Below are 112725 nucleotides of genomic sequence, written 5' to 3'. Positions count from 1 at the left end.
GCGGCCAACCATATATTTCGGATCAAGCGTTAGCTCTCTCGCCGTTTCGCAAATGCGATACAGCTCCTCAAGCGGCACAACCTCTTCGTGAGCGGCAATTTGCAGAACAGAGTCAGCAGACGTGTAAACAATTAAAGCCCCTGTCTCCATGTGCTCCTGACCAAGCTCATCCAAAATCGCTGTGCCGGAAGCCGGCTTGTTTCCAATAATTTTGCGGCCAGATCTCTTTTCCAGCTCTTGAAGCAATTCATCAGGAAAGCCTTCCGGGAACACTTTAAATGGTTTATCAATGTATAAACCCATAATCTCCCAATGGCCGGTCATCGTATCTTTTCCGTTTGACGCTTCTTGCATTTTTCCATAATACGCAAGCGGATGTTCTGTTTTTTCTACACCTTTGATATCTTCGATAAGACCAAGGCCGAGCTTTGCCATATTCGGCATATGTAATCCGTTCATATGCTCGGCAATATGACCGAGCGTATGAGCGCCTTCGTCATTAAAGTCAGCGGCATCCGGCGCTTCGCCGATTCCGACTGAGTCCATCACAATTAAAAACACACGATTATATTTGTATGCAGGCATCTTGAAAGCCTCCTTTTTTTCTATACGTCTATTGTATCGCTAAGAGGTCTGACAACTCAAGTATAAACCGTTTTCATTCCCGTTGACAATGTATTTGGAAATAATGAGAAACTTCAATATTTTCTGTCGCTCTAAACAAAAAAGCCGCAGCCACCTGCGGCTATGCTCGCGGATGAAACTGCTTGTACACATCCTTCAGCCTTGTTTTCGTCACATGCGTATAAATTTGCGTCGTGGATATATCCGCATGACCGAGCATTTCCTGCACCGCTCTTAAATCTGCCCCGTTCTCAAGCAGATGCGTCGCAAAGGAATGCCTAAGCGTATGCGGAGTCAGCTCTTTCTTAATGCCGGCTTCCAACGCGATTTTTTTCAGGTTCTTCCAAAATCCCTGGCGGCTGATCTGTTTGCCGTGATGATTTAAAAAGAGGGCGTCAGACACATTGTTCTTTAACAGTTTTCCCCTGGCTTTTGTCATATATTCCTCAATGGCGGAAGCGGCGGCTTCACCAATTGGCACAATCCGTTCTTTTCTTCCTTTGCCAAAGCATCGGATAAACCCCATAGATAAATGAACATCTGCCGTTTTCAACTCAATCATTTCACTGACTCGTATGCCTGTCGCATAAAGCAGCTCCAGCATTGCTTTATCCCGATAGCCGAATGGGCTCGTCAGCTTAGGCGTGTCCAATAATCGCTCGACTTCATTGAGTGCGAGCACCTTCGGAAGCGCCCGTTCCGTCTTTTGTGTTTCGATATGAACGGAAGGGTCCTTATCCGTTACTTTTTCCCTGAGCAGAAATTGATGAAAAGAGCGAATGGATGCCAAATGCCGCGCCGATGTCTTGCCGGATTTCCCCGAGTCCTTCAAATGCTTTAAATATTGGATAATATGTATGCGGGTAACGTGATTCCAATCTGTAACATGAAGGGTTTCTGTTAAGTAGAGAGAATAGCTTTTCAAGTCACGTTCATAGGATACGATCGTATTTTGAGAGAGCCCTCTCTCTACCATAACGTAGTGGATGAAATCCTTTATTTGATCTTTCACTCTTGATCTACTCCCCGTTTTGGTAAAAAAAGATCAACCGGTCGAACCATCCGCCTTTTTCATCCTGATCCATTTCAACAACTTTTACAGCGGAGCCTTCCGGTTTATCATACCGATGATAGTTTTCATACTCTTGATTCACCCATATCATAGCATAATAGAACAAAGCGGTAAAACCGGTAAACAGGATGAAAACTTTCAATGCATCGACAGCTGTTTTCAGGAATCTTCCCATGTCCTAATCGATCCTTTCCCTATGGTTCCAGTTATATAAACCATATGCCAAATCAGAAAGGTTTTATACATAGAAACAGCAAAAAACCCTTTCCCTATGAGAAAAGGTTCGCGCTCGGCACCGTCTATTCAGTTTCTTTTCCGTAACAGCGGTGGCAAATGCCGTGAAACGTCAATCTATGATCTTTAATCTTAAATTTCCAATCACGTTCAATGATTTCTTCCACGTCTTCAAGCAAATCTTCTTCAATTTCATCAACGGCTCCGCACTCCATGCACACCAAGTGGTGATGAAAGTGAGCTGCTCCCTCTTTCCGAAGGTCGTAACGGGACACACCGTCTCCAAAGTTAATTTTATCTACGACTTTTAATTCAGTTAATAATTCAAGCGTACGGTATACTGTAGCGAGACCGATCTCAGGAGATTTCTCTTTTACGAGGAGGTATACATCTTCTGCGCTTAAATGGTCTTCTTCGTTTTCAAGCAGCACTCTTACTGTCGCTTCACGCTGTGGCGTAAGTTTATAGCTGGATGAGTGCAGTTGTTTCTTAATACGATCAATACGGTTTTCCATGTCTTTCCCTCCTACGCCGCATTCCATGACTCATTATAACAAAATACGCGCAGAGTTCCAACTATAATTATTATAAACTGATAAATAAAATGGTTTTCTTTTAATAATGATTTTAAAAAAGTCTAGATGTAAGCTTTTCCATTAAAACAGGAGATAAGTATGCTTCAAAGAGAGATGAAATCAGCGCTAAAAACAGAATGACCAGCAGCACAAAGGCATACCGCCCGAACCATTGAATCGGCGCGTCATGCAGGCTTCGTTTCACGAACAGCTGTCTGATTAACTTTAAAGAAAACGCAATTGCACATGTGCCCATAATGAGATAAGCCGGAATCAGCAGCACATTTTGCGGCAAAACGGAGACAAATGATAGGAAAAACCCGCTTACTCCCATCTGATTGACTAGGAACCCGACAGTAAAGCCGACGACGATCCCTTTCAGAAAGATCATAATGAAAATAATCGGCATCCCAATGACGGAAATTCCCAGTATCCACATCAGGCCTAAATACTTTGCATTATGAAAGATACTTTGCCCAAACATATCAGCTGAACTTGCCTGTTTTCCATCCGAAAGCTGTCCAAAAAATTGACTTAAGTAGTAGTATAAATCTTCTTTCTGGCTGATGGTCATACTGTTGACAATAATCGCGCCAAAGATGACACCCATGAAAAACAGCACTGACACAAATATATAAAGAGAGAGATGATCTTTGACATGCCTGAGAAACATGTCCTTATAAGAGATTTTTCGCATACCGTTTCCTCCCGCCCGCTCTAGTGATTTGATTTAATAGATTGTATGAAAGAAACAGAAAAACATGCCCTTTTTCAAAAAGAAACAATAGAGATGAATGCTAGGCGGCTTTTTGGGGCACAAAAAAATCCTTATCATCAACTGCTGTATGATCATAAGGATTCTTATGCTTCCGTTTATTCAAAATCTCTTTTTTGCTTTTTGTCATTCTTCCATGTGTGCTGAAAGATGGTGTGCTGCCTCTTGATAATAAGACGTCACGTCCGCCGTTTCTCAATCGATGCCCCCGCTTCTTTTTCGCTTGGCTTTTTGCCATGTGATCACTCCCTTTTTTATTTTCATAGTAATGATAACAAAATTGAACAATGATAAGAAAAAAACAGCACCTGCTACGACAGGTGCTGTTTAGCTACATTTATTTCACTGCTGTAAGAGCTGCATGCTCGACAGCTGCTGCTACCGCATGATGGACTTTTGAATCAAGCGGCTGAGGGACAACATCACCTTGTTTAGTGCAAGCTGCGATGGCCTCTGCTGCTGCGACAAGCATATCATGATTAATCTCCGTGCTTTTTGCGTTAAGCGCTCCTCTAAAAATCCCTGGAAAACCGAGTACATTATTAACAGAACGCCCGTCAGCTGCATATGCGGCGCCAGCCTGCAGTGCGGCCTCCGGCTCAATTTCCGGCTTCGGATTCGATAAAGCCAGAATCACTTGACCAGAACGTACAAATGCCGGTTTTATTAAACCCGGAACGCCCGTTGTAGCAATGACAATATCACATGTTTCCATAAGCTCCTCAATACTGGAAACTGCCTGTCCGCCGTATTGTTCGAGACGGTTCATTGCTGACTCTGATTTGTCTGTTCCGTATACAGCATTCACACCATAAGCCATGAACATCCGGCAGATGGCCACGCCTGCTGCGCCAAGGCCGATTTGCCCCACTTTCGCTTCCTTCAGGTCAACCCCCGCACTCCTGCATGCCGAAATGGCAGCTGCCAGCGTCACTACAGCTGTACCATGCTGGTCATCGTGCATAACAGGGATGTTCAGCTCCTCTTTTAGGCGATCCTCGATTTCAAAACAATGCGGCGAACCGATATCCTCAAGAAGGATGCCGCTAAAGCCCGGAGAAATATGTTTTACTGTTTTGATGATTTCTTCAGGATCACTCGTATCAAGCAGTATCGGAATGCCGCTAATACCCGCCAGCTGATCAAATAAAGCAGCCTTTCCTTCCATGACAGGCATGCCAGCCACAGAGCCGATATTCCCAAGGCCTAAAATTGCGGTTCCATCCGTTACAATTGCAACAGAATTGCTGATCGTTGTATAAATAGAAGCTTTTTCAGGTTCTTTTTCGATCAGTCGGCACACGTCCGCAACACCTGGTGTGTAGACACGTCCCAGCTCTGCCAGTGAACGGATCGGCATTTTGCTTTTCATTTGGATTTTTCCGCCTTCATGTGCGGACAGGACTTCATCAGATACGGTGTGAAGCCTGATCCCTTCTCCGAGGGCCTGTACAGCCGCGATCACTTCCTGAAGCTGTTCTTCATTCTCCACTTGAACGGTAATATTCCGCATTGTGTAATTGGGTCCGACTTTTACCGTCTCCACTTCACCAATATCCCCGCCCAGAAGGCCGATGGCCGTAGCCACCCTTCCAAGATTTCCGGGAACCGAAGGCGTTTCGATCATCAGTGTCCGAATCATGTGTTTCGCTATCATTCAGTGATCCTCCCCTATTAGCCTAGTTTTTCGGCTTTAACTGTATTGTTTTTCGTATACCATATAAATTTTCCTGTATAACCATAGATAATTGCAAGACCTATTGCTACAAAACTGAGCCACATAAACGGCAGATAAGAGAAGGTAGAAACACCTAAAATACCAGCCATGTAAATCCCATTATCAGACCAAGGAACCATCCCCGAAGTCAATGTTCCCCCGACCTCTGAGTTACGTGATAACACTCTTCTGTCCAGATGTAAGCGATCATAGCTGTCTTCCATAATTTTCGGAGTCAAAATAAGAGATACATACATCGCACAGCCGAAGATGTTTGCTAAAAACGCTACGATCAGTGTAGACAATGTGACATTGCCGGCTGAAGTTAATTTCTTTTCAAACGTTGAAACAATGACTTTTAACACGCCGAGTTTCTCAAGCAGACCGCCAAAACCAAGGCCAAAGATGATGACGACGAGAGAATCAAGCATACCGACAATTCCACCGCGGTTTAACAAGCCGTTCAAAAATTCAACATCCGTTTTAATAGAGAAGCCGTTGTACGCAGTTGCAATCGCATGGGCAATATCCATTCCTTGGAAAACAACAGCCCAGATTGCACCGAGTAAAGCGCCAATTACGATAACTGGCATAGATGGCTTTTTCATCGCCAATAAGACTATGACGAGAACTGCCGGGATCAGCATCCAAATATGAATGTCAAACGTGTTTTGCAAAGATGATTTTAAGAATTCAACTTTATCAAGATCAATATTTTTCCCGCCGTACATAAATCCAACAACTGTAAAGAGTATAGCTGTAATGACATAAGCAGGTATTGATAAATAAAGCATTGCTCTCACGTGAGCCAATACATCGACTTTTGATAGTGAAGAAGCTAGAACTGTACTGTCAGACAGCGGAGACAGCTTGTCCCCAAAATAAGCACCTGAAAGAATAGCTCCCGCTACTAGAGGAAGCGGAATGCCTAACCCCTCTCCAATTGCGATCATGGCAATGCCGGCAGTTCCGACTGTTCCCCATGACGTTCCTGTTGCCACAGACATAATGGAACAAATAATTAACGTTGCCAGTAAAAAGATACTTGGGTGAATAAATTCCAGTCCGTAATAAATCAAAGTCGGCACAACGCCTCCGGCAATCCATGTTCCGATGAGCGCCCCAACTGAAACGAGAATCAGTACGGCTTCAAGGCCATTTGATATCCCATGTACAATCGCATTTTGTAAATCTTTATAAGAATAACCGAGTCTAATACCTAAAAGCATTGCAATAAACCATGAAACAAAAAGCGCCAGCTGTATCGGCAAGTCGAGAAAGACTGTAAACGATAGAACAAGTGCTAAAAATACTCCTAGTACAATAATAATTTCAAATAGTGTTGGCAATCTTACATCCTTCAAAAGAAGTCCCCCTTCATGTAAAAGCTAAAACGCTTTCAATATATAGTGCAACACGTATACTATACTTCCTCATCCCTATGTTGTAAACAGCTTATTCATCCGACTATTCGGAGATGAATAAGCTGTATTTTATACAAATTTTATTTTTCTAATAGTTCTTTCCCTGCGATACCTGGTTTGGTCATCTCATATGGGTTTAAAATAATATCCAATTCTTCTTCAGTCAGCACATCATGCTGCAGACAAAGATCCCGGACAGATTGCCCTGTCATAATTGCTTCCCTGGCAATTCTAGCTGCCGCTTCATACCCAAGATGCGGATTGACAGCTGTGATCACGCCTGCGCTTTTTTCTACGTATTGCTTCATACGCTTTTCGTTGGCTTCAATGCCTTTTAAGCAGTTGTCAGTGAACGAACGGAAGCCGTTGTTCATGATGCTGATGGATTGAAGCAAATTAAAGACAAGCACGGGCTCCATGACGTTCAACTCAAGCTGGCCGGCTTCTGAAGCAAGGCAGATTGTATTGTCATTTCCGATAACCTGGAACGCAATTTGGTTGATCAGCTCCGCCATAACCGGATTGACTTTCCCCGGCATAATAGATGAACCCGGCTGACGTGCAGGCAGAGAAATTTCCGCAAGTCCGGCGCGCGGTCCCGACGCCATTAAGCGCAGGTCGTTTGCGATCTTCGACATGTTCATCATGCAGACTTTTAATGAAGCTGATACCTCTGTATAGGCATCTGTATTTTGTGTCGCATCAACAAGATGATCAGCGCCGACAAGAGGAAGCCCGCTAATATCAGCAAGGTGCTTTACTACCTGTTTGATATATTCAGGATCAGCGTTCAGCCCTGTACCAACAGCAGTTGCGCCCATGTTGACTTCATACAGGTGCTGGCGCGATTGCTTGATTCGTTTGATATCACGCTCGAGAACACGGCTGTAAGCTTCGAATTCCTGGCCAAGACGGATCGGAACCGCATCTTGAAGGTGTGTCCGGCCCATTTTAATAACAGAGTCAAACTCCTGTGCTTTTTGCTTAAACACACTATGCATATCTTCCATTGTTTTCAGCAGTTTTTCTAAGAGCTTCAATGTGGAAATATGGATAGCAGTCGGGAACACATCGTTCGTAGACTGTGACATGTTCACATGTGTGTTTGGACTTAAATGGATATAATCTCCCTTTTTATGTCCCATGATTTCAAGCGCCCGGTTTCCGATAACCTCATTCGCGTTCATGTTCATAGAAGTTCCGGCACCGCCCTGAATCGGATCGACGATAAACTGATCGTGCCACTTGCCTTCCAGAATCTCGTCAGCGGCTTGTACGATAGCTTGGCCAATTCCTTCATACAGCCGTTTCACGTCCATGTTGGCAAGAGCCGCAGCTTTTTTCACAATCGCCAGTGCGTTAATCATTTCCTCATGGATTTTGTATCCTGTGATCGGAAAATTTTCAGAAGCACGGAGCGTCTGAATTCCGTAATAAACATCTGCTTCAATTTGTTTTTCCCCAAGGAAGTCTTTTTCCACGCGATATTCTTTTTGGCCGTTTAACATAATCTTTAACCTTCTTTCTCTTTGCTGGTTATCGTTTTTACATTTTACAGGACAACGTCATCAGCTATCGGCGTTTCCATAATTCTCTTGACGACAGGAAGATCCGAAGACTGACCTAGCGCCCACATCAATTTTGGCACAATTGCTTCTGTGTTCATATTTCTTGATCGGATAATTAAGTCTTGGTTGACTCTGCGGCCAACCTCGTAAATGCTCATGTCTTCGCCTTCTTCAAGACATTGAGTCGTAATGACGACGACAATGCCGCTTTCGATCAGTTCATTCACTTTTGACAAAATGTCTCTGCCTTCAAACGGCACTCCTCCGCTGCCATAACTCTCAATGACAATTCCTTTGTACATGCTTTTCAGGGCATCAAACATTTCGGGCTTTAAGCCTGGATGCAGCTTCAGCAGACATACATCTGTGCATAGTGAAGTGTCAACTGTGAAGGTGTCGTTCTCAGGTTCCGTTACTTGTTTGTTGTATTCGATCCCGTCTTCATTGATAAAAGCGATATATGGGTAATTGATGCTTTCAAATGCGTCGTAGCTTTTCGTTCTTAATTTGATCGCACGCGTTCCCTGAATGACTCTGCCGTCAAACACAACATAAACGCCGCCCACGCCTTCACAGGCAAATCGAATGGCATCTGTAATATTTTTTTTGGCATCGGTTTTTTGGAACGTGATCGGAATCTGCGAGCCGGTGATGACAATCGGCTTTTTGGCATGCTGCAGCATATACGATAGTGCGGCAGATGTATAGGCCATTGTATCTGTACCGTGAGTAATAACAAACCCGTCATAGGCATCATAATTTTCCTTAACGGCTTCTGCTATTTCCACCCAGTATTCAGGCTGCATATTGGTGCTGTCTATATTCATAAGCGACTGAGTTTCCATTGTGTAATCGTTATCAAGTTTTGATACGTAACTTAATAATTCATCAGCCTTGACTCCGGGAGCCAGCCCATTTTCCCCTTCAACTGAAGCAATCGTTCCCCCAGTTGTCAACATCAATAATTTTTTCATACCATGCACCTCTTCACTGTATCTAAAGATGGGTTGCGAGAAGGTATTCGCTTTTCGCATACTTTTAATGCAATTATAGACACGGAAAATAAAATACGCAAGACATTATTATTCAATTCGCGTACACTTCCTAATACCTATATGATATAATCAGCTCAAGGTGAAAAAGGAGCGGAAGTTCATGAATCTAGATCGTTTAACTGAATTGAGAAAAAAGAAAAATTGGTCGCTTCAATATACAGCTGACCTTCTCGGTATCGCAAAAAGCACATATGCCGGCTACGAGTCAGGCTACCGACGGCCTTCACTTGAAGCGCTTGCCATGCTGGCTGACCTCTTTGACACAACCTGCGATGAACTTTTAGGCCGCGAGAAACAAAAGCAGACTGCTCCTCAGGCCATAGAATTGGCCACGTGGAGCAGCCTCGACTTTACCATTTCTGTTGATGGCCAGCCGCTGAGTGAAGATGAAATCATCCAGCTGATTACCTTTATACGCACAAAAAGAAAAGTACAGGAGGAACTGAGTTAATCTTTAGCTCACGGTTTAATTTTACCGTAGGTTCCTCCTCCTCCGGCTTTCAATTCCAGTTTTCCGGATCTCGCTTTTACGATAAGCGCCGCGGTTTTCGGCGGGACAACGCGAGCCAAATCTTCTTCTGCAGCCTCATGAAGAACAGCCATTTCTGTTCCGAAGGCTTTTTTTAGTTTGTCCAGCGTTTTCGGGCCTACACCCGGAACAAATTGCAGCGGGATCTGATGTACATATCGCGGACGCGGGACGCGAACTTCAAGCTGATCACTCAATTCACGCAATCTATCGCTGACTCCCTTGGTAAATCTGGCTTTTCCGCAATTCGCGCACGCTGTTTCCCCGCTTACAGCAGGCTCTCCGCACGCTTCGCAAGCCGTCTGATAATATTTCCCCAATAACGGGTCCAAGCCATAATTTGCGATAATTTTCCTGTCATCTTGTCCCTTTAATGCAAGAGCAAATTCAGTAAAATCAGCTGACTGCACATATAATTCATTATATTCTCTGCCGATTTTCCCCAACGAATGCGCATCAGAATTTGTTAAAAAAGGATACGGATTCAATTGCGATACGTGTGATGCCATGTCTGTATCACAGCTTAATCCAAGCTCCACCGCGTCTATCATAGATGGATCAAAAACCTCAGTTAAGCTTGATTTAACCCCTTTTCCATATAAGCTTTTATGCGGCGTAAAGATATGGGCGGGGATAAACAGGCCGCCCATATCCTGCACTTTTTTTTGCAGGTTTAAGCCCGTTTCATAAATCCGCTGCGAGCTTAAATGAATATTTTTCAGCCGGGCTGACAGCCAGTTTGAAAACTGTTTCATATCAGCCAGCGTCGGCATAAATACGAGCACATGGATCGGTCCGCTGCAGGCTTCATCATAAATCTCCAGCTCGCTCCCCAATAAAAGAGTCGTGCTGCGATAACGGATTCCTCCCCCGTCAAGCTCGCGATATTTTCCAGATGAAATGCCTTCCTCAAGCTCTAGAATGACTTCCGGAGAATGACAGTCGATAATGCCGAGGAGTTCAATTCCTTTATGTTCACTGGCTTCAACCAAAATTCTGTCCAGCGTTAATGTTTTGGCGCCTGTTATTTTGACAGCCCTTCCTGTAAAGGTCCGGCCGATATGAATGTGCAAATCCGCGTAAATCTTTTTCATTTTTGTGCTTGGAGCGCTTCTTTCAGCTGAAGATACTGAATCGCGTAGGCTGTTTTAGCATCATATACTTCACGCGATTCAACCAGCTTTAGCGCATCTTCAAGCGTCACCTCCATCACTTCAACAAACTCGTCCTCATCAAGCTCCCGTTTTTCTTCAAGCACAGAAAGCTCCTCAGCAAGAAAAACGTGAACGATTTCATCTGCAAATCCGGGTGATGTATAAAACGCAGTTATTTTTGTCAGTTTTTTTGCTGTATAACCGGTTTCCTCTTCAAGTTCCCGAAGTGCCGTATACTCCGGCTCCTCACCTTTTTCAAGCTTACCGGCCGGAATTTCAACGATCGTCCGCTCAAGCGGCTTACGGAATTGTTTGACCATGATGATTTTCCCTTCATCTGTGACGGCTAGTACCGCTACAGCTCCAGGGTGTTTCACAATTTCACGTTTACTGGCTTTGCCGTTTGGCAGCTCTACATCCTCGACATAAAGATCAATGACTTTACCCGAAAAAATCTGTTCTTTGGCAATTGTTTTTTCTTCTAATGATTTCATTTCTTCATCTCCCGTTCTGTCTCTATATGATGCCCCATACATTTTATCATACTAGAGCAAAAGGGGGCTTCTTCGTGAAAGTGCACCGCATGCCAAAAGGTGTTGTCTTAGTCGGAAAAGCATGGGAAATTCGAGCGAAGTTAAAAGAGTATGGACGCACATTTCAATATGTGAAAGATTGGATCTCAAAGCCATAAAAGTTGAAACTTTAGCTCCTTTATATTACGGTCAATACAAAGCCTAAAAAAGGAGTGTGCACATGAGAAAGCGCAAATTGGGTACATCTGATTTAGACATTAGCGAAGTCGGACTCGGCTGTATGTCTCTTGGAACTGAAAAAAACAAAGCATTGTCCATTCTGGATGAAGCGATCGAGCTTGGCATCAACTATTTGGACACAGCGGATTTGTATGACCGGGGACGCAATGAAGAAATTGTCGGTGATGCGATCCAAAACAGACGCCATGATATTATTCTGGCAACAAAAGCGGGAAACCGTTGGGATGACGGAAGCGAGGGCTGGTATTGGGACCCTTCAAAAGCTTACATAAAAGAGGCGGTAAAAAAGAGCCTTACACGTCTGAAAACAGATTATATCGACCTTTATCAGCTCCACGGCGGCACGATAGAGGACAACATTGATGAAACGATTGAAGCGTTTGAGGAATTAAAACAAGAAGGTGTCATCCGCTACTACGGCATTTCTTCCATCCGCCCGAATGTGATTAAAGAATATGTAAAAAAATCAAACATCGTCAGCATTATGATGCAATTCAGCCTGTTTGACAGACGCCCTGAGGAATGGCTCCCGCTTTTAGAGGAACATCAAATCAGCGTAGTCGCCAGAGGTCCTGTTGCCAAAGGGCTCTTAACTGAAAAACCGCTTGATCAAGCTTCAGAAAGTATGAAACAAAACGGGTACTTGTCCTATTCATTCGAGGAACTGACAAATGCCCGTAAGGCAATGGAGGAAGTGGCTCCCGATCTTTCCATGACAGAAAAGTCGCTGCAGTATCTGCTAGCACAGCCGGCTGTCGCTTCAGTGATTACAGGCGCCAGTAAGATTGAGCAGTTACGGGAAAATATTCAGGCAGCAAATGCACGGCGTTTAACCGAAGAGGAAATCAAAGCGCTCCAATCTCATACGAAACAAGACATTTACAAAGCTCATCGCTCATAGCAGAAAAACCAGCACCTGTACGGGTGCTGGTTTATTTATATTGATGCCAATCCATTTGGCTTTCATTTAGGAGTTCTTCAAAGCTCTTATTTTTTTCGATCTCTTTTTTCTTTCTAATCTGTTCTGCTTTTTCTCTTTTCTGCCTCTTTTCATCCTCTTCCTTCAATTGGCTCTTCATCTCCATAAGCTTTGCTTTGATATCGGATTGAAGGCCGTCTTTTAGCTGGTGTTTGTCAATGGATTTTTGTTTTTTCATGCAGACTTCCCCCATGTTTTGTTTTGAAGCCAGTTTATCACGGAGCATATAAACTGAACAAGCAGACTCTCTTCTGATCACTTTCTCAGCGTAGCAGTGTTTAGGTATAATGATCTTAAACACGAATTGCCTATATATTTCGTTGAAAGGTGCTGTGACTTTTGAAGAAAATCCTTTTGGCCATTGGCGCGCTCGTAACAGCTGTCATCGCAATCGGAATTGTTTTTTCACATATGATTCTATTCATCAAGAAAAAAACGGATGAAGACATTATCAAAAGAGAGACAGACAACGGACATGATGTGTTTGAATCATTTGAACAAATGGAGAAAACCGCTTTTGTGATACCCTCCGCTTACGGGTACGACATAAAAGGATACCATGTCGCACCGCATGACACACCAAATACCATCATCATCTGCCACGGGGTGACGATGAATGTACTGAATTCTCTTAAGTATATGCATTTATTTCTAGATCTCGGCTGGAATGTGCTCATTTATGACCATCGCCGGCATGGCCAAAGCGGCGGAAAGACGACCAGCTACGGGTTTTACGAAAAGGATGATCTCAATAAGGTTGTCAGCTTGCTCAAAAACAAAACAAATCATCGCGGATTGATCGGAATTCATGGTGAGTCGATGGGGGCCGTGACCGCCCTGCTTTATGCTGGTGCACACTGCAGCGATGGCGCTGATTTTTATATTGCCGATTGTCCGTTCGCATGTTTTGATGAACAGCTTGCCTATCGGCTGAGAGCGGAATACAGGCTCCCGTCTTGGCCCCTGCTTCCTATCGCCGACTTCTTTTTGAAGCTGAGGGGAGGCTATCGCGCACGTGAAGTATCTCCGCTTGCTGTCATTGATAAAATTGAAAAGCCGGTCCTCTTTATTCACAGTAAGGATGATGACTACATTCCTGTTTCTTCAACCGAGCGGCTTTATGAAAAGAAACGCGGTCCGAAAGCGCTGTACATTGCCGAGAACGGTGAACACGCCATGTCATATACCAAAAATCGGCATACGTACCGAAAAACAGTGCAGGAGTTTTTAGACAACATGAATGATTCAACAGAATAAAAAAGCGAAAGGCCTCTTCGGCTCTTTCGCTTTTTTATGTTACAGAACGTCGGTAATGCCATCCATATTTTCTCTGATCCATTCAATCGCAAGATCTATCGTTGTAAACTCCTGCGTCTCGAAGGTCATTTCATCCTGCAATAGCCAGACATCTTTCTTGATGGACTCTGCTCCTCCGATTGACCAGTGAAGCAAGGTATAAGGATGGTTTTGATTCAGGAAGGATACCCACGTTTTATTTTGTGCTGTGTTCTTCATTGCCTTCAGCTTTTGTTCCACGTTTCGCGTCTCCTACTTTACTAATATGCTCATTCTGGGGCTGAGCATTTCAGCCGGGCTTTTCAGCGCCAATGTTTTGGCTTTTTCATTGTAATCGATCGTCATTTGATCGTCAAAAAACACTTTTTGCGACGATTGGATATACAGCGGAATGCCGTTCGTTTCCAGCTGCTCGCACTGTCCCGTTAATTCTTCTGCCAGCCAGATTGTCGGGACACCGCTTACCGCGCAGCCGCATCCTTCTGCATCGTAACGAAGCTGGGCTTTTTTTCCCGGGTTGGCGTCAAACGCCTGCTGCAGTGCCTGTTTTGCTGCATCTGTCACATGTATGTTCATAAGGTGAAACCCCCGTTTTCATCATTTTCGCTATTGTAGCATACAATACTGCCATTCGCATTGTTTCTGCCTTTTTTCCACCGCTTCGCATTTTCTTCTGCAGTCTTGATCCACTCATCTTTCCCTTGTATATACTGATTGATGCTGTCAGGGTGCTGGGCCGCCAGCTGTTTTTTGAGAACGGCGTATTCTTTCGCTATGTTTGGATGAGCTCTGAGATAATCTCTGAATAACAGATGCCTTTCAATAGCAGGGTTTCCCTGTTCGTACATATGGACATGATGAGTGCGTTTATTTCCGCCCTTTTGGAAATAACGCCTGCCCGCTATACCGTTCTCACCTTTTGGTGTATAGCCGTTGGCCTTCATTTGTTCATCAAATTGGCTCACGGCTTCAATGCTTCTGACTTCAATTAACATATCAATGATTGGCTTCGCTGCCATGTTAGGTATTGATGTGCTTCCGATGTGATGAATAGCGATAATCTCCGGCCCGAACACAAGTTTCAGCCGTTCTTTTTCTTCATCGAAACATTCTGCCCATTTTTCGTTGTAGAGAATGATCTCAACTTTTCTTTTCGGATACAAATGAAAGACCGACAGCAATAGACCCTGCGCTGCTTTGACGGTTTCTGCCTTTTGGAATCCGGCCTGTGTATAGAGTGACACAGCCGGGGTATTGTTCTCGGCTGTGACTACTTCGATTTTCTCAGCGTCTTCATTATGATCAATGACAAATTGCAGAAGCGCTCGTCCAATTCCTTTTCTGAAACCGTCAGGATGCACAACAAGCCTGCAAATGGTGAGATAATGCATGTTTTTCTCATATGAAATGACACCGATCAGCTTGCCGTTTTTCCGATATCCCGCAAACCGTTCATGGGATGCTTGAATATCCTTTACCTTCTCTTGTAAAGCGGGAATACCGTCAAAACCGATAATCTCTGTTTCCTTTATGTAGGCGGGGATCTGTACGGCTAAAATCTCACGCGCTATAGTGGCTTCCTTATGCTGGAGAAATTCAATCATTCGTGTTCTCCTGAAACAGCCGCTGTCTGTCGACTTTTGCGACGCGGACTGCATACGACTCGTACCAAACGCTTCTTCCTTTTTCTTTTGCTGCTTGATGTTCAGTGTGATGCCTCCAATGGTTAATTGCGTCCATACTGTCCCAATAGGAAACTGTGATGCCCCTTCCATCCGCTTCACGTACGCTTTCCACGCCTAAAAATCCAGGCTGATCCGCCGCAAGTGATACCATCCGCTCCGCTGTTTCTCCATATCCTGTGTCATTTTCGCTTTTGACAGAAGAAAAAATGACTGCATAGTAAGGAGGCTCAGGTGTTTTTGATAAAAAATCCATCATATTTCCCCCTCATATGTTTTTGACAAATAGTACCCTGTCTTGGCCCGGGCCATCATAGTTTGCAAACACTGAGATGCCATTTACCGTTTTGGTGCCCTTTTCAATATCAAACCCCAATTTTGTGTGATATGCGATTGATACCTTATTCACAGGTGAAGTGACACACTTCACCCGGGTGCAGCCCCTTTGTTTTACTGTTTCGATAAATACATCATACAATTGTTTCCCAATTTGCATTTTTCTGAAATCCGGATGCACACCGGAAAAATGAATGTACGCCGTTTCAGGATCGGATTGCGATTGAAATCCGATTAAAAATCCCGTCATGCTGTTATGTTCGGATGTAATAAAGCTTGTGTCCTGAAAATGCTCAAAAAATAGTCTCGGCAATTTTTCTTTCAGCTGTCTGCCGCCCCACCATTCATTCAGTACAGACGTTACCATTTCATAATCTGAAGACGTGATTGTTCGAATATCCATTACGATTTGATCTCCCTCCGTCTGGCAAAACGAATGTCAGCTCTTTTTCTCACAATATAAAAATTATATTTTGCCTGGCTGGAATTGTAAATGCCTTCTTTCCTGTATCATACGTTTCCAGACTGCCGAGGGAACAATGTTTGATCATTTTACGCCTATTTCTCCCCCAAACAGGAGGAGAGACTTTACAGCACAATATCAAGCACTTGATCAAGTTTCAGCTTATAAAGCTGATCCTCGTCTCCTTTTATCCATACTGCTTTTTCAAACTCTTCATACCGGCAGATTTTCCCGGTGCAGCAGACAATCTCACCGTCCTGAAAGCAGCTGACAGTGATATCCTGAGCAAACTCCATCGCGGCGCAAAGCGTTTGATTCATCTCTTCCAGCTTATCGGGGTCAAGGATCGGCTTTTGCAGCTTCTGTTTAAGTCGCTTTCTCTCCAGCAGGCTTTGCTTATGTTCCGGCAGAAACATCCTGCTCCCTTCCCACAGCAGGTTGCCCCTTTTTAAATGGTCGTTCATTTATAATGCCCCCCTATTTTAGCCGCACGTTCAAATGCCTGGCCTGCCGCTGTCAGTGACGCCGCCCTGATGATTGCTGTATCGCCGAATCGATTTTTAATGCCATCCATCACATAGCCTAGGCTCATTTTCTTTGCATAATCCTGAAATAAATTGAGCTGCCATATGTCATCAGATGAGAGCTGAGACAGATTGACACCGAGGCGGCGGACGGGTTTCCCGTCCCAAAATGTAAGAAACAGCCGTCGTACAGCCTCATATACATCCTGCGTAGAATTAGTCGGCTCTGCCAGCTTCACTTGCCGGTTGAAGCCCGTCGGCCAATCAAAATCAGCACCCCGGCAGCTCACTGACACTGTCTGCCCCATGACCCCGGCGTTTCGGCTTCGCCTGCACACCTCTTCACTCAGCTCAAGCAATACGACCTTGATTTCTTTGTCAAAGTGTTCGTAGTCTCTCGGGAGAGTCATTCCATGACCTATCGCCTTTTGCCCGTCCAGAGACGAAGTTGACACAGGGGAATAGTCGATTCCGTTTGCCGTCATCCACAGCACGTGGCCGTTAATGCCCCATTTCTTTTTTAAAAGATCGAGCGGAAAAGCCGCGAGCCCGCCGATCGTGCTGATGCCCATTCGATTTAAATGATGCTTCATGCGGCTCCCGACGCCAAACATGCTGCCCACCGGGAGCGGCCACATTTCGGTTTTCATATTTTCTTTCGTTAAGGTAAAAATACCGTTCTTATTCTTTTTGGCAAAATTGTCACACGCAATTTTGGCCAGCGCTTTGTTAGGGCCGATTCCGACCCGTGCATAAACGCCGATCTCCCGCATGATTCTGCCCTGAATGCTTTTCGCGATCTCCATCGGCGTCCCAAACAGCTTCTGGCTGCCTGTAATGTCCATGAACTGTTCATCGATGGAATACGGCTCCACAAGGTCTGTATACTCCTCGAGAATGGCCGTAATTTGCAGTGATACATCAATATACCGCTGCATACGCGGCCGGAGCACAACAGCCTCAGGACACTTTTCCTGCGCCTCCCACAGCCGTGAAGCATTCACCACACCCTTTTGTTTCGCCAGCGGGCAGGCAGCCAATACGACTCCGCCCCTTTTTTCAGGGTCACCCGAAACAATGACGGGCCTATTTTTCAAATGTGGATTTTCCGCTTTCTCTACAGATGCATAAAACGATTGCATGTCAACGAGAAAAATCACTTTTTCTTTCATCATACACACCTCTAAAAAGAACTTATGTTCGCTTTTCATTATATGCGAAAGTATGTTCGTTTTATACTGGTAAATGATTCTTGTCTGACAGAAAATATGATCCAAGGGTTTGAGAGAAGAAAAACATTTAGTAGAATAAAAGCGAAGCATAAGGATAGGAGAGTCATGATGGAGAAATTTGTCGAAAAAATGCTGGGACAGGCATTGCGGCAATACGGCAGAAACGTTGCTATAGATCCGTTAAGCCCGTATGAAAAACAAAGCCTGAAAGCGGCTCTACAAGAGAGACGGAATGAAGAACCAGATGAGGATTTGCATGCGCATATAGAAGATATCATTTATGACTATGTCACAAACCAAGGCCTGTTCTCTTAAACGCATGACTGTCAGTCTTTCAGCCGCTGATGCGGCTTCCCTTTGAAAACACCGCCTGAAACAAATAAACAGTCTCAGGCTTACAGAAAAAGCAGGATTTTCTCACGCTCCATAGATTCATATGGCCTGGCGTAAAATTCCCCCTCAGAACTCGCGCAAAACGGAATAAGCTGTCCATGATCACGCGTATACACTTTTTCGAAGAGATGTGCTCTCTTGTTCTGTCATGAGGCCCATGCCGGTTTTCAGCGTACATCTTGATCTCATAGCCGGTTTCACTGCCGATATGATCCACGTCCTGGCGGCTTAAACTCTTTTAATGTTTCAAACACACCCTCACTGAAATCGGACATCCCGTCATTTTCCTTCTTTCAAGATGTAAACTCCGTCAGCCACACGCATCCTCAACGCAAAGTATATTGCCATCCATACAATCAGGCATACTACATGTCAATAACGAAATATTTTGAACGATCTATTGGAGAAGGAAATTTTTTCATATATGATAGAGAAAGATCATACATACAGGAGAGAATATAATTCATGAAGAAATGGAAAGATATCCACCCGATCAGCTGGACAATTATAATCGGAACCATTTTCGGCAGAATGGCAACATCGATGAGCATTCCTTTTTTAGCGATTTATTTGACAGCCGTCCAAGGCGCATCAGCTTCCTATGCAGGGCTGGTCATCGCCGCGAGCTCATCAGTCGGCATCCTCGCAAGCTTTTACGGCGGATATATCTCAGATAAATTCGGCAGAAAAAACATGATGCTTGTATCAATTTTCGGATGGATGCTGGTATTTGCAGGCTTTGCGGCGGCATCTCATCTCTGGGTGTTTTTTGTAGTTAACGCATTAAACGGTCTTTGCAAATCACTGTTTGAGCCCGCTTCAAAGGCCTTGCTGTCTGATATGACAGAAGAAAAAACGAGACTGCTAGTTTTTAATTTACGCTATGCGGCTATTAATATCGGCGTTGTCTTCGGACCTGTGCTTGGCCTATATTTCGGCTCATCGCAATCGACTACGCCCTTTTTGGTGCCTGCAGTCATTTACGGACTATACGGAATTGTGCTTGCCCTCCAATTTAAAAAACATCCATCCTTATCAGCACCAGCCCAGTCCCGAAATATGAGCGTGCGGGAAGCGTTTATGGTCACGCAAAAGGATTATCTTTTTACCATTGCTTTGGTCGGCATTACGCTATGCACCTTCGGCTACTCACAATTCAGTTCCACATTCCCTCAGTATATGGCGCAGAACCCCTTGATCGACAATGGAACGAAGCTGTATGGGCTGATGCTGACATTAAACGCAATCGTTGTGTTGGCGACGCAATTTCCCATTGTCCATTTTGCAAAACGTTTTTCGCCGCTTTGTTCTCTTATGCTCGGTAATGTGATGGTTAGTATCAGCATGGCCATTTTTACCGTATCACACGGTGTTCCTTCAATTGTGATGATTGTCATCACATTTACAATCGGCGAAGTGCTTTTATTCTCTATGATGGATTTGTATGTAGACCAGATTGCAAAACCAGGATTAAAAGGCACTTATTTCGGGGCAATCGGTTTTTCACAGCTCGGAAACGTCATCGGCCCTTGGGTCGGGGGGATATGTATAGACCTGTTTGGCGCTGGCCGGCCGATTTATATTTTTTCTGTCCTGAGCGGCATTACCCTGCTCGGCCTGCCATTTTTAGCGTTCGCCTATCGGCAAATGAAAATGGAGACCACAAAACACCGTTCCCGTCTGGAAAAGCCGCTTTACATAAAAAACGGAAGAGAATGAATCTCTCCCGCAAACATGAGGTGAAGAACATGAATATAGGTGATGTGATGTTTCAGCTGTTTGTATTTATTATATTTGCCGCTGTCGTCTTTGCGGCTGTTACAGGCTTCAAGTATGCGAAAAACCGAAAAGCGCAGCTGGATCGCATTGAGAAAAAGCTGAACAGCCTGTCCGAAGATCACGATTAACAGCTTGGGGCAACGAGCTCTACCTTAATCCGGTCTGGATCCTCACAAAAGACTGCATAATGCCCGTCTCCTCCGGCAAAAGGATGCCTGTCTCGGTACAACACACGATAACCTTTTGCCGTCAATTTTTCAGTCATCTGATCGACTTGAAGCTTGGATTCAGCATGAAATGCGAGATGGTTCAGACCGACTCGGCATCTATGGTATTTCGGCTCTAGAAATGACTCTTTCGCCTGCACAATCACTAGGTAAAAACGATCTTTCTTCCAGCTGATGCCTGAGCTCCATTTTTGATACTCTTTAAAGCCAAGTTCTTTTAAGAACCAGCCCCAAAACCGCCTAGACGCCTCCAAATCAGAGACATACAGTTCGATATGATGCACAATTTCATACCCTCCTTACCAGCACTTCCTCGACCTTATGCCCGTCTCCCTTACGCAAAATGAGATCTGACCTGAATTTAGTCGGCAAAATATTTTCATATAAATTCGGCCGGTTGACACTCTCCCAAATCGAGGCTGCCATCTCGTCAGCCTCCTGATCGGACAAGTCTTTAAATTTATGAAAATATGAATCAGGATTTTGAAAAGCTGTTTCCCGAAGCAGGCGAAAACGCTCTAAATACCAAGTGAAAATCCGGCTTTCCTCCGCATCCACATAAATCGAAAAATCAAAGAAATCGGAAACAAAAATACGCGGGTTTTCCCGGTCATCCTCCAAGGTGGGCGACTGAAGAACATTAATGCCTTCAATAATCACAATATCCGCCTGTTCTACAACCTCGAACACACCTTCCTCGCGGTCATAGGTTAGATGGGAATACACCGGGGCCTTTACGCTGTCCTTTCCTGATTTTAAGTCATTCAAAAATTCGAGCAGCGCCTTTACATCATAGCTTTCAGGAAATCCTTTTCTTGACATCATATTTTTCTTTTTCAGCTCGGCAGTAGGAAATAAAAAACCATCTGTCGTGATAAGGCTCACTTTTGGACGGTCAGGCAAACGCGAAAGCAGCTTCTGCAAGATCCGCGCCGTCGTGCTTTTTCCGACTGCGACACTGCCGGCAATGCCGATAATAAACGGAATTTTGGCTGAATGTGGGTGCTTCAAAAAAACATTGACATGCTTATTGCGTTCAGCCGCAGACTTGACATGTAAATGAAGCAAGCGAACAAGCGGAATATAGATCGTCTCCACTTCTTCAACAGATAGATAATCATTCAATCCTTCCACAGCTTTTGCCTCTTCTTCAGATACAGCAATCGACAAATGCCCCCCAAAACCAGACCAAGACTCCCGATTGTGCTGTGTATATAAAGTATGTAGGTTAAGTTCTTTATTTTTCACTGTTTACACCTGACTCTCTGTAGGTTAAAACCCTTACAAAGATTGTAACGGAAAACCTTTTCACTGTCTGCTTATTTTTCATTTCGTTTTTTTAGCAAATCAGCACCGATTCGGTTATACGCAGCCATTTCATCTTTTGGAACCATGCTTCCTCCCGTTCCCCAGACGACATGTACGGCATGTTCCATCTTATATTTCTGAGCATAGTGCCTTCCCTCTTCTGTCGTAAAAAGCTGAACCGGCCCGAACATGCCGGAAAGAGCAGAGGGCTCTAAATATTTATCTTCAGATACAGCCAGCATATGAAGCAAAGTATAAAGCGTATTGTCCTCTACCGTATAACAGCCGCTCAGAAGCGGTTCAATCAGCTTGCCGACAAATCCTGACGGCCTCCCTACGGCAAGTCCGTCAGCAGCAGTCTGATTATCCAGGCCGATATCCTGGACGGAGATCTTTTCGTGAAGTCCTGAATAAAGCCCTAACAGCATACAAGGTGAATGAGTTGGTTCTGCGAAAAACACATGAACATCATCTCCGTATAAAAGCTTCAGCCCAAATGCTACACCGCCCGGTCCTCCGCCGACTCCGCACGGCAGATACACAAACAAGGGCGTCTCAAGACTTGGCTTTATATTCATACAGTCAAGCTGCGTTTTTAATCGGCTTGCAGCAACAGCATATCCTAAGAACAGCTGTCGAGAATGTTCATCATCAATAAAATAACAGAATGGATCATGTTCCGCCTGCCGTCTCCCTTCGTTCACCGCTTCGCTGTAATCTGTTTCGTACTCCATAACAGTGACTCCCTTTTGGCGGAGGAGATCCTTTTTCCACTGCTTAGCATCGGCGGACATATGCACTGTCACGCGAAAGCCGAGTGCCGCGCCGATGATGCCGATGCTTAAACCTAGATTTCCTGTCGAACCGACAGCAATCGAATAGCGGGAGAAAAACCCGGTAAACCGCTCTTCCTGTAAGATGCGGTAATCATCAGTTTCCTGAAGCATTCCTTCTTGAAGCGCGAGATTTTCAGCATGCTTTAACACTTCATAAATCCCGCCCCTCGCTTTAATCGATCCTGAAATCGGAAGCTCATGGTCACACTTTAAAAGCCATCTTCCCGGAAATGGCTGCTGATATGCCGCTTCCAGCTTTTCCTTCATATGCTGCACCTCAAAAAGCGGAGACTCGATGATTCCTTTAGCGCCTTTCGTCTCAGGAAACACCTCGGCAATGTAAGGTGCAAACCGCCGCAGTCTTTTTTCCGCTTCCGCTATCTCCGTTGCCCACTCATCTGCACGGGGTATTGGCCCCTCTTTCTTGCCTGAATTTGCCCAGAATACAGGCTCTGCATCAATCAGTTTCTGAATAAATGGATCTTTAAGCAGAGCATGAAGGACTTCTGAATGAACTGACATTCAACAATCTCTCCCTTCCACAAAAACTGCCTCGTGAAAAACAAGTCATTCCTCTACAAGCAGTTCCATCATTATTTTTTCATGAGCGCGCGTCCTGCCAGCTTTTCTACAAGAGCTGGAAACAGCTGATACAGCTTAGTGCCGGCATTCATTAAACGCGGAAGATTGATCTCCCGCTTTTTCGTAAAAATTGCAGCTGTAATTTGAGCTGCCACGTCATCAGGATCAAGCATCCAGCGGCCGACATTTTTGGCGTAGTCCCCGCCTTTATCAGCAATGGAAAAAAAGTCCGTCTGAATCGGTCCCGGGTTGACTGTTGTCACATAAATGCCGGTTCCCGAAAGCTCCATCCGCAAAGCGTTTGAGTAACCTAACACGGCATGTTTGGTCGCGGAATACAGGCTCGACTTCGGTGTTGCGATTTTCCCCGCTTGAGAGGCGATATTGATGATATGGCCCTTTTTTTGCTCAAGCATTTGCGGAAGCACCGCTTTTGTACAGGCGATCAGGCCGAAGACATTCACATCAAACATCGCTTTCATGTCATCCAATGTAGAGTCTAAAACCGTTTCAAATATACCGAAGCCCGCATTGTTAATCAGTACATCAACCGAGCCGATCTGATCGCGGACCCGGGCGATATCCTCTAGGCGGCCGACATCCAGAGGAAAAATCTCACACTGTCCGCTCCATTCCTCGGTTATTTTCCTTTTGATTTCTATCAAACGATCCTCGCGTCTAGCCGACAGAAGGACATGGGCTCCTTCAGCCGCGCATAAGTATGCGATTCTTTCACCAAGCCCTCCTGAAGCGCCGGTTATCCAAATCCTTTTTCCCGCTATATGTTTCACCCATTTCACCTCTTCATTGTTTTAAAGTATGCGGTATTTCCTTCCCAATATGACGTGATGGCTTCTTCAGCCTCCAACACATCAAGGTGACCTGCCGTTTCTGACATCGTTAAAAACAATTCCTTTTCATATACAGCAGGAAAAAGCTGCTGACAGACCTGAAAAGCGGTCATCGGCTTTTCATCCAGCATGCGACGCACATCCTCCGTCCTGTTCCTCTGCTTGTCAAAACGCTTCTCAATCAGCGCTTGTACACTGGTGATAGGCTCGCCGTGACCAGGAAATACGATTGTTGGATCAAGTTGAGACAGCCTTCGCAATGACCGCTGATAATCCACTAAAGGCTTTGACCTGACGTCACCCGCTTTCGGCGCTTCCAAAATCGGATTAGACGAGCTGTTTGCCAGCAGTAGATCGCCGCCAAGCATCCTTCCGCTTTTTTCATGGAACAGAACGATATGCGATTCAGCATGTCCAGGCATCTCCAACACAGACCAGCCCTCAAGCCCATCTATGCCCATACCTTCTCTAATTGATTTTGTCAGAGATCTCGTACAGGAAAATGCGTACGCTGATCGAATCAGCTTTTCTACCTTCCCCGTATCAAATGGAACGCCTAATTCAGGCAGCAGCTTTTGAAAAAAACGTTTTTGCCAATCCATAAAGGCTTGATTTCGGCTGATATAAGGTTCGTTGAACGCATGCCCAATCACTTCGATTTCATCTGAAAAGACATCAAGCAAGCCTGCATGGTCAGCATGATGGTGAGTCAGTACAACCTGCTCGATATCTGATATTTTCACATTTACAGCGGCAAGCTGCTCTTGTAGGGCTCTGGCAGCCTCTTTTGTATTCGGCCCGGCATCGATAAGTGTCAGCGCATCACCTTTTACGAGGTAAACGATAACATCGCCGACAGCAAACGGCGTCGGGACGCGGATCGCAATTACATCTTCAGTTGTCATCCTTTCGCTCCTTGTCTTCATTCATTATTCATATTTTAGCTTTTTCTCGGTCTTGTGTCATTATTGCAGAATGAGAACAAACCTTTTTGAAAAAGCTATTGACATTAGCTTGTCCGCCATTGCATAATGAACAACAAACTAAAACGAGAACCATTGGAACGCTATGACGAGGAATAGTATACAAGGCAATGGCCTAAGAGAGCGATACCCCCGGCTGAAAGGTGTTGCGGCCCGCTTGTTTGTAGAACCTGCCCTCAAGTCGCGGTTAGGAAAACCTAAACGTTTCCCGCGTTACGGGGATTTGAGCTGAGCACAATTTGTGCTAATGAGGGTGGTACCGCGAACCTTTTCGTCCTTTACGTGATGAAAAGGTTTTTTGTTGTTCTGATAGAAGGAGGATATCAATGAAAAAGATAGGATTTGTCGGCGCCGGGTCAATGGCAGAAGCAATGATCAACGGCATTTTGCAAAGCGGCATCACAAAACCAGAACATATCTATATTACAAATCGCTCAAATGACGAGCGTCTGATTGAATTAAAGGAAACGTACGGCGTGCGTCCATGCAGAGATAAAAATGAGTTTTTCACTCACACCAATATCATTATCCTCGCTTTCAAACCGAAAGACGCGGCGGAAAGCATCGACAGCATCCGGCCGTATATCAAGGACCAGCTTGTCATTTCAGTACTTGCAGGCCTTACCATCGAAACCATTCAGCATTATTTTGGCAGAAAGCTCGCAGTCATTCGCGTCATGCCTAATACATCAGCGGCAATCAGAAAATCAGCAACCGGATTTTCCGTAAGCACGGAAGCAAGCAAGAATGATATAATTGCCGCAAAAGCTCTATTGGAAACAATCGGTGAGGCAACACTGGTTGAGGAGCGGCATCTTGACGCTGTCACTGCAATTGCAGGCAGCGGCCCGGCCTACGTGTATCGTTATATTGAGGCGATGGAAAAAGCGGCACAAAAAGTAGGATTAGATAAAGAAACGGCAAAAGCACTCATTTTGCAGACAATGGCAGGGGCAACAGATATGCTCCTTCAAAGCGGCAAACAGCCGGAAAAGCTGCGTAAAGAAATCACCAGTCCTGGAGGCACTACAGAGGCAGGTCTTCGCGCTTTACAGGACTCCCGCTTTGAAGAAGCAATTATTCACTGTATTGAAGAAACAGCTAAACGGAGCGCAGAAATCAAAGAACAGTTTGCCGGTGCCGCCTTAGAGAGACATTCTTAGATGCAAGACAAAAACAGAAGGCACAGTGCCTTCTGTTTTTTATTTTTCCCGCAGCAGCTGGCCGGCAGATTCTGATTGCTTTAATAGCGCGGAGATCGTAAATGAAAGCAAATCGGGAAGCACTTCAAAGGAATAAGGCATATACAATCTTTCCGTCCATTTATGCGGGTCTTTACCAGCCGGACCGACATTTAAAACCGGGACATATAAAGCCTGATTTTTACCGCTTGGCAATGAATATCCTCTGTTAAAGAGCGGCATATTGCTTGTGTATGCATCAACCTCCTGCTTTTCCAGCTGAAGATAACTCAAGTCCGAAAGTCCGGGGAAGTACTGAACCTCCCGTAATGCAATGCCGTATCGCTCAGCCGCATAATGCTTTAACTGATCTGCTGTATTTCTGATCAATTGATCATCCTTTGAAGAAACAGCTGGATAAAGCGGCGGACTATAAAACAGAACGATGAGCGGCGCATCCTCCTTACAAAGCGAAGCAAGCTCAGAAACAATTTTCGTCGAAAAATCCCTGTCTCCAAGCTCGCCCCTGTTAGCAAAGGCATAATTTAGAGCCCGCTCTGTTTCCGAGATCCCCGCACGCTTTTTTGCACGCGAGACCAGCTCATCAAATGTCAAAACAGTGACGTCCCGCTCAATCGGCTGAAATGGCTCAAATTGTTGAAAATCCTGTGTTTTCTTCCGAACGTTCGACATGATCTCCTCCGCCGCCTGTTCTGCTGTTGTAAGCAGCATCTGATGCAGCTCACTAGCTGAGCGTTTCATTGACAGCACATTAAATAATGTGACAGCTGTATGCGGTGTCTGGACTGAATATGCCTCTTTCAAGTCCTTTTGCATTAAGTTTACCGGCGGCGGAGTGACCTCGCCATCAACCTTTTCGCAATAATCAGCATTCAGTTCAAGCAAACGGTTAATCTCAGATACCATTAAATTTGCGTTTAGGCCTGAAAACGGCTCTCCAACATGTGTCTCAATCCCCTTGCAGAAAAAACCCGCAAGCACCTTTCCAATGCTTCCTGTATAAAAATATTGCTGCTGATCGCCGGGAAATTTTTCAAACATCGGTTCGGCATTCAGGCAAGCGGTTAATGTGATATCATGCTTTTTCTCCATTTCCTTCAATGCAGGAACCGCTTCAATCATGCCTCTTGAATTCACTTCCTCGTCCGGAACCGTTATCAACAGCAGATTGCCCTCAAAATGTCCGTTCATTGCCCTCTCCAGCATCGACAGTTGAACACAAAGCCCCGCTTTCATATCCATCGTCCCTCTTCCGAACAGCCAGTCTCCGCTTTCGGCATCTCTTCTCACACGTTCCGGGAGCAGCTCTTTTTTCTCTAAAAAGGAGCTCAAAAGCTCAGCAGGCTTGCAAGCCATATGTTTAAATTCGCCGTAATCTTCTATGTCAACGACATCAAAATGACTCAGCAGAAGCACTGTCTTTTTGACATTCTTCTTTTTGACTAGAGCCGTAAGAAAAGATCTGCCATCGTCCATCGGATGAAGTGTTACATCATCAGGGTGCTTTTGAAAATAGGGCTTGTCCTTCAAAATAAAATAAAGATACTCTGCAAGCGCTGCCTCGCCCTTTGAACCGGTGATGCTTTCGTATTGCACAAGAGAAGTTAAAAGTGCCAGCAATTCGTCCTTCGTCTGCCAATTCATTGATTCCGCCCCTCCTATGAATAAAAATGCTTCTATACTGAAAAATAAACTGATTTCTCGTCTATTATACAGAAATGTTTGACAAAAGCGGTTCATTTGAGCAGTTTATATGACGGGAAAGAAATGACTTGATATAATCAATCTCTAAAAACCTTACGGGAGGCGAAAGAAATGGCCAGAAAATTATTTACACCTATTACAATTAAAGATATGACGTTAAAAAACCGCATTGTCATGTCGCCAATGTGCATGTATTCTTCTCATGAAAAGGACGGAAAATTAACACCGTTCCACATGGCACATTACATATCGCGCGCAATCGGCCAGGTCGGACTGATTATTGTAGAGGCGTCAGCGGTTAACCCTCAAGGACGAATCACTGACCAAGACTTAGGCATTTGGAGCGACGAGCATATTGAAGGCTTTGCAAAACTGACTGAGCAGGTCAAAGAACAAGGTTCAAAAATCGGCATTCAGCTTGCCCATGCCGGACGTAAAGCTGAGCTTGAAGGAGATATCTTCGCTCCATCGGCGATTGCGTTTGACGAACAATCAGCAACACCTGTAGAAATGTCAACAGAAAAAGTAAAAGAAACGGTCCAGGAGTTCAAGCAAGCGGCTGCCCGCGCAAAAGAAGCCGGCTTTGATGTGATTGAAATTCATGCGGCGCACGGATATTTAATTCATGAATTTTTGTCTCCGCTTTCCAACCATCGCACAGATGAATATGGCGGCTCACCTGAAAACCGCTATCGTTTCTTGAGAGAGATCATTGATGAAGTCAAACAAGTATGGGACGGTCCTTTATTTGTCCGTGTATCTGCTTCTGACTACACTGATAAAGGCTTAGACATTGCCGATCACATCGGTTTTGCAAAATGGATGAAGGAGCAGGGTGTTGACTTAATTGACTGCAGCTCAGGCGCCCTTGTTCACGCAGACATTAACGTATTCCCTGGCTATCAGGTCAGCTTCGCTGAGAAAATCCGTGAACAGGCGGACATGGCTACTGGTGCCGTCGGCATGATTACAGACGGTTCAATGGCTGAAGAAATTCTGCAAAACGGACGTGCCGACCTCATCTTTATCGGCAGAGAGCTTTTGCGGGATCCATTCTTTGCAAGAACTGCTGCGAAACAGCTCAATACAGAGATTCCGGCCCCTGTTCAATACGAAAGAGGCTGGTAATGCCATAAGAGATATCCTGTAGAGGATATCTCTTTTTTTATTTTTAGAGAAACGATCGGCTAAGGTTCTCCGTCTCCCTAGTAGAACCAATTAGAGGAGATGACTCCAATGAAATCAGCTTGGATGGAAAAGACATATACAATTGACGGATGTGCGTTTCATACACAGCACCGGAAAGGATCAAGCGGTGTAACGATTGTCTTTGAGGCCGGCTATGGTACTTCTTCTGAGACGTGGAAACCATTAATGGCGGACATTGATGATGAATTTGGCATTTTCACATATGATCGGGCAGGCATAGGAAAAAGCGGGCAAAGCAGAGCTAAACGAACAGCTGATCAACAAGTGAAAGAATTGGAGAGTTTGCTTAAAGCAGCTGATGTAAAACCTCCTTATTTGGCTGTTTCACACTCATACGGAGCTGTCATCACCGGTTTATGGGCCTGCAAAAACAAGCATGATATTATCGGCATGGTCCTTCTTGACCCAGCTTTAGGCGATTGCGCCAGCTTTACCTTTATACCCGAAGAAATGCACAAATCACATACGAGAAAGATGATGCTTGAGGGCACACATGCAGAGTTTTCAAAAAGTCTGCAGGAGCTCAAAAAGCGGCAAGTCCACTTAGGAAACATGCCTCTTCTTGTGTTGTCATCAGGAGAACGGACTGAGAAATTCGCTGCTGAACAGGAGTGGCAAAACTTGCACAGCAGCATATTGTCTCTATCTAACCAAAGCGGCTGGATTCAAGCTAAAAACAGCTCCCACAACATCCATCATGATGAACCTCATATCGTTCACTTGGCTATTTATGACGTATGGTGCGCAGCGTGCCAGCAGGCCGCTCCTCTTTACCAGGCAGTCAATTAACGTAAAAAAAGACCGGGCCGTAAGGGATTCCCGGTCTTTTTTATTATTTTGTTTCACGGTGAAGGGTATATTTCTTTAAACGCGGTGAATATTTTTTCAGCTCCAAACGGTCTGGATTGGTGCGTTTATTTTTTGTTGTGATGTAATTTCGGTCTCCCGTTTCAGTGCAGGCTAAAGTAACATTTACTCTCATAATTAACATCTCCTTATAAAACGTAATGATTACGTTTTATTATACAACATCATCACAAATTGTCAAATAAGAGCTCTGCCTTCAGCCTCGCGGGACGTTTACCTCTAAGAAATCATATGCCGCCACGCTATTGGGGAAAACGTCAACCGCTTCTTTTTGAAGCTCCAAAGAAGCATCTCCCTGATATCTTGCGCTGATATGGGTTAAAATGAGCTGCTTCGCTCTTGCTTCTTTCGCTGTTACAGCCGCTTGTTCCGTTGTACTGTGATAATAATCATAAGCAAGTTTACGGTCTTCCTTAGCAAAGGTTGCTTCATGAACAAGCACATCACAATCCCTCGCAAGCTCTTTTAGTTTGTCACTTACTCTCGTATCACCGGAGAACACAACAGATCTTCCCTTTTTAGGAGGCTCCAGAAAATCATTCCCATTGATGATTCGTCCGTCTTCAAGCGTTACCGTTTCGCCTTTTTTGATTTTCTGATATACAGGTCCGGGCGGGATGTTCATTTCTTTTAATACATCAGCCTTCAAGGAACCCGGTACGTCTTTTTCCTGCACACGGTACCCGAAGGCTTCCACTCCATGAATAACAGATACCGCTGTGACAATAAACTGATCGTCCTCAAACACGATTCCTTCTTCAATTTCCTGGATCGCAAGCGGATATGTCAAATGGGTCTTCGTGACGGCAAGGCTTGTTTCAATAAACGCCTTGATCCCTTTAGGTCCGTACACTGTCAGCTCGTCCTCTCCGCCTTGAAAGGAACGGCTCCCCAGAAGCCCCGGAAGTCCGTATACATGATCGCCGTGCATGTGTGTAATAAAGATTTTCTCTATTTTACGAGGTTTAATCGTTGTATGTAAAATTTGATGCTGTGTGGCTTCCCCGCAGTCAAAAAGCCATACCGAACGCCTTTCTTCAAGCAATTTCAATGCTACAGAGGTGACGTTTCTCGCCTTGGCGGGAATGCCGGCTCCCGTCCCTAAAAAAAGTAATTCCACGTTTCCTTCCTCCTACTAGAACCAGATACCTACAAGAATACAGGATCAAGCGGAAAATGTGAATCTTGCCTCTGAAAAGAACAATCCTTTCGTGCTAGAAACATTTTTTCAGCATTCTGCTTAAAAAAGGGCTTAAATGTTTGCTTTCGTTGAATTTTAGATTTAAAATGAAGGAAATATACGGGGTGTACTAAAATAAAGCTTCGAATAAAGTGAGGTACTTTTAGTGAAAACAAACCAACAACCAAAAGCAGTAATTGTCATATTCGGTGCAACTGGAGATTTAGCAAAACGAAAATTGTATCCGTCTATTCACCGTTTATATCAAAACGGACAAATCGGAGAAGAGTTTGCAGTGGTAGGAGTTGGAAGAAGACCTTGGTCTAATGAGGATCTTCGCCAAACTGTTAAAACATCCATTTCCTCATCTGCAGATAAGCATATAGATGATTTCACGTCTCATTTTTACTATCACCCGTTTGACGTGACAAACCCTGGTTCTTATCAAGAGCTAAACGTATTGCTTAACCAGCTGGAAGATACATATCAAATTCCTAACAACAGAATGTTCTACTTGGCAATGGCTCCTGAATTCTTCGGAACGATTGCAAAAACATTAAAATCAGAGGGTGTAACAGCTACAACCGGCTGGTCCCGCCTTGTCATCGAAAAACCGTTCGGCCATGATCTGCCAAGCGCACAGGCATTGAATAAAGAAATCCGCGAAGCATTTACGGAAGATCAAATATACAGAATCGACCATTATCTAGGCAAACAAATGGTTCAGAACATTGAAGTGATTCGATTTGCCAATGCGATTTTCGAACCGCTTTGGACAAACCGCTACATTTCAAACATTCAAATCACATCTAGCGAATCACTAGGCGTTGAAGACCGCGCAAGATATTACGAAAAATCAGGCGCCCTTCGCGACATGGTGCAAAACCATATTATGCAGATGGTTGCCCTTCTTGCAATGGAGCCGCCTATCAAATTGAACACAGAAGAAATCCGCAGCGAGAAAGTGAAGGTGCTGAGAGCACTGCGTCCTATTGCAAAAGACGAAGTGGATGAATACTTTGTGCGCGGACAATATCATGCTGGTGAAATTGACGGTGTACCGGTTCCTGCTTATACAGATGAAGATAATGTCGCTCCTGACTCCAATACAGAAACCTTTGTTGCCGGCAAGCTCTTGATCGACAACTTCAGATGGGCTGGTGTTCCATTCTACATCAGAACCGGAAAACGAATGAAAGAAAAGTCCACAAAAATTGTCGTTCAATTTAAGGACATTCCGATGAACCTGTACTACGGTAATGAAAACAACATGAATCCGAACTTGCTTGTCATTCATATTCAGCCTGACGAAGGCATTACGCTTTACTTAAATGCTAAAAAGCTTGGCGGAGCAGCACACGCACAGCCAATCAAACTCGATTATTGCAGCAATTGCAATGACGAGTTGAACACCCCTGAAGCATATGAAAAACTAATTCACGACTGTCTTCTTGGCGATGCAACAAACTTTGCACACTGGGATGAAGTTGCCCTTTCTTGGAGCTTTGTCGACTCTATTTCTGAAACATGGGCAGCAAACAAAACCTTATCTCCTAACTACGAATCAGGCTCAATGGGACCGAAAGAATCTGATGATCTTTTGGTGAAAGACGGCTTACACTGGTGGAACATATAATAAGAAGAAAAAAGCCGAAAATGTTTACAAGCATTTTCGGCTTTTTTACGCTGAACAAAGGTATAACAATCTCCTTAATAACAAAACCCCCAAAGCTTAAGAGCTTCGGGGTTTCTATTGATTACTTCATCCATTCAGTATGGAAGATGCCTTCTTTGTCAGTACGCTCATAAGTATGAGCGCCAAAGTAGTCGCGCTGTGCTTGGATTAAGTTTGCAGGCAGTACGGCTGTGCGGTAGCTGTCATAGTAGGCTAATGCGCTTGAGAATGATGGCACCGGCACACCTTGGGCAACTGCAAGTGAAATCACTTGGCGAAGCGCTCCTTGATAGCTTTCTACAATATTCTTGAAATAGCTGTCAAGAAGCAGGTTGTCAAGCTCAGGCTCGCGATCGTAAGCTTCTTTGATCTTCTGAAGGAATGCCGCGCGAATGATGCAACCACCGCGGAAGATCATAGCGATTTCACCATATTTCAGATCCCAGTTGTATTCTTCAGAAGCAGCTTTCATTTGGGCAAATCCTTGCGCGTATGAACAGATTTTACTCATGAACAACGCTTTTCTGACCGCTTCAATCAGCTCTTCTTTATTTTCTGTAACAGGCTTCACTTCTGGTCCTGAAAGAAGTCCGCTCGCTTTTACACGCTCTTCCTTCATAGCTGAGATAAAGCGTGCGAATACAGATTCAGTAATAATCGGAAGCGGAACGCCTAAGTCAAGTGCGCTTTGGCTTGTCCATTTTCCTGTTCCTTTTTGGCCTGCTTTATCAAGAATCACATCAACAAGCGGTTTGCCTGTTTCTTCGTCTTTTTTTGTGAAGATGTCAGCCGTAATCTCAATCAGGTAGCTATCAAGCTCACCTTTATTCCATTCAGCGAAAACTTCATGAAGCTCATCAGCAGAAAGGCCCAGCACCTGTTTCAGAATGAAATATGATTCAGAGATCAGCTGCATATCTCCGTATTCAATTCCGTTGTGCACCATTTTTACGTAATGGCCGGCGCCGTCCGGACCGATATATGTCGTACAAGGTTCTCCGTCAACTTTTGCAGAAATGGCTTCAAGAATCGGTTTTACAAGCTCATGTGCTTCTTTTTGTCCGCCAGGCATGATAGAAGGTCCTTTAAGCGCTCCTTCTTCTCCGCCGGAAACGCCTGTTCCGATAAAATGAATGCCGCTTTCAGCGAGTTCTTTGTTACGGCGCTGTGTATCTTTATAGTATGTATTACCGCCGTCAATTAAAATATCATCCTTCTCTAGATGAGGAAGAAGAGATTGAATTGTCGCATCTGTTGCAGTTCCCGCTTTAACCATTAATAAGATTTTGCGCGGTGTTTCCAAGGATTGGACAAATTCTTCAATGCTGTAAGTGCCAACAACATTTTTTCCTTTTGCCTCCTGTAAAAACTCCTCAGTTTTACTGCTTGATCTGTTGTAAACAGAAACAGAAAATCCCCGGCTTTCGATATTTAAAGCCAGATTTTTACCCATGACCGCAAGTCCGATAACGCCGATTTGTTGTTTTGACATATTCTAACGTCCCTTCTGCAAACGTTTAATCATTTTAAAATTTAAATTAAAATAAAATGATATTTATAATAAAGAAATTACCATACATTCACCCTTTTTTTCAAGCGATTCAGCTTTTCTTTTCATCTTGAAAAAAATCTTTATTAAAGCTTGTTCCCTTTGTTTTGCTCTCCTCTTTTTTTAACGTTGCCCCTTTTCTGATCAGTTTGGTACCGTACTTTTTATTCAGCTTTTCCATCATCTGCTGAATGGGCTCATCCTTCGCATCTTCATTAAAGCTGAACAAATCGAGCTGTTTATAGGCCTGCTCTTTTTCTACTAAATCCGTTCCGGTAATGCCAAGCAGCCTGACAGGATTTTTATTCCAATGTTTAAAAAAGAGGTGCTCCGCTTCTTTCAAAATGTCATTTTTTTGATCAATCGGGTTTCTCAGCGTAGTGCTTCTTGTGATGGTTCTCCAATCCGCATATCTAATCATAATAAAAAGCTTCGAAGCCATGACTTCCTTGCGCTGTAAACGGTCACTCACAGAAGCGGCAAGCTTTCTAAAAACGCCTAACAGCTCTTCTTCATCACTGGAATCATGGGAAAGTGTCGATGAGTTGCCGACGCTTTTAAATTCGTAAATGCGCTCCGGGTCAACCGGCGCATGGTGAATGCCATTTGCTTTATTTTTAAGGCGCGGACCGTTGATGCCAAGCAGGCGCTTCAGCGAGTGTTCATCAGCTGCAGCTAGCTCTCCGATTGTATGGATGCCGAGTCCCTTCAGTTTTTCCGCTGTCTTTTTGCCGACTCCGTGCATCTCTCCAACAGGAAGCGGCCACAGGATATCGGGCACTTGCCTCTTTCTTAAGATCGTAATTCCAAGCGGTTTTTTCATATCAGACGCCATCTTAGCGAGAAATTTATTCGGTGCAATCCCTATGCTTGACGGGAGCAGCAGCTCTTTTTGCAGCCTGCTTTGGATTTCTTTTGCCGTCTCTAGAGCGCGGCTGCTGTATGGTGTATCGGTCATGTCCATATAGCCTTCGTCGATGGAGACAGGCTCCACTAGGTCAGTATATTCACGAAGAATGGTAAACATCGCTCGTGAAGAGTTTCTATAGCGGTCAAAGTTCGGCGGAAGAACGATGAGCTCAGGACAATGGCGCTTCGCTTGCCAAACCGGCATCGTTGTTTTGACGCCGCGCGCTCTTGCTTCGTAGCTGCATGTTACCACAATGCCCTTTCGCTCCTTTACGTTTCCGGCAACTGCGACCGGCTTTCCCCGGAGAGCCGGATCATATGCCATTTCAACCGACGCATAAAAGCTATTCATATCAATATGGAAAATAATTCGGCTCTTTCCCGGCATAAACAAATCTCCTTTTCGGTCATTAGACAACAGCTTGTACATATAGTAAAATGAAGCTATTGAATGGATGTGATGACAATGTTTGTGGAATCGATAAATGACGTTTTATTCTTAGTCGATTTTTTCACAATTATTCTTCCTGCTCTAACGGCAATCGGGATTGCATTCCTCTTACGGGAGTGCCGTGCGGGCGAGCAATGGAAATCAAAACGAACAGATGAACATCAGACGGTCTTTCACATTAACCGAACAGACTTTCTTATTATTATATATCATCGCATTACAACTTGGATACGTAAAGTCTTCCGCATGAATTCGCCTGTGAACGATGAGGAAGACGCCGGTTCTCTTCTTTTATAAACCGCATTTATAAAAAGGAGGAGAACAAAATTGTTAAAAACATATCAAAAACTTTTGGCTATGGGTATCTTTTTGATCGTATTATGCTCGGGCAATGCTGCATTTGCAGCGACTAATCAGGTGGGAGGCCTCAGCAACGTAGGTTTTTTCCACGATTATTTAATCGAACCGTTTTCCGCTCTGCTTAAGGGTGTTGCCGGGCTGTTTCACGGAGAATACGGACTCTCTATTATCCTCGTAACCATTATTGTGCGTATAGTTGTATTGCCTTTGTTTGTCAATCAGTTCAAAAAACAGCGCATCTTCCAAGAGAAAATGGCCGTTATTAAACCTCAGGTTGACAGTATCCAGGTTAAGTTGAAAAAGACGAAGGACCCGGAAAAGCAAAAAGAGCTGCAAATGGAAATGATGAAGCTGTATCAGGAGCATAATATCAACCCGCTTGCGATGGGCTGTCTTCCAATGCTGATTCAGTCTCCGATTATGATTGGGCTTTATTACGCGATTCGCTCAACACCTGAAATTGCGTCACACTCGTTTCTATGGTTCAGTTTAGGGCAATCTGATATTCTCTTGTCCCTTAGTGCAGGGATTATGTATTTTGTCCAAGCCTATATCGCTCAAAAACTGAGCGCGAAATATTCCGCTGTCCCGCAAAACCCTGCAGCGCAGCAATCCGCAAAATTGATGGTGTTCATCTTCCCTGTGATGATGACGATTTTCTCGCTTAATGTGCCGGCAGCCCTTCCGCTGTACTGGTTTACAAGCGGACTGTTTTTGACAGTGCAAAACATCGTCCTTCAGATGACGCATCATAAAAGTAAAAAAACAGCCGCTCTTACTGAGTCGGTGAAATAAAAAAGCAACCCCGTGCGAAAAGCCGGGGTTGTTTTTTGTTACTTGCAAAGCATACCGCGCCAAACAGTCTTGTTTATCATGGCTGAAGCAGAAATGGCCATCCTAAAAAATAGCCGTATCGTTTAAAAAGAAGGAAATCGGGAATACCTTTACTCACCTCCAACCGAAAGGAGCATATACGTTGACGGAACGCTTTCAGCAAAAAAATATTTCTGTACCTGATGGAATCTGGATCATGAGACAAACCTGGAATGATGTCTTATTTGCTCACTGGCCTGTTGATGTTTCTATCCTTCGCGCTTTGGTACCGTCCGTTTTAGAATTAGATACATATAACGGGCAAGCTTGGATCAGCATGCTTCCCTTTATGCTCACGAACCTGAGGGCGCGTTATCTTCCTGTCATTCCCGGTGCGCGTGCATTTCCTGAGCTTAACCTCCGCACCTATGTCACGTATAAAGGCAAGCCCGGCATTTATTTTTTTAGCTTAGATGCCGATCATCGTCTGGCGGTCCTTGGCGCTCGCACATTCTTTCATCTGCCTTATTTTTACGCGGATATGAAGTCCGAAAAAAACGGTGATGCCATTGACTATGTCAGCAAGCGGAAAAATGACAAAGAAGCAGCATTCCACGCCGCATACCGGCCCATTTCAGCGCCTTTTACAGCAGAAAAGGATTCGCTCGATTACTGGCTGACAGAACGGTATAGACTCTATACTACCAATCAAAACAAACTCTATTACGAAGACATCCATCATCATCCATGGCTGCTGCAAAACGCCGAAGCGGAAATTTCAGTCAATACGGTGACTGATGCTCACGGCATTGCATTGCCAGAGTCAGACCCCTTGCTTCATTACGCTAAAAAACAGGATGTGTTATTTTGGCCGCTTAGGAAATGGAGCTAAAAAAACCCGATGCGGGAAATCGCACTCGGGTTTTCTTTTTTTATTTTGCCGCCTCTTCAATAATGGCAACAACCATTTCTGCCGTTTTAACGAGCTCTTCGATCGGCATTTTTTCATTTTTTGTATGGATTTGCTCATAACCGACAGCAAGATTGACCGTCGGGATGCCATGACCAGCGATTACGTTCGCGTCGCTTCCGCCGCCGCTCGTTTGCAGCTCGCTTGGACGTCCGATTTTAGCAGCCGCTTTTTTCGCGATTTCAACAACTTGGTCGCCGTCTTGATATTTAAAGCCCGGATACATAACCTCAATTTCGACTTCTGCGCGTCCGCCCATATCAGCAGCTGCCTCTTCAAAAGCAGCTTTCATTTTTTGAACCTGAGCTTCCATTTTCTCAGGAACTAAAGAGCGCGCTTCAGCAAGAATATGAACTTCGTCGCACACAATGTTTGTTTGTGTGCCGCCTTCAAACCGGCCGATATTAGCTGTTGTTTCTTCATCGATACGGCCCAATGGCATTTTTGAAATGGCTTTGCTAGCGATTGTAATCGCTGAAATGCCTTTTTCAGGTTCAACCCCGGCGTGAGCGGTTTTCCCGAAAATTGCCGCTCTTACCTTCGCCTGTGTCGGCGCGGCCACAATGATATTTCCGACTTTTCCGTCTGAATCAAGAGCATAGCCGTAGGATGCAGTGATCATAGAACGGTCAAGCGCCTTCGCTCCGATCAGACCCGATTCTTCCCCTACTGTGATGATGAATTCAATCGTGCCGTGTTCAATGTTTTCTTCTTTCAGCACCTTAATCGCCTCAAACATTGCAGCCAATCCCGCTTTATCATCAGCGCCTAAAATCGTCGTGCCGTCAGTTTTGACGTAACCGTTCTCTACAACTGGTTTTACGCCGTTTCCGGGTACAACTGTGTCCATATGAGATGTAAAATAGATCGTATCTGTTTGTTTTGTCCCTTTTAGCGTGCAAATCAGGTTACCGGCTCCGTGGCCCGTGATATCCATTGTATCGTCTTCTTTAACGTCCACACCTAAATCAGAAAATTTTCGTTTCAGCACTTTGCAGATTTCAGCTTCGTGCTTTGTTTCTGAGTCAATTTGGACAAGCTCTAAAAATTCTTCCAGCAGGCGTTTTTCATTCACCATTTGTAAGTCCCTCCATATTAAAGCGGTATGTTACCGTGCTTTTTTTTCGGTCTCTCTTCTGTCTTATGTGCAAGCATATGAAAAGCTTGAATCAGTCTTCCCCTTGATTCTTCCGGCAAAATGATGTCATCGACCATTCCACAAGCGGCCGCTTTGTATGGGCCGGCGTTTTGCTTTTTGTATTCCGCTGTTTTTTCGCGTTTCGTCTTTTGCGGGTCAGCTGAAGCTTTGATTTCCTTTTCATACAAAATCGATGCCGCACCTTCTGGACCCATCACTGCGATTTCAGCATTCGGCCATGCAAACACAAGGTCCGCTCCGATTGCTTTGCTGTTCATGGCCACATAGGCGCCGCCGTACGCTTTTCTAATGATGAGTGTGACTTTTGGGACAGTCGCTTCTGCATAAGCAAACAATAATTTTGCTCCATGCCTGATGATTCCGTTGTGCTCTTGCTGAATACCGGGCAGAAACCCCGGGACATCCTCAACAGTCAACAGCGGGATATCAAATGCGTCACAAAAACGGATGAACCTTGCTGCTTTATCAGCAGCGTCAATCGTCAAGCTTCCCGCCAGATGCTTCGGCTGGCTCGCCACGATGCCGATTGTTTTTTCACCCAGCCTTGCAAACCCAATGACAATGTTCTTCGCAAAAAATGGCTGAATCTCAAAAAAAGACTGCGGGTCGGCCATCTCCTTAATCACCGTCCGAACATCATACGGCTTTGTCGTGTCAGCAGGCACTAGACGGTTTAATAACGGTCTGGACGCCTCTTTCTCTGGCTTTGGCTCAGTTGTCCGGCCATTCAGCGGCAAATAAGACAGCAGTTTTCTCACCCCTGTCAGAACCTCCTTCTCCGTATGTCCGGAAAAGTGGGCGTTTCCGCTGACGGCATTATGTATCCCCGCTCCGCCTAAGCTCTCCGCATCAACCTGTTCCCCTGTCACTTTTTCAATCACCTTCGGGCCGGTAATAAACATCCGGCCGGTCTGTTCAGCCATAAATATAAAATCTGTGAGTGCCGGAGAATATACAGCGCCTCCAGCGCACGGCCCTAAAATAACCGATATTTGCGGAATGACTCCGGAATATAAGACGTTTCGGTAAAATATGTGACCGTATCCATCTAATGATAACACACCCTCTTGAATTCTCGCACCACCTGAGTCATTCAGCCCGATAATCGGCGCCTTATTTTTTGCTGCCAGATCCATCAAAGCGCAGATTTTCCTGGCATGGGTTTCGCCAAGCGCCCCTCCGTACACTGTGAAGTCTTGCGCAAATACATAAACTGAGCGGCCGTCAATTGTGCCGTACCCTGTCACGACCCCATCCCCTAACATGCGCTGTTCTCTTGTTAACACTTGACTTTCCATGAAGGGATGTAATTCGATAAAGCTGTCCTGATCTAGAAGAAATATGATCCTTTCCCGAGCAGTGAGCTTGCCCTTTTGCCGCTGCTGAGCCAGCTTTTCCCGTCCTCCGCCTTCTTCTGCCTGCTTGCGTTTCGTGTATAAATGATCCATGTGCTCATTCATGTTCATTGTGTTGGTCTCCTTTCGGTTCACAAAGCTCTACAAGAACACCGTTTGTTTCCCGAGGGGAAATAAACGCGATCTTTTTCCCGTTCGCTCCCTGTCTTGGAAACCTGTCAATCAATTGAACATGCTGGTCAGACAATGCTTGAAGCTGTTCAGATAGGCAGTTGCACAAAAACGCAATATGATGCAGTCCTTGCCCTTTCTTCTCCAAAAATAAATGGACGGGGCTGTCAGCTGTCAACGGCTCTATCAGCTCAAGTTTGACGCTACCAGCTTGAAAAAAAGCAACATTCACCTTTTGCTCTTCAACCGTTTCTTGATGAAGAAATGCAAGCCCCAATACATTTTCATAAAAGCTTCTTGCATCTTTTATCGAAAAAACGGCTATCCCGATATGGTCAAGCCTGTTCATTTTCATCCCTGCTTTCGCTAATAGATATCGCTTGTCCGCCCATTCAAAACACGCTAAAATATAGACAGATTGTTTAAGGAGTGAAAATCATGTCTCAAAAACTGATGAAAAGCGTTTTGATCGTGATTTTGGGAGTTTTTATTCTTTCAACTGTACTCTCAGGAATCGTCATGTTTCTATAACGATAAAAAAGCAGGCGCCTTATTCAATGGGAATATCCTGCTTTTTTATCAGAGCTTTATGCTCGATGGCAATCTCCTCAAAAGAGCGGTTGTCGTCCGTGATCAGCACTCTCGTTCCTACTGGTATCGTTTGAAACAAATGAACGACCTCATCGTTATGCATACGTATGCAGCCGTTAGACACAAATTTTCCTACTGATTCCTCTCGGTTTGTCCCATGAATTCCATAAATCCGCCCGTCCGTTCCTTTCGCGTCAAATCCGATCCATCTTGCCCCAAGCGGGTTGTCAGGAGATCCCCCTTCAATATTTTTCTTTCTGTAGTAAGGATTTTCCGCTTTTACCGTTACCGAAAACTCTCCTTCAGGCGTCAAATCATCTGTTTTTCCAGTCGCCACACTATACACGCCTTCTACTCTGTTGTCGAGGATAACAGCAAGTTCATTTGTTTGCTTGTTGACAATAACATATGGATCACCCGGCAGCGGATTTTCGCCGAGCGGCCAAATCGGTGAAATCATCATAATAATCGAACATAAGAAAAAACGCATAAGCTCCTCCTTTTTCATTAGGTTGACCAATGAAGGAAGAGCTCATGCGAATCATCCGAGTGATTTTTGCGCTTTTATTCCTTTAAAATAACTTTTAATCACTAAATATTGTTCCATTTCGCCGAGAAGATGGAAGAGAGCGGCCCTCGCTTCAAATTCCTCTCTAGTCGCCGGAAGCGGCATCTCCTCAAATTCTTTTCTCATGTCAGCAAGTCTTTTCAGAAATTTGTACGCTGTATTCCCAGGGTGTATCGCCTCCCGCAAATCATGAATAAATTCAGCGATCATTTTTCCCTGATCTACCGTAATGGAGATCGATGTCACTTTAGGGAGAAGGCGTTCGATAATTTCAAATTGCTTTTCTCTCATTTTAAAATAATGATAATGCAGATTTTCATAACGCAAAATGTGGTTTTGCACATCTCGATATGCCAGGTTTTTAGCCTCCGTAATAAGCTGGTGCGTTTCCGGAATTTCTTTTCCAGACCAATCTTGCTCACCAGTTAACAAATACCGTTCGATTTCTGCAAAAATGACAGCAAAGTTATCCTCTATCTTTTTGCGGTAGGCAATCAGTTTCCGGTCAAGACTCGGCATATACAAGTTCATCAATAGAGCGACGCCGATGCCGACCGTAATCAGCTGAACTTCATTCCAGATGAAAGTAGGCGTAATGCCGCCGGACATGTATAAATGAAGGATAATAACAGAACTGGTGACGATACCCTCGTTAATTTTTAACAGAACCGTTATCGGAATGAATATCAAAAGAAGCGCTCCGATCACAAACGGGTGGTAGCCAATAAGCTCGAAAAAGAGATAAGAAAAAGCAATTGCCAGACAGCATGCCGCAAAGCGGGCCCATGAGGCCTGAAGCGACCGTTTTTGTGTGATTTGTATACACAAAATGGTGATGATTCCTGCTGATGCGAAGTTTTGCAAATGCAATAACTGGCTTATATAAATAGCCAAAGCTGTTCCAAGCGCGGTCTTTGTTGTGCGGTAACCAATTTTAAACATGTCGGACTCCATTTCTATTTGTTTCTTCAATAAAAAAGAAGAGGCGGCCAGCCTTCTTCTTTTTTATATTCTATAATATTTTCTTTAAAAAGTCCTGCGCTCTTTTGGATTTTGGCGACATAAAAAATTCCTTCGGATTGCCGTCTTCGACAATCATTCCTTGGTCCATAAACAGCACACGGTCTGCCACTTCTTTTGCGAAGCCCATTTCATGTGTGACAATCACCATGGTCATGCCGGTTTCGACCAGCTCTTTCATCACCTGTAGCACTTCTTTGACCATCTCTGGATCAAGGGCGGAGGTCGGCTCGTCAAACAGCATGATGTCCGGATTCATCGCAAGAGCCCTGGCAATCGCGACACGCTGTTTTTGTCCGCCAGACAAACGGTTTGGATAGTCATTTCGCTTTTCAAACAAACCGACTTTGCAGAGCAGGTCCTCAGCTTTCTCCTGTGCAGCCTGTTTTGATTCTTTTTTTACATTGACAGGCGCGTACATGATGTTTTCGAGAACCGTTTTGTGCGGAAAGAGATGAAAATGCTGAAAAACCATCCCGATGTTTTCCCGGACCTTTAATGTGTTGGTTTTCGGCTTCGTAATCTCTGTGTCTTTTATTGTAATGGTTCCGCCGTTAGGCTTTTCCAACAGGTTTAAACAGCGTAAGAACGTTGATTTGCCTGAGCCTGAAGGACCGATCACGGCAACAACCTCACCCTCAGCGATTGTTGTTGAAATGTTTTTTAATACTTCGTGTTTCCCAAATGATTTTGACAGCTTTTCAACCTTAATCATTGGATTTCAGCTTCCTTTCTACAGCCTTGCCGATAAACGTTAAAATCAGGACAAGCACATAATAAATCAATCCCGCGATAATGAGCGGCTCAAGGTAATTGTAAGTGGCGGCGCCAGCTTGATATGCGCGTCTCATGACATCACCAAGCCCGATGACGGTGACGATCGCCGATTCTTTTGTTAACGTAATTAATTCATTCACAATTGCAGGTGATATATTTTTGAAGGCCTGCGGCAGCAGCAGATCCTTCATCATTTTTCCATACGGGACACCGAGTGCAACAGCAGCTTCTTTTTGCCCTTTATCAATGGCATTGATTCCGGCTCTGATAATTTCCGATACATAAGCGGCGGAATTCAAAGACAATGCGACAACCGCAGCCCAAAACTGGTCAATTTGAAATCCGAGCAGCTGAGGAAGGCCAAAATAGACAATCATAAGCTGCAGCACTAAAGGCGTGCCTCGGAACACTGATGTATAAAAATCAGCGATCCAGATAAACGGGCGGAATGTGCTGATCTTGCATAAGCTTAGCACAATACCGAGTATAAGTCCGATAATAGCAGATACAACAACAATTTTTAATGTAATTGCCAAGCCTTCTAATATAAAAGGAATTTGGGGGATCGTTGCTGAAAAATCCAAATTCATAGCCTTTGTCTCCTTTTCTTACAGGAAAAAAGTTTCCTATTCAATAAAAAGGCTCAACGAAAAAGTTGAGCCGCTTTTTTACTTCTCGCCAGTGAACCATTTTTTCTTCAATTTCTCAAGCTCTCCGTTATCTTCCATTTCCTTGAGCGCTTTATTGAATTTGTCTGTCAGTTCACTGTCCTTTCTGAAAGCAATTGCTGAACCGGCTTCTTCCGCTTTCGCATCAGGAATCACAAAGCCTTGCAGGTCATCATTTGATTTGAAATACCCTTCTGCAACAATGTCTTCAATAATCGCGGCATCGAAGCGGTCAGATTTGATTTCCTGCACCAAATCAGAAATTCTGTTGCGGTCTTCTGTTTTAAAACCATATTCTGGAGAAAGCTCTTTCCCCTTCTCTTCCTGAATAGAGCCAAGCTGAACGCCAACTGTTTTTCCTTTCAGGTCTTTCAAAGATTGAATGCCGCTGTCTTTTTTGCTGACAATCATATGGTTCGCTGTGTAATACACATCGGAAAAATCAACTTGTTTTTTACGCTCAGGCGTTGGTGTCATTCCTGACAGAACGAGATCCACCTGTTTTGATTTAAGCGCTGTAATTAAGCTGTTGAAGTCCATATCCTGCACTTCAATTTCATAGCCTGCCTTCTTTGCCAGAGCTTTTGCCAGCTCTACATCAAAGCCGACAATATTATCTCCTTCTTTATATTCAAACGGTTTGTAATCCGCCGAAGTACCCATAATTAATTTTTTCTTTCCGCTTTCTGAACCTGAATTGCTTGAGCCGCACGCAGTTAATGCAAAGGTGATGCAAGCAGCTACAAGTAATAAGAGCCATTTTTTCATGATCCATTTCCCCCGTATTCATTACTTTTGGTGTATTTGAATATTTATTCGTTAATTTGTATTTTAAACAGTTTCTCATTTTTATGCAATACTATTTTTAAAAATTATCTTTAAGCTTATCTTTCCAGTGATCTCTTCTGATATTACTAGATAAAAATTAAATCACTATACAAATCCGATTGAATAACCCCTTAATATTTATTCATATATCCTTGGAAATTTATGCACAAAAAAACCCGGGCCGCTTGGGCATCCGGGTTGTTCGTCTTATACTTCTTCACAATATTCTTCAAAGGCTTCCTGCAGCTTTGCCACTACGGCCATCGGCTCATGGCCTTCAATTTCATGGCGCTCTACCATTTTCATGATCTTTCCGTCTTTCAAAATCGCAAAGGACGGAGAAGATGGCGGATAACCTTCAAAATAGTCACGCGCACGCGCTGTCGCTTCTTTATCCTGTCCGGCAAAAACGGTGACGAGCTGATCAGGTCTTTTATCATAGTGAACGGAATGGTAGGCTGCGGGTCTTGCAATTCCTCCGGCGCATCCGCAAACAGAGTTTACCATGACGAGCGTCGTTCCTTTTTTCGTAAGTGCCTCATCCACCTCTTCGGCTGTTTTAAGCTCGGTGTATCCGGCAGCTGTTATTTCTTGTCTCGCTTGGCGGACAATATCATTCATAAATAAATTAAAGTCCATGTTCAATGAAGACCTCTCCTTTTTCATCATCTGTTCTTATGATAGCAAGGAAACGTCCATATCGGCAAATGACTTTGCTTCGCCGTGCACTTTTTTTGCTCTTCGTTTACTGCTTACAGAAAAAGGGGATTATATAACCAGAAGTAAAATAAAGGAGCAGTTGTATATGAGCCACAGGAAAGCGTTACTGATTCATAACGGAAATGCCGGCAACAAAAATATAGAAAAAGCACTTGGTGCTGTGGTGCCGGTTTTATCTCACCATTTAGATGAGGTAATTATTAAACAGACAAAGAAAAAGGATGATGCGTATCATTTTTGCCGATCCATTGATGATTCTGTCGACACCGTCTTCATTCTCGGCGGCGACGGCACGATCCATCAATGCATAAATGCTATCAGCGCTCTAGAAAGAAAACCCGCGGTCGGAATTTTGCCCGGCGGCACGTGCAACGACTTTTCAAGAGTGCTTGGCATCCCTCAAAATCTTGCAAAGGCTGCGGAAGCACTTATGTCAGGAAAAAAAACCAGCGTAGACGTATGTCAGATGAATGACCGTTATTTTTTGAATTTCTGGGGGATCGGCTTAATTGCAGAAACGTCGAATCAAATCAACGAAACGGAAAAAGCATTATTGGGAAAAATCAGCTATTTTACAAGTGCCTTGCGAACCGTCTCATCCGCTGCATCGTTTCCGATGACATTAAAAATTGATGGAGAAGAAATTAAAGAAGAAGCCGTTATGCTGCTTGTGATGAATGGCCAATATATTGGAACGAATCGAATTCCTCTCCCCGATGCCAGTATTGAAGACGGCTTACTTGATGTTCTCATATGCCGCAATACCAACCTCACCGCGCTGCGGGAGCTGATGAGCATGGAACAGGGTTCAATTGATCGTTTTACCGGAGAGTTGTCCTATGTCCAGGCTTCCCGTATCGAGATTGAAACAGACACTGCCAAAAAGGCGGATATGGATGGAGAAGTTTATACACATACACCCGCAGTCATTCAGGTCCTGCCGCAGCATATCGACATGCTTGTTCCCGCAAATGAATAACTGTCATAAGGCTTTAGAAAGATTTTGCAAATCCGTTGACTCTCCCCTAGGAGGAGGTCTTACAGTATAAGGGATACACACTTGAAAAAGGGGAAGTCATATGGAGAAGAAAAATATTACCTTAACTATATTATTAACCAATTTATTTATTGCTTTTTTGGGGATCGGGCTTGTGATTCCAGTAACGCCGACCATTATGAATGAATTGCATTTATCGGGGACCGCGGTCGGCTATATGGTTGCCTGCTTCGCTATTACACAGCTCATTGTCTCACCAATAGCCGGACGATGGGTTGATCGCTTCGGGCGCAAGATCATGATCATAATCGGCCTGTTGTTCTTTAGTGTGTCGGAGTTTTTGTTCGGCATTGGAAAAACAGTTGAGATGTTATTTATCTCCCGTATGCTGGGCGGTATCAGCGCAGCCTTCATTATGCCCGGGGTCACGGCTTTTATTGCAGATATCACGACCATTAAAACACGGCCAAAAGCGCTCGGTTATATGTCAGCCGCTATTTCAACAGGATTTATTATCGGCCCCGGCATCGGGGGATTTTTAGCAGAAGTCCATTCCCGGCTGCCTTTTTTCTTTGCGGCAGCTTTTGCACTGTTAGCAGCCATTTTATCAATCCTCACGCTGCGCGAGCCGGAACGAAACCCTGAAAATCAGGAAATAAAAGGACAGAAGACAGGCTTTAAACGAATTTTTGCCCCCATGTATTTCATAGCTTTTCTCATTATCTTAATTTCGTCTTTTGGTTTAGCATCATTTGAATCTTTATTTGCATTATTCGTGGATCATAAATTCGGATTTACGGCCAGCGACATTGCCATTATGATTACAGGAGGAGCGATTGTTGGCGCCATTACGCAAGTCGTCTTATTCGACCGCTTCACAAGATGGTTTGGCGAAATCCATTTAATTCGGTACAGCTTAATTCTCTCTACGAGTCTGGTATTCTTGCTGACAACAGTACATTCATATGTTGCGATTCTGCTGGTGACAGTCACCGTATTTGTCGGATTTGATCTCATGCGGCCTGCGGTAACGACTTACCTGTCAAAGATTGCGGGAAATGAACAGGGGTTTGCCGGCGGTATGAATTCAATGTTTACAAGTATCGGCAATGTATTCGGGCCTATTATCGGCGGAATGCTGTTCGATATTGATGTAAACTATCCTTTCTACTTTGCAACGGTCACCTTAGCCATAGGGATTGCACTGACTATTGCTTGGAAATCGCCTGCACATCTTAAAGCCAGCACGTGATAAGAAGCGTATTCTTTGTGTACTGCAAAGAATGCGCTTCTTCTTTATACTGATGATAGAAGGAGTGATGGCATGAAGGAATCATATTACTCAATTGGGGAAGTTTCAAAACTGGCAAACGTGTCGATTAAAGCGCTCCGTTATTACGATAAAATTGATTTATTTAAACCAGCCTACGTCGACCCGGATACCAGCTACCGCTATTATACAGATTCTCAGCTCATTCATCTGGATTTGATCAAATCATTGAAATATATCGGCACACCTTTAGAGGAAATGAAAAAAGCACAGGACTTAGAGATGGAAGAACTGTTTGCTTTTTACACAGAGCAGGAGAGGCAAATCAGGGAGAAATTAGACTTTTTATCAGCACTGGAGCAAACCATTTCATTGGTGAAAAAGCGGATGAAACGGCAGATGGAATATCCCGCGCTCGGTGAGGTGTTTGTTTTAGATGAAGAAGAAATACGGATCATTCAGACAGAGGCAGAAGGAATCGGGCCTGAAAACGTGCTCAACGCCTCCTACAGCAAATTAAAAAAATTTATCGAGTCAGCAGATGGATTTACGAACAATAGCTACGGCGCTACTTTCTCTTTTCAGCCCTACACCAGCATTGATGAAATGACTTACTGTCATATTTTCACGCCTGTATTGACGAATAAACAGATTTCATCAATTACGCCGGATATGGAAATCACAACAATCCCTAAAGGGAGGTATGCGTGTATCGCGTATAATTTTTCGCCTGAACATTATTTTCTCAACTTACAGAAGCTTATCAAATATATCGCGGACCGCCAATTAACAGTTGTCAGTGATGTATACGAGTTAATCATACCGATTCATTACTCCCCGAAAAAACAAGAAGAATATCGAGTCGAAATGAAAATACGGATCGCTGAATAATAAAGCATAGAAAAAGAGCATTTTTTGAAACAAAACTTCAAAAAATGCTCTTTTTGCTTATTTAGTAAACAGATGTCTTCTCGTCAATCGATTCTAAAATTTGTTTCACTCGTCCGAGGAATCGTCCGCACACGAGACCGTCAAGCACTCTGTGATCTAATGACAGGCACAGATTAACCATGTCTCTGACAGCAATCATGCCATTGTCCATGACAACCGGGCGTTTGACGATGGATTCTACTTGAAGAATCGCAGCCTGAGGGTAGTTGATAATGCCCATCGATTGAACAGACCCGAACGAACCTGTGTTGTTGACGGTAAACGTGCCTCCCTGCATGTCATCTGCAGTGAGTTTTCCGTCTCTTACTTTTTTAGCTAGGCTGGTAATGTCTTTCGCAATGCCTTTAATTGTTTTTTCATCAGCGTTTTTAATCACCGGAACAAATAAAGAATCCTCTGTGGCAACTGCAATTGAAATATTGATATCCTTTTTCTGAATAATTTTGTCCCCCGCCCACATGCTATTCATTTGCGGGAATTCTTTTAACGCCTGAGCGACCGCTTTTACAAAAAAGGCGAAGAACGTTAAATTAAAGCCTTCTGTCTTCTTAAAGGAATCTTTTATACTGTTTCGATATGCAACCATATTTGTGACGTCGACTTCCATCATCGTCCAAGCATGCGGAATTTCTGTTTTGCTTCGCTTCATATTGGAAGCAATTGCTTTTCTTACACCTGTGACAAGGATTTCTTTATCACCGGCTGCAGACGCAGGATATGACGTCTCTTCTTTTGGCTCAGGTTTTGATGCAGACTTCGGTGCAGGAGCTGCTGTTTTCGGCTCCTCAGGATTCTGTTCTTGCACGCCGCCTGTTTCAATTAAGCGCTGAATATCTTTTCGTGTGATGCGCCCGCCGGCACCTGTTCCTGTTACTTGTTCAAGATCAATGCTGTGCTCTCCGGCCAAACGGAGTACAGCTGGAGAGTAGCGCTTTTTATTGGGCTGATCAGCTGCTTCGGCACTTTTTGCAGCAGGCGTCTCAGCGGCTTTTGAAGCAGCTGGCTGTTCTTGTTTTTGTTCAGCCGGATTCGCGCCTTCTGTTTCAATTTTGCAAATCACTTCTCCGACTTGCAGGGTTTGGCCTTCTTCTCCCACAAGCTCTGTTATCGTACCAGTAAAAGAAGACGGAACCTCTGCATTTACCTTATCTGTCATGACTTCCGCGATCGGATCGTATTTGTTCACTTTATCACCGGGGGCGACAAGCCATTTGCTGATCGTCCCCTCTGTTACGCTTTCTCCAAGCTGCGGCATCGTCATTTGTTCAATTGCCATGATTGTATCCTCCCTTACGTCTTTAAAACTCCGCTAATTCTCTCATCGCCGCTTCCACTTTATCAGGGTTGACCATAAAGTATTTTTCCATTGTCGGCGCATAAGGCATAGCCGGAATATCAGGACCTGCAAGCCGTTTGATCGGCGCGTCTAAGTCGAACAGACAATGCTCGGATATAATTGCGGCTACTTCGCTCATGATGCTGCCTTCTTTTGTATCTTCTGTGACCAAAAGAACCTTTCCAGTTTTGGACGCAGCTTCGATAATCGCTTCTTTATCAAGCGGGTAAACTGTTCTTAAATCCACCACATGCGCTGAAATGCCATCTTTTTCGAGACGTTCTGCAGCTTGTAAGGCAAAGTGGACACACAGACCGTATGTGATCACCGTGATGTCGTCGCCTTCCCGTTTTACGTCAGCCTTGCCGATTGGCAGGACATAATCATCAGCCGGAACCTCTCCCTTTATCAGACGGTACGCCCGCTTGTGCTCAAAAAACAGCACCGGGTCTTCGTCACGAACTGCGGCTTTTAATAGTCCCTTGGCGTCATATGGTGTTGATGGCATGACAATTTTCAGTCCGGGCTGGTTGGCGAAAATTGCTTCGACTGATTGAGAATGATACAAGGCTCCGTGCACGCCTCCGCCGTATGGCGCTCTGACGACAATCGGACAGCTCCAGTCATTGTTGCTGCGGTAGCGGATTTTAGCCGCCTCAGAAATAATTTGGTTGACCGCCGGCATAATGAAATCAGCAAACTGCATTTCAGCAATCGGTCTCATTCCGTACATTGCCGCTCCGATACCGACTCCTGCGATCGCAGATTCAGCAAGCGGCGTATCCATAACGCGCTCTTCCCCAAATTGTTCATAGAGTCCGGCTGTCGCTTTAAACACACCGCCTTTTCTTCCTACATCTTCCCCAAGGACGAAAACGCGAGAATCTCGTTCCATTTCTTCTTTCATCGCCAAATTGATTGCATCAATATATGACATTACTGACATTTGTTCTTCCTCCCTACTTCGCATACACATAATCAAGCGCTGACTCAGGAGCTGCATAAGGGGCGTTCTCCGCTTCATCCGTCGCTTCATTTACGATTGCCATAATTTCATCCAGCATGGTTTGTTCTATCTCATCGGACAGCAGGCCTGTTTCCTTTAAGTAAGCTTGATAAGTAAGCAGGGGATCACTTTTTTTCGCTTCCTCTACTTCTTCACGCCCTCTGTAGCTGCTGTCATCGTCATCACTGGAATGTGGTGTAAGGCGGTAAGAAATCGTTTCAATTAATGTCGGGCCTTCTCCTCTGCGTGCCCTTTCGCGTGCTTCTTTGACCGCTTGATAAACTTCCAGCGGATCATTTCCATTCACAGTTACGCCAGGCATCCCATAGCCTATGGCACGGTCGGAAATGTTCTCACATGCGACTTGCTTATCGTAAGGCACTGAGATTGCGTATTTGTTGTTTTCACACATGAAAATAACCGGCAGCTTATGGACAGCGGCAAAGTTCGCCCCTTCATGGAAATCGCCTTGGTTTGAAGACCCTTCCCCAAATGTAACAAAGGCTGCGATATCCTTTTTCTCCATACGTCCCGCAAGCGCAATACCGACTGCGTGTGGCACTTGCGTTGTAACTGGAGATGATCCCGTCACAATGCGGTTTTTCTTTTGTCCGAAATGTCCTGGCATCTGGCGGCCTCCTGAGTTCGGATCTGCTGCTTTTGCAAACCCGGACATCATTAAGTCCTTTGCTGTCATGCCAAACGCGAGCACGACACCCATGTCTCTGTAGTACGGCAATACATAATCCATTTCACGGTCAAGTGCGAAAGCCGCTCCTACCTGTGCTGCTTCCTGTCCTTGACAAGAGATTACAAATGGAATTTTGCCAGAACGGTTTAACAGCCACATTCTTTCATCGATTTTTCTTGCTAACAGCATGGTTCTATACATATCAACGGCTTCCTGATCAGTCAGCCCTAGTGCTTGATGTCGGTTTGTACTCATTCAAGCCCCTCCTTTATGCTTTTAAAAATGAATGGCTTTGCCATCTGCGGCAAGCGCTGCTTCTCCAATTGCTTCAGAAAGCGTTGGATGCGGGTGAATCGTTTGTCCGACCTCCCACGGCGTTGCGTCCAGCACTTTGGCAAGACCCGCTTCAGAAATCATGTCGGTGACATGCGGGCCGATCATATGAACGCCGAGAATATCATCTGTATCTCGGTCCGCCACGATTTTGACAAAACCGTCGCTTTCACCGTATACAAGCGCTTTTCCAATCGCCATAAATGGGAACTTGCCGATTTTGACATTATGCCCGTTCGCCTTTGCTTCGTCTTCGGTTAAGCCGACACTGGCAGCTTCAGGGCTTGAGTAAATGCACTTCGGCACAAGCGTCGGATCAAGCGGATGCGGATTGAGACCTGCAAAATGCTCAACAGCAATAATTCCCTCATGTGAAGCAACATGAGCTAACTGCAGGCCACCGATTACGTCTCCGATTGCATAAATATGAGATTCCTTCGTTTGGCAGCTTTCATTGACTGAAATCATGCCATTTTCAGTAACAATATCGGTGTTCTCTAGGCCGATGCCTTCGATATTTGCCTGTCTGCCGATGGAAACAAGCATTTTCTCAGCAGAGTAGGTAACGGTTTCTCCGTCTTTTTCCGCTTGTATGCTGATATCGTCTGATGTTTTTGTCACTGTGTCAGGCAGCACTTTTGCCCCTGTTATGAACTGGATGCCTTTTTTCTTAAGAAGACTTTCCATTTCTTTTGAAATCTCTAGATCTTCAGTCGGCAATATGCGATCCGCGTATTCAATAACTGTTACCTTCACGCCAAAATCATGGAGCATAGACGCCCATTCGATACCGATAACCCCTCCGCCGACAATGATGATTGATTGTGGCAGCTCCTCCATTTGGAGCGCCTCATCTGAAGTCAGTACAGACTTACCGTCCGCTTCAAGACCCGGAAGCATTCTCGGTCTTGATCCTGTTGCAATGATCACTTGTTTCGGGATCAGCATATCATTTTCTTCACCATTTCCCCGCTCAACAGAAATTGTTCCCGGCAGCGGAGAGAAGATTGACGGTCCAAGGATACGTCCATATCCGGTGTACACGTCAATTTTCCCTTTTTTCATTAAATGATTTACACCCGCTGCAAGCTTATCAACAACGGCTTGCTTACGCTGCTGCACTTTTTCAAAGTTGAGGGACACGCCAGCCGTTTCCACCCCGAATTGATCGGCTTCACGAGCTGTCCGGTATACCTCTGCACTTCTAAGAAGCGCTTTACTCGGGATACAGCCTTTATGCAGACATGTTCCCCCGAGTTTTTCCTTTTCCACAACGGCTGTTTTTAAGCCGAGCTGAGCGGCTCTGATGGCCGCAACATAACCGCCGGTACCGCCGCCCAGAATGACTACGTCATACTCAGTTGCCATGGTGACTCACTCCTGTCTGTCTATTCAATACGATATTGTTTGGATTGCTCTTCGCCCAGCAACACTCTGAGCGCCCCTTGGGCAAGAGACTGCAGTTCATTTTCACCCGGATAGACTAAAACGTCTGAAATCCAATCTATGTATGATCTAATAGCAGAAACAAAGCTTTTGCCGTACGCAAGGCCTCCCGTCAGCACAATCGCTTCAACTTCGCCTTTTAACGCCGCGCTGGCTGCCCCGATTTCCTTTGCTACCTGATATGCCATGGCATCATAAATGAAGCGGGCTTTTTCATCGCCCCCCTGAATCATCTGTTCCACTTTTACTGCATCATTTGTACCGAGATAGCCTAAAAGTCCGCCGGTGCCAACAAGCTTTTTCATGATTTCTTCTTTTGTATATTCCCCTGAAAAACATAGATCAACAAGATCTCCCGCAGGCACTGTTCCTGCTCGTTCAGGACTGAATGGCCCCTCGCCGTGCAGGCCGTTATTGACATCTACCACTCGCCCGCGGTCATGGACGCCAATTGTAATACCTCCGCCCATATGGGTAATAATCATTTTCATGTTCTCATATCGTTTGCCAAGGGAGGCTGCCGCTTTACGAGCGACAGCTTTTTGGTTTAACGCATGGAAAATGCTTTTCCGTTCAATTTCAGGCATGCCTGAAACTTTCGCAAGCACTGACATTTCGTCTACGACAACAGGGTCGACGATATACGAAGGGATATTCAGGCCGTCTGCGATTTCCCGCGCGATAATACCCCCGAGATTAGAAGCATGCTGACCGGCGTAACCGCTTTTCAAATCCTCAATCATCTCATCATTCACTACGTAGGTCCCGCCTTCAATTGGCCGGAGAAGGCCGCCTCTTGCACAGACTGCATCAAACTTTGAGATATTGATTCCCTGTTCATGAAGCGTTTCGAGAATATGGTTTTTACGAAATTCATACTGATCAATAATTCGGTCAAATCGCTGCAGCTCTTCTATGTTGTGTCTCAATGTTTTTTCAAAAATGCTTCTTTCGTTATGAAAAACACCGATTTTCGTTGAAGTTGAGCCTGGATTAATTGTGAGAATGCGTTTTTCGACATGTAGCACTTTCATAACCTCCAGATCAATTTCTTAACGTCTGCTTAATACACTGTGGCCGTTTTGCAAAAACTGGCTTCTTGAGCGGCGCATGCGTTCAATCCGTTCCTCTGCCAAGCGGTCAGCCGCTAAATATGCAGGAATGCCGTCACGCTGAGAAATCTCTAGTACACGCTCGATATTGCCGTAAATGCCTTCGACTTTTTTCAATGCACGTTCTGCATTATAGCCGTAAAGCTCATCTGCCACGTTGATAACACCGCCCGCGTTAATCACGTAATCCGGTGCATAAACAATGCCCATTTCGTGAATTTGATCACCATGGCGTGTCTCTTTTAATTGGTTGTTAGCCGCACCTGCGATCACTTTCGCCTTCAGCTGTTTAATGGTGTCGTCGTTAATAGTCGCACCAAGGGCACACGGCGCATAAATATCGCAGTCTTGTGAATAAATGTCATCAGGATCTACAGCACGGGCGCCAAAATCTTCAACTGCACGCTGTACAGATTGTTTGTTGATATCCGTAACGATTAAGTTTGCTCCTTCTTCATGCAGGTGGCGGCAAAGGTTATAGGCTACGTTCCCAACACCCTGTACAGCAATGGTTTTTCCTTCAAGAGAGTCGGTTCCGAAAGCAGCTTTAGCTGCTGCCTTCATTCCTCTATACACCCCGTACGCTGTGACTGGGGACGGATTTCCAGAAGAGCCGAAAGCAGGAGAAATCCCTGTAACATAGTCTGTTTCATCATGAATGATATCCATATCCTCGACCGTTGTACCCACATCTTCAGCCGTGATGTATCTGCCATTCAGCCCTTGAATATAGCGGCCAAACGCGCGGAACATTTCCTCATTTTTGTCTTTGCGCGGATCGCCGATAATGACTGTTTTTCCGCCGCCAAGGTTTAAGCCTGCCGCCGCGTTCTTATAGGTCATGCCTCTAGCCAATCTGAGCGCATCTTCAATTGCCGCTTCTTCATTTTCATATGTCCACATTCTCGTTCCGCCAAGCGCCGGACCAAGCGTTGTATCATGAATCGCGATAATCGCTTTTAATCCAGATTGTTCATCCTGGCAGAATACCAATTGTTCGTAATCGTATTTCTCCATATATTTAAAAAGTTCCATGTTCGTTCCTCCTAATGTGTGTATTCTTCAGATGCGCATATTGCCAGCGCAATGGAATACAGTTTATTTTCAGCAGAGTCCGCTCTGCTTGTTAAGGCAATCGGTGCTTTGGCTCCTGTAATGACAGCCGCCACGCTGGCCTTGGCAAAATAAATCAGAGATTTGTATAAAATATTGCCGGCCTCAATTGTTGGGACGAGAAGGATATCTGCGTTGCCCGCTACGTCTCCCGAAATTTTTTTCTGGGCCGCGGCAATTTGAGAAACTGCGTTATCCAAAGCAAGCGGTCCATCAACAATGCAGCCTTTGATCTGGCCCCTTTTGTACATTTGAGCTAGAGCAGCTGCATTCACGGTTGCTTCCATTTTTGGGTTCACCGTTTCGACCGCTGCAAGGGCAGCTGCTTTTGGCATATTGTTCCCCACTGCATGGGCCACATGAACGGCATTTTGCAAAATCTGCCGGAGCTCTTCCAGCGAAGGAGCAATATTCATTGCCGAATCTGTCACAAACATCAGCCGGTCAAAATCCGGTATATCGAAGACAGCCACGTGAGAAAGGACACTTGCTGACCGAAGCCCCTCCTGTCTGTTCAATACCGCTTTAAGCAAAACAGAAGTCGGCACATTGCCTTTCATTAAAACGTCCGCTGTTTTATGATGTACAGCACGAACCGCTAATTTCGCCGATTCCTCAGGAGTATCGGCATGGACGATTTCCACTTGATGCCCTTGCATGGATGATGTCAGCTCGTTCAGTTTTGTGCTGTCGCCCGTTAACAAGAAACGGGCGGATAGGTGCTCGGCTGCCAGCTTTACAGCCCGGATCACTTCCTCATCCTCAGCATGAGCAACCGCAATGGTCTTATTTTTGTGTATCGACGCTTTGCCGATTAAATCTTTCAGCTTCATCTGTTACCACCTTTCTTGTTTCGACTCCGCCTTTTATTATGCAAGTTCCATGCCAGCTCTTAAGGGTGCTGTCATACCAGGTATATTGAAACATTCGTGCAGATGTTTGCGTTTATTCTGCAAATTATTGCATGCCTTCATTTGCAAGGCCATATTTATCCATTTTGTAATATAAGTTCCGAATGCTGACACCGAGAGCTTTTGCTGTTTTTGTCCGGTTAAAATGATGCTTTTCAAGCGTTTGCTGGATCAAATGTGCTTCAAATTTTTCTACTGCGACAGACAGCTTTTCGCCTTCAATATCCGGAAAATCAAAACCTGTTCCCTGGTCTGTGTCATTTTCTTTTTGCTCAAGTTCGAATACAGGCAAGTGATCTTTTTCAATCCATTCCATATGCGGATTCAGAAAAATCATGGCTCGTCCAAGGACATTTTCAAGCTCCCGGACATTCCCAGGCCAATGGTAGGCAGATAAGGCGCGCAAGGCTTGCTGTGAGAGCCCTTTTACATTCCTGCCGTAATCCCGGTTGATCTTTTGGATAAGTCTGACGCTCAATGCTTCAATGTCCTCCAACCGCTGCCGCAAAGGCGGGATGGAGATCGGATAGCGGTTGATCCGGTAATACAGGTCTTCCCGGAATGTTCCGTCCGCCATCGCCTTTTCAATATTTACATTTGTCGCCGCGATCACTCTGACATTGACAGGGATCGCTTTCGTGCCGCCCACTCTGACGATTTCCTTTTCTTGAAGGACGCGTAGCAATTTGGCCTGCATATTTTGTGTCAGCTCACCGATTTCATCTAAGAAAATACTGCCGTTATTTGCTTCCTCAAATAAACCCTTTTTACCGCCGCGCTTCGCTCCTGAAAACGCGCCATCCTCATAGCCGAACAATTCTGATTCGAGCAGGTTTTCAGAAAGGGCTGCACAATTCACGCGAATAAATTTATTGTATTTCCGGTCACTTTCGTTATGGATGGCATGGGCGAACAGTTCTTTTCCTGTTCCTGATTCCCCGCGCAGCAAGATGGTTGCCGGTGTTTTCGCACCGAGCTTCGCCTGCTCAAGCGCAACCAGCATTTGCTCGCTTTTGCCGATAATGTCGTCAAACGTGTATTTCGCTTCAAGCGTGCGAATAATTTGTCTGGCGCGGTTAAGCTCCGCTGTCAGCATTTTAATTTCGGAAACATCGTGAATCACGCCGACGCTGCCTTTCAAAATCCCGTCCACAATCACCGGTGCTACATTAACGATGACCTCTTTTTCATTCGGGCCGACCTTCATTCTGACACCGCGGACAGGACGTCTTGTTTCAAGCACCTTTAAATGCATGCTTTCGCCTTCGGAAATATCAGTGTTTGCAGGCTTGCCGATGACTTCTTTTTCAGAAAGCCCCGTCATTTTCGTATACGCTTTATTGATTAGCAGGCCGATGCCGTTTTCATCAACGACAGAAATCGCCTCATCGGAGGATTGAATAATTGCCTCCAGCATCGTACGGACCTGCTTTAAGTTGGTCACTTCCTCTGCCAGCTCGACCGCATCAGTGATATCTTTAAACACACAAAGAGCCCCGAGCAGACGTCCGCCTTCATCAATAATCGGCAGCCTTGTGGTCACAATTTGCAAATGATCGCCTAACAGCTGCTTCTGGTTGTATTCAGGCACTCTTGTTTTTAAAATCCGCGGCATCTTCGTGCTCGGAATCACTTCTTTTATTGGGCGCCCAATGACTTCCTCACGTTTTTTCCCGACCATTTTTTCGGCCATATGGTTAAAGAGAATGATTTCTTCATTGATATCAATAAAAATCATTCCATCATGGGTGGAATTAAAAATTCTGTCATATTTATAGGTTTGCTCTTTTAGCATTTGAATCAGGTGCTGCTTTTCTTCCATCAGCTGAAAAACGATGTATGCCATTTTTCCCGGCATGACAATGGTATCTTCATGCTTTCTTTGAAGGAGCTCGTCAAACACGGCTTGATCGCCGGTAGTATGAATGACGATATCCGGTTTTTGTTGTATGTAAGGTTTCCAATCAGATGATACGGCAATCCCATACTGTTCTGCTTCTTTCAATCCCGGCGCCTCGGGGTCTTTGTCAACTACGGCAATGATATCTATGATGGCTGTTTTAATCAGAATATGTAATAACGCCGTTCCCCTTTTGCCGGCACCTACTATCAGTACCTTTTGCATCCCGATACCCCTTTGTATGAAAAAATTTGCACACCTATTTATTCCGTTGCAATAATTTGCACAACCCTATGTTACCACGTTTTCTTCTCTTGACAAAATATTTTTTCCGCTGGACAATAAAGGAAATGAAAAGATAAAGGGGTTTTCTGAAGATGAGCCGACTTCTTGCGCTTTTAATATTAGTCATCCCCGGGGCTATTTCTGCTTTAGGCATTAAACTGATGAGAGATACACTTTTCGGCCATACAATCAAGCCATTTTCAGCTCTTTGGCTCCAAGGGTTGTCAGGATTCATCTTTTTTGCGATCGGCCTCTATGTGCTGGCCGGGTTCATTTTATACAGAGACAGAAAACGCAATCAAGTCAGCCCGCGATTCAGAAAACGATAGCTGAAAAAAAGCCGGAGAATGCTCCGGCTTTTTTTGTTGCATTATTCGTCAGGCAAAACGGTCTTGGCAATCGTTTTGTCTAACGCTTCATAGTCATAATAAGAAATCGTATCGTACAGTTCTTTTCGTGTCTGCATATCATGAAGTCCTTCTTTTTGTGAACAGTGCTCCTTCATCAAACCAAACATCCGCTCACAAGCTTTTGCCGCCGCTCGAAGCGAGGTGACAGGATATATCACCATGTGAAACCCCATATCTTCGAATTCATCGGCACGATAATATGGCGTTTTCCCAAATTCAGTCATATTCGCAAGGAGCGGAACGGGGATACGCTCAGCAAACTGGCGGAATTCATTCTCCGCCTGTAGCGCTTCCGGGAAAATTGCGTCCGCTCCCGCCTCAATGTAAGCCTCTGAACGTTTTATTGCGGCATCAAGCCCTTCCTGCGCCCTGGCGTCAGTACGGGCAACAACAATAAGGGAGGGTGCCGCTTGTTTAATGGCTTTTATTTTTTGCGCCATTTCCTTTATCGGAACTAGCTGTTTGCCATTTAAATGTCCGCATTTTTTTGGGAGCTGCTGGTCTTCTATTTGAACGGCTGCTACCCTGGCTTCAAGCATCTCCCGGGCTGTTCGGGCGGCATTTAAGACACCGCCAAATCCCGTATCGATATCCACAAGCAAAGGCAGATCAGCTGCACGCACAAGATCTTTGGCCCGTTCAGCTATCTCTGCCGATGTGATGATCCCTAAATCAGGCAGCCCCCTGCTGGCTGTATAGGCAGCACCGGACAAATAAATAGCAGAAAAACCGGCTTCTTTCGCAAGCAAAGCGGCCATCCCGTCATGGGCGCCGGGAATTTGAAGAATGTCCGGTGCTGACATCAGCTTGCGGAAACGCCCGGCAAGCTCCTCTTGTGACGATTGCTTATTGACGATCCACGACATGAAACAAATCCCCCTTTTACATGCAGAACATGTCTACGAATTCATTTACGCGCATCGTTTGTAATGTCTCATAGCTGGTACAGCGCTCATAAATGTGTTTGTGCTGTTTATCAGGAAAATGGGTTTTGAGATTGTCAGAAAACTTTTCCAGCAGTTTCGGCACTGCTTCCTCTCTTCGAAAACGATGGCCGAGGGGAAACTCACATTCCACCATTTCCGTGCTCGTTCCGTCTTTAAAATGAACCTGAACGGCATTTGAGATGGAACGTTTATCAGGTTTCAAATAATCCTCGGTATATGTTTTATTTTCAGTCACTTCCATTTTATCACGAAGTTTATCTATTCTCGGATCACTCGCTGTTTCAGCTTCATAATGCTGTGCCGTGATATCACCAAAAAGCAAACCAATTGCTGTAATGTATTGGAGGCAGTGATCACGGTCTGCCGGATTGTGGAGCGGGCCTTTTTTATCAATGATTCGGATAGCGGATTCATGCGTTCTGATGACAACTCGGTCAATCTCATCAATCCGGTTCTTTACCTGCGGGTGAAGAATGACGGCGCACTCCGCCGCTGTCTGGGCGTGAAATTCCGCAGGATAAGACACTTTAAATAACACATTTTCCATGACATAAGCGTCGAGCGGACGGGCAAGCTTGATCTCTTTCTTATTGAATAAAACGTCTTGGAACCCCCAACCCGGTGCACTCAAGGCTGTCGGATAACCCATTTCCCCTTTTAACGACATCAGCGCCAAATGAACACCTCTGCTCGTTGCATCTCCTGCCGCCCATGATTTACGCGAGCCTGTATTTGGTGAATGGCGGTATGTCCTCAATGCTGCATTGTCAATCCATGCATTCGAAAGCGCATTTTTGATTTCTTCTCTTCCGCCGCCCAAAAGCTTTGCCGCAACAGCGGTTGTCGCAACTTTGACAAACAGCACATGGTCAAGGCCAACTCGATTTAAGCTGTTTTCTAACGCCAGCACACCTTGGATCTCGTGTGCTTTGATCATCATCTCAAGTACGTCGCGTACCGTTAACGGCTCTTTTCCTTCAGACAGCCTCACTCTTGATACATAATCAGCAGCGGCAAGGATTCCTCCCAAGTTATCGGATGGATGCCCCCACTCCGCCGCCAGCCACGTATCATTGTAATCGAGCCAGCGAATCATGCAGCCGATATTAAACGCTGCCCTCACAGGATCGAGAACATATGACGTTCCCGGCACTTTGCTTCCATTCGGCACAGTCGTTCCTGGAACAATCGGGCCAAGCAGCTTTGTGCATTCCGGATACCGTAGCGCCAAGATCCCGCAGCCCAGGGTATCCAGCAATACATGCCCCGCTGTTGTATACGCTTCAGCACTAGTAATCTCTTTCTCAAGCACATAGTCTGTGATTTCTTCGATAACACGATCCGTTTTCGGCATTCTACCAGTTCCTTTCATGGTTTTGTTTGATATCGCGGGCCCATGTAACTGACGCGGGGACGGAAGAGCCGATTATTGGCATGCTGTTCGATCACATGGGCGCATAAACCGGACGTTCTCGCGCTGAAAAAGATCGGCGTATATAAAGGAATCGGTATGCCGAGCATCCAATACACTGGGGCAGCATAGTAATCCAAATTCGGGTAAAGCCCTTTTTCCTTCTCCATCAGCCGCTCACCCGCTTCGCACATCTCATATAAACGATGGTCACCGGCTTTATCGCATAATTGCTGCAGCGCCTCTTTCATCATGAGTGCTCTCGGGTCCATTTTTTTCATATACACCCGGTGGCCGAAGCCCATGATTTTTTCTTTTCTTTTCAGTTTTGTTTGCAAAAGCTGCTCAAAATCAGATGTCGTTTTTGCCTCCAAAAGCAAATACATCACAGCTTCGTTTGCTCCTCCGTGAAGATTCCCTTTCAGGGAAGCGACAGCCCCAGTCAAAGCCCCATAAAGATCTGAATGTGTAGATGCAATGACCCTGGCCGCAAAGGTTGAATTCGGCATCTCATGCTCACTGTACAGGACGAGCGACCGGTCAAAAATCTGTTCTTCCAATGAAGACGGCAATTTCCCTGTCATCATGTAGAGAAAATTCGCACTGTAGGATAGGGTTTGAAGCGGAAGAATCGGTTCTTTCTTATTAATGATCCTGTAGCTGGCAGCAGTGAGGGCAGGCATTTTCCCAAGAAGCTGATAGGCGCGTTCTTTGTTTGCGGAAGGAGACCGATCATCAATTTGCCGATCATAGCCAGCAAGTGCCGACAGGCCGGTACGCAGACTATCCATTGGATGAGTGTCCTCAGGGAGCAGCTCAAGCAGACGGAGATGATCAGCAGGCAGGCTTGCGGCACTGTTTATTTTACGTTCCAGCGTCTCCATTTCACTTTCTTCTGGCAGCCTGCCCTCCAGCAATAAATGGACAAGCTCCAGATAGCTTTTTGTTTCAGAAAGTTCTATTAAATCATAGCCTCTTATCAAAATCTGGCTGGACTGCGTGTCAAGATAAGAAATATGAGTTTCTGCCGCAATCACACCGTCCAACCCTGGAGAATAATGCTGTTTCTCCTCCATATCCTCAACCTCCGTTTTTGCGTTTTTGTCTATCAGGTTCCGCCAAGCAAATGCTTGGAAATAATCAGTCTTTGAATCTCGTTCGTCCCTTCATAGATTTGCGTCACCTTTGCATCGCGAAGCAGGCGCTCAACCGGATAATCCTTCATATAGCCATATCCCCCATAAATTTGAACGGCGTCTAACGCCGCCTTCACGGCTGCATCGGAAGCAAATTGTTTAGCCATAGACGCTTCTTTTCCACAGTTTAGGCCGCGGTTATGAAGGTCTGCAGCGTGGTAGACAAGATGTCTTGCCGCCTCAGCTCTAGTCGCCATATCAGCCAGCTTAAATGAAATGGCTTGATTGGCTGCGATCGGTCTTCCAAATTGCACTCGCTGCTTCGCATAATCAATGGCATGATCAAGAGCCGCCTCTGCAATTCCGAGGGCCTGTGCCGCAATGCCGATCCGGCCGACATTTAAATTCGCCATGGCAATGTGAAAGCCATCCCCCTCTTTGCCAAGCAAATTGGCTTCAGGCACTTCTGCATTATCAAAAATCAGTTCCGTAGTATTGGAGCCATAAAGCCCCAGCTTTCTTTCTTTTTTTCCAACGGTAAAACCGGGTGTGTTTTTTTCAACAATAAAAGCCGAAATCCCGTGCCTGCCTTGATCTGGAGCTGTTAAAGCAAATGTGATATAGATATCAGCTGCTCCGCCATTCGTTATGAATATTTTCGATCCGTTTAATAGATATTTGCCGTTCTTTTTGATTGCTGTTGTGCGGAGGCTCCCGGCATCCGACCCCGAGTGAGGCTCCGTTAGTGCAAATGCGCCCAAATGGTCTCCTGACGCGAGCTTTGGTATATATTTCATCTTCTGTTCTTCATTGCCGAAGTACAGAATCGGATTTGTGCCGACCGAGGTATGAACGGAGAGAATCACGCCGACAGCCGCGCTGATTCTAGAAATCTCATGAATCGCCAAAATATAAGAAACCACGTCTGCCCCGACACCGCCGTACTGTTCCGGCACCGGTATTCCCATCAGGCCGTGTTCGCCCATTTTTTTGATCAGCTGAAAGGGAAATTCGTCCGTTTTCTCCATGATTTCCGCAGCGGGAGCAATTTCTTTTCGTGCAAAATCACGCACCATTTTTCGCATCATGACTTGCTCTTGGGTTACATGCAACTCGGCCACCCCCGGATGGAATAGACTTCAGGAAGTCTTCTCCTCATAGTCATAAAAACCGCGTCCGCTCTTTTTGCCAAGCCAGCCTGCTTTGACATACTTGCGGAGCAGCGGGCAAGGACGGTATTTGGAATCGCCAAGGCCTGAGTGAAGGACTTCCATAATTGATAAACACGTATCCAGTCCGATAAAATCCGCTAATGCAAGCGGACCCATCGGATGATTCATGCCCAGCTTCATCACTTCATCTATTGCCTCCGGCTTCGCCACTCCCTCATACACGCAATAGATGGCTTCATTAATCATTGGAAGAAGCACACGGTTGGAAACAAACCCAGGAAAATCATTGACTTCTACCGCTGTTTTCCCCATCTTTTTCGCTAATGCCATAACATCTAAGGCCGTTTCTTCTGATGTAGCCAAGCCGCGAATCACTTCAACCAGCTTCATTACAGGGACGGGATTCATAAAATGCATGCCAATAACCCGTTGAGGCCGGTTTGTTACAGCAGCGATTTCTGTAATAGGCAAGGAAGATGTATTGCTGGCCAAAATCGTATGAGGCGGGCACATGCGATCAAGCGTTTTAAACATCTCAGTTTTTGCCGCCATGTTTTCTGCGATAGCCTCAATCACAATGTCCGCATGCTCTGCCTCCTCAAGCGTTTGAGAAATCGAAATGCGGCTGATTACACTCTTCACTTCCGTCTCGGTCCTTTTTCCTTTCTCAGCATCACGGGCCAGCTGTTTCTTCAGCCGTTTCAATCCTGCCTCCGCGGCCTCTGGATTCACATCATACATCCGCACATAAAAGCCCGCGTCGGCGGCTGTTTGAGCAATTCCGCTTCCCATCTGACCTGCGCCAGCTACCATGATTTGTTTGATTTCCATTCAAATCCCCTTTTTCATCATGTTTTAATGAACCTGCACTAAGACGGCGTCTCCCTGTGCTGCCCCGCTGCAAATAGCGGCAACGCCCAGACCCCCTCCCCGGCGCTTTAATTCATAAACAAGCGTCATGAGAATTCTCGCCCCGCTCGCGCCGATCGGGTGGCCGAGCGCGATCGCACCGCCATTTACATTTACTTTTTCAAGATCGAAACCTACGATTTTTTCACATGTCAAAACAACTGAAGCAAAAGCTTCATTTACTTCAAACAAGTCAATATCTTGGACAGTCAAACCGTTCTTTTTCAGGAGCTTGTTAATGGCAAACCCCGGCGCTGCCGCCAGCTCGTGCGCTGGCATTCCCGTAGTTGAAAAACCAAGAATTGTAGCCAGAGGCCGTTTGCCAAGCTCAGCAGCTTTTTCCTCAGACATCAGCACGAACGCGCCGGCTCCGTCATTGACCCCGGGAGCATTGCCGGCTGTGATAGAACCGTCACTTGCATAAATCGGAGCAAGTTTCGCGAGCTGATCCAGACTTGTGTCACGGCGAATCGCTTCATCTTTATCAACAACGTTTGGTTTCCCTTTTCGGCCGATCCAGTTGACGGGAACAATTTCATCCTGAAACTTCCCTTCATCGGCTGCCTTAGCTGCCCTTGCATGACTTCTCAACGCCCATTCGTCCTGCTCTCTTCGTGAGATTGCATATTCCTTGGCAGCTGTATTTCCGTGAACAGCCATGTGCACCTCGTCAAATGCGCACGTTAATCCGTCATACACCATTAAGTCCCTAAGCTCGCCGTCTCCCATCCGTGCTCCCCAGCGCCCGGCGGGAACGGCATACGGAATATTGCTCATGCTTTCCATCCCCCCCGCAACAAGTATGTCCGCATCCTGCGCCCGAATCATTTGATCACATAAAGTGACAGCGCGAAGGCCGGAAGCACAGACTTTATTCAGTGTTTCTGAGGGCACACTCCAAGGCATTCCCGCCAGACGGGCAGCTTGACGGGAAGGTATCTGCCCTGAGCCGGCCTGGACAACCATGCCCATGACGTTTCCTTCTACATCATCTCCAGAGACTCCAGCCTGTTGCAGCGCCTCCTTCATCACAATGCCCCCAAGCTCAGCAGCTTTCACCTCTTTCAAAACTCCGCCGAATTTGCCAAATGGAGTTCTTGCAGCACTTACAATGACTGTTTTCCTCATGGTTTCACCTCATTCAGAAGATAGACAGCGCTTACAATTTCTAGTTGTCTTCTATGAATGTATGCTTTGAAACGGGCATGAATGAATGAAAAAAGAAGGCTGCGTCAAACAGCCTCCTTCTAACAACTATTCATTTTTCAGCAATGCCGAAGCCTTTTCTGGAAAGTCGGTAAACATGCCGTCTGCTCCCGCTTCAATGAGACGCTTCATATCTTCCGGACGATTGACTGTATACGGCCTTACCTTAATCAAACCGTTCCTCATTTTCTTCAGTACTTCATCTGTGACCCCTGGGCTGTTTAACTTCGGGTGATAGCCGGAAGCCGGAATAGACGCGATATATCGATCTGCCTGATAAAGCACATCTGAAGTTAATACTGCCCGTTCGATATGCGGTGCAAGCCGGGCGCACAGCGCCAAGCTGTCATGATTAAACGTGGATAGGATGACTCTGTCCTCTACATTAAATCGCTTCACTGCCTCCAGCACTTTTTCTTCCATTCCCTCATAGCGGATCACGCTGTTTTTTAATTCAATGTTGATGAGAAAATCCTTTTTTACCGCCCACGAGAGCACATCTTCTAGCAGCGGCACTTTTATATCGCTGTACGCTTGATCGTGACCAGCGGCCGCATTCGCAGTCTTTACCTCATCATAGGCTGTATCCTTCACGAATCCTTTAAGTGATGTCGTGCGATTAAGTCTTTCATCATGAATTACAACAATGCGTCCGTCTTTCGTCAGCTGTACATCAAGCTCTATCCCATCCGCTCCGGCTTCAATTCCTTTTTCAAATGCAAGCATTGTATTTTCGGGAAATTGACCTGATGCCCCCCGGTGGGCAAAAATCTTTGTCATCGTTTCACCTCAAACCCTAAAGTTTTCTCCATTATACTTATTTTGTCGGTTCCACTCTAGGATTAAGGCTGTATCAATCTACTGATCATAATAAGAATCAATGCCGTTGACAATCGCATCTGCGGCCTTTTGCTGGTATTCTTCACTTCCCAGCTTGTCCGCGTCAGAGCTGTTCGTGATAAACCCAAGCTCCGCCAACACACTTGGCATTTGTGAATATGTAATGACGTAAAAGTCTGATTCTTTCACGCCCCTGTCTCTCGTTTGTAAGGAAGAAACGAGCTCTGACTGAATATCGGATGCTAGACGCCGGCTGCTCTCCCCTTCATAATCAGATTGAAAATACGTTTCTGTTCCTGAAGCTGAAGCAACCCCTGAATTCACATGGATGCTGACAAAAAGGTCAGCCTGATTGGCACTTGCCTTAGCCACTCTTTCCTCCAAGGTCAGAAAATGATCGTCAGACCGGGATGCAACAGGATTGGCTCCCTCCTCTTTTAGTTTGTCTGTCACATGCTCTGAGACAGACAAATTAATATCCTTTTCAAAGAGCCCGTTTCCGACCGCTCCACTATCTTCACCGCCGTGTCCGGCATCAATATACACTGTTTTCCCTTCTATCGGCTCTGCTGCCTGTGCACAAGGCGCGAGCGTCAAAGCCAATCCGCACAGCGCCAAGCTCCTCCATAACATTCTCAACTTACTCCCTCCGGTCTTTTTATGACGAGTTCTTTCGCAGCTGAATATCTTCCAGCTGTAAAGTTCCATTATCCTTCTTTGTATATTTCACCAGGACATGTGTCTGATCTGGCAGTGATTCACATTCATCACGTTTATCCTTCGGAACTTGTATCATGGTTTCTTCTCCATTAAGAGACACCGCAATCGTATGAGGATCAGCCGAGCCAATGTATTTTCCCTCTTCGGTAAACCTTGGCACTGAGTCATCCGCACTTGCAACACTGCACCCCGAAAGAAAGAGCGCAGTAAACAGCAAAAGAACCGTTTGTTTCACATGACCACCTCTTCCTGATGTTTGGCTTTTATCTTTGACCAGAATGGCGAATTTGTAAAGACAACGCGAATGCAGGCGAGCAAGTTCCATGATTTTCAAAAGGGCTATACGACCCGATCATTTCCTGTTGTTAGAAAGATAACGAGCAGATTTGTCTATGAGGATGGCTCTAATTGAGGCGCCAATTAGAAAAAATTAGCGGAAAGAAGCAACTTTTTATTCATTTTTAAAAATTTGAGAATAGGGTGAGCAAATCGTTTGACGGGTGGGTCAGCCAAGCGTAACCTTTTAAAGGATATTTACTTTATTGAAAGAAGTTAAAGCCATGAAAAAATTCGTTCTGCTGCTGGCGGCAGCTGTCATCACATGCTCCATCGGCCACCAAATCAGCGGCGGCTACAAAGGCCCCGAAAAAGAGCGGCGAAAACATCACTCTGCACTCAAGATATTCAGTCGGTAAAGCAGATCAATTGCATTAATTTTTACATATAGGCTAGAATATGTGCGAATCCAAACGAAAGAAGATGATCAAATGAACCCTAAGTATAAGCCACTTTTTGAACCATTTACGTTTAAAAGCGGCGTTACAATCGACAACCGGATCGCAGTAGCACCGATGACTCATTACGCTTCTAATGAAGACGGTACAATATCTGAAGCGGAGCTCGACTACATCATCCCCCGTTCAAAAGAGATGGGAATGGTGATTACAGCCTGCGCAAATGTTACACCGGACGGAAAAGCATTCCCCGGGCAGCCGGCCATCCATGACGATTCCAACATTCCAGGTTTAAAAAAGTTAGCACAAGCCATTCAGGCACAAGGCGCTAAAGCGGTTGTACAAATTCATCACGGCGGTATTGAGTGCCCGTCTGAGCTCGTTCCTCAACAGGATGTTGTGGGGCCAAGTGACGTGTTTGATAACGGCAAACAAATTGCTCGCGCATTAAAAGAAGAAGAAGTGGAAAACATTGTGAAGGCGTTTGGAGAAGCGACAAGACGCGCCATTGAAGCCGGCTTTGACGGTGTCGAAATTCACGGTGCAAACGGCTACTTAATTCAGCAGTTTTATTCTCCGAAAACCAACCAGCGCACGGATCGCTGGGGAGGAAACGATGAAAAACGATTAGCCTTCCCGCTCGCTATTGTCGATGAAGTGAAAAAAGCCGCTTCAGAACATGCGAAGGGTGCGTTCTTAGTCGGCTACCGCCTGTCTCCGGAAGAACCTGAGACACCGGGATTGACAATGACTGAAACTTATACGCTTGTTGATGCTTTAGGGGATAAAGAATTGGATTATCTTCATATCTCACTGATGGACGTGAACTCAAAAGCGCGCCGCGGTGCAGATCCGACTCGCACACGCATGGACTTATTGAATGAACGTGTCGGAAACAAAGTGCCGCTGATCGCCGTCGGTTCCATCCATTCCGCTGATGACGCGCTTGCCGTCATCGAAAACGGTATTCCGCTGGTCGCTATGGGACGCGAAATTCTAGTTGACCCTAACTGGACGGTAAAAGTAAAAGAAGGCCGTGAAAAGCAAATCGAAACAGTGATCAAAGGCACAGATAAAGAAAAATATCATTTGCCTGAACCGCTATGGCAAGCAATTGTGAACACGCAAGGCTGGGTGCCTTATAAAGATTAATGTGCAAAGACTGCCGAAACGATTCGGCAGTCTTTTTTCCCTTTATATAAATAGTTTGTGTACACATCTAAACAGCAAAAGAAAGAGCTCCCCACCAACTTCGAAAAGAAAATCCAAGAAAAACCCCTCACGCTTTCTTGCTTTTTTCTTTTTCATTCGTACGTCTCCTTTTTACATGAATACGCCTTACTTACGATTTTGCAGGAGAAAGGTTTCATTTTATAACGGACACATCTAGGGTCGATCATGCTTCGTGATCCTATAAGATGTATGAATGGACCAAGAGTGTAGGTAATACCGCCATTTGCTTTCCTTACTTTTCAAACCCATCCTTTACTATATGCGGATACTTAATATTCTTCTCCCATACTAACAAATGTCCCAAAACAAAACGCCTCCTATTTATCAGCGCAAACCAATAAATAAAAGACGTTTGATTTAATGACCACTTAATAAGCTCATGTTTAAGAAGCCTTATGCTCTAACCTCAGCTTATCCGCAACCATTGCAATGAATTCACTGTTGGTAGGTTTAGCTTTTGTCATGCTGACAGTATAACCGAACAACGAGGAAATGGAATCAATGTTTCCTCTGCTCCATGCCACTTCAATTGCATGGCGGATCGCTCTTTCTACACGGCTTGCGGTTGTGTTGAATTTTTTGGCGATGTCCGGATAGAGGACTTTTGTAATGCTGCCGAGCAATTCGATGTCATTGTATACCATTGAGATTGCTTCGCGCAGATAGAGATAGCCTTTAATATGGGCTGGGACGCCGATTTCATGGATAATGCTTGTGATGCTCGCGTCGAGATTTTTCTTCTTTGGTTCAGGCTGGCTGCTGCGTATAATACTGCTTTGCGATGATGGCGCACGATGCGTCACACTGCTGGCATTTCCGCTGACCTGGCGGATATGGCCGACAAGGTTTTCCATATCAAACGGTTTGAGAATAAAGTAGGACGCGCCTAAATCGACGGCCTTTTTCGTGACATCTTCCTGTCCAAAGGCTGTCAGCATAATGACATTCGGCTGTTTTTTCAGATCTGATTCCCTCAGCCTCTCTAAAACCGCAAGTCCGTCTAAATGCGGCATAATAATATCTAATACGAGCACATCAGGATCTTTTTCTTTAAACAGCGACAGGCATTCCTGTCCGTTATAAGCAACGCCGATCACTTCCATGTCTTCCTGTCCTTCTATATATTCACTTAACAGGCTTACCAGCTCTCGATTATCATCAGCAACACAAACTTTAATTTTCTCCACGTTTCTTCCTCCCCAAATGTAGTTAACAGGATTCACCCTTGCTACATGTTTACATTCGACAAAACCGCTATATACCCTCTAAAAAAATCATAATCACCAATATTAGTGGCATATCTTTGTTATTCTATGTTTTTTTCTGTTTTTCGACTAAAAATGAAATTTGACAAACAAGGAAACGTGAATTTGTCGAAAAATCTTCTTTTGTATATTTTACCGTATGTATTCTGAGAAGTGAAGAGGGATCAAAATAAAAAAACTGCCGGAAACTCCGGCAGTCAGCTTGCTTTTTCTTTTCCATAAATATCGATTCCTGCTTCTGACAGCATCCATTCAATATGAACACCGTAGCCGCTTGTCGGGTCATTTACAAATACATGGGTGACAGCACCGATCACTTTTCCATTTTGAATAATCGGGCTTCCGCTCATCCCCTGGACGATGCCTCCTGTTTCTTTCAACAGCCTTGGATCGGTAATTTTCAACACCATTCCTTTTGTCGCAGGGAATTTTTGCGGCGTTGTGCTGACGATTTCAATATCGAATTTTTCTACTTTGTCATCATCAATAACCGTTAAAATTTCAGCCGGCCCTTTTTTGACTTCGGTAGAAAACGCAACCGGCAATGCTTGATCTGATATGTTGTTTTGAATCGGCTGATGCAGCGTGCCGAAAATCCCAAACGGGCTGTTTCTGTTAATATCCCCGATCGTTTTGCGTTCTGAGGAAAATCGCGCCAGTTTTTCTCCTGGATTACCGCCTGTCCCTTTTTCAATTGATGTTACAGTGGATTTAACGATTTCTCCATTCTCCACTACAATTGGTTTCTTTGTGTCCATATCGGAAATCACGTGGCCAAGTGCTCCGTATTTTTTTGTTTTCGGTTCATAAAAGGTCATAGTGCCGATGCCGGCAGCAGAATCTCTGATATATAACCCGATTCTGTATTTGCCTTCTCCTTCATCCTTTTCTGGGATCAGCTTCGTTTTGATTTTCTGTTTGTCACGTTTGATCAGTAAGTCTAAAGATTCACCAGTTTTCCCAGCCTTTTGAATAAATGGGGCTACATCATTCATTTTTTCAATTTTCTGTCCATTCATCTCAATAATGATGTCGCCCGCTTCAATTCCTGCCGTTTCTCCCGGAGATTTTTTGCCTTCACTTGTATTGATTTGATGAAATCCGACGACAAGAACACCGACGGAATGAAGTTTTACACCGATTGATTGTCCGCCAGGTATAACCTTTAAATCAGGAAGAACATGCACTTTTGTTTTTTTAATTGGAAATCCGGCAAGATCATATACTAATTCTGACTCACCTGATTTTTTGCCCGTCACCTTGATTTCATGCGGATCTTTCTTTACTGTAAACGCTTCTGAGGATTCTGATGTCTGAGCGTTTACCGATAAACTCGTTTCAATCGCTTGTGTTTGGGTTTCAAATACTCTCATTTGCGTTGGAATCAGTAAATATTCTTTTAGCGGTTTGCATAAACCTACACTTAATAACGAAACAAGGAGAATTAAACCTACTGCTTTTCTGATATTATCGGGCATTCACTACTTCACTCTCCTCGCTCCTATCCCACACCTTCTTTATGACTTGTTGCTACATCATTTAATTTTGCCTTCTGACGGCTTATTTATAACTGTCATATGAAGAAAAACATTGGATATACTGATGAACGAATGGATGTGCACGAAAAAAATAAGCTGCGCTTCTCGCGCAGCTTACCCAGTTGTTTTGACTTGATCCGCTTGTTTTAAAAGTTCTTTCGCATGGCGTTTCGTTAAATCGGTTACTTCGACACCTGCAATCATGCGCCCGATTTCCGCTACCTTTTCCTGCTTAGAGAGCGGCTTGACACGTGTCGTCGTTCTGCCGTCTTTTAACTCCTTCGCAATATAAAGATGCGTATCGGCCATGGCAGCCACCTGAGGCAGGTGTGTAATGCACAGCACTTGTGATCCTATTGACACCTTATGGATCTTCTCAGCAATTGCCTGTGCGACCCTGCCGCTTACACCGGTATCAACCTCATCAAAAATGATCGATGTCACATCCTGTTGTGAGGAAAAAATGCTTTTTATGGCCAGCATCACCCGTGACAGCTCTCCACCTGAAGCGACTTTCGAAAGGGATTTCAGCGGCTCGCCTGTATTGGTCGAAATTAAAAACTTCACCAGGTCAATCCCTTGTTCAGTCAGCTGAACGGGCTGGCCGTTTACAAGCGGAGCTTCTTCATTGCGTGACGCTGTTCTGACCTTAAATTCCGTATCAAAAGTTGATTTTTCCATGTACAGGCTTTTTAATTCCCGATGAATCTCATCAGCCAGCTTTTTCGCCCATGTTTTTCGGATTTGTGACACATTTGCCGCTTCCACTGCGACATCTTTGCCGACGGAGTCAAGCTCCTTTTTCAAGCTTTGAAGGTGGCTGTCCCTGTTTTCAATTTGGTCAATCTCTTCTTCAATTTTAGAAGCATATTCCAAAATGTCTTCAACAGTGGCACCGTATTTTCGTTTCAGCTGTTTGATTTCATTAAGTCGCATCTCAATATAGTTCAGGCGTTCCGGATCAAATTCAAGCTCATCCAGCATATTTCTCATCTGAAATGTGGCATCCTCAAGCAAATAGTAGGAGTTCGAAACACTTTCAGACATTTTTTTCAGCGGTTCATTAATATCAGATATATCTTCAAGCTGCGCTGATGCCATTCCAACCCAGTCCAATCCGCCCTGCTCACTGCGAAGCGCGTTATATGCATTTTGCAGCGACTCATATATCTTCTCAAAGTTTGAAATTTGCTGGCGCTCTTCTTGGAGCTGTTCATCTTCGTTAAGCTCAAGCTTTGCCGATTCGATTTCTTCGAGCTGAAATTGAATAAGATCAAGACGATGGGCCATTTCCTGTTCGCTTTCAGAAAGCTGCTTAAGCTTTTTGAGCAGCTTCATATACCGCTGGTACCCTTCCTGATACGTTTTGAGCGCGCTTTCCACTTCGGCCCCGGCAAACTTGTCCAAAAGCTGGAGATGATTTTCGTCTTCCATTAACAGCTGGTTATCGTGCTGCCCGTGAATATCTAATAAAAGCCTGCCGATCTCTCTTAGCGAAGCAATCGTGACAAGCTTGCCATTGACACGGCAAACGCTTTTCCCGCTCGTGCTGATATCCCTTCTCATGACGATCATTTCGTCTGAAACGTCGATTCCCTGCTCAGCGCATACGCCTAAAACAGGATGGCCGCTCTCCAACAGAAACAGCCCTTCAAGTTCGGCTTTTGCTTCCCCATATCTAACAAATTCAGATGATCCGCGGCCTCCGACTAAAAGAGAAATGGCATCTATGATGATGGATTTGCCGGCTCCGGTTTCTCCTGTTAAAACCGTAAGCCCGCGTTCAAAAGAAACCGTCAGTTCCTCAATAATGGCAAAGTTTTTAATCGATAGTTCAGCTAACAAACAGCATTACACCTCTTATCTTTGTTAGATTTTCTGTTACAGCAGTTCAAGGAGCCTGTTTTTTACGCCTTCTGTATCTTCAGGAGTCCGGCAAATAATTAAAATCGTATCATCCCCGCAAATGGTCCCCATCATTTCATCCCAGTCCAAATTGTCCATCAGGGCCCCGATTGCCTGGGCATTGCCCGGCATCGTTTTCAGCACAATCATATGGCTTGCTGAGTCTATTTTCACAAATGCGTCCATCAATGCCCGCTTTAGCTTAGACAGCGGATTGAAACGCTGGTCCGCCGGAAGACTGTATTTGTAAGAACCATTGTTTGTAGGCACTTTTACAAGGTGAAGTTCTTTAATATCCCGTGATACCGTGGCTTGCGTTACTTTGTATCCATCCTGCTTTAGCATGTCGACCAATTCATCCTGCGTTTCGATTTCATTGCTTGTAATGATCTCTCTGATTTTAATATGCCTCTGGCCTTTGTTCATGTAAGCACCTCTATTTCCAAGCTTATCTGTTCTTTTATGTTATATGATTCTCTGCACATTGTACATGAATGCAGAAAAAAGGAATAATAGCGCCCTATTATTCCGGTACATCTGCTTTTTTTTCTTTTAACGTCTTATGTGCTTCTTCTACAACGCGCATGATCTCTTCTTCCGGCAGCTCCTGGCCTTCCTGTCCCTCTCCCGGCCAATGCAAATGAAGGAGAAACTCAATATTTCCGTCTCCTCCCGTGATTGGAGAAAATGACAAGCCTTTACAGATATAGCCTTCAGCGGCAGAAAAACTGATCATTCGCTTGAGCACATCAGCATGCACTTTAGGATCTCTGACAATCCCTTTTTTGCCGACGGATTCCCGTCCCGCTTCAAACTGAGGCTTAACTAGAGCCATGCAGTCGCTGCCCGGTACGAGCAAAGTCCTTAGGACAGGCAGGATGAGCCGCAGTGAAATAAAGGACACATCAATTGTGGCAAACTCCGGCATGCCCTTTGTAAAGTCTGCCGGTGTTGCATAACGAAAGTTCGTCCGTTCCATCACGACGACCCGTTCATCCTGTCTAAGCTTCCACGCAAGCTGATTATAGCCTACATCCACAGCGTATGACTGTTTAGCTCCATTTTGCAAAGCGCAGTCCGTAAAACCGCCGGTGGAGGAGCCAATATCAATCATAATTTTATCTTTGACAGAGACGGGAAACTCTTTCAACGCTTTTTCGAGCTTTAAGCCGCCCCTGCTCACATACCTCAGCGGGTTTCCTTTGACGGTTAACGGAAGGTCGCGGTCAATTTTTTCTCCAGGCTTGTCCAAGCGGTTTTCGTTTGAGTAGACGATCCCCGCCATAATGGCTCTTTTGGCTTTTTCACGCGTTTCCGCCAGCCCTCTTTCCACTAATAATACATCTAATCGTTCTTTCTTTGACGTCATGATCCAATTCCTTTGTGTGTCTTTGGCGGCATCAGTAATCTAATACGATTTGCCACCTGCTGTTTTGTCAGTCCAATTTCCTCAAGAAGCGCCGTTACGCTTCCGTGTTCAATAAACCGATCAGGTATACCCATTCTGTCGATCGGAGTATGATATTCACCTTGATCATGAGCGAATTCTAAAATCGAGCTTCCGAAACCGCCTTCTAAGACCGCTTCTTCAATTGTTAAAATTGGCAAGCCTTCTTTTAGGATACTCTTCATCATCTTTTCATCAATCGGCTTAATAAAACGCGCATTCACAACGCGCACGGAAAGGCCTTCTTTCTGCAGCTCTTCGGCTGCTTCAATCGCCATTTCGATTGTTGTGCCGAATGTTAAGATGACAGCATCGTTCCCTGGACGCAGCACCTCCCACGTACCGATCGGAATCGTTTTCAACTGTTCATCCATTTTTACGCCGAGTCCGTTTCCGCGCGGAAAACGCATCGCTATCGGGCCTTCGTCATAGCTAAGTGCTGTATGAACCATGTGCTGGCCTTCATTTTCGTCTTTCGGCATCATTAAGACCATGTTTGGAATGTGGCGCATAAACGCAATATCAAACACGCCTTGATGTGTCTCTCCATCAGCGCCAACGAGTCCTGCACGGTCAATTCCAATAAACACATTGGCGTTTTGGCGGCAGATGTCATGAACAACTTGGTCATATGCCCTTTGCAGGAAGGTTGAGTAAATCGCCAAAAACGGCTTCATACCCTGCATTGCCATAGCTGCCGCCATCGTTGCGGCATGCTGTTCTGCGATTCCTACGTCGAACATCCGGTCAGGGAATTCCTTTGCGAAGCCTTCAAGCTTTGAACCGACAGGCATAGCCGGCGTAATGGCTACAATGCGTCCGTCCTCGCGCGCCATTCGCTGCACAGTTCCGCTGACAAGACCGCTCCACGAAGGAGCTGCGGCTTTCGGCTTTACAAAGTCACCGGTATTAATTTTATATGGTCCGGTACCATGCCATGTCCCAATCGTATCGGTCTCAGCCGGTTTGTACCCCTTCCCTTTTTTCGTAATGACGTGCAGAAGAACAGGGCCTTTCGTTTTTTTGGCGTATTGAAGATTCTCAATCAGCTCATGATAAGAATGTCCGTCCACTGGGCCCAAATACGTAAAACCGAGCTCCTCGAAAAACATTCCGGAGACGAGCATGTATTTCAGGCTGTCTTTGACCCGTTCCGCCGTGGCGGCAAGCTTGCCCCCAACTGCCGGAATCTTTTTAAATAAGTATTCAAGCTCATCTTTGACCCACTGGTATTTCCCCGCAGTGCGGAGCCGTCCGAGCATAGAGTGAATGGCACCGACGTTTGGCGCAATACTCATTTCATTATCATTAAGGATGACAATCATGTCTTTTTTCTCGTCGCCGATGTGGTTAAGGGCTTCGAGCGCCATACCGCCAGTCAGCGCGCCGTCACCAATGATCGGAATAATATATTCATCCGTTCCTTTAATATCACGGGCAGCTGCCATTCCCATCGCGCCTGACAGAGAAGTCGAGCTGTGCCCGGTTTCCCAAACATCGTGCTCGCTTTCACTCCGCTTTGGAAATCCGCAAAGCCCTTTGTACTGGCGAAGCGTCGCAAATTCTTTTCCGCGTCCTGTCAGCAGCTTATGGACATACGACTGATGGCCTACATCCCATAAAAATTTGTCTTTCGGGCTGTTAAATTCCTTATGCAGGGCAACAGTAAGCTCTACGACACCTAAGTTTGGGCCGATGTGGCCGCCGGAAGCGGATAAACTTGTAATTAAAAACTGACGGATTTCATCACTTAATTTCTCTAATTCATCAATGGACATGTTTTTTAAAAACGACGGGTCCTGTATTGATAAAAGATCCAAAGCGGATCAACTCACTTTCAGCATGAATTTCTGCAATGATACATGTCTTTTGCATGCCGAGCTGACAATAATCTCAGACATAAAAAAAGACAAACGCGCTTTTCCTTTTCATTTTTCATATAAACTGCTTACATTTTACCATATCTCGTGCAGCCGCTTCAAATTAGGATCGTTTTAGTGATCTCTTGCCGCAATTAAATCACAAAGCTCATATAAAAGGTCTTTTTGAAGAGAGAGTCCGCCGATCAATCGCTTCGCCTCTTTTATATGAACATCCAATTTATGTTTGGCCCCTTCCAATGAAAGAAGCGACGGGTATGTCGATTTGTCATTTGTGGTATCTGAGCCGACACGTTTGCCGATTTTCTCTTCACTGCCTTCTAAATCTAAAATATCGTCTCTGATTTGAAATCCGATTCCAATGTGGCTGCTGAAGGTACGCAGTGTTTCAATGTCTTCCTCAGGCGCATCAGCCAAAATAGCACCGGCGATTACACAAAAGCCAAGGAGCTTGGCAGTTTTCCGTTCATGAATGGATTCGAGCTCTTCAAGCGTGACTTGTCGGTTTTCCGCTTCCATATCAGCTACTTGCCCACCGACCATGCCTTCGGTGCCTGCCGCTGAAATCAGTTCATTCACAAGGCGCAGGCGCTTTTCTGCTGACACCTCGTCTGACACGTGGGAGGTAATCAGCTTAAAGCTTTCTGTGAGCAGCCCGTCACCCGCTAATACTGCCGTCGCTTCACCAAACACTTTATGGTTTGTCGGCTTCCCGCGGCGTAAATCGTCATCATCCATGCATGGAAGATCATCATGAATTAACGAATACGTGTGAATCATTTCGACAGCACAGCCCACCGGAATGCCGTCTTTTTCGCTTTTTCCATATGCGTTTAAAACAGCCAGTACAATCAGAGGCCGCAACCGCTTTCCGCCGGCCTGTAGAGAATACAGCATAGATTTCTTTAATGAGTCCGGCATATCAAGCTTTTCTGTATAGACAGAAAGCTGATTTTCAATTGTTTTTTTCCGATCCGCCAGAAAGCTCGTTAATTTATTTGTCACCTTCGTCTTCCTCCTGAACAACACTGAAAGGTGCCAGTTCGCCGTCTTCTTTTAAAATGAAGTCCATTTGCTTTTCGACTTTTTGCAGCTTTTCATGGCACATTTTTGACAGAGCCATGCCTTCTTGGAAATAGTTAATGGCTTGCTCTAGAGGCACATCTCCCTCTTCAAGCTTTGATACAATGCTCTCAAGCCCTTTCATCGCTTCTTCAAATGTCATGTTTTCATTTTTTTTCACGTCTGTCATTTTTCTTCCCCTCTCTTTTCTAATACTTCACAGGTCAGCACGCCATCCTTCAGCTTGACTTCAAGCTGGTCCTGCTCTTCTATTTGACTGACACTTTTAATGAGTTTATCTTCTTTATAAGCCAAGCTGTATCCTCTTTCCATCACTTGAAGAGGACTTAGTGCGTTCAGCTTTCCAAGAACGGTTTGAAATTGGGAATGCAGCTGCTTCATTTGGATATTCATATTTTTTCTCAGCTGATTTGTTTGTTCCTGGTATCGTGTTCTCGCTTGTTTCAGCTGTTCATGAGGATGCAGTGCCTCTAATCTGTACGTTTCACGCTCCAGCTGTCTGCTTTTCCGATCTAAAAGAGCGGTCAGCTGTGCTTGAAACTGCTGGTACGCGAGGTCAAACTGCTGCTCTTTTTGCGCATACAAACGCTTTGGAAAACGAAAGGCATAGGACGATTGCAGCGTTTGTACCCGTTCTTTTTTCTGGCCGAGATGCTGCTGCATTGCTCTTGTCATTCTGACTTCCGCTGTTTTTGTCCGTTCGATTAAATCAGTGGTATGAGGCACAGCAATCTCAGCTGCTCCTGTCGGCGTCGCAGCTCTGATATCGGCGACAAAATCACTAATCGTAAAATCCGTCTCATGTCCGACTGCCGATATAATCGGAATATTGGAAGCGAAGATGGCGCGTGCTACAATTTCTTCATTGAATGCCCACAGTTCTTCTATCGAACCGCCGCCTCTCCCGACAATTAATACGTCGCAAATCTCTTTTTCATTTGCCTCTTCAATGCGCGTAACGATGGATCTGCTCGCATTTTCACCTTGTACGAGCGCTGGAAGAACAATGACTTTTACAAGGGGATATCTTCTTTTTAGAGTTGTAATAACGTCTCTGACAGCGGCACCCGTTGGAGATGTCACAACCCCGATTGTGGCTGGAAATGCGGGGATTTGTTTTTTGTAGCGGTCGTCAAATAAACCTTCGCCGGCAAGCTTCTTTTTTAATTCTTCGTACGCTAAATAAAGCGCTCCAACCCCGTCAGGCTGCATTTCTTTGGCATATAATTGATAGTTTCCGCTCGGTTCATATACGGAAATTCCGCCTCTGACCAGCACTTTCATTCCGTTTTCAGGTTTAAAAGGCAGACGCTCGCTTTGTCTCGCGAACATCACCGACTGCATTCTAGCGTTTTCGTCTTTTAAAGTGAAATAAATATGCCCTCGTGTGTGTATCTTTACATTCGACAATTCGCCTTTAATCCAAATATTTTCAAGGTGAGGATCTACATCGAATTTTCGTTTTATATACTTTGTCAGCGCTGAGACGGTCACATACGCTGCTTCACCCATGTCTAAAAACTCCTCTCCTAAGCATTCCTGCACCATAACTAAAGAAAACCCGCCCTGGCTTTAGGAGCCTGAAGAAGCGGGTATCGTGCTCATATTCAAGGCGGGTAAACATTTCGCCTGTGAATATCTCCAATTATCTATGATAACGTACGTTTCGCAGATTTAACAGTATTATGCGCAAGCATCGTGATGGTCATCGGACCTACTCCGCCCGGAACCGGCGTGATGAAGGACGCTTTTTCCTTTGCCCCTTCAAATTCAACGTCTCCGCAAAGCTTTCCGTTTTCTAGACGGTTAACGCCGACGTCAATGACAACAGCGCCCTCTTTGATCTGGTCTGCACTGATGAAGTTGGCTCTGCCGACTGCCACCACCAGGATGTCCGCTTTTTTCGTATGTTCAGTAATATTTTCTGTTCTTGAATGACAGTAAGTAACCGTCGCGTTTTCATTTAATAAAAGCTGGCCGACAGGTTTGCCGACAATGTTGCTTCGGCCGACTACAACAACCTCTTTACCGGAAAGGTCAATATTGGTTTTCTTCAAAAGCTCAACAATTCCATGAGGCGTGCAAGGAAGAAACGTATCTTCGCCAAGCAGCATTTTCCCTACGTTTAACGGATGAAAACCGTCTACATCTTTATCAGGGGAGATACGTTCGATCACCGCTTTTTCAGAAATATGGTCTGGGAGCGGAAGCTGAACGAGAATGCCATGAAACTCAGGGTCTTGGTTATATTGATCAATAATGGAAAGCAGTTCAGCTTCTGTGAGGCTGCTGTCAAATTGATCGAGCTTGAAATTCATTCCCATTGTTTCTGCCGCTTTTTTCTTTCCTCGCACGTAAGAGTGAGAAGCAGGATCATCTCCAATCAAAATAACCGCCAGTCCGGGAGTGACGCCTTGCTTTTTAAGCTCTTCTACCTCTTTTGCCAATTGTTCGCGTTTTTCTCTAGCCGTTTCTTTTCCGTCGATGATTGTTGCAGTCATTTTCTTTCCTCCTATGATTGTTCAATATCAGATTTAATGTTAGAAAGAACCCCGTTTACAAACTTTGTCGCTTTGTCATCACCAAACCGTTTTGCCAGCTCAATCGCTTCGTTCATGGAGACATTCACCGGAATGTCTTCGGCATATGCCATTTCATATGCTGCCAGGCGCAAAATCGCACGGTCAACATTGGCAATCCGATCGAGCTTCCAATTCACCAGATGCTTGGAGATCATTTCATCCAGCTGGTCTTGGTGTTCCAATACCCCGTGTACAAGCTGTTCAAAGAAAGGATCTGTTTTTTCTTCATCCAGTGCGTGTTCTATGGCTTCATTCACTGCAATATCGCTGACATCAATTTGAAATAGTGCCTGCAAAGCTTTTTCTCTTGCTGTTCTTCTTTTCATTTTCTTTCTCCTTTGATCCTCTTTATCCGCTTGTCGTTAAGCCACAAAGAGATCATAACATATTTTTTTCGTATCCGCATATTGAAATCAAGGTTTTTTTACCCTATTACCGAATATTTTCACACACCTTAATATGATTATTCGGATTTCACGTTCATGAAGAAACTCGGCTATGTAAGCCGGCTTTCTTCATGCTTTGAAATAAAGGGTAACGTGTAAAAAAACCAAAGGGCCGCCCTCCCCTTGGTTTCGTGTTAAGCCATTTACATTTCTTCGTCGATTTGGACTTCTTGGGCTTTTGTGTCAAATTGAATGCCGACGATGTGAATATTGATCTCGTTAATCGAAAGAGACGTCATATTTAATAAGGTTTGACGAATGTTTTCCTGAACGGATGCTGCAACTTTCGGAATCGAAACGCCAAATGTAACGACACAGTATACATCGATCGTAATTCCGTCATCCGCCAGGTCGACTTTGACACCTTTGCCATGATTCACTTTGCCAAAGCGCTCGACGACGCCTGTCGCAAAGTTTCCGCGCATTTCGGCAACCCCATCAACTTCTGATGCTGCAATGCCGGCAATGACCTCAATGACCTCCGGTGCAATCTCAACCTTACCCAAATGCGTATCTTCGTGATCCATTTTAAGCAAGCTGTTGTCTTTCATTCAATTCACCTCCGTAAAAATTATGAGCCCATTACATCATATGTTTCTAAAAATTTCGTATTAAACTCTCCGCTCACAAATGTTTCGTGTTCAAGCAGTTTTAAATGGAAAGGGATTGTTGTCTCAATGCCTTCGATGACGAATTCGCTCAATGCGCGCTTCATGCGGGCAATCGCTTCATCCCTCGTTTTTCCGTATGTGATTACCTTTGCAATCATGCTGTCATAGTACGGTGGGATGGAATAGCCAGGGTACGCAGCTGAATCGACACGGACACCAAGACCGCCAGGAGGCAGGTACATTTTAATTTCACCAGGTGACGGCATGAAATTTTTACTTGGGTTTTCTGCGTTGATTCGGCATTCGATGGCCCAGCCTTCAAATTCAACATCCTCTTGCTTGAGGCTCAGTTCCATTCCTGATGCCACTTTGATTTGTTCCTTGATCAGGTCAGTTCCCGTCACCATTTCTGTGACTGGGTGCTCTACCTGAATTCTCGTGTTCATTTCCATGAAGTAATAGCGCTGTTCATTGTAGTCATAGATAAATTCAACTGTTCCAGCACCTGTATAGCCAACCGCTTTTGCAGCCTTTACCGCTGCATCTCCCATTTGCTCCCTGATTTCTGAATCAAGGGCAGGAGATGGTGATTCTTCCAAAAGCTTTTGCAGGCGTCTTTGGATCGAGCAGTCGCGTTCGCCCAAATGGATCGTATTTCCGTAGTTATCAGCAAGCACTTGGATCTCAACGTGGCGAAAATCTTCTATGTATTTTTCGATGTATACACCTGGATTTCCGAATGCAGTTGCCGCTTCCTGCTGTGTAATCTTAATGCCATTAATCAGTTCCTCTTCAGTGCGGGCAACCCTAATTCCTTTTCCGCCTCCGCCTGCGGTGGCTTTTATAATTACAGGATACCCAATTTCATTAGCAAGCGAAACCGCTTCTTCCACATTTTCTATAATTCCCTGTGAACCCGGTACGATTGGCACGCCGGCCTGTTTCATCGTTTCCCGCGCAACGTCTTTTGTTCCCATTTTTGAAATGGCGTCAGCGCTCGGGCCGACAAACGTGACATTCACTTCTTCACATAATTCAGCGAAATCAGCATTTTCAGCTAAAAATCCGTATCCCGGATGAATGGCGTCCGTGCCAGTCAGCTTTGCAACACTCACAATATTTGTAACGTTTAAATAGCTGTCTTTTGATGCTTTCGGTCCGATACAAAAAGCTTCATCGGCCATTTGAACATGAAGGGCATCTTTATCAGCTTCTGAATAAACAGCGACAGTCTCAATTCCGAGCTCTCTGCAGGCTCTGATGATTCTGACAGCAATTTCTCCTCTGTTGGCGATCAATAGCTTTTTAATCATGTTCAGTCTCCTTACTCCGCTTTTACAAGAAATAGAGGTTGTCCGTATTCGACCAGCTGGCCGTTTTCTACTAATACTTCAACGATTTTGCCTTTCACTTCTGCTTCGATTTCGTTGAAAAGCTTCATCGCTTCTACAATGCAGACAACTGTGTTTTCATTTACTTTTGAACCGGCTGTTACATACGGGCCAGCTTCCGGTGATGAAGAAGCATAAAATGTTCCTACCATTGGTGAAGTGATTTTATGCAGATTCTCATCTTGCTTTGGTGCTTCTTGGGCAGGTGCCGCTGCTTGCTGCGCTTGCGGCTGAACTGCCTGCGGAGCCTGTGCTTGTACAGGTGCTGCAGGTGCCTGCTGCATGACTTGAACCGTGCCTGCTTCGTGTTTTTTCAGTTTTAAGGATACACCTTCATTTTCATATACGAATTCGTCAATTGTAGACTCGTCAATTGCTTTAATCAGCTCGTGGATTTCTTTGATATTTAACATTCAATCGCACTCCTATGTATGAAATTTCTTTTTTTATAGGTTACTACTAAAAGTACATACTATGTTCATCTTACAGGAGCGGACTTTTGAATTCAACTCTAATATGACAGCAACGCAAAAAGCCCGCTTGTTTAGCGGGCTTCTTTTTCCTCTTTCTTACTTGGATGGTTCAAATGTGACAGCGACATCTTTCATTGTTTTGATTTCTTTTGCCACAAGGTCTATAATGGCTGTCGCCTTCGATTTGGAGTGTTTGTCTGATTTGACTGTAATATTGATTTTATCTCCTTCAGCATTAACGAGCGCATCCTCGTAACCTTGTGTTTTAATCAGCGTTTCCAGCTGTTTTTCTGTTCCTTCCACTTCACTGAGAGCCGTCATTTTATCGTATGCTTCGCTTTTCTCCTTGGCTGTTGCATCATCGCTTGATACAATGGCATTCAGCTCTTCTCTTTCTTTGCTTCTGGCATCTTCTAAATCAAGACGGTACGTTGTAAACAAATCATCATCGGCTGTTTCCGTAACAACAGTTCCTTTTTCACTGGCTTCAGCGGATGTTTCCTTGTCTGCTGATGAATCTTTCGTTCCCTTTGTTCCATCTTCTTTTCCTTTTTCAGTTTCTGTACCGCTTTTTTCCTTCGTGTCTTGCTTGGCAGGCGCTTTTTCAGTTGCGACCTCTCCGCTGTCAGGCGCGCTTTTTTCACTTTGCATCTGCACGGCGTTTTTGCTTTCCGGCGACATGATATAGTAGACGCTTAACACCACGACAAGACTGAGCATTGTTAATAGCCAAACGGTTTGTTTTTTAAGCATTTATGAATCCTCCTTTATTTTTTTAGGGGCAACCGCAACCCGGTGGCTTGGAACATCCAGGACCCGTGTCACCGCTTCGATAATGGTTTGTTTTATTTGAACGTTGTCCACTCCTTGAGCAACAACGAGTACACCGCGTATATCAGGTTTTTTCGTTTGGACGACGACAGGTGTTTCTTTATCGCCGTTTTTGATCATGACGATTTCTTCCTCCGATGTTTGGTCTGTAACGCTTCTTGTTCCGCCTTCTTTGTCAGTTTCTTCAGTGGTTGTATTTTTGTTTGATTTGTTTTTTTCGTATACTTTCAGCGACGTTGCATCTACATTCACGACAACCGAGACATCGTCCACACCAATGATTGTTTCAAGAATTTCTTTCAGCTGATTTTCGTATTCTTTTTCATAGTCATCGATCGAGTCTTTAGGTTTATCAGATTTTGAGGTTTTAAACACTTCAGCTGTTTTCTCTTTGCTGCCCGCAGAATGTTGTGATGATACGGCCGTTATCGTTTTGGCGTTTTCTGTTTTCTCAGGTGAATAAAACAGCTGGCTGACAAGCATAAAGGAAACTCCGAGAACAAAAACGAATAGAAAGTAATGATATTTGGTCAGCTTCGGCTTTTCGCCGTCCTTCATTTGTCCCGGAAGAAACTGCTTTTTCAATACATTCCATAATCCGTTTTTATTCATTGCCGACACTCTCCCCGCCTTCCATATGAACCGTAATTTTCTCACTTCCGATTTCCCAAATGTCCGCGAGCTGCGTTTTTATCTGTTTGGCTTCTTTTTGTTCGGCTGCTTCTTTCGTTACGTATGCATGATCTGTATCAATGTGGACCGGCGCGACCGTTTGGACCGTTTTTTCAGAAGACGGGGCCATATACACGCTGATTGTTTTAATATCCTCTTCTGAATCTACCTTTTCTCCTGCCGTGAGTTTGATGCGGCCTACTTTATATTCATCATGACTGAATCTCTCCTCCGCTTTCTTTTTTAGTTGGACAGCCATTTCTTCTAGAATATATGCGCGCTGGGAAGCTTGTATTTCTATTTTTTTTGAATTGATTTGATTTTTTATGTCGGCAGACTCTGACTGCCCGTTTTTTGTGAGATATTCAAAGATGATTTCGGGGTCTGTCTTGAAAAGTTTAAAAATCGGCGTAAGCATGACGACAATCAAGAGCAGGCTGACTACCATTTTTGCGTACTTTTGCATGCTGGAGCTCGGCAGCAGCATATCAATCACAATTGCAAATAGGATAAACAACACGATGGTGGTAAGCCATTCCGTTAAAAAACTCATTCGCCTGCCTCCTTCATTTCATCATCATCGTGAGGTTTCCGGCTGTGATTATGACAGTAAGGCTTAAAAAAAACATGAGAGACACAATAGCGAGAGCTGCAAAAATATAAATGACGCTTTTGCTGATGACGTCGAGGCAGGTGATGACGGGCCCGCCTCCAAGCGGCTGAAGAATCGCGGCTGCCAGCTTATAAATAAAAGCGAGGGAAAGCACTTTGATTGCCGGAAATGCCGCGATACAGATCAAAATAGCGACACCGAGAATCCCTACCGTATTTTTCAGCAGTAAAGAGGCGCTGATTACTGTATCTGTTGCGTCTGTAAACATTCGGCCAAGCACAGGAATAAAATTTCCGGTTATAAATTTAGCCGTCCTGAGCGTAATGCCGTCTGTCACTGCAGCTGAGGCTCCCTGAACAGAGATGACGCCGAGAAAGATGGTAAGAAAAACAGCCAGTGCTCCGATGGCGATATTTCTGAGCAGGTTAGCCAGCTGTGTTACTTTGTATTGTTCAGTCATCGTGCTGACAATGCTCAGAATCGCTGATAAAAAAATCAGCGGCATGACGATATTCTGAATCAAGAGACCGCTCGTGTTCATCAGGAAGAGGATAACAGGATGAAAGAAGGCAGCAGATACAGCTCCGCCTGAGGAAGCCAAAAGCGCCAAGAGGAGCGGAATGAGCGCCAGGATAAAGCTGGTCATCGTCTGAATCGCCTCAGTTGCATAGTTAATCGCCACATGAAAGCTATTAAGCGCAAGGATAATCAGCACCATGTACACAATTGAGTAAGCGACCTTACTGACGGTGCTTTGCTGAAAAGCATTTTGCAAAAGCTGCAGAATGACGCAAAAAATCGTGAGCAAAATCAATGTGCCCAGCAGCTTTCCGTTGGCAAGCACTTCATGAAACAAATAAGAAAAGAGAGCTTTCAGCCATTCTTGCGGTGAGAATGATTTATCGCCATTGATAAACTCCATTAAGCTGCCTTTTTGGCTTTCCGGCAGCAGTCCGCCGTATTCTGTTATAATGTCATTCCAAAATTCCCCGATCTTATCTGTTTCAAGCGAGGCTGCTGTCCTTTCCGCTAATTGCTCGGCTGTTTCAGCATGGTCTTCCGTTTGTTCTGCATTACCAGCTGCTTGTACAATTTCTGCACGGCCTGCTATGATCAGCACGGCCAAAAGCAAAGCCCATTGAAAGCGCTTCAATCTACCGCCTCCTTTCGGTTATGACATAGAAGGTATAAGTCCGAGAATCGTTTCAATAATGACGGTTAAAATAGGCACAGCCATTACGAGTATTAAAATTTTCCCCGCCAATTCTATTTTCGAGGCGATGGCTCCTTGACCGGCATCTTTTGTGAGCTGTGCCCCGAATTCAGCAATATAGGCGATTCCGATAATCTTTAAAATGGTTTCAACATAGACCATGTTGACATTTGCATTAATCGCAATTTTTTCTATCATTCGAATAATGTCGTAGATTTGGTCTACCAAATAAAGAAAAATGGCACATCCGGCAAAAACGACGATTAAAAACGCAAAAGTCGGCTTTTGTTCTTTTACAATTAAAGAAAGGAAGGTGGCGATCAGCCCTAAACCTACAATTTGAACAATGTCAATCTGCAAGCCCCCCTATCCTTGGAATAAAAACACAGCTTTTATCTTTTTAAATAGGTCATCTACAATCGTGGCGACCATAAATAAAATATAGATAAAACCTAACAGCGTCACCCACTGAGCGTATTCTTTCTTGCCCATCTGATCCAATATCGTGTGTAAAAAAGCGACCACGATTCCCACTCCGGCAATTTGAAATATGACATTCACGTCTACTCCCATTTTATTTTTGCTCCCCTCACGTTTACATCAATAGAAGAATGAGTAACAAGCCCGCTAAAAAGCCCAAACTTTTTATCATTTTTTCATTTTTCGCTTGCGCCTGTTCAGCATCCGCTTCAGAGGCTTCCAAATGTGTCAGCGCCAGCTTGATGTGCTTTTGCTGAGAGATTCGATCATGAATCCCGAGCGTCTCGCCAAACTGCTTCAGCACTTCGTATTCGCTTTTTTTCAAAGACAGGGTGTCCCATACTTTCTTTAAGCTTTGCTCCCACGCCGTTTTCGCGGAATCACTTCCCTTGTCCAGCTGATCACTGAATGCGGAAAAAAGAGCTGAAACAGGCTGTGCGAGCTGTTTGGCAATCTGCTGTGAAGCAGTATGAAGCGGTGTATGGCCGTACATGATTTCAGCCTCGAGGGATTGAAGCGCCGCACGCAGCTGGCGGATTTGCCGCGGCCGTTCTGTATAAATCTTCGCCATCTCAAAACCTGTCCATGTTGTCGCTACCACAATGAATACAGCGCCCAGCAACTTCAGCATGTTTTCACGCCCGTCGTCCTAGACAGCACATTTCCGTCTTTGTCATAAATGCGGCTCACTGTGCCCGGCCCTTTTGCTCTTGATAATTCCAAATAGCGGTCAAAGGCTCTTTCTTCCCACAAACGCTTCAATGAAGGCCGCTTCATCAGGTCGGATATGCTCCAGCCATGCGCCGATACAATTACTGAAACACCGGCATGCAGTGCCTCCAGAAGTGCATCTGTATCTTCCATACGCCCGATTTCATCGACAATCATCACCTCAGGGCTCATGGATCGAATCATCATCATCAGCCCTTCAGCTTTTGGACAGGCGTCTAACACGTCAATTCTCTGACCAAATTGATGTTGCGGAATGCCGCGAAGACATCCGGCAATTTCTGACCGTTCATCGACGATTCCTGTCTTTACGGGCAGCATGGGTTTTTTGCCGGTGCTTGAGAGCCTCGCAAGGTCCCGGAGAAGTGTTGTTTTGCCGGTTTGGGGCGGTCCGATAATCAGCGTATTCAGCCAGCTGTCTTGATATAAGTATGGAAGCAGCGGCTCCGCAATCCCCAGCTTTTGCCGGGCAATTCGTATATTAAAAGATGCGATGTCACGGAGGCCTTTCACACCTCCGTTTTCCGTAATGACTCTGCCCGCCAGTCCGACTCTGTGGCCGCCTCTGATCGTGACATACCCTTTCTTCAGCTCTTCTTCAAGAGTATACATACTATAGTTGCTAAGCCGGCTCAGGATCAGATGGGCATCCTCGGCCGTGCCCGCATAGGACAAATAAACAGGTTGTCCTCTTCGAATCAATTCAACAGGGCGGTTGATCCGAATTCTGACTTCTTCGATTTCCAGCCATTGTTGTTCCGGTATTTCAGAAAGGGCGTTTTTCATGGATTCGGGGAGAACCTCAGCGATTTCATTCAACAGAGCCTCCTCCTTTCTACCGATTGGCTTCTTTAAAATGTATGATGTGAGGCAGACTTTATGACAAGCCTCTCTTTATTTATGAACACCCGCCAAAATCAAAACAACACCCGTAAAAATCAGAATCAGCTTTGCATACGAAAGCTGCCCGGCAATTTGGTAGATTCCGACAGTCATCGTAATGATAAAAATCAACGGACCGACAATAGCGAGAATGCTGTTAACCACAACCGCCTTCCGGACATCGTTGGTCACAAGCATGACAATTGCTGCCGTCAGCTCAATCATAGAGGATAAAACTCGTAATCCCGCCATTGTTAAAACAGTAGAATTGATATTTCCAAGTAAAAATTTCATAGCACTCTCCCAACCTCCCATTTTTTTATATGATATGCTCTAGCTTGCTGAAGTAGTCTTGTCATTTTCGTATAAAAGAAAGATTCTGTTTTTGGGCACAAAAAAAGCCTGCTCCCATTTGGGAACAGACTTCTTTTTTTCTTTCTATGCTCTTGAAACGTAAGAACCGTCTGATGTATTGACAACAAGTGTGTCGCCTTCATTCACAAAGAACGGCACGTTTACAACAAGCCCGGTTTCAGTTTTCGCAGGTTTTGTACCGCCTGACGCTGTATCACCTTTAATACCAGGTTCAGTTTCAACAACTTTCAGCTCAACTGTGTTTGGAAGTTCGATACCAAGTGTTTCATCCTGGTACATCATGATATGCACAGACATGTTTTCTAGCAGGTATTTTAATTCTTCTTCGATTTGAGTTGCGCTCAGTTCAAGCTGCTCATAAGAAGAAGTATCCATAAATACGTGCTGATCTCCGTTTGCATATAGATATTGCATTGTTTTGGTTTCGATTTGCGCTTTCGCTACTTTTTCACCAGCGCGGAATGTTTTTTCCTGAATGGCGCCAGTGCGAAGGTTGCGGAGTTTAGAGCGGACAAATGCCGCACCTTTTCCAGGTTTTACGTGCTGGAAGTCAACGACGCGCCAAATGCCGCCATCTACTTCAATTGTTAATCCTGTACGGAAATCGTTAACTGAAATCATGTTTAATGTCCTCCTATATTCCAATCACAAAATAATAAGTTCTTTTGGGGAATGGGTGATTGTCCGGTTGCCATTTTTTGTAATCACGATGTCATCTTCAATGCGGACACCGCCTGTTTCTGGTATGTAAATGCCCGGCTCCACTGTGACCACCATACCCGGTTCAAGGATAGCTGAAGATCTGACGGATAATCCCGGCGATTCATGAACTTCCATGCCGAGCCCGTGCCCGGTTGAATGGCCGAAATAGTCACCGTAGCCTTTTGCAGCAATATGATCCCTTGTGAGGGCGTCAGCCTCTTTTCCTGTCATTCCCGGCTTAATATGTGCGACGCCAAGCGCCTGAGCATCAAATACAACCTGATAGATCTCCTTCAATTGATCACTGGGCTGACCTACAGCGACCGTCCGGGTAATATCAGAACAATATCCTTTATAATAAGCGCCAAAATCAAGCGTAACAAGGTCTCCGCTTTCAATCAGTTTGTCACTGGCCACACCGTGCGGAAGGCTTGAACGAAGGCCTGAGGCGACAATCATATCAAAAGAAGAGCTGTCTGCTCCCTGGCTTCTCATATAAAACTCCAGCTCATTGGCAACAGCGATTTCAGAAATACCGGGTTTCATAAACGTCAAGATATGTCTGAAGGCATCATCTGCAATCTTCGCAGCTTCCTCTAATATCTTAATCTCTTCACTAGACTTAATCAAGCGCAACTTTTCCACGGATTCAGCCACAGGCACTAATTCGGCATCACTGATAACGGCGCTGTATGAAGCGTAAGTGCCATATGTCATGCTGTTCTGTTCAAAGCCGAGACGCTTGATGCCAAACGATTCAACAGTGTCGGCAGTGGTCTGAATCAAGCTGCCACCATGTTCAATGATCTCAAAACCCTTTACCTGAACCTTCGCCTGCTCAGTATAACGAAAATCCGTAATAAACGCTGCTTTGTCACCCGATATAACAGCCAAACCCGCCGAACCTGTAAACCCTGTCATATAGCGTACATTCGTGCTGCTTGTAATCAGCATGCCGTCAATTCCCAGCTGTCCAAACAGGTTTCTTAATTTCTCTAGCTTCATCTTGATTCTCCCCCTTGCTGGCTTAATAAGTAGCGAACAGCAAGCTTGTAGCCTTCAGCTCCAAGACCGACAATCTGCCCTTTCGCAACAGGAGCGATAACCGACTGATGCCTGAATTCTTCCCTGGCGTATAAGTTTGATAAATGCACCTCTACCACAGGAAGACTGATGCTTGAAACAGCATCCCTGATCGCATAGCTGTAATGACTCAGGGCGCCGGGGTTCAGAACAATCCCGCTGTATTGCTCCTCAGCCTCATGTATCGCATCTATCAAATCACCTTCGTGATTAGACTGGAAGAAAGTGAGCTGGATATGTAAGGCTTCAGCAAACTGAAAAAGATCTGTTTCAATATCGGTCAGTGTCTGGCGGCCGAATACTTCAGGCTCACGACTCCCAAGCCGGTTAACATTCGGTCCGTTCAAAATCAAAAAATGAGGCACATAATCTCTCCTTTTTGCGAGGGTTTCTCATGTAAAAAATGTTCACTTCTCGTGAACATTTTATCATACTGGAAAAGGATTATACACTATTCTCTATGCATTCCCAGCGCACGTGCAAGCTTTTCCGAATTCAGCTCATTGTATTCAAATGAAATGGAATACCCGACAAACAGCCCGTAAAGCAAATAAATGCAAATGGTCGTAATAATTGTATCTGATGTCAGTTCGGTCACCGTGCGCACATCTGGAAAAATCGGATTAAAAACAAAAAACACGAGCAGCCAAAGCACCAAGCCGTATAAAATACCCGGCCACATTGTTTTTAAACGTTTCAATAGAAGAAAATAAAGAAATGCTGCGCCAATTGAAATTACTCCAATCAAAATGATGCTGATTACCGTTCCCAGCCCATGTTTTTTCCACTCTCCGAGCACAAACGGCTGCAATATCATATTCGGGCTGATTTCGGAAAAATGAAACAAATATGCGATATAAGCAACGAAACTCCAAAGTACGCCTCCGCAAAAACCTGTTGCCGCCACCCTGCCGGCCATTGAAACAGGCGGCTTTTGCTTCTCATTCAATTCTTCATTTTGTTCTGTATCTTTTTCGCTTGTCATCATGGCACCTCCAGTTAAAGTGTGCCCAAAAAATGAAATGTCAATAAAAAAGCTCACACTTTTTGACAGCTGCGAGTAAAATTTGAAAATACCGGGTATAATGCATGTAGAAAAAGCAAGGCTATGGCAATTTTTTCAGCCTGTCAATCTAGAGGTTTAGCGCTGTTTCCTGTACAATAGAGTGAAAGGAAATGGTTAGCAATCCTAAAGAAATAGGCAGGTTGATAATATGTCAAAACATAAAGTTCCGCCCGCTTACGGCGGGCAGGCTGTTGTGGAAGGCGTTATGTTTGGCGGAAAGCATCATTACGTTACAGCCATCAGAAGAACGGATGGAAGCATTGACTTTTTTAAGCTTCCACGCAAACACAACCCGAAACTGAACATCGTGAAAAAGATCCCGTTTTTACGGGGGATCGCGGCCATTATCGAAGCGAGTGCAAACGGCACAAAGCATTTGAATTTTTCAAGCGAACGTTACGGGCTCGATCCATCTGAAGACGAGACACTTGAGCAGGAAGAAAAAAAATCCTCCGGGCTGTCTATGTATCTCAGCCTCGCAGGTATAGGCGTCCTATCATTTTTGTTCAGTAAATTCGTATTTACATTGGTTCCAGTTTTCTTAGCTGAACTGACAAGGCCGATTTTTTCCTCGGACACGGCGCAAATCGCGGTTGAAAGCCTGTTTAAGTTGATTTTGCTGCTCGGTTACATCTATTTTTTGTCCATGACACCGCTTATTAAAAGAGTGTTTCAATATCATGGAGCCGAACATAAAGTCATAAACTGTTATGAACAGAATTTGCCAATTACTGTGGAGAACGTCCAAAACCAATCTCGGCTTCATTACCGCTGCGGATCAAGCTTTATTTTATTTACGATTATTGTCGGCATGTTTGTTTATTTACTCGTTCCGACAGATCCGCTTTGGCTGCGTGTTATAGATCGTGTCGCACTGATACCGGTCGTGCTTGGTATATCCTTTGAAGTTCTGCAGCTGACAAACAAAGTGCGTGACATTCCCGGTCTGAAATTACTTGGGTACCCGGGTCTTTGGCTTCAGCTGTTAACCACAAAGGAACCTAAGGATGACCAGGTTGAAGTTGCCATCGAAAGCTTTAACGAACTTCTCAGACTCGAAGCATTGTCTGAGCAAAATCAGAAGCCTTCTCACAACGTCATCTAAAATCCGTTGCCCTGCTATTACTTTCGGAGGTGGACAGTTATGAATCATCGTGTACAACCTATTATTGCTGTATTAATTGCGCTGGGAGCGTTCGGTTTCCTCTATGTGCTGGTAACCAATCCCGGAGAAATGGCAAAAATGGCGGTAACCGTCATCGTGGCAGGTATCATTATTTATTTTATTGTGAAATATGTAATGAATCGAAATGCGGGCAGCGAAGGAGCAGCCTTCAAAAAAGCGGCGAAACAATCGCGGCGCCGGATGAAAGAACAAAAAGCAAAACACCGCGCCGGACATAAGGGACGTGTCAGCCACCTGCGAAGCGTTCCGAGCGCCAGCAAGCCTAAGCCGATGATTCTCAAGAAAAAAAGCCAGACTCAGCTGACTGTTATAGAAGGGAAAAAAAATAAAAAGAAAAACAGGGCGCTTTTTTAATAGGTCCACTGCTTTAAAAACAGCTCTGTCCGTCTTTTACCTAGCTCAATCAGGGCTAGTTTTTTTTGTTGTGTTAAATGAAAATCAGTTGCCATTACGCCATCAACCGGGAGAAAAATGATATTTTGTTCATAGCGTGACGCAATGTGCCTTGCGTCATGGGCATCCTTCATCGTTTCAAACAGGGCGCCGAACAGTTCAAAAGCGTTGCGGATATTTTTTTTCGGACGCTCTCTTTCACGTGGCGCAAGCGTGACACCGATCACAGGGCGCTTTCTTTCCTTTGAGAACAGCCAGATGGGAAAATTGCTTAACACGCCTCCGTCGACAACCGTGGCGGTGCCTGTGTCCGTTTTTAATTTTATCGGTTCAAAGAAATACGGGATGCTGCAGCTCATTCTGACCGCTCTGGCAACCGGGAACATATCTGGATTTAACCCGTAACGGGCCAAATCGTCCGGCAAAACAATCATGGTGCCGTTTGTCAGATCAGAAGCAATAAGGCGCAGAGACCCTTTCTGCAAATCGCCGAAAACCCTTATGCCTTTCGCTCTTAACAGATCAGCAATCCATTCTTCTATCGTATCGCCTTTGTATAAGCCAAGACGCCAGTAGATGGACACCCACTGGAGCATTTTTAAGGGGAGAAAAGAGTACCTTTGGTCCAGCAATTTCTCTCCGTTCACTTCTTCAATTAAAGCGTGGATTTCCTTACTGGTGTAACCTGACGCAATGAAAGCGGCAATAATGGCGCCGGCGCTTGTACCCGCAACTCTTTTAAAGCGGAAGCCTTTTTCCTCAAGCACTTCATAAGCGCCTGCGAGCGCAATGCCTTTTACTCCTCCGCCGGAAAACACACCGTCAATATACATCTCATTCCCTCCCCCTCCATCAGATCGTTTATTACCATTTTAAGAAAACACGCGAAGAAATAGACCAACGAATGACGGGTGGCGTCAGCGTATCAAAAAAGACGGCCTCCTTCGAGACCGCCTTTTTACTGATTATGATGTTCTGTTTTCTTTTGGATTGATTTCAGATCTTTTTTACGGGCATCATCTTCTTCAAAATATTGAACAAGATCCCCGATGCGATCAATACTGTTCCAGCTTAAATGATGTTCGATTCCTTCGACATCGTTATATATTTTCTCTTCATCAACACCAATGATTCTTAAAAACTGCTCAAGCAATTCATGTCTGTATACCAGCCGTTTGCCTATTTTTTTCCCTTTAGACGTTAACACGAGACCGCGATATTTTTCATAAATTAAATATTCGTCTTTATCTAGTTTTTGAACCATTTTTGTTACAGAGGAGGGATGGACTGCCAATGCTTCCGCGATATCGGAAACTCGTGCATATCCTTTTTCTTCAATCAGCATATAAATCTGTTCAATATAATCTTCCATACTTGGTGTTGTCATCGAAACCCTCCCAAAAAGCACCTTAACTTTATAAACCATTACAAGTTTACACTAATGAACTTGAAAAAACAAGGATGCTCCACGGGTCAAAAGCCCTGTTTACCGCTTATAATTCCATTCATCTGAAGCGTACTTTGTTTCAGCCAAGTGATGAACAAAATCAAGCTCTTCCTGAGAAAGTTCATATGGCTCCAAATGAATGTTAAGACCTGTTTCAAATCCTTCTTTAAAGGCTTTACGAGCCTCATCCATCGTCACCCGCTTTTCGGTGAGTTCATTAATGGCAACCGCTTTATTTTTGAAATTGCGCTGCATCCGCTCTCTTACTCTTTCACTCGGATATAAGAACAGATCGAACAGCTTGTCCTCATCTAAATCAAGAAGAATGGAGCCATGCTGAAGAATCACGCCTTTTTGTCTCGTTTGCGCGCTTCCCGCCACCTTGCGCCCCTCAACCACTAGCTCATACCACGAAGGCGCGTCAAAACAAACAGATGACCGCGGATTTTTTAAGCTTTCTTTTTCTTTTTCAGTTCTCGGGATGGCAAAGTAAGCGTCCAGACCGAGATTTCTAAAGCCTTGAAGTATGCCTTCTGAAATAACCCGGTAAGCCTCAGTAACAGTCGCCGGCATCTCGGGGTGCTCTTCCGAAACAATTACGCTGTATGTCAGTTCTTGATCGTGCAGCACACCTCTCCCGCCGGTCGGGCGTCTGACGAATCCGAGATTATATTTATGTACTGCTTCAAAATTGATTTCCTTTTTAATATTTTGAAAATACCCTACAGAAAGTGTCGCCGGATTCCAGCCGTAAAAACGGATAACCGGGGGGATTTTCTTTTCGCTGTGCCAATATAAAAGCGCTTCATCAAGCGCCATATTGAATGCAGGACTTGCATTGCCTGAGTCTATAAACCGCCAAGTTTCTTTTTGCATTTTAAGACCTTCCTTACCGTTTTAATAGAATCAGTTTATCAAACTGTCGGGAAAATGAAAAATATTTTAGTTCCATTATAGATGACAATCACGCTGTGCTTTACTATAATAGTATTTGTCGAAAACGGCTCTATGACCTTGTTTTATGAAGCAGGGTTTTGATTTTATATGCTAAAGGAGTAGAATCACATTGTCTAATATGATCGTTTTGATTATTTTTGCTGCGTTTATCATCTATATGATTGCTTCATATGTCTATCAGCAGCGAATTATGAAAACACTTACCGAAGAAGAATTCCGCGCGGGTTACCGCAAAGCGCAGCTTATTGATGTTCGTGAGCCAAATGAGTTTGAGGGCGGACATATTTTAGGCGCCCGCAACATCCCGCTTTCCCAGCTGAAACAGAGAAAAAATGAGATCCGTACGGACAAGCCTGTTTACCTGTACTGCCAAAACAGTGTCCGCAGCGGACGCGCGGCACAAACCCTGCGCAAAAACGGCTGCACTGAGATTTACAACCTAAAAGGCGGCTTTAAAAAATGGGGCGGAAAGATTAAAGCGAAGAAATAAAGCAAACAGCTGTCTGGTAGACAGCTGTTTTTATTTATCTTTCTACCGCCTCGTATCTGAGCACCGGGTGTCTCGCCGCTTTTGTTTCATCCATTCTTTTTACAATCGTTGTATGCGGGGCCTCCTGAACAAGTTCCGGATTCTCCTCCGCTTCTTTTGCGATTTGAATCATAGCATCAATAAACGCGTCCAGTGTTTCCTTTGATTCGGTCTCTGTCGGCTCGATCATGATGCATTCTTCAACATTAAGCGGGAAATAAATCGTCGGCGGATGATAGCCGAAATCAAGCAGCCGTTTTGCAATATCAAGCGTACGCACTCCCAGCTTTTTCTGCCGCTTCCCTGATAATACAAATTCATGCTTGCAATGGCGGTCAAACGGAAGATCGTAATAAGGCGCGAGCTTTCTCATCATATAGTTGGCGTTTAACACTGCGTTCTCAGTAACAGCCTTTAATCCGTCAGGCCCCATGGAGCGAATATACGTATACGCTCTCACATTAATGCCAAAGTTGCCGTAATACGGCTTCACACGGCCAATCGCATGAGGGCGGTCATAATCAAACGTAAAGCGCCCTTCTTTTTTGACTAAAACTGGCTTTGGCAAATAAGGAATCAGATCTTTTTTTACGCCGACAGGGCCTGAGCCGGGGCCTCCGCCGCCATGAGGGCCTGTGAATGTTTTATGCAGGTTGAGGTGCACCACGTCAAATCCCATATCACCAGGTCTCGCTTTACTTAAAACGGCATTTAAATTAGCGCCGTCATAATACAGTTTCCCCCCCGCTTGGTGTACAATTTCCGCCATCTCTGTAATCTGCTCCTCAAACAAGCCGAGCGTGTTCGGATTCGTCAGCATAAGAGCTGCAGTTTCTTCATTCACTGCTCTTTTTAAATCCTCTAAATCAACAAGCCCTTTTTCATTCGATTTCACCGTAACGGTTTCAAAGCCTGCTACTGTTGCTGATGCAGGATTCGTCCCATGCGCGGAATCAGGGACAATGACCTTCGTCCGCTTGAAATCCCCGCGAGCTTCATGATAGGCACGGATCATCATCAGCCCCGTCCATTCGCCGTGCGCTCCGGCAGCAGGCTGAAGCGTAACCTCATCCATTCCCGTTATTTCTTCAAGGTGCTTGCTTAAATCATATAAAAGCTCTAATGCGCCTTGCACCGTGTCTTCATCCTGAAGAGGATGAATCGCAGCAAAACCAGGAATACGTGCGATTTTTTCATTGATTTTCGGATTATATTTCATCGTGCAAGAACCGAGAGGATAAAAACCGGAATCCACCCCGTGATTGCGTTTGGACAGCGCTGTATAATGGCGCATGATGTCCAGCTCTGAAACCTCCGGCAGCGCTGCGTCTTCGTCACGAATATAGGTGTCTGACAAGAGGTCCTCCAATTCGATTTCCGGTACATCGAGCTCCGGCAGACTATAGCCGATTCGGCCTTCTCTTGATAGTTCAAAAATAAGTGCCTGGTCCTGATTACTCATGGCGATCCCCCAATTCCTGAATGAGTGCGTCAATTTCTTCTTTTGTTCTCAGCTCCGTTACAGCAATCAGCATATGGCAGTCCAGCTCCGGATACGTCAACCCAAGATCATATCCGCCAATCATGCCTTTTGCCAGCAAACGCTTGTTCACAGCTCTCACCGGCTCATCCAGTTTGATGACAAATTCATTAAACATCGGCCCATCAAACATAACGGTAAGGCCTGCTTTTTTTGCTTCTTGCTTTGCATAGTTGGCTTTTAAGAGATTTTGGCGGGCTATATCTTTTACGCCGTTTTTTCCGAGAGCAGTCATGGCCACTGATGCTGCCAGCGCATTTAAAGCTTGGTTCGAGCATATATTTGATGTTGCTTTATCCCGGCGGATATGCTGCTCCCTGGCTTGCAGGGTAAGCACAAAGCCTCTTTTTCCGTTTTCGTCTTCCGTTTGTCCGACGAGACGGCCCGGCACCTTTCTCATTAATTTTTTAGTAACGGCAAAAAAGCCGCAATGCGGGCCGCCGTATGCTGAAGGAATGCCGAAAGGCTGCGCATCACCGACGACGATATCAGACTGAAACTTGCCCGGCGGAGTGAGAAGACCTAGCGCCAGCGGGTTGGCTGAAACAATAAACATGGATTTCCCTTGATGAGCGATAGGCTCAATATCCTTTAGCGGCTCGATCCTGCCGAAAAAATTCGGGTACTGAACGATCACTGCGGCTGTGTTCTCGCAAACGGTTTGGCGCAATGCATCAAGATCTGTAACGCCATCCGCAGCGGGTACTTCAACAACATCAATATACTGACCTTTTGCGTACGTTTTCAGCACCTCTCGCGATTCAGGATGCACGGTTTTTGATACAACAATTTTTTTCTTTTTCGTGTGGCCTGAAGCAAGCATTGCTGCTTCTGCCAAGGCTGTTCCGCCGTCATACATCGAGGAGTTGGCGATATCCATGCCTGTCAGTTCACAGATCATCGTTTGGAATTCAAAAATAGCCTGGAGCTCTCCTTGTGAAATCTCTGGCTGATAAGGCGTATATGCGGTATAAAACTCAGAGCGCGAAATGACATGATCCACAATGACAGGCTGATAGTGGTCATATACACCCGCTCCTAAGAAAGAAGCGTATTGTACGGTATCACGATTTTTAGAGGCCAGCTTTGTCAGTTCTCTTGTTAATTCTGTTTCTGATTTCGCTTTTTTGATTTGATACTCTTTTTTATATTTGACGTTTTCCGGTATATCAGCAAATAAATCATCGATGCTGCTTACGCCGATAGTAGCAAGCATCTCCTGTTTATCCTTTTCTGTTGCGGGCAAATAACGGTGCTTCATGTGTTGTCTCCTCTCTCCAAGAAAAAATATTAGCGTTTATAAAATGGTGTTTTGACAACCTTTGCTTTCACTAATTTTTTGCGAATCTCTACATCTACAACAGTCCCGATCTCACTTGTTTCCGAATCAATTAAGGCAAGGCCGACGTTTTTCCCTAATGTCGGTGACTGCGTGCCGGTTGTCACCTTTCCGACAGACTTGCCATTTTGGAAAACCTCATATCCGTGCCGCGGTATCCCTTTTTCAATCATTTCGAGACCGACAAGTTTGCGCTTCGCTCCGTTTTCTTTTTGTTCACTCAATACTGACTTACCGAAAAAGTCAGACTCCTTATTGTGCTTTACAGCAAAGCCTATACCTGCTTCAATCGGTGTAATATCCCGGGTCAGCTCCTGACCGTAGAGCGGGAGCTTCGCTTCAAACCGGAGTGTATCACGTGCACCAAGACCGCATGGAATCAATCCGTATGCATCCCCTGCATCGATGATTTTTTTCCAAATATGCATAGCATCATCACTGCGGCAGTAAATTTCATACCCGTCTTCTCCCGTATAGCCAGTGCGTGAAATAAGTGCTTTGCGGCCGCTGATATCGGCTTCATCAATAAACGCAAACGGCTTTAATGCAGACACATCTGCATCTGTCAGATTTTTTAAGACCGCTTCTGCTTTCGGTCCCTGTACAGCCAAGAGCGCGATTTGATCTGACTGATTGTCAATCTGCACATCACCTGCTGCATGTTCTTTCATCCAAGCCAAGTCTTTATCTATATTAGAAGCATTAATGACAAGCAGATAGCGGTTCTCTTCTTTTTGATAGATAAGCAAATCATCGACGGTTCCGCCATCCGGGTAACACATCGCTGTATATTGAGCACGGCCTGGCGTTAACGCGGAAACATCATTTGTCATCAATCTTTGCAAAAAAGACAGACTGTCGTTCCCTGACACTTCGACTTCTCCCATATGAGATACATCAAACAAACCGGCTGCAGTTCGGACAGCCTCGTGTTCTTTTTTTATAGAAGAAAATTGAACAGGAAGCTCCCAGCCTCCGAAATCAATCGTTTTTCCTCCATATTCCTTATACAGGTCAAATAACGGCGTTCTTTTCAGCATCTAATTCCTCCCCTTTATCAACGGCGCAGCTAAAAACATACAAAAAAGGACAGAGAAACACCTCATGTAAAATGAAGGTTCTCTGTCCTGGCACCTGAAAGTTTACTTTGCATACGCAAAGACGTCCCCTTTGGTGGTTTGCGCATCCGCACAAACACTCTCCAGAGTTGCGTCGAGCAAGAGTTCTTTTGCCTGAGAGATTCACTCCGCAGTTTGCTCCTTCGGCGCCTGTATCCCGAGGTTTTCGGTCAGGTCTCTCCCCTTGCTGTCATTCGCTCATATTTTCATGCTGTTATGGACATACTATAGCAATATCTTACATCAAATACATACTCATATCCTACCATCATCACTATATGCTGGGCAACAGCAATTTGGGCAGATTTTTCTTATATTGTTCATCTTAAGAATCGAAGAATTAGAAAGGCGGTTTCAAAGCAATGAATACAGAAATGATCTACGATGCAAAATGGCCTGAAGAATTTGCTGAAAGACTGAAAAACGATGGCCCTTGGGCAAACTGGGAACTGTACAAGCTCTCTGCAGAAATCCAGAAAACATTAGCAATTCCAGATTTTGAAGGCTTACGGGCTCCTTTATATCTGCCTTCCTTTACGCCGCTCCCCCACCAGCTTGAAGTGGCGCAAAAAGTGGTTGAAAAAATGAACGGGAAAGCGATTTTAGCAGATGAGGTTGGTCTCGGGAAAACGGTGGAAGCCGGTTTAATTTTAAAAGAATATATGATTCGCGGATTAGCAAAAAAAATTTTGATCCTTGTGCCCGCTTCCCTTGTGTCACAGTGGGTCAAAGAGCTTCAGGAAAAATTTTTGATTCCGGCTGTTGAACAAAAGAAAAGCTATGTGTGGGAGCAATGCGATATTGTCGTCTCATCAATAGACACCGCGAAGCGCTCGCCCCATCGAGAAATCGTTCTGTCTATCCCATATGATCTTGTCATTATTGATGAGGCACACAAACTGAAAAATAGCAAAACGAAGAACTATGAATTTGTCCGGAATCTCGTAAAAAAATATTGCCTGCTTCTTACCGCGACGCCAATCCAGAACCGTATCGAAGAGATTTTCAATTTGGTGTCCTTATTAAAACCCGGCCATTTAGGCAGTCAGAATCACTTTCAGGAGGAGTTCGCCAAGAAGAAATCCAGTTTAGAAGCGCATGAACATTTAAAAGATCTTGTGAATAAAGTCATGATCCGTAACAGGCGGCATGATACAGGGCTGAATTGGAAACAGCGCCATGTTGAAACAGTGCCGATTCAATTTTCTCCATCAGAGCAGGCGCTTTATGATGAAATTTCTCGCTTGAAGGACAGTATCAATAAACCAGCCAGCATGTTCTCGATTATGACCTTGCAAAGAGAATGCTGTTCGAGCAGAGAAGCGGTATATATGACGCTGAAAAAGATGCTTGATCAAAAAGAGAAACAAGCACCTGCCATTGATGAGGATACGATTTCAGTTTTAATAGATCGCATCAATCAAGTGACACAAAACTCTAAAGCGCTTCAAGTCGTTGATTTAATCAAAAAGATTGACGATAAGGTCATCATTTTTACAGAATACCGGGCAACCCAGATTTATTTGCAGTGGTTTCTTCAGCAAAACGGCATCAGTTCTGTGCCGTTTAGAGGCGGATTTAAACGTGGAAAAAAAGACTGGATGAAGGATCTTTTCCGCGGAAAAATCCAAGTCCTTATTGCAACTGAAGCAGGCGGTGAGGGAATTAACCTGCAATTTTGCAATCACATGATCAACTATGACCTGCCATGGAATCCGATGCGACTTGAGCAAAGAATCGGAAGAATTCACAGACTCGGGCAGGAGCGTGACGTGCATATTTATAACATGGCGACAAAACATACGGTGGAAGAGCATATTCTAAAGCTTTTATATGAAAAAATTCATTTGTTTGAAAAAGTGGTCGGTGAACTTGATGATATTTTAACGAAAATTCAAGTGAACAATTTTGAAGAGCATCTGCATGACATTTTGTATCACTCAGCAACAGAAGAAGAAATGAAAATAAAAATGGATAACTTAACCTCATTTTTGTCTTATAAAAAACAGCAGCCTGCTGAAAAAAGAGGATCTTAGCCTGTAAGGAGGTTTTATTAGTGAGACAGCAAGAGGTTCACGATTTTCTGCTGCGTTTTTTTCAAGCAAACAGCTGCCAAATCATCGATCAAGGCTTAGGCTATATGACAGTGCAGCTTACAGTTGAAATGGACAAACAAATCATGAACCGCCCTTTCTACTGGCATTGGCGCGAGAAGACAGGCGGTGATCCGAATCCAATGAAAATCACTTTTATTACAGATAAAGAAAATGCGCCAAAAGACCTAGATGGTGAATTTATATATTTTGGGGCCCCGCGTCTTTTTCAAATATTTAAAGCTGTTAAACAAAATGGGAGATTTACCAGAATGTATGAGAAAATTGAATCAGCCGGAGCTAAAGTCCCACTTCAGCCTTGGCTTGGTATAAATGTCACGATTTCATACCAGTCCGACATGAAAAAGGATAAGTTATTGTCACTAGGTCTTCACCTAGTCTCTGGAACGATAATTGAAGATTTTCAAAGCAAGCTGACCCAGTTTTCACTGACGTCTCAAATATGTGACTATTGCTTCACCATTTCACCTATGATCAAACCAGAAAGCGGACTTAAGCGTATGGAAAACTATATTTCCAAATCCGCTATGCAGGAGCCATCCGACTGGGCGGAACAGGCGGTTAACAGGTGGAAGAATGATATGACATTGCTTGATAAGTTTTACGAGCATATAGAAGAAAAACCAGAAGAATACCATCTAGAAAAACAGGCGCTGAAAACCTTGTATCAACCAAAGATATCAGTTGAAATTGAAAATGGCGGATTGTTTTATCTGCAAAATAATATTTCAAGCTAACTTTTTTACCATTCGACATCATTCTCGTTTTTTTTGAGAAAATACGATTATAATAAAGGTATATTGGAAAAAAATTCTGGTGATTTAATGGCAAATGACTTCCAGAGACTAATGAAGCATACAATAAGTCATGGCCGGACTGGCTGAAATACATAAACAAGTATTTTAGGAGGAGAAACTGCATGAAGAATGCAAAACAAGAGCACTTTGAATTGGATCAAGAATGGGTTGAATTAATGGTGGAAGCCAAAGAGGCAAATATCAGCCCGGAAGAAATACGAAAATATTTACTTTTAAACAAAAAGTCTGCTCATCCTGGTCCGGCAGCCAGAAGTCATACCGTAAATCCTTTCTGAATGTGCTATAATATCACAAGGAAGGTGATGACATTGATTGGCCAGCGTATTAAACAATACCGTAAAGAAAAAGGCTACTCACTATCAGAACTAGCTGAAAAAGCTGGGGTAGCGAAGTCTTATTTAAGCTCAATAGAACGAAATCTACAAACGAACCCCTCCATTCAATTTCTCGAAAAAGTCTCCGCTGTTCTGGACGTCTCGGTTCATACTTTGCTCGATGAGAAACATGAAACCGAATACGATGGTCAATTAGATAGTGAATGGGAGAAATTGGTTCGCGATGCGATGACATCCGGGGTATCGAAAAAACAATTTCGTGAATTTTTAGATTATCAAAAATGGAGAAAATCCCAAAAAGAGGAGTAGTGCCTGAGCAGAGGCACTAACTCCTCTTTTGTCAATAACCATCGAGACGGCCCAGTATATGAATACTGGGCCGTCTCTTTTTATTGCTGTTATTAATTTTTATCCTCGCTGTGCGCTTTTTCATTTTCTTTCACATAACCGTCTTTATCAGTATGGTCCTTTTTGATTGTCAAGCCGTTCCACTGTGTAGCTTCGAACGAGAATTGAAGCTTAATGGAGTTGCCTTGATATTTATTTTGAACCATAAGCCCGTTTTCATCTTTTGTTTTATCATCTTTGAATTGGATTTCCATTTGAACCTGATCGAAGTCAGTTGGTGTTTTTGGAACACCATCATATTCAGGAGCGGTTTTACCGTCAATTGTTGCTACATTGACTTTACCGCTTGCATGTAAGAATTTAGGGTCTATTTGTTTTTTGATTTTTTCAGCAGCCGCTGCATCATTTTTAGCAGACATCAAATACAAGTCTTTAAGGTTCGCATCATCTAAAATAATGTTTTTCGGGTAACCATTGCCGCCCTCTTTTCCAACTGTCAACAATGTCACTTCAAACTGGCTGAGGAAATCTTCTGGAGATGTATTGCTGCCGCCGTTTGCTTTAAAATCTCCATAATTAAGCGCCATTAAAACTTCTTTGATCGCAAGTGATCCGTTATTTTCAAATTGGAAATCCTTTGTCAACTTATCTCCCGGCTTTAGATTTGATAAGTTCACACTCGCTGAATTCTCTTTAGCAGATAAATCAAGCGTACCTGATGCAAAAGTAGCATCCTTTGATTTAATGTCGTTAAATGCTGCCCATGTTCCTCCTCCAACTAAAGCTAATCCTAGTGCTGCAGAAGCAACTCCTAAACTCAATTTCTTTTTCATACCCATGGTAAACTCCCCTTTTATTGAATGATTTTATATCGAAACCTGTTGCCAGGTTTACAACTGAAGTTAAGTAGACATGGTGCTGTCCTTTGTATCTGTTTCCAAGGCTTTTGTCTTTCTTTCAATTTCTCTAATGGCGCTGCTGATCGTCACAAAAGCGTACACTAACAGCATCACGCCGGGAACAATCAATAATACAGCCGTTCCAATCGGCTGACTGGCAAAATGAAGCATATAGCCGGCATATGGAAGCTGAAAACCTGTGTATTGCGCGCGAACATTTTCGTCCGATACAGGCGCTGAATCAGCTGCTGCATTATTATCACCTTGTGTTTTAAATAACAAATGGTCTCCTTGCTTTGTTATGTCAACAATTCTGTGGGTGACCGCCGTATTTGCATCCTGCATAAATGTAATAACGTCACCTTTTTGGAGCTCTTTCACATCAGTGATTTCTTTGACCAATATTAAGGAACCTGTATTGAACTCCGGCTCCATCGAACCTGACAGAACTGATTTCAGCGTATACCCAAACACCGCCGGCTCTCCCCCGGATGAACGTGTTGAAATCACGACAAGTGTCAGCACAATAATAAGAGTAAAGATGATCACGTATAAAATATTACTGATCAGCTTCATTGCTTTTTTCATCCTCTTCCCCGCTTTCCTTCTGGTCTGATTGAGTTTCATTTTCTTTGGTTACAGCTTCTTGAGATGTTTCTTCTTTCATTGTTTTTTCCTGTATATCCTTTTGTGTTGTTTCATTCTCCTTTTTGACGTCCGACTTTGTTTCTTTTTTAGGGACTGTCGGTTTTTCATCGCATTTTGCAAGCGTCATAGGCTCCGACCACTCAAATGTACTGCCGTTTGCCGGGTAGCCTGCCGGTTTATATACTTTAAATGCATAAATGCCGGGTTTCATTTTTTTCTTGGTCTCAATTTTATAAAGTGAATCGCCGATTTGATTGGAGACAAATCCTTTTTCGATCACGTTCCCATCCTTTAACGGTTTGCGGGCATTTTCAAGCTTATGAAGCTCCCACTTCCACTTTGATTTCTTAAGTTTCTCACCTGTATTTTCGAGCACAGCAAATAAGGCGAAAGGTGAGCATACAGTGCCTTTCGTATCCGTTTGATCTGATATGTGCAAATCACTTTGATCCCAGCGTTTATCATAATGGCAGTTTTTATCTGTATGCTGAAAGTCTTTACACGTTTGAAGTGAGACATCAAATGTTTCAATATCATGAAAAGCAGCGCTTGTATCATCGGAAAATTGTAAGCATATTGCGGCAGTCAGACTGAAAATGACTGAAAGCTGAAAGATAAGCAGAACTTTCAGTTTCGTCTTCGCCTTTTGCTGATTGTGAAACAATCGAAACATATCTTACCTCCTGTAAAACACTGTAACTTGATATGACAATCGTTCTCTTTAAAGAACCTCACAAATAGAGTATAATCAACGATTTATAGATTTAAAAACACCGAAATCGCTCATTTCGTTCGTTTAAAAGAATGTTTTCATCATATTACAAAGTCTTGCTCAGTATTGCTCATTTTTTCAATTTTTTTGAAATTTTTGGGATTGTTATGTGAGAATTTAAATGCATATCCCATTATTATTTGGTAATAATAAACAAAGAAAGGGTGACAGCATGATGATCAAACAATGTGTGATTTGTCTATCTCTTCTCGTCTTTGGCACCACAGCCGCTCACGCAGAAGAAACACCTCTTGTAACCGCCCGCCACATGTCCAAATGGGAAGAGATTGCTGTAAAAGAAGCAAAAAAAAGGTACCCGCTTGCACAGGTACTGTTCAAACAAAAAGTATGGGACCGTAAAAGAAAAGATGAAGCAGTGAAGCAATACCATTTAACTCTGAGGGAAGGGTCAAAAGAATTCGGCGTTTTTGTGACGATTTCATTTGATCCTTATAGCCAAAAGGTCAATAAAATCGCCATATTAGAAGAATATCAATAAGGTCCTCCATTTTTTGAAGGACCTTATTCGTTTATTTGCGGTTATTTTTTCCGTTTCAGCCAAAGTCTGAAGCCATAGGGTAAAATACCGAACAACTGCTGGGAAACAGGCGTTTTTGTTTCTTTCCGCACCTCTTTTCGTTCTTTTCGCTCATCTCTCGGAGTATCTATATATTTGACAAATTGCTGCGTCATATATTTAACATAATCATTCGTTTTCACGTGATCACCTCATCATTCAATTATTATGAAGTGTTGTCTCACATGACTTTTTTTATACCCTTTACACTGTTTTATTCTGTCCATCTCAGCAGTTTTTTCTGTTTTTGATCAAACACGATCTGTGCAGTTCTTTCTGTTCCCGACTCCGTTGACACTCTTAAGTTGATTTCTTTTTGTTCTTTTATCGATGTATCATGAATGTAATAAGAAACCCGTCCATATGGAAATTGCTCCGTACCCTCCTGGCCTTTCCGTTCCTCTAGAACATGCCGGACCGAAAGAAGCACCCCATTTTGAAGCAAATTCTCTCCTATGTATAACTCTTTTGTTTCCTTCTCAAACATGCAGCGTGAAATATATTGAGCAGCAGCAAAGTTCACGATTAACAGCACAAGCGCTGACACAAAAAGAACAGCTGGGTAAATAAACCCTCTTGTACAATACATTCACCCCCCTCCTAAATACGAATAGACTGGAAAAGCAGTTTGATACACTTTTTGGTCCTCACTCTCAATTTTCAGCAAAACAACACAATTTTCAAAATCAGCTTTCATGGCAGTAATATGATCTAAAATCGGAACATGCCCTTTACCATCCACTCTTTTTCTTATCATTGAATGATAAATTTCGAAACGGATGTCCTGCCCGGAAAGATTGGTGCAGATTAACACGCTCCCATGCTCGGCTGTCTTAACTGCCTGTGACTCCTTGCATTCATTCATCATCTGTTCTATCGAAATCATCCATTCTTGCTGTGTGAAACCGTCATGTTCCTGCTGTCGAGACAAAAACAGATGGAAAATCGCAGCTAACGATCCTGATATGAGCAAAAAGACTGAGAGCGAAAATAATACGTTAAGAAGCGTATAGCCATTCTGTCTGCAGGATGCTGAGGCAATATGATTTCTCTTTATAAGCTGTGGCTTTGATACATACGTTTTGATATTCGCCCTCCTCCTCCCACTTCATTGCATAGATATGATTGTTCTTTGTAATTGTTTTTGACGCGGCTCCTTCACCACTCATGACATATTTGCTAATGCTCTCATTCATCATCTGATAGCCGATTTCTCGTGATTCCGCCATTTTTTCATCAGCTATCAGCTTGTCCCACAAGGGGACGACTGTCAGCAGCACAAACAGCCACAGGCTTAGCGCAGACATTGTTTCTATTGTAGAAAAACCTTTATTTTCTCTCCACATTGACTCTCCCGCTCCCTAGATAAACTGTTATATCATATACGGCATGGCCATTTACTCGTATTTTTCCGCCTGCATTCGGGTGCCCTTTCTCATTAAATTCCAAACGGTCTTTTAATGTCAGCAGTTCTATAGAAAGTCCCCTTGCATACGGACGTTCAATGACCGTATCACCAATGACTAATTGATATTCTTTTTTATGAAAGAAAATTTTTGTTCTTTGTTGACGGGAAATAGCAACCTGCTGTGTGAGCATAATATCATTTTTCAGCTGCCTTGCTGCCTGTCGGACAGCTGTATTGTCATAAGCAGGAGGAAGTGTAGTGAAGACGGCCACCAGGAGGATAGAGGCAAGGCTTAACACAAGCAAACTTTCTAAAAGGGTAAACCCCTCCTCCTCGTTTAATTTAATGTTCAACCTTAACTTCTCCGCCGGTGATGATAATGCGCTTACCATTTGGACAGACAGCATCGTTTTTCACATAGCCCTCTGACTGTAAATCGGCAAGGCTCGGAGTTTGTCCTTCATGATCAAGCTCAAATGCAGTCATTTGTGCCTTAACCATGTTTTGTAAGCCTTCACAGCCCTTTTTTTGAATGGTTTGGTTATGTTTCGTGACGTTCGGTATCGTAATTAAAAGCAAAATCGAAATAATAAAGAGCACGATTAACATTTCAACAAGTGTAAATCCTTTCTCATTCATTAGCCTCTTCCTTTCACATTTGATTCATCATCTGATACATAGGCACAAGCATAGATAAATACACAAGTAAGATCATCGCTGCAACAAATCCATAAATCATTGGCTGAAGGATGCCTGTCCATTTTTGCGCTTTGTGTTCCAGCCGCTGTAATATGAATTGGCTGTATGTGAAAAGCTCCCGATCCAATCGGCCGCTCAGCTGGCCGTGAGATATGACTTTTGATAAATCAGTTTCATAAAAAGGGCTTCCACAAATAGCGGATTCAATTGACTCACCGGCTTTTAGCCGTTCAATCAATTGTTCAGCCTCGCAGCGGTAGAAAGGGAGAAACGTTTGATGTTTAAATGCATTAAGGCTGTCATAAATTGAGAGGCCTGATTTTAAAAGGCTGCTTAGCTGCAAAGAAAAAAAGTAGCTGTTAAACAGCTTGACAAGCTTTCCAACCAAAGGAATCCTGATACAAATCAGCATTTGCCGGGCAGGTGATTTTTTCTTAAACACAAGCCAATAATAAATCCCGATACCTGCTGTAAAAAGAACAAGCAAAATGATCACAAGATCAATATGCTGAAAAAAAGCAAAAAGTATATCGGTTGAACGTGAGGTTTCCATATTCATCGATTGATAGATACCGGAAAACTGAGGAATGATGATGGACTGTAACATATAAAACATGACAGCGACCGTAAAGATGAGGAAAAGCGGATAGCGCAGCACTCTTTTCAGCTGGTCTGCCTGTGCAATTTTTCGTTCCAGCAGCTCTCCGCTCTGGATCATGGAAGCAGGCAGTTCACCATGTGTTTCAGCAAAATAACAAATACCTACGGCTTCCTTATGAAATGACAAACTCTTTAGTACTTGATAAAACGGAGCCCCTTCCCTCAAACAAGTGACCGAATCAGTCAAGTCAGCCGCCTGCCTCTTATTCATCTGAAGTTCCATCAGGCGTAATCCATCCAGAAGCGTATATCCGCCCGCAGTCATTTCACCGAGCCTCTTTAATAACCTCGCTTGATCCTTTAACGACCAGACTTTTCTAATCTTTTTCATGATAAACCCACCGGTCATAGTTGTTTGTCGTTAAATAGCCGAGCGCAATTCCTTTTCTGATAATTTGACGAAGCGTTTGATATTGGTAATTTGCATGATTTCCTTTTGCCTCCTGGATACATTGCTGAAGATTTTTCCCGTATAGAAGCTCATAAACGCTAGCTCTCCTGGTATTTCGTGACTGTCGGCAATACACTGATGAACATCCGTTTTCACAAAACGGGCAAGCCAAATCAACCAAGCGCTGAGCCGCTATTGCAATGACAGTCTGTTCGATTTCATTCATATTGATACCGAATTCAAGCAGTCTGTAAATTGCGCCCTTTGCGTCTCTCGTATGAAGGCTCGTTAGTACCAGATGTCCCGTCATCGCTGCCCGCACCGCAATTTCAGCTGTTTCCGCGTCTCTGATCTCACCTAAAATAATCATATCGGGGTCATGGCGCAAAATTGCTTTCAGACCTGCGGAATAAGTTACACCGGCTTTTTCATTCACCTGAACCTGAAGAACATCTTCGTCCCTTGTTTCAACAGGGTCCTCTAATGTGACAATATTTCGATTAAAGTGTTTTTTTGCATATTGAACGAGAGAGTATAGTGTGGTAGTCTTCCCTGAACCAGTTGGCCCGGTAAAAATGAGCATGCCATGGGAATGTTTTAAAAACGAGAGTAATGTGGCTCCTGTCTTCGGAAATAGCGACAATTTATCAATCGAAGGGATATTGTATTGGGGCATCACTCTGATCACGAGGCTTTCTTCATTAATTGTGGGCAGCGTTGACATTCTTAAATGAACATTTCCCTCTTTCAGCTTTAACGTAAGCGAACCGTTTTGCGGCTTTCGCCTTTCACCTATATCCATTGCTGAAAGAAATTTAAAATGTGAAATCAGCCTTACGCACTCTTCTTTTTTCATGTCCCTTTTTTTCAGCAAGGCATGATCGACCCGAAAATGAATGATAGCGTCCCGCTCCCTCGGCACAATGTGAATATCAGAAGCCTTTGTTAGATATGCCTCTTCAATCAAGTTTTTGCTTACCTTTTCTATTGAATCCAATTTGATTCCCTCTCCTTTCAACGCATATTGTAGAAAAAGAAGAAAGGGTAATCAAACAAGGAAAACGTGATTTTGTGAGATGTTATATGCTGAAAAACCAATTCTTTCTGGCAAGAAAAAAAATTTTCAACTGAATGTGCCGCTGTCATTATAATTTTCCCTATAAATAAAAAAGCAGACATGGTCACCATGCCTGCTTGATTCCATTTTCATTATGCTGTTTTCGCTTTTTGACCAGTATCTTTTTCAACGGAAAGGTCGCCTAATGCAACAATACCGGTCATTTGGTCATTTTCAAGAATCGATAAACTGCGGATTTGATGCTCTGCCATAAGCGCCTTGACATCGTATCCGGTCACCCTGATATGTCTGGTGAAAAAGCGGGGCACGCTGCACAAAATATGAAACATCCTATAGAGTCCGCCTTTTTCGAGGTTTCTTTTTCTTCTTCCGCTCCTGCAGCATATCTCCCGTCCAGCCTTTTTTCCTCAAATAGA

The 112725-nt window shown here is 44.4% G+C and carries 131 protein-coding genes and 1 riboswitch (2 of these 132 cut by a window edge); of the genes, 29 read left to right on the top strand and 102 right to left on the bottom strand.

Annotated features, from left to right (window positions below):
- The 10 genes from deoB to ansA form a co-directional block, all read right to left on the bottom strand.
- Positions 1 to 585: the beginning of a phosphopentomutase gene (gene deoB / locus BGM23_RS10375; RefSeq protein WP_015251776.1), read on the bottom strand. The gene continues 600 nt to the left of window position 1, outside the view; 585 of the gene's 1185 nt are visible here — the first part of the coding sequence; it begins with the start codon at positions 583 to 585; its stop codon lies beyond the left edge, outside the window.
- Between the two features lie 160 nt (positions 586 to 745).
- Complete coding sequence (gene xerD, locus BGM23_RS10370; protein WP_004398985.1) at positions 746 to 1636, bottom strand: site-specific tyrosine recombinase XerD; 891 nt, start codon at positions 1634 to 1636, stop codon at positions 746 to 748.
- A 7-nt stretch (positions 1637 to 1643) separates the two neighbouring features.
- On the bottom strand, positions 1644 to 1871 hold the full coding sequence (locus tag BGM23_RS10365; protein WP_003230440.1) for a YqzK family protein: 228 nt from the start codon (positions 1869 to 1871) through the stop codon (positions 1644 to 1646).
- A gap of 124 nt (positions 1872 to 1995) precedes the next feature.
- Positions 1996 to 2445, bottom strand: coding sequence for a ferric iron uptake transcriptional regulator (gene fur, locus BGM23_RS10360; protein WP_029726750.1), 450 nt, complete (start codon positions 2443 to 2445; stop codon positions 1996 to 1998).
- Between the two features lie 112 nt (positions 2446 to 2557).
- The gene (spoIIM, locus tag BGM23_RS10355; RefSeq protein ID WP_004398593.1) at positions 2558 to 3202 is read right to left on the bottom strand and encodes a stage II sporulation protein M; all 645 of its coding nucleotides are present in this window, start codon (positions 3200 to 3202) and stop codon (positions 2558 to 2560) included.
- A gap of 100 nt (positions 3203 to 3302) precedes the next feature.
- Positions 3303 to 3518, bottom strand: a complete 216-nt coding sequence (locus BGM23_RS10350; RefSeq protein WP_003246030.1) for a hypothetical protein — start codon at positions 3516 to 3518, stop codon at positions 3303 to 3305.
- 99 nt (positions 3519 to 3617) lie between these two features.
- Positions 3618 to 4937 carry an NAD-dependent malic enzyme gene (locus tag BGM23_RS10345; protein ID WP_004398731.1) on the bottom strand — a complete coding sequence of 440 codons (1320 nt, stop codon included), beginning with the start codon at positions 4935 to 4937 and terminating at the stop codon, positions 3618 to 3620.
- Between the two features lie 17 nt (positions 4938 to 4954).
- On the bottom strand, positions 4955 to 6361 hold the full coding sequence (gene mleN, locus BGM23_RS10340) for a malate-H+/Na+-lactate antiporter MleN (protein WP_003230432.1): 1407 nt from the start codon (positions 6359 to 6361) through the stop codon (positions 4955 to 4957).
- 140 nt (positions 6362 to 6501) lie between these two features.
- A complete protein-coding gene (gene aspA, locus BGM23_RS10335; RefSeq protein WP_003230430.1) occupies positions 6502 to 7929 on the bottom strand; it encodes an aspartate ammonia-lyase in 1428 nt (475 codons plus the stop codon).
- A 44-nt stretch (positions 7930 to 7973) separates the two neighbouring features.
- On the bottom strand, positions 7974 to 8963 hold the full coding sequence (gene ansA / locus BGM23_RS10330) for an asparaginase (RefSeq protein WP_004399032.1): 990 nt from the start codon (positions 8961 to 8963) through the stop codon (positions 7974 to 7976).
- A gap of 181 nt (positions 8964 to 9144) precedes the next feature.
- Between ansA and ansR the strand changes: the two genes are divergently transcribed.
- Positions 9145 to 9495 carry an HTH-type transcriptional regulator AnsR gene (ansR, locus tag BGM23_RS10325; protein ID WP_004399024.1) on the top strand — a complete coding sequence of 117 codons (351 nt, stop codon included), beginning with the start codon at positions 9145 to 9147 and terminating at the stop codon, positions 9493 to 9495.
- Positions 9496 to 9503: 8 nt separating this feature from the next.
- Here the strand turns inward: ansR and BGM23_RS10320 are convergent, their stop codons facing one another.
- Together BGM23_RS10320 and nudF are read right to left on the bottom strand one after the other, a co-directional pair.
- Positions 9504 to 10667: a TIGR00375 family protein gene (locus BGM23_RS10320; protein ID WP_003246128.1), complete on the bottom strand. Its 1164-nt coding sequence runs from the start codon at positions 10665 to 10667 to the stop codon at positions 9504 to 9506.
- A complete protein-coding gene (nudF, locus tag BGM23_RS10315) occupies positions 10664 to 11221 on the bottom strand; it encodes an ADP-ribose pyrophosphatase (protein WP_004398600.1) in 558 nt (185 codons plus the stop codon). Before nudF ends, BGM23_RS10320 begins: the two co-directional genes overlap by 4 nt.
- 74 nt (positions 11222 to 11295) lie before the next feature.
- Here nudF and mciZ point away from each other — a divergent pair, with 74 nt between their 5' ends.
- Together mciZ and BGM23_RS10305 are read left to right on the top strand one after the other, a co-directional pair.
- Positions 11296 to 11418, top strand: a complete 123-nt coding sequence (mciZ, locus tag BGM23_RS10310; RefSeq protein WP_003230420.1) for a Z-ring formation inhibitor MciZ — start codon at positions 11296 to 11298, stop codon at positions 11416 to 11418.
- A 62-nt stretch (positions 11419 to 11480) separates the two neighbouring features.
- Complete coding sequence (locus tag BGM23_RS10305; protein WP_004398525.1) at positions 11481 to 12401, top strand: aldo/keto reductase; 921 nt, start codon at positions 11481 to 11483, stop codon at positions 12399 to 12401.
- A gap of 31 nt (positions 12402 to 12432) precedes the next feature.
- Here the strand turns inward: BGM23_RS10305 and BGM23_RS10300 are convergent, their stop codons facing one another.
- Entirely contained in the window at positions 12433 to 12657 is a 225-nt protein-coding gene (locus BGM23_RS10300; RefSeq protein ID WP_010886561.1) for a YqkE family protein, read from the bottom strand.
- A 161-nt stretch (positions 12658 to 12818) separates the two neighbouring features.
- Between BGM23_RS10300 and BGM23_RS10295 the strand changes: the two genes are divergently transcribed.
- Positions 12819 to 13736, top strand: a complete 918-nt coding sequence (locus BGM23_RS10295) for an alpha/beta hydrolase (protein ID WP_004398519.1) — start codon at positions 12819 to 12821, stop codon at positions 13734 to 13736.
- Between the two features lie 39 nt (positions 13737 to 13775).
- Here BGM23_RS10295 and BGM23_RS10290 read toward each other — a convergent pair whose 3' ends face one another.
- The 7 genes from BGM23_RS10290 to BGM23_RS10260 form a co-directional block, all read right to left on the bottom strand.
- Complete coding sequence (locus tag BGM23_RS10290; RefSeq protein WP_003230411.1) at positions 13776 to 14015, bottom strand: YqkC family protein; 240 nt, start codon at positions 14013 to 14015, stop codon at positions 13776 to 13778.
- Positions 14016 to 14027: 12 nt separating this feature from the next.
- Positions 14028 to 14351, bottom strand: a complete 324-nt coding sequence (locus BGM23_RS10285) for an iron-sulfur cluster biosynthesis family protein (protein ID WP_003226552.1) — start codon at positions 14349 to 14351, stop codon at positions 14028 to 14030.
- Entirely contained in the window at positions 14348 to 15379 is a 1032-nt protein-coding gene (locus tag BGM23_RS10280) for a bifunctional GNAT family N-acetyltransferase/GrpB family protein (protein ID WP_004398771.1), read from the bottom strand. The genes BGM23_RS10285 and BGM23_RS10280 overlap by 4 nt, the downstream gene beginning before the upstream one ends.
- Positions 15372 to 15716 carry an antibiotic biosynthesis monooxygenase family protein gene (locus tag BGM23_RS10275; RefSeq protein WP_003245961.1) on the bottom strand — a complete coding sequence of 115 codons (345 nt, stop codon included), beginning with the start codon at positions 15714 to 15716 and terminating at the stop codon, positions 15372 to 15374. The genes BGM23_RS10280 and BGM23_RS10275 overlap by 8 nt, the downstream gene beginning before the upstream one ends.
- Before the next feature lie 9 nt (positions 15717 to 15725).
- The gene (locus tag BGM23_RS10270; protein ID WP_004398668.1) at positions 15726 to 16196 is read right to left on the bottom strand and encodes a GNAT family N-acetyltransferase; all 471 of its coding nucleotides are present in this window, start codon (positions 16194 to 16196) and stop codon (positions 15726 to 15728) included.
- Positions 16197 to 16381: 185 nt separating this feature from the next.
- Positions 16382 to 16720: a YolD-like family protein gene (locus BGM23_RS10265; RefSeq protein ID WP_004398477.1), complete on the bottom strand. Its 339-nt coding sequence runs from the start codon at positions 16718 to 16720 to the stop codon at positions 16382 to 16384.
- Positions 16717 to 17955, bottom strand: a complete 1239-nt coding sequence (locus BGM23_RS10260) for a DNA polymerase IV (RefSeq protein ID WP_010886562.1) — start codon at positions 17953 to 17955, stop codon at positions 16717 to 16719. Before BGM23_RS10260 ends, BGM23_RS10265 begins: the two co-directional genes overlap by 4 nt.
- A 165-nt stretch (positions 17956 to 18120) precedes the next feature.
- On the opposite strand from BGM23_RS10260, the gene BGM23_RS10255 reads away from it, so the two are divergent.
- The 3 genes from BGM23_RS10255 to BGM23_RS22020 all read left to right on the top strand — a co-directional run bounded on the left by BGM23_RS10255 (position 18121) and on the right by BGM23_RS22020 (position 20312).
- Positions 18121 to 18327, top strand: coding sequence for a YqzH family protein (locus BGM23_RS10255; protein ID WP_004398642.1), 207 nt, complete (start codon positions 18121 to 18123; stop codon positions 18325 to 18327).
- A 543-nt stretch (positions 18328 to 18870) separates the two neighbouring features.
- On the top strand, positions 18871 to 20124 hold the full coding sequence (locus tag BGM23_RS10250; RefSeq protein ID WP_029726749.1) for an MDR family MFS transporter: 1254 nt from the start codon (positions 18871 to 18873) through the stop codon (positions 20122 to 20124).
- Positions 20125 to 20153: 29 nt separating this feature from the next.
- On the top strand, positions 20154 to 20312 hold the full coding sequence (locus BGM23_RS22020) for a hypothetical protein (protein WP_004398585.1): 159 nt from the start codon (positions 20154 to 20156) through the stop codon (positions 20310 to 20312).
- Here BGM23_RS22020 and BGM23_RS10240 read toward each other — a convergent pair.
- From BGM23_RS10240 to BGM23_RS10220, 5 genes are all read right to left on the bottom strand, one after another.
- Entirely contained in the window at positions 20309 to 20695 is a 387-nt protein-coding gene (locus BGM23_RS10240; RefSeq protein WP_015251763.1) for a VOC family protein, read from the bottom strand. The genes BGM23_RS22020 and BGM23_RS10240 overlap by 4 nt on opposite strands.
- A gap of 4 nt (positions 20696 to 20699) precedes the next feature.
- Complete coding sequence (gene coaA, locus BGM23_RS10235; protein WP_003245966.1) at positions 20700 to 21659, bottom strand: type I pantothenate kinase; 960 nt, start codon at positions 21657 to 21659, stop codon at positions 20700 to 20702.
- Between the two features lie 71 nt (positions 21660 to 21730).
- A complete protein-coding gene (gene dsdA / locus BGM23_RS10230; protein WP_015251762.1) occupies positions 21731 to 23077 on the bottom strand; it encodes a D-serine ammonia-lyase in 1347 nt (448 codons plus the stop codon).
- A gap of 71 nt (positions 23078 to 23148) precedes the next feature.
- On the bottom strand, positions 23149 to 23928 hold the full coding sequence (locus BGM23_RS10225) for an SDR family oxidoreductase (protein WP_015483409.1): 780 nt from the start codon (positions 23926 to 23928) through the stop codon (positions 23149 to 23151).
- A 5-nt stretch (positions 23929 to 23933) separates the two neighbouring features.
- On the bottom strand, positions 23934 to 24893 hold the full coding sequence (locus tag BGM23_RS10220) for an MBL fold metallo-hydrolase (RefSeq protein WP_029726748.1): 960 nt from the start codon (positions 24891 to 24893) through the stop codon (positions 23934 to 23936).
- 404 nt (positions 24894 to 25297) lie between these two features.
- Between BGM23_RS10220 and proC the strand changes: the two genes are divergently transcribed.
- The gene (gene proC / locus BGM23_RS10215) at positions 25298 to 26134 is read left to right on the top strand and encodes a pyrroline-5-carboxylate reductase (protein WP_029726747.1); all 837 of its coding nucleotides are present in this window, start codon (positions 25298 to 25300) and stop codon (positions 26132 to 26134) included.
- A 39-nt stretch (positions 26135 to 26173) separates the two neighbouring features.
- Here proC and BGM23_RS10210 read toward each other — a convergent pair whose 3' ends face one another.
- Complete coding sequence (locus BGM23_RS10210) at positions 26174 to 27817, bottom strand: M20/M25/M40 family metallo-hydrolase (protein ID WP_015251758.1); 1644 nt, start codon at positions 27815 to 27817, stop codon at positions 26174 to 26176.
- 171 nt (positions 27818 to 27988) lie between these two features.
- Between BGM23_RS10210 and namA the strand changes: the two genes are divergently transcribed.
- Both namA and BGM23_RS10200 read left to right on the top strand, forming a co-directional pair.
- A complete protein-coding gene (gene namA, locus BGM23_RS10205) occupies positions 27989 to 29005 on the top strand; it encodes an NADPH dehydrogenase NamA (RefSeq protein ID WP_015251757.1) in 1017 nt (338 codons plus the stop codon).
- 108 nt (positions 29006 to 29113) lie between these two features.
- On the top strand, positions 29114 to 29875 hold the full coding sequence (locus tag BGM23_RS10200; protein WP_003230373.1) for an alpha/beta fold hydrolase: 762 nt from the start codon (positions 29114 to 29116) through the stop codon (positions 29873 to 29875).
- A 43-nt stretch (positions 29876 to 29918) separates the two neighbouring features.
- Here BGM23_RS10200 and rpmG read toward each other — a convergent pair whose 3' ends face one another.
- Positions 29919 to 30068, bottom strand: a complete 150-nt coding sequence (gene rpmG / locus BGM23_RS10195; protein ID WP_003226511.1) for a 50S ribosomal protein L33 — start codon at positions 30066 to 30068, stop codon at positions 29919 to 29921.
- A gap of 81 nt (positions 30069 to 30149) precedes the next feature.
- Positions 30150 to 31073: a ribonuclease Z gene (gene rnz / locus BGM23_RS10190; protein WP_004398681.1), complete on the bottom strand. Its 924-nt coding sequence runs from the start codon at positions 31071 to 31073 to the stop codon at positions 30150 to 30152.
- 226 nt (positions 31074 to 31299) lie between these two features.
- Here rnz and zwf point away from each other — a divergent pair, with 226 nt between their 5' ends.
- Complete coding sequence (zwf, locus tag BGM23_RS10185) at positions 31300 to 32769, top strand: glucose-6-phosphate dehydrogenase (RefSeq protein ID WP_003246151.1); 1470 nt, start codon at positions 31300 to 31302, stop codon at positions 32767 to 32769.
- 121 nt (positions 32770 to 32890) lie between these two features.
- On the opposite strand, the gene gndA is transcribed toward zwf, so the two are convergent.
- Together gndA and BGM23_RS10175 are read right to left on the bottom strand one after the other, a co-directional pair.
- Positions 32891 to 34300, bottom strand: coding sequence for an NADP-dependent phosphogluconate dehydrogenase (gene gndA / locus BGM23_RS10180; protein ID WP_003230365.1), 1410 nt, complete (start codon positions 34298 to 34300; stop codon positions 32891 to 32893).
- Between the two features lie 109 nt (positions 34301 to 34409).
- Entirely contained in the window at positions 34410 to 35654 is a 1245-nt protein-coding gene (locus BGM23_RS10175) for a DNA polymerase IV (RefSeq protein WP_004398755.1), read from the bottom strand.
- 72 nt (positions 35655 to 35726) lie between these two features.
- Here BGM23_RS10175 and mifM point away from each other — a divergent pair, with 72 nt between their 5' ends.
- From mifM to BGM23_RS10160, 3 genes are all read left to right on the top strand, one after another.
- Positions 35727 to 36014, top strand: a complete 288-nt coding sequence (gene mifM / locus BGM23_RS10170) for a membrane protein insertion/folding monitor MifM (RefSeq protein WP_010886563.1) — start codon at positions 35727 to 35729, stop codon at positions 36012 to 36014.
- Between the two features lie 30 nt (positions 36015 to 36044).
- A complete protein-coding gene (locus tag BGM23_RS10165) occupies positions 36045 to 36872 on the top strand; it encodes a membrane protein insertase YidC (protein WP_046663550.1) in 828 nt (275 codons plus the stop codon).
- A gap of 181 nt (positions 36873 to 37053) precedes the next feature.
- Positions 37054 to 37782 (top strand): YqjF family protein, encoded by a 729-nt coding sequence (locus BGM23_RS10160; protein ID WP_038427791.1) that lies wholly within the window; start codon positions 37054 to 37056, stop codon positions 37780 to 37782.
- Between the two features lie 40 nt (positions 37783 to 37822).
- Here BGM23_RS10160 and BGM23_RS10155 read toward each other — a convergent pair whose 3' ends face one another.
- Genes BGM23_RS10155 through mce form a run of 3 tightly spaced genes read right to left on the bottom strand, consistent with a single transcriptional unit; the run spans position 37823 to position 40894 of the window.
- Positions 37823 to 38938, bottom strand: a complete 1116-nt coding sequence (locus tag BGM23_RS10155; RefSeq protein WP_003230352.1) for a tripeptidase T — start codon at positions 38936 to 38938, stop codon at positions 37823 to 37825.
- Positions 38939 to 38955: 17 nt separating this feature from the next.
- Complete coding sequence (locus tag BGM23_RS10150; RefSeq protein WP_072692739.1) at positions 38956 to 40479, bottom strand: acyl-CoA carboxylase subunit beta; 1524 nt, start codon at positions 40477 to 40479, stop codon at positions 38956 to 38958.
- Complete coding sequence (gene mce / locus BGM23_RS10145) at positions 40472 to 40894, bottom strand: methylmalonyl-CoA epimerase (RefSeq protein WP_004399095.1); 423 nt, start codon at positions 40892 to 40894, stop codon at positions 40472 to 40474. The genes BGM23_RS10150 and mce overlap by 8 nt, the downstream gene beginning before the upstream one ends.
- Before the next feature lie 89 nt (positions 40895 to 40983).
- On the opposite strand from mce, the gene prli42 reads away from it, so the two are divergent.
- Positions 40984 to 41076, top strand: a complete 93-nt coding sequence (prli42, locus tag BGM23_RS21860) for a stressosome-associated protein Prli42 (RefSeq protein ID WP_003226489.1) — start codon at positions 40984 to 40986, stop codon at positions 41074 to 41076.
- A gap of 19 nt (positions 41077 to 41095) precedes the next feature.
- Here prli42 and BGM23_RS10135 read toward each other — a convergent pair whose 3' ends face one another.
- The 6 genes from BGM23_RS10135 to brxB all read right to left on the bottom strand — a co-directional run bounded on the left by BGM23_RS10135 (position 41096) and on the right by brxB (position 45642).
- A complete protein-coding gene (locus tag BGM23_RS10135; protein ID WP_046663554.1) occupies positions 41096 to 41626 on the bottom strand; it encodes a L,D-transpeptidase in 531 nt (176 codons plus the stop codon).
- A gap of 51 nt (positions 41627 to 41677) precedes the next feature.
- Entirely contained in the window at positions 41678 to 42646 is a 969-nt protein-coding gene (locus tag BGM23_RS10130; RefSeq protein ID WP_032730386.1) for an aromatic acid exporter family protein, read from the bottom strand.
- A 70-nt stretch (positions 42647 to 42716) separates the two neighbouring features.
- Positions 42717 to 43439, bottom strand: coding sequence for an arginine ABC transporter ATP-binding protein ArtM (artR, locus tag BGM23_RS10125; protein WP_046663562.1), 723 nt, complete (start codon positions 43437 to 43439; stop codon positions 42717 to 42719).
- A complete protein-coding gene (artQ, locus tag BGM23_RS10120) occupies positions 43432 to 44091 on the bottom strand; it encodes an arginine ABC transporter permease ArtQ (RefSeq protein WP_003230340.1) in 660 nt (219 codons plus the stop codon). The genes artR and artQ overlap by 8 nt, the downstream gene beginning before the upstream one ends.
- Before the next feature lie 78 nt (positions 44092 to 44169).
- Positions 44170 to 44937, bottom strand: coding sequence for an arginine ABC transporter substrate-binding protein ArtP (gene artP, locus BGM23_RS10115; RefSeq protein ID WP_004398706.1), 768 nt, complete (start codon positions 44935 to 44937; stop codon positions 44170 to 44172).
- Positions 44938 to 45204: 267 nt separating this feature from the next.
- Positions 45205 to 45642 (bottom strand): bacilliredoxin BrxB, encoded by a 438-nt coding sequence (gene brxB, locus BGM23_RS10110; RefSeq protein ID WP_003226477.1) that lies wholly within the window; start codon positions 45640 to 45642, stop codon positions 45205 to 45207.
- Between the two features lie 160 nt (positions 45643 to 45802).
- Between brxB and BGM23_RS10105 the strand changes: the two genes are divergently transcribed.
- From BGM23_RS10105 to bmrR, 3 genes are all read left to right on the top strand, one after another.
- Entirely contained in the window at positions 45803 to 46696 is an 894-nt protein-coding gene (locus BGM23_RS10105) for a diacylglycerol kinase family lipid kinase (protein WP_015251752.1), read from the top strand.
- Positions 46697 to 46796: 100 nt separating this feature from the next.
- Complete coding sequence (gene bmr, locus BGM23_RS10100; RefSeq protein WP_015251751.1) at positions 46797 to 47966, top strand: multidrug efflux MFS transporter Bmr; 1170 nt, start codon at positions 46797 to 46799, stop codon at positions 47964 to 47966.
- Between the two features lie 72 nt (positions 47967 to 48038).
- Positions 48039 to 48875, top strand: coding sequence for a multidrug efflux transcriptional regulator BmrR (gene bmrR / locus BGM23_RS10095; protein WP_015251750.1), 837 nt, complete (start codon positions 48039 to 48041; stop codon positions 48873 to 48875).
- A 61-nt stretch (positions 48876 to 48936) separates the two neighbouring features.
- Here bmrR and bfmBB read toward each other — a convergent pair whose 3' ends face one another.
- From bfmBB to BGM23_RS10055, 8 genes are all read right to left on the bottom strand, one after another.
- Complete coding sequence (gene bfmBB, locus BGM23_RS10090; RefSeq protein ID WP_029726741.1) at positions 48937 to 50211, bottom strand: branched-chain alpha-keto dehydrogenase complex dihydrolipoyllysine-residue (2-methylpropanoyl)transferase; 1275 nt, start codon at positions 50209 to 50211, stop codon at positions 48937 to 48939.
- 22 nt (positions 50212 to 50233) lie between these two features.
- Entirely contained in the window at positions 50234 to 51217 is a 984-nt protein-coding gene (gene bfmBAB / locus BGM23_RS10085; RefSeq protein WP_004398638.1) for a 3-methyl-2-oxobutanoate dehydrogenase subunit beta, read from the bottom strand.
- Between the two features lie 13 nt (positions 51218 to 51230).
- The gene (gene bfmBAA, locus BGM23_RS10080; RefSeq protein ID WP_004398565.1) at positions 51231 to 52223 is read right to left on the bottom strand and encodes a 3-methyl-2-oxobutanoate dehydrogenase subunit alpha; all 993 of its coding nucleotides are present in this window, start codon (positions 52221 to 52223) and stop codon (positions 51231 to 51233) included.
- 21 nt (positions 52224 to 52244) lie between these two features.
- Positions 52245 to 53669: a dihydrolipoyl dehydrogenase gene (gene lpdA / locus BGM23_RS10075; RefSeq protein ID WP_029726740.1), complete on the bottom strand. Its 1425-nt coding sequence runs from the start codon at positions 53667 to 53669 to the stop codon at positions 52245 to 52247.
- A gap of 20 nt (positions 53670 to 53689) precedes the next feature.
- Positions 53690 to 54781: a butyrate kinase gene (gene buk / locus BGM23_RS10070; protein ID WP_029726739.1), complete on the bottom strand. Its 1092-nt coding sequence runs from the start codon at positions 54779 to 54781 to the stop codon at positions 53690 to 53692.
- An 18-nt stretch (positions 54782 to 54799) separates the two neighbouring features.
- Entirely contained in the window at positions 54800 to 55894 is a 1095-nt protein-coding gene (gene bcd / locus BGM23_RS10065) for a branched-chain amino acid dehydrogenase (RefSeq protein ID WP_003230309.1), read from the bottom strand.
- An 11-nt stretch (positions 55895 to 55905) separates the two neighbouring features.
- Positions 55906 to 56805 (bottom strand): phosphate butyryltransferase, encoded by a 900-nt coding sequence (yqiS, locus tag BGM23_RS10060; protein WP_017696446.1) that lies wholly within the window; start codon positions 56803 to 56805, stop codon positions 55906 to 55908.
- Between the two features lie 124 nt (positions 56806 to 56929).
- Complete coding sequence (locus BGM23_RS10055) at positions 56930 to 59008, bottom strand: sigma-54 interaction domain-containing protein (RefSeq protein WP_004398669.1); 2079 nt, start codon at positions 59006 to 59008, stop codon at positions 56930 to 56932.
- A gap of 152 nt (positions 59009 to 59160) precedes the next feature.
- Here BGM23_RS10055 and BGM23_RS10050 point away from each other — a divergent pair, with 152 nt between their 5' ends.
- Entirely contained in the window at positions 59161 to 59397 is a 237-nt protein-coding gene (locus tag BGM23_RS10050) for a DUF2627 domain-containing protein (RefSeq protein WP_003230304.1), read from the top strand.
- Between the two features lie 41 nt (positions 59398 to 59438).
- Here BGM23_RS10050 and prpB read toward each other — a convergent pair whose 3' ends face one another.
- The 9 genes from prpB to BGM23_RS10005 all read right to left on the bottom strand — a co-directional run bounded on the left by prpB (position 59439) and on the right by BGM23_RS10005 (position 68054).
- Positions 59439 to 60344 (bottom strand): methylisocitrate lyase, encoded by a 906-nt coding sequence (gene prpB / locus BGM23_RS10045; RefSeq protein WP_029726738.1) that lies wholly within the window; start codon positions 60342 to 60344, stop codon positions 59439 to 59441.
- A gap of 16 nt (positions 60345 to 60360) precedes the next feature.
- Positions 60361 to 61779, bottom strand: a complete 1419-nt coding sequence (locus BGM23_RS10040) for a bifunctional 2-methylcitrate dehydratase/aconitate hydratase (RefSeq protein WP_015251743.1) — start codon at positions 61777 to 61779, stop codon at positions 60361 to 60363.
- Positions 61780 to 61793: 14 nt separating this feature from the next.
- Positions 61794 to 62912 carry a citrate synthase gene (gene mmgD, locus BGM23_RS10035; protein ID WP_029726736.1) on the bottom strand — a complete coding sequence of 373 codons (1119 nt, stop codon included), beginning with the start codon at positions 62910 to 62912 and terminating at the stop codon, positions 61794 to 61796.
- Between the two features lie 32 nt (positions 62913 to 62944).
- Positions 62945 to 64084 carry an acyl-CoA dehydrogenase gene (locus tag BGM23_RS10030; protein WP_029726735.1) on the bottom strand — a complete coding sequence of 380 codons (1140 nt, stop codon included), beginning with the start codon at positions 64082 to 64084 and terminating at the stop codon, positions 62945 to 62947.
- Positions 64085 to 64111: 27 nt separating this feature from the next.
- The gene (locus BGM23_RS10025; RefSeq protein ID WP_029726734.1) at positions 64112 to 64975 is read right to left on the bottom strand and encodes a 3-hydroxybutyryl-CoA dehydrogenase; all 864 of its coding nucleotides are present in this window, start codon (positions 64973 to 64975) and stop codon (positions 64112 to 64114) included.
- A 24-nt stretch (positions 64976 to 64999) separates the two neighbouring features.
- Positions 65000 to 66181, bottom strand: a complete 1182-nt coding sequence (locus BGM23_RS10020; protein WP_003230291.1) for an acetyl-CoA C-acetyltransferase — start codon at positions 66179 to 66181, stop codon at positions 65000 to 65002.
- Between the two features lie 126 nt (positions 66182 to 66307).
- Positions 66308 to 67039: a glycerophosphodiester phosphodiesterase gene (locus BGM23_RS10015; protein ID WP_015714234.1), complete on the bottom strand. Its 732-nt coding sequence runs from the start codon at positions 67037 to 67039 to the stop codon at positions 66308 to 66310.
- A gap of 78 nt (positions 67040 to 67117) precedes the next feature.
- Positions 67118 to 67738, bottom strand: coding sequence for an N-acetylmuramoyl-L-alanine amidase family protein (locus BGM23_RS10010; RefSeq protein ID WP_072692696.1), 621 nt, complete (start codon positions 67736 to 67738; stop codon positions 67118 to 67120).
- 19 nt (positions 67739 to 67757) lie between these two features.
- Positions 67758 to 68054, bottom strand: a complete 297-nt coding sequence (locus tag BGM23_RS10005; RefSeq protein ID WP_014480225.1) for a hypothetical protein — start codon at positions 68052 to 68054, stop codon at positions 67758 to 67760.
- Positions 68055 to 68361: 307 nt separating this feature from the next.
- Between BGM23_RS10005 and BGM23_RS21855 the strand changes: the two genes are divergently transcribed.
- Both BGM23_RS21855 and BGM23_RS09995 read left to right on the top strand, forming a co-directional pair.
- Complete coding sequence (locus BGM23_RS21855) at positions 68362 to 68514, top strand: hypothetical protein (RefSeq protein WP_014480226.1); 153 nt, start codon at positions 68362 to 68364, stop codon at positions 68512 to 68514.
- 72 nt (positions 68515 to 68586) lie between these two features.
- Complete coding sequence (locus BGM23_RS09995; protein ID WP_029726733.1) at positions 68587 to 69705, top strand: NADH-dependent flavin oxidoreductase; 1119 nt, start codon at positions 68587 to 68589, stop codon at positions 69703 to 69705.
- A 464-nt stretch (positions 69706 to 70169) separates the two neighbouring features.
- Here the strand turns inward: BGM23_RS09995 and spo0A are convergent, their stop codons facing one another.
- The 27 genes from spo0A to BGM23_RS09850 form a co-directional block, all read right to left on the bottom strand.
- The gene (gene spo0A, locus BGM23_RS09985; protein ID WP_003226427.1) at positions 70170 to 70973 is read right to left on the bottom strand and encodes a sporulation transcription factor Spo0A; all 804 of its coding nucleotides are present in this window, start codon (positions 70971 to 70973) and stop codon (positions 70170 to 70172) included.
- Between the two features lie 275 nt (positions 70974 to 71248).
- Positions 71249 to 72529, bottom strand: a complete 1281-nt coding sequence (gene spoIVB / locus BGM23_RS09975) for a SpoIVB peptidase (RefSeq protein ID WP_004398697.1) — start codon at positions 72527 to 72529, stop codon at positions 71249 to 71251.
- A 174-nt stretch (positions 72530 to 72703) separates the two neighbouring features.
- Positions 72704 to 74434, bottom strand: coding sequence for a DNA repair protein RecN (gene recN, locus BGM23_RS09970; protein WP_029726732.1), 1731 nt, complete (start codon positions 74432 to 74434; stop codon positions 72704 to 72706).
- Positions 74435 to 74470: 36 nt separating this feature from the next.
- The gene (gene argR, locus BGM23_RS09965; RefSeq protein WP_003230265.1) at positions 74471 to 74920 is read right to left on the bottom strand and encodes an arginine repressor ArgR; all 450 of its coding nucleotides are present in this window, start codon (positions 74918 to 74920) and stop codon (positions 74471 to 74473) included.
- Positions 74921 to 75017: 97 nt separating this feature from the next.
- Positions 75018 to 75863 (bottom strand): TlyA family RNA methyltransferase, encoded by an 846-nt coding sequence (locus BGM23_RS09960; RefSeq protein WP_003230264.1) that lies wholly within the window; start codon positions 75861 to 75863, stop codon positions 75018 to 75020.
- Entirely contained in the window at positions 75860 to 77761 is a 1902-nt protein-coding gene (gene dxs / locus BGM23_RS09955; protein WP_003245985.1) for a 1-deoxy-D-xylulose-5-phosphate synthase, read from the bottom strand. The genes BGM23_RS09960 and dxs overlap by 4 nt, the downstream gene beginning before the upstream one ends.
- Before the next feature lie 174 nt (positions 77762 to 77935).
- Entirely contained in the window at positions 77936 to 78826 is an 891-nt protein-coding gene (locus BGM23_RS09950; RefSeq protein ID WP_003230262.1) for a polyprenyl synthetase family protein, read from the bottom strand.
- The gene (locus BGM23_RS09945; protein WP_029726731.1) at positions 78816 to 79073 is read right to left on the bottom strand and encodes an exodeoxyribonuclease VII small subunit; all 258 of its coding nucleotides are present in this window, start codon (positions 79071 to 79073) and stop codon (positions 78816 to 78818) included. The genes BGM23_RS09950 and BGM23_RS09945 overlap by 11 nt, the downstream gene beginning before the upstream one ends.
- On the bottom strand, positions 79070 to 80416 hold the full coding sequence (xseA, locus tag BGM23_RS09940; protein ID WP_029726730.1) for an exodeoxyribonuclease VII large subunit: 1347 nt from the start codon (positions 80414 to 80416) through the stop codon (positions 79070 to 79072). Before xseA ends, BGM23_RS09945 begins: the two co-directional genes overlap by 4 nt.
- Before the next feature lie 137 nt (positions 80417 to 80553).
- Positions 80554 to 81405 carry a bifunctional methylenetetrahydrofolate dehydrogenase/methenyltetrahydrofolate cyclohydrolase FolD gene (folD, locus tag BGM23_RS09935; RefSeq protein WP_003230259.1) on the bottom strand — a complete coding sequence of 284 codons (852 nt, stop codon included), beginning with the start codon at positions 81403 to 81405 and terminating at the stop codon, positions 80554 to 80556.
- Positions 81406 to 81416: 11 nt separating this feature from the next.
- Positions 81417 to 81812, bottom strand: a complete 396-nt coding sequence (gene nusB / locus BGM23_RS09930; protein ID WP_003230256.1) for a transcription antitermination factor NusB — start codon at positions 81810 to 81812, stop codon at positions 81417 to 81419.
- Positions 81813 to 82075: 263 nt separating this feature from the next.
- Entirely contained in the window at positions 82076 to 82483 is a 408-nt protein-coding gene (yqhY, locus tag BGM23_RS09925; RefSeq protein ID WP_003230254.1) for a fatty acid biosynthesis protein YqhY, read from the bottom strand.
- Between the two features lie 20 nt (positions 82484 to 82503).
- The gene (accC, locus tag BGM23_RS09920; protein ID WP_003230253.1) at positions 82504 to 83856 is read right to left on the bottom strand and encodes an acetyl-CoA carboxylase biotin carboxylase subunit; all 1353 of its coding nucleotides are present in this window, start codon (positions 83854 to 83856) and stop codon (positions 82504 to 82506) included.
- A gap of 11 nt (positions 83857 to 83867) precedes the next feature.
- Complete coding sequence (accB, locus tag BGM23_RS09915) at positions 83868 to 84347, bottom strand: acetyl-CoA carboxylase biotin carboxyl carrier protein (RefSeq protein WP_046663571.1); 480 nt, start codon at positions 84345 to 84347, stop codon at positions 83868 to 83870.
- Positions 84348 to 84503: 156 nt separating this feature from the next.
- A complete protein-coding gene (spoIIIAH, locus tag BGM23_RS09910; protein WP_015251732.1) occupies positions 84504 to 85160 on the bottom strand; it encodes a stage III sporulation ratchet engulfment protein SpoIIIAH in 657 nt (218 codons plus the stop codon).
- Entirely contained in the window at positions 85161 to 85850 is a 690-nt protein-coding gene (spoIIIAG, locus tag BGM23_RS09905) for a stage III sporulation protein AG (RefSeq protein WP_015251731.1), read from the bottom strand.
- Positions 85843 to 86463 (bottom strand): stage III sporulation protein AF, encoded by a 621-nt coding sequence (spoIIIAF, locus tag BGM23_RS09900; RefSeq protein ID WP_015251730.1) that lies wholly within the window; start codon positions 86461 to 86463, stop codon positions 85843 to 85845. The genes spoIIIAG and spoIIIAF overlap by 8 nt, the downstream gene beginning before the upstream one ends.
- Positions 86464 to 86476: 13 nt before the next feature.
- Positions 86477 to 87676, bottom strand: coding sequence for a stage III sporulation protein AE (gene spoIIIAE / locus BGM23_RS09895; RefSeq protein WP_029317923.1), 1200 nt, complete (start codon positions 87674 to 87676; stop codon positions 86477 to 86479).
- Between the two features lie 18 nt (positions 87677 to 87694).
- Positions 87695 to 88096, bottom strand: coding sequence for a stage III sporulation protein AD (spoIIIAD, locus tag BGM23_RS09890; RefSeq protein WP_003230228.1), 402 nt, complete (start codon positions 88094 to 88096; stop codon positions 87695 to 87697).
- A 6-nt stretch (positions 88097 to 88102) separates the two neighbouring features.
- The gene (gene spoIIIAC / locus BGM23_RS09885; protein WP_003153142.1) at positions 88103 to 88309 is read right to left on the bottom strand and encodes a stage III sporulation protein AC; all 207 of its coding nucleotides are present in this window, start codon (positions 88307 to 88309) and stop codon (positions 88103 to 88105) included.
- Positions 88310 to 88331: 22 nt separating this feature from the next.
- On the bottom strand, positions 88332 to 88847 hold the full coding sequence (spoIIIAB, locus tag BGM23_RS09880; RefSeq protein WP_014477309.1) for a stage III sporulation protein SpoIIIAB: 516 nt from the start codon (positions 88845 to 88847) through the stop codon (positions 88332 to 88334).
- Positions 88841 to 89764: a stage III sporulation protein AA gene (gene spoIIIAA / locus BGM23_RS09875; protein ID WP_015251728.1), complete on the bottom strand. Its 924-nt coding sequence runs from the start codon at positions 89762 to 89764 to the stop codon at positions 88841 to 88843. Before spoIIIAA ends, spoIIIAB begins: the two co-directional genes overlap by 7 nt.
- Before the next feature lie 75 nt (positions 89765 to 89839).
- Positions 89840 to 90121 carry a YqhV family protein gene (locus BGM23_RS09870; RefSeq protein ID WP_004398639.1) on the bottom strand — a complete coding sequence of 94 codons (282 nt, stop codon included), beginning with the start codon at positions 90119 to 90121 and terminating at the stop codon, positions 89840 to 89842.
- 144 nt (positions 90122 to 90265) lie between these two features.
- Positions 90266 to 90823 carry an elongation factor P gene (efp, locus tag BGM23_RS09865; RefSeq protein WP_003226377.1) on the bottom strand — a complete coding sequence of 186 codons (558 nt, stop codon included), beginning with the start codon at positions 90821 to 90823 and terminating at the stop codon, positions 90266 to 90268.
- Between the two features lie 24 nt (positions 90824 to 90847).
- Entirely contained in the window at positions 90848 to 91909 is a 1062-nt protein-coding gene (papA, locus tag BGM23_RS09860) for an aminopeptidase PapA (RefSeq protein WP_053581892.1), read from the bottom strand.
- Positions 91906 to 92352 carry a type II 3-dehydroquinate dehydratase gene (gene aroQ / locus BGM23_RS09855; RefSeq protein ID WP_003230223.1) on the bottom strand — a complete coding sequence of 149 codons (447 nt, stop codon included), beginning with the start codon at positions 92350 to 92352 and terminating at the stop codon, positions 91906 to 91908. Before aroQ ends, papA begins: the two co-directional genes overlap by 4 nt.
- Before the next feature lie 86 nt (positions 92353 to 92438).
- Positions 92439 to 92975: a YqhR family membrane protein gene (locus BGM23_RS09850; RefSeq protein ID WP_003230222.1), complete on the bottom strand. Its 537-nt coding sequence runs from the start codon at positions 92973 to 92975 to the stop codon at positions 92439 to 92441.
- A 226-nt stretch (positions 92976 to 93201) separates the two neighbouring features.
- Between BGM23_RS09850 and BGM23_RS09845 the strand changes: the two genes are divergently transcribed.
- Together BGM23_RS09845 and BGM23_RS09840 are read left to right on the top strand one after the other, a co-directional pair.
- Positions 93202 to 94158: a DUF1385 domain-containing protein gene (locus BGM23_RS09845; protein ID WP_029726729.1), complete on the top strand. Its 957-nt coding sequence runs from the start codon at positions 93202 to 93204 to the stop codon at positions 94156 to 94158.
- Between the two features lie 39 nt (positions 94159 to 94197).
- Positions 94198 to 94593, top strand: coding sequence for an SA1362 family protein (locus BGM23_RS09840; protein ID WP_003226367.1), 396 nt, complete (start codon positions 94198 to 94200; stop codon positions 94591 to 94593).
- Here BGM23_RS09840 and BGM23_RS09835 read toward each other — a convergent pair.
- The 3 genes from BGM23_RS09835 to lipM form a co-directional block, all read right to left on the bottom strand.
- Complete coding sequence (locus tag BGM23_RS09835; RefSeq protein WP_029726728.1) at positions 94590 to 95465, bottom strand: patatin-like phospholipase family protein; 876 nt, start codon at positions 95463 to 95465, stop codon at positions 94590 to 94592. The two genes, BGM23_RS09840 and BGM23_RS09835, sit on opposite strands and share 4 nt — an antisense overlap.
- Positions 95466 to 95590: 125 nt before the next feature.
- Positions 95591 to 96019: a transcriptional regulator MntR gene (gene mntR / locus BGM23_RS09830; RefSeq protein WP_003236923.1), complete on the bottom strand. Its 429-nt coding sequence runs from the start codon at positions 96017 to 96019 to the stop codon at positions 95591 to 95593.
- A gap of 99 nt (positions 96020 to 96118) precedes the next feature.
- Positions 96119 to 96955 (bottom strand): octanoyltransferase LipM, encoded by an 837-nt coding sequence (lipM, locus tag BGM23_RS09825; protein WP_014664579.1) that lies wholly within the window; start codon positions 96953 to 96955, stop codon positions 96119 to 96121.
- 190 nt (positions 96956 to 97145) lie between these two features.
- Here lipM and BGM23_RS09820 point away from each other — a divergent pair, with 190 nt between their 5' ends.
- Entirely contained in the window at positions 97146 to 97526 is a 381-nt protein-coding gene (locus BGM23_RS09820) for a rhodanese-like domain-containing protein (protein WP_004398485.1), read from the top strand.
- A 34-nt stretch (positions 97527 to 97560) separates the two neighbouring features.
- Here the strand turns inward: BGM23_RS09820 and gcvPB are convergent, their stop codons facing one another.
- Genes gcvPB through gcvT form a run of 3 tightly spaced genes read right to left on the bottom strand, consistent with a single transcriptional unit; the run spans position 97561 to position 101484 of the window.
- Positions 97561 to 99027: an aminomethyl-transferring glycine dehydrogenase subunit GcvPB gene (gcvPB, locus tag BGM23_RS09815; protein WP_029726727.1), complete on the bottom strand. Its 1467-nt coding sequence runs from the start codon at positions 99025 to 99027 to the stop codon at positions 97561 to 97563.
- Positions 99020 to 100366, bottom strand: a complete 1347-nt coding sequence (gene gcvPA, locus BGM23_RS09810; protein ID WP_029317920.1) for an aminomethyl-transferring glycine dehydrogenase subunit GcvPA — start codon at positions 100364 to 100366, stop codon at positions 99020 to 99022. The genes gcvPB and gcvPA overlap by 8 nt, the downstream gene beginning before the upstream one ends.
- 29 nt (positions 100367 to 100395) lie before the next feature.
- Entirely contained in the window at positions 100396 to 101484 is a 1089-nt protein-coding gene (gene gcvT, locus BGM23_RS09805) for a glycine cleavage system aminomethyltransferase GcvT (protein WP_015714248.1), read from the bottom strand.
- A 170-nt stretch (positions 101485 to 101654) separates the two neighbouring features.
- Positions 101655 to 101756, bottom strand: a riboswitch (glycine riboswitch).
- Positions 101757 to 101924: 168 nt separating this feature from the next.
- Between gcvT and BGM23_RS09800 the strand changes: the two genes are divergently transcribed.
- The 4 genes from BGM23_RS09800 to sinR all read left to right on the top strand — a co-directional run bounded on the left by BGM23_RS09800 (position 101925) and on the right by sinR (position 105138).
- Positions 101925 to 103598 (top strand): DEAD/DEAH box helicase, encoded by a 1674-nt coding sequence (locus BGM23_RS09800; RefSeq protein ID WP_029726726.1) that lies wholly within the window; start codon positions 101925 to 101927, stop codon positions 103596 to 103598.
- Positions 103599 to 103618: 20 nt separating this feature from the next.
- Positions 103619 to 104413, top strand: coding sequence for a YqhG family protein (locus BGM23_RS09795; protein ID WP_015714249.1), 795 nt, complete (start codon positions 103619 to 103621; stop codon positions 104411 to 104413).
- 182 nt (positions 104414 to 104595) lie between these two features.
- Entirely contained in the window at positions 104596 to 104769 is a 174-nt protein-coding gene (gene sinI / locus BGM23_RS09790) for an anti-repressor SinI (RefSeq protein ID WP_003230187.1), read from the top strand.
- 33 nt (positions 104770 to 104802) lie between these two features.
- Positions 104803 to 105138, top strand: coding sequence for a transcriptional regulator SinR (sinR, locus tag BGM23_RS09785; protein ID WP_003226345.1), 336 nt, complete (start codon positions 104803 to 104805; stop codon positions 105136 to 105138).
- A 92-nt stretch (positions 105139 to 105230) separates the two neighbouring features.
- On the opposite strand, the gene tasA is transcribed toward sinR, so the two are convergent.
- From tasA to tapA, 3 genes are all read right to left on the bottom strand, one after another.
- A complete protein-coding gene (gene tasA, locus BGM23_RS09780; RefSeq protein ID WP_014664586.1) occupies positions 105231 to 106016 on the bottom strand; it encodes a biofilm matrix protein TasA in 786 nt (261 codons plus the stop codon).
- Positions 106017 to 106079: 63 nt separating this feature from the next.
- Positions 106080 to 106652: a signal peptidase I SipW gene (gene sipW, locus BGM23_RS09775; RefSeq protein ID WP_072692741.1), complete on the bottom strand. Its 573-nt coding sequence runs from the start codon at positions 106650 to 106652 to the stop codon at positions 106080 to 106082.
- Positions 106636 to 107397, bottom strand: coding sequence for an amyloid fiber anchoring/assembly protein TapA (tapA, locus tag BGM23_RS09770; protein ID WP_029726724.1), 762 nt, complete (start codon positions 107395 to 107397; stop codon positions 106636 to 106638). Before tapA ends, sipW begins: the two co-directional genes overlap by 17 nt.
- A 271-nt stretch (positions 107398 to 107668) precedes the next feature.
- On the opposite strand from tapA, the gene BGM23_RS09765 reads away from it, so the two are divergent.
- A complete protein-coding gene (locus tag BGM23_RS09765; protein WP_003246051.1) occupies positions 107669 to 107995 on the top strand; it encodes a YqzG/YhdC family protein in 327 nt (108 codons plus the stop codon).
- A 41-nt stretch (positions 107996 to 108036) separates the two neighbouring features.
- Here BGM23_RS09765 and BGM23_RS09760 read toward each other — a convergent pair whose 3' ends face one another.
- The 10 genes from BGM23_RS09760 to corA all read right to left on the bottom strand — a co-directional run.
- Positions 108037 to 108216: a YqzE family protein gene (locus BGM23_RS09760; protein WP_029726723.1), complete on the bottom strand. Its 180-nt coding sequence runs from the start codon at positions 108214 to 108216 to the stop codon at positions 108037 to 108039.
- 71 nt (positions 108217 to 108287) lie between these two features.
- Entirely contained in the window at positions 108288 to 108662 is a 375-nt protein-coding gene (gene comGG / locus BGM23_RS09755) for a competence type IV pilus minor pilin ComGG (protein ID WP_029726722.1), read from the bottom strand.
- On the bottom strand, positions 108663 to 109046 hold the full coding sequence (comGF, locus tag BGM23_RS09750) for a competence type IV pilus minor pilin ComGF (RefSeq protein ID WP_029726721.1): 384 nt from the start codon (positions 109044 to 109046) through the stop codon (positions 108663 to 108665). It lies immediately after the preceding gene.
- Between the two features lie 25 nt (positions 109047 to 109071).
- Positions 109072 to 109419 carry a ComG operon protein 5 gene (comGE, locus tag BGM23_RS09745; protein ID WP_014480255.1) on the bottom strand — a complete coding sequence of 116 codons (348 nt, stop codon included), beginning with the start codon at positions 109417 to 109419 and terminating at the stop codon, positions 109072 to 109074.
- A complete protein-coding gene (gene comGD / locus BGM23_RS09740; RefSeq protein WP_029726720.1) occupies positions 109403 to 109834 on the bottom strand; it encodes a comG operon protein ComGD in 432 nt (143 codons plus the stop codon). Before comGD ends, comGE begins: the two co-directional genes overlap by 17 nt.
- Positions 109824 to 110120, bottom strand: a complete 297-nt coding sequence (comGC, locus tag BGM23_RS09735; RefSeq protein ID WP_029726719.1) for a comG operon protein ComGC — start codon at positions 110118 to 110120, stop codon at positions 109824 to 109826. Before comGC ends, comGD begins: the two co-directional genes overlap by 11 nt.
- A 13-nt stretch (positions 110121 to 110133) precedes the next feature.
- Complete coding sequence (gene comGB / locus BGM23_RS09730; protein WP_029726718.1) at positions 110134 to 111171, bottom strand: comG operon protein ComGB; 1038 nt, start codon at positions 111169 to 111171, stop codon at positions 110134 to 110136.
- Positions 111158 to 112228 (bottom strand): competence protein ComGA, encoded by a 1071-nt coding sequence (gene comGA, locus BGM23_RS09725; protein WP_004399124.1) that lies wholly within the window; start codon positions 112226 to 112228, stop codon positions 111158 to 111160. The genes comGB and comGA overlap by 14 nt, the downstream gene beginning before the upstream one ends.
- Before the next feature lie 212 nt (positions 112229 to 112440).
- Positions 112441 to 112638, bottom strand: coding sequence for a CBS domain-containing protein (locus tag BGM23_RS09715; protein ID WP_029726717.1), 198 nt, complete (start codon positions 112636 to 112638; stop codon positions 112441 to 112443).
- A 1-nt stretch (position 112639) separates the two neighbouring features.
- Positions 112640 to 112725, bottom strand: the final stretch of a protein-coding gene (corA, locus tag BGM23_RS09710; protein ID WP_004399136.1) for a magnesium transporter CorA. 868 nt of this gene lie beyond the right edge of the window; 86 of the gene's 954 nt are visible here — the last part of the coding sequence; its start codon lies beyond the right edge, outside the window — the gene reads right to left on this strand; its stop codon occupies positions 112640 to 112642.

The sequence above is a fragment of the Bacillus sp. FJAT-14266 genome (assembly GCF_001719225.1).
In the GTDB taxonomy this organism is placed as follows: Bacteria; Bacillota; Bacilli; order Bacillales; family Bacillaceae; genus Bacillus; species Bacillus subtilis.
The sequence above is the reverse complement of the archived record's forward strand: the minus strand, read 5'-3'. Positions and strand labels throughout refer to the sequence as shown.

What these genes read in the sequence shown, in the direction of transcription:
- BGM23_RS10365 (WP_003230440.1), bottom strand. Translation starts at nt 1,871, where the DNA reads ATGGGAAGATTCCTGAAAACAGCTGTCGATGCATTGAAAGTTTTCATC.
- fur (WP_029726750.1), bottom strand. Translation starts at nt 2,445, where the DNA reads ATGGAAAACCGTATTGATCGTATTAAGAAACAACTGCACTCATCCAGC.
- spoIIM (WP_004398593.1), bottom strand. Translation starts at nt 3,202, where the DNA reads ATGCGAAAAATCTCTTATAAGGACATGTTTCTCAGGCATGTCAAAGAT.
- BGM23_RS10350 (WP_003246030.1), bottom strand. Translation starts at nt 3,518, where the DNA reads ATGGCAAAAAGCCAAGCGAAAAAGAAGCGGGGGCATCGATTGAGAAAC.
- BGM23_RS10345 (WP_004398731.1), bottom strand. Translation starts at nt 4,937, where the DNA reads ATGATAGCGAAACACATGATTCGGACACTGATGATCGAAACGCCTTCG.
- aspA (WP_003230430.1), bottom strand. Translation starts at nt 7,929, where the DNA reads ATGTTAAACGGCCAAAAAGAATATCGCGTGGAAAAAGACTTCCTTGGG.
- ansA (WP_004399032.1), bottom strand. Translation starts at nt 8,963, where the DNA reads ATGAAAAAATTATTGATGTTGACAACTGGGGGAACGATTGCTTCAGTT.
- ansR (WP_004399024.1), top strand. Translation starts at nt 9,145, where the DNA reads ATGAATCTAGATCGTTTAACTGAATTGAGAAAAAAGAAAAATTGGTCG.
- BGM23_RS10320 (WP_003246128.1), bottom strand. Translation starts at nt 10,667, where the DNA reads ATGAAAAAGATTTACGCGGATTTGCACATTCATATCGGCCGGACCTTT.
- nudF (WP_004398600.1), bottom strand. Translation starts at nt 11,221, where the DNA reads ATGAAATCATTAGAAGAAAAAACAATTGCCAAAGAACAGATTTTTTCG.
- BGM23_RS10305 (WP_004398525.1), top strand. Translation starts at nt 11,481, where the DNA reads ATGAGAAAGCGCAAATTGGGTACATCTGATTTAGACATTAGCGAAGTC.
- BGM23_RS10300 (WP_010886561.1), bottom strand. Translation starts at nt 12,657, where the DNA reads ATGAAAAAACAAAAATCCATTGACAAACACCAGCTAAAAGACGGCCTT.
- BGM23_RS10285 (WP_003226552.1), bottom strand. Translation starts at nt 14,351, where the DNA reads ATGAACATACATGTGACAGATGCAGCAAAACAGGCACTGCAGCAGGCG.
- BGM23_RS10280 (WP_004398771.1), bottom strand. Translation starts at nt 15,379, where the DNA reads ATGATTGAATTTCTCCAGCATAAGGAAGCCACTATAGCGCGTGAGATT.
- BGM23_RS10275 (WP_003245961.1), bottom strand. Translation starts at nt 15,716, where the DNA reads ATGATGGATTTTTTATCAAAAACACCTGAGCCTCCTTACTATGCAGTC.
- BGM23_RS10270 (WP_004398668.1), bottom strand. Translation starts at nt 16,196, where the DNA reads ATGGATATTCGAACAATCACGTCTTCAGATTATGAAATGGTAACGTCT.
- BGM23_RS10265 (WP_004398477.1), bottom strand. Translation starts at nt 16,720, where the DNA reads ATGAACGACCATTTAAAAAGGGGCAACCTGCTGTGGGAAGGGAGCAGG.
- BGM23_RS10260 (WP_010886562.1), bottom strand. Translation starts at nt 17,955, where the DNA reads ATGATGAAAGAAAAAGTGATTTTTCTCGTTGACATGCAATCGTTTTAT.
- BGM23_RS10255 (WP_004398642.1), top strand. Translation starts at nt 18,121, where the DNA reads ATGGAGAAATTTGTCGAAAAAATGCTGGGACAGGCATTGCGGCAATAC.
- BGM23_RS10250 (WP_029726749.1), top strand. Translation starts at nt 18,871, where the DNA reads ATGAAGAAATGGAAAGATATCCACCCGATCAGCTGGACAATTATAATC.
- BGM23_RS22020 (WP_004398585.1), top strand. Translation starts at nt 20,154, where the DNA reads ATGAATATAGGTGATGTGATGTTTCAGCTGTTTGTATTTATTATATTT.
- dsdA (WP_015251762.1), bottom strand. Translation starts at nt 23,077, where the DNA reads ATGTCAGTTCATTCAGAAGTCCTTCATGCTCTGCTTAAAGATCCATTT.
- BGM23_RS10220 (WP_029726748.1), bottom strand. Translation starts at nt 24,893, where the DNA reads ATGACAACTGAAGATGTAATTGCGATCCGCGTCCCGACGCCGTTTGCT.
- proC (WP_029726747.1), top strand. Translation starts at nt 25,298, where the DNA reads ATGAAAAAGATAGGATTTGTCGGCGCCGGGTCAATGGCAGAAGCAATG.
- BGM23_RS10210 (WP_015251758.1), bottom strand. Translation starts at nt 27,817, where the DNA reads ATGAATTGGCAGACGAAGGACGAATTGCTGGCACTTTTAACTTCTCTT.
- namA (WP_015251757.1), top strand. Translation starts at nt 27,989, where the DNA reads ATGGCCAGAAAATTATTTACACCTATTACAATTAAAGATATGACGTTA.
- BGM23_RS10200 (WP_003230373.1), top strand. Translation starts at nt 29,114, where the DNA reads ATGAAATCAGCTTGGATGGAAAAGACATATACAATTGACGGATGTGCG.
- rpmG (WP_003226511.1), bottom strand. Translation starts at nt 30,068, where the DNA reads ATGAGAGTAAATGTTACTTTAGCCTGCACTGAAACGGGAGACCGAAAT.
- gndA (WP_003230365.1), bottom strand. Translation starts at nt 34,300, where the DNA reads ATGTCAAAACAACAAATCGGCGTTATCGGACTTGCGGTCATGGGTAAA.
- BGM23_RS10175 (WP_004398755.1), bottom strand. Translation starts at nt 35,654, where the DNA reads ATGCCGGGAAAGAGCCGAATTATTTTCCATATTGATATGAATAGCTTT.
- mifM (WP_010886563.1), top strand. Translation starts at nt 35,727, where the DNA reads ATGACAATGTTTGTGGAATCGATAAATGACGTTTTATTCTTAGTCGAT.
- BGM23_RS10155 (WP_003230352.1), bottom strand. Translation starts at nt 38,938, where the DNA reads ATGGTGAATGAAAAACGCCTGCTGGAAGAATTTTTAGAGCTTGTCCAA.
- BGM23_RS10150 (WP_072692739.1), bottom strand. Translation starts at nt 40,479, where the DNA reads ATGAATGAGCACATGGATCATTTATACACGAAACGCAAGCAGGCAGAA.
- mce (WP_004399095.1), bottom strand. Translation starts at nt 40,894, where the DNA reads ATGAACAGGCTTGACCATATCGGGATAGCCGTTTTTTCGATAAAAGAT.
- prli42 (WP_003226489.1), top strand. Translation starts at nt 40,984, where the DNA reads ATGTCTCAAAAACTGATGAAAAGCGTTTTGATCGTGATTTTGGGAGTT.
- BGM23_RS10135 (WP_046663554.1), bottom strand. Translation starts at nt 41,626, where the DNA reads ATGCGTTTTTTCTTATGTTCGATTATTATGATGATTTCACCGATTTGG.
- BGM23_RS10130 (WP_032730386.1), bottom strand. Translation starts at nt 42,646, where the DNA reads ATGTTTAAAATTGGTTACCGCACAACAAAGACCGCGCTTGGAACAGCT.
- artR (WP_046663562.1), bottom strand. Translation starts at nt 43,439, where the DNA reads ATGATTAAGGTTGAAAAGCTGTCAAAATCATTTGGGAAACACGAAGTA.
- artQ (WP_003230340.1), bottom strand. Translation starts at nt 44,091, where the DNA reads ATGAATTTGGATTTTTCAGCAACGATCCCCCAAATTCCTTTTATATTA.
- artP (WP_004398706.1), bottom strand. Translation starts at nt 44,937, where the DNA reads ATGAAAAAATGGCTCTTATTACTTGTAGCTGCTTGCATCACCTTTGCA.
- BGM23_RS10105 (WP_015251752.1), top strand. Translation starts at nt 45,803, where the DNA reads ATGAGCCACAGGAAAGCGTTACTGATTCATAACGGAAATGCCGGCAAC.
- bmr (WP_015251751.1), top strand. Translation starts at nt 46,797, where the DNA reads ATGGAGAAGAAAAATATTACCTTAACTATATTATTAACCAATTTATTT.
- bmrR (WP_015251750.1), top strand. Translation starts at nt 48,039, where the DNA reads ATGAAGGAATCATATTACTCAATTGGGGAAGTTTCAAAACTGGCAAAC.
- bfmBB (WP_029726741.1), bottom strand. Translation starts at nt 50,211, where the DNA reads ATGGCAATTGAACAAATGACGATGCCGCAGCTTGGAGAAAGCGTAACA.
- bfmBAB (WP_004398638.1), bottom strand. Translation starts at nt 51,217, where the DNA reads ATGTCAGTAATGTCATATATTGATGCAATCAATTTGGCGATGAAAGAA.
- bfmBAA (WP_004398565.1), bottom strand. Translation starts at nt 52,223, where the DNA reads ATGAGTACAAACCGACATCAAGCACTAGGGCTGACTGATCAGGAAGCC.
- lpdA (WP_029726740.1), bottom strand. Translation starts at nt 53,669, where the DNA reads ATGGCAACTGAGTATGACGTAGTCATTCTGGGCGGCGGTACCGGCGGT.
- buk (WP_029726739.1), bottom strand. Translation starts at nt 54,781, where the DNA reads ATGAAAGTGCTACATGTCGAAAAACGCATTCTCACAATTAATCCAGGC.
- bcd (WP_003230309.1), bottom strand. Translation starts at nt 55,894, where the DNA reads ATGGAACTTTTTAAATATATGGAGAAATACGATTACGAACAATTGGTA.
- yqiS (WP_017696446.1), bottom strand. Translation starts at nt 56,805, where the DNA reads ATGAAGCTGAAAGATTTAATCGGCAAAGCGTCGATACACAAAAATAAG.
- BGM23_RS10055 (WP_004398669.1), bottom strand. Translation starts at nt 59,008, where the DNA reads ATGCAAAAGGTACTGATAGTAGGTGCCGGCAAAAGGGGAACGGCGTTA.
- BGM23_RS10050 (WP_003230304.1), top strand. Translation starts at nt 59,161, where the DNA reads ATGAGCCGACTTCTTGCGCTTTTAATATTAGTCATCCCCGGGGCTATT.
- prpB (WP_029726738.1), bottom strand. Translation starts at nt 60,344, where the DNA reads ATGTCGTGGATCGTCAATAAGCAATCGTCACAAGAGGAGCTTGCCGGG.
- BGM23_RS10040 (WP_015251743.1), bottom strand. Translation starts at nt 61,779, where the DNA reads ATGCCGAAAACGGATCGTGTTATCGAAGAAATCACAGACTATGTGCTT.
- mmgD (WP_029726736.1), bottom strand. Translation starts at nt 62,912, where the DNA reads ATGGAGGAGAAACAGCATTATTCTCCAGGGTTGGACGGTGTGATTGCG.
- BGM23_RS10025 (WP_029726734.1), bottom strand. Translation starts at nt 64,975, where the DNA reads ATGGAAATCAAACAAATCATGGTAGCTGGCGCAGGTCAGATGGGAAGC.
- BGM23_RS10020 (WP_003230291.1), bottom strand. Translation starts at nt 66,181, where the DNA reads ATGAGGAAAACAGTCATTGTAAGTGCTGCAAGAACTCCATTTGGCAAA.
- BGM23_RS10015 (WP_015714234.1), bottom strand. Translation starts at nt 67,039, where the DNA reads ATGACAAAGATTTTTGCCCACCGGGGGGCATCAGGTCAATTTCCCGAA.
- BGM23_RS09995 (WP_029726733.1), top strand. Translation starts at nt 68,587, where the DNA reads ATGAACCCTAAGTATAAGCCACTTTTTGAACCATTTACGTTTAAAAGC.
- spoIVB (WP_004398697.1), bottom strand. Translation starts at nt 72,529, where the DNA reads ATGCCCGATAATATCAGAAAAGCAGTAGGTTTAATTCTCCTTGTTTCG.
- argR (WP_003230265.1), bottom strand. Translation starts at nt 74,920, where the DNA reads ATGAACAAAGGCCAGAGGCATATTAAAATCAGAGAGATCATTACAAGC.
- BGM23_RS09960 (WP_003230264.1), bottom strand. Translation starts at nt 75,863, where the DNA reads ATGACGTCAAAGAAAGAACGATTAGATGTATTATTAGTGGAAAGAGGG.
- BGM23_RS09945 (WP_029726731.1), bottom strand. Translation starts at nt 79,073, where the DNA reads ATGACAGACGTGAAAAAAAATGAAAACATGACATTTGAAGAAGCGATG.
- xseA (WP_029726730.1), bottom strand. Translation starts at nt 80,416, where the DNA reads ATGGGTGAAGCAGCGTATGTGACCGTCTCAGCGCTGACAAAGTATATA.
- folD (WP_003230259.1), bottom strand. Translation starts at nt 81,405, where the DNA reads ATGACTGCAACAATCATCGACGGAAAAGAAACGGCTAGAGAAAAACGC.
- nusB (WP_003230256.1), bottom strand. Translation starts at nt 81,812, where the DNA reads ATGAAAAGAAGAACAGCAAGAGAAAAAGCTTTGCAGGCACTATTTCAA.
- yqhY (WP_003230254.1), bottom strand. Translation starts at nt 82,483, where the DNA reads ATGAAAGACAACAGCTTGCTTAAAATGGATCACGAAGATACGCATTTG.
- accC (WP_003230253.1), bottom strand. Translation starts at nt 83,856, where the DNA reads ATGATTAAAAAGCTATTGATCGCCAACAGAGGAGAAATTGCTGTCAGA.
- accB (WP_046663571.1), bottom strand. Translation starts at nt 84,347, where the DNA reads ATGTTAAATATCAAAGAAATCCACGAGCTGATTAAAGCAATTGACGAG.
- spoIIIAH (WP_015251732.1), bottom strand. Translation starts at nt 85,160, where the DNA reads ATGCTTAAAAAACAAACCGTTTGGCTATTAACAATGCTCAGTCTTGTC.
- spoIIIAG (WP_015251731.1), bottom strand. Translation starts at nt 85,850, where the DNA reads ATGAATAAAAACGGATTATGGAATGTATTGAAAAAGCAGTTTCTTCCG.
- spoIIIAF (WP_015251730.1), bottom strand. Translation starts at nt 86,463, where the DNA reads ATGAGTTTTTTAACGGAATGGCTTACCACCATCGTGTTGTTTATCCTA.
- spoIIIAC (WP_003153142.1), bottom strand. Translation starts at nt 88,309, where the DNA reads ATGGGAGTAGACGTGAATGTCATATTTCAAATTGCCGGAGTGGGAATC.
- spoIIIAB (WP_014477309.1), bottom strand. Translation starts at nt 88,847, where the DNA reads ATGCTGAAGTTGCTGGGCGCTGTATTCATTGTGGTAGCGACAACATGG.
- BGM23_RS09870 (WP_004398639.1), bottom strand. Translation starts at nt 90,121, where the DNA reads ATGAAATTTTTACTTGGAAATATCAATTCTACTGTTTTAACAATGGCG.
- efp (WP_003226377.1), bottom strand. Translation starts at nt 90,823, where the DNA reads ATGATTTCAGTTAACGATTTCCGTACAGGATTAACAATTGAAGTAGAT.
- papA (WP_053581892.1), bottom strand. Translation starts at nt 91,909, where the DNA reads ATGAAGCTAGAGAAATTAAGAAACCTGTTTGGACAGCTGGGAATTGAC.
- BGM23_RS09850 (WP_003230222.1), bottom strand. Translation starts at nt 92,975, where the DNA reads ATGATGACAAGCGAAAAAGATACAGAACAAAATGAAGAATTGAATGAG.
- BGM23_RS09845 (WP_029726729.1), top strand. Translation starts at nt 93,202, where the DNA reads ATGTCAAAACATAAAGTTCCGCCCGCTTACGGCGGGCAGGCTGTTGTG.
- BGM23_RS09840 (WP_003226367.1), top strand. Translation starts at nt 94,198, where the DNA reads ATGAATCATCGTGTACAACCTATTATTGCTGTATTAATTGCGCTGGGA.
- BGM23_RS09835 (WP_029726728.1), bottom strand. Translation starts at nt 95,465, where the DNA reads ATGTATATTGACGGTGTGTTTTCCGGCGGAGGAGTAAAAGGCATTGCG.
- mntR (WP_003236923.1), bottom strand. Translation starts at nt 96,019, where the DNA reads ATGACAACACCAAGTATGGAAGATTATATTGAACAGATTTATATGCTG.
- lipM (WP_014664579.1), bottom strand. Translation starts at nt 96,955, where the DNA reads ATGCAAAAAGAAACTTGGCGGTTTATAGACTCAGGCAATGCAAGTCCT.
- gcvPB (WP_029726727.1), bottom strand. Translation starts at nt 99,027, where the DNA reads ATGAGTAATCAGGACCAGGCACTTATTTTTGAACTATCAAGAGAAGGC.
- gcvPA (WP_029317920.1), bottom strand. Translation starts at nt 100,366, where the DNA reads ATGAAGCACCGTTATTTGCCCGCAACAGAAAAGGATAAACAGGAGATG.
- gcvT (WP_015714248.1), bottom strand. Translation starts at nt 101,484, where the DNA reads ATGCTGAAAAGAACGCCGTTATTTGACCTGTATAAGGAATATGGAGGA.
- BGM23_RS09800 (WP_029726726.1), top strand. Translation starts at nt 101,925, where the DNA reads ATGAATACAGAAATGATCTACGATGCAAAATGGCCTGAAGAATTTGCT.
- sinI (WP_003230187.1), top strand. Translation starts at nt 104,596, where the DNA reads ATGAAGAATGCAAAACAAGAGCACTTTGAATTGGATCAAGAATGGGTT.
- tasA (WP_014664586.1), bottom strand. Translation starts at nt 106,016, where the DNA reads ATGGGTATGAAAAAGAAATTGAGTTTAGGAGTTGCTTCTGCAGCACTA.
- sipW (WP_072692741.1), bottom strand. Translation starts at nt 106,652, where the DNA reads ATGAAGCTGATCAGTAATATTTTATACGTGATCATCTTTACTCTTATT.
- tapA (WP_029726724.1), bottom strand. Translation starts at nt 107,397, where the DNA reads ATGTTTCGATTGTTTCACAATCAGCAAAAGGCGAAGACGAAACTGAAA.
- BGM23_RS09765 (WP_003246051.1), top strand. Translation starts at nt 107,669, where the DNA reads ATGATGATCAAACAATGTGTGATTTGTCTATCTCTTCTCGTCTTTGGC.
- comGG (WP_029726722.1), bottom strand. Translation starts at nt 108,662, where the DNA reads ATGTATTGTACAAGAGGGTTTATTTACCCAGCTGTTCTTTTTGTGTCA.
- comGE (WP_014480255.1), bottom strand. Translation starts at nt 109,419, where the DNA reads ATGTGGAGAGAAAATAAAGGTTTTTCTACAATAGAAACAATGTCTGCG.
- comGC (WP_029726719.1), bottom strand. Translation starts at nt 110,120, where the DNA reads ATGAATGAGAAAGGATTTACACTTGTTGAAATGTTAATCGTGCTCTTT.
- comGB (WP_029726718.1), bottom strand. Translation starts at nt 111,171, where the DNA reads ATGAAAAAGATTAGAAAAGTCTGGTCGTTAAAGGATCAAGCGAGGTTA.
- BGM23_RS09715 (WP_029726717.1), bottom strand. Translation starts at nt 112,638, where the DNA reads ATGTTTCATATTTTGTGCAGCGTGCCCCGCTTTTTCACCAGACATATC.